Below are 108,291 nucleotides of genomic sequence, written 5' to 3' on the forward strand. Positions count from 1 at the left end.
GGCCTGGCTCGCGGGCGGCTGGGCCGGCGCCATGGCCGTCCTGACGACGCTTTGCGGCCGGCTTTACGAGACGTGGGGAGAGCAGATCTACCTCGTCATGGCCGCGGTTGCCGCGGTTGGGCTGTCCCTGCTCTTGCCGGTCGCCCTCGGCCTGCGTCGTGTAGCGGCGCGGGAACCGTTGGGCTTGACCTAGCGGGAGAGCGACCCGTCCCAACAATGGGATGAGTAGCCCAGAGTTGGGATTCTGAGCTAATCCGCGCCCCCTCGGCTGTTGCTAGCGTCCGAGCACCGTCCCGAAGAGCTTCGCAGGGCGCAAACGCGCGTGCGGACGCGCAATGCGGCAGCCGTCAGAGGAACAGTTCGATGCAGAGGCGAGGCTTACGGCGTCCGGGTGAACCGACACGGAACCGGGAAGCTGCCGCGGAGCGGGCATGAGACGCAGCGAAGCTTCATCACGCCTCGGCTGCGCTTCGGTCGCGGCCGTCATTGCGCTCGTCGTCGCCTCCTGCAATCGGGAGGAGAAGGCGCCGCCGCCGCCAGTGCGCTTCGTCCGGACCGTAACGGTCGAACCGCCGCGTCAGGCGCCCGATCTCACCTTCACCGGACATATCGAGCCGCAGGACCAGGCTGCACTGGCGTTCCGCATCGGCGGACGCCTGGCGGAGCGGCTGGTCGGCGTCGGCGCGAGCGTCAGGGAGGGAGAGACTGTCGCGCGGCTCGACCCTGAGAACGAGCTCAACGATCTGCGCTCGGCCCAGGCCGCGCTGACCGCGGCCCAGGGCGATCTGCGGAAGGCGGACAACCAGTTCCAGCGCCAGAGCCATCTACTCGAACGCCACATCACCACGCAGGCGGATTTCGAGGCCGCCAACCAGGCGCTCACGGCCGCCCGTGCCCAGGTCAATGCCGCTCAGGCACGGGTTCGCTCCGCGGAGGACGTCGTCGGCTTCACAACGCTGACGGCCGATGCGCCCGGTATCGTCACGCGCGTCGGGGCCGAGCCCTCCGAAGTCGTCACAGCCGGTCGGATGATCGTTCAGCTGGCAAGACGCGACGGACGGGACGCCGTCTTCGAGATCCCGGCGGAACGGGTACGGCAGCTCGCGCCCGGCATGCCGGTGCGGGTCGCGCTGACCGGGGAGGGCGGCGCCGAAGCGGCCGGCCGCGTGCGCGAGATCGCGCCGCAGGCGGACCCGGTGACCCGGACCTTCCGGATCAGGGTCGGACTCACCGATCCGTCGCCGGCCTTCCGGCTCGGGGCAGCCGTCTCGGGCTCGGTCCGTGCCGGCGGGGGCGGGGCCATCACCATCCCGGCGACGGCTCTGACGCAACGCGATCAGGGCCTCGGCGTCTGGGTGGTCGATCCCAAGAACCTGACCGTCTCGCTGCGCAAGCTCGACGTGGCGAGCTCCGACCCTGCCGCCGCGAAGATCTCCAAGGGGTTGGATATAGGCGACATCGTCGTCACCGCCGGTGCCGGACTTCTGCGTGAAGGCCAGCGCGTGCGCCTGATCGGAGCGGAGTCGCGATGAGATTCAACCTGTCGGAATGGGCGCTGAAGAGCCGCTCGGTCGTGATCTATCTCATGATCGTGGCGGTCGCTGCCGGCGTCTTCGCCTTCATCCGGCTCGGCCGCAACGAGGACCCCGCCTTCGTCATCAAGACGATGGTCGTCTCCGCGGTCTGGCCGGGCGCCACCATGGAAGACACGCTGAGCCAGGTGACCGAGCGCCTCGAGCGGCAGCTCGAGGAGACGCCGGGCCTCGACAGCGTGCGCAGCTACACCAAGCCCGGTGTGACGACGATCTTCGTCAACCTCAAGGGCGAAGTGCCCGGGCGCCTGGTCCAGGATACCTGGTACAGGGTGCGCAATCTCGTCGCCGACATGCGGCACACGCTGCCGGCCGGCACGCTCGGGCCGTTCTTCAACGACCGCTTCGGCGACACCTTCGGCATCATCTACGGCTTCACCTCGGACGGCTTCACCAGCCGGGACTTGCGCGATCAAGTCGAGACGATCCGGTCGCGGCTGCTGCTGGTGCCCGACGTCTCGAAGATCGAGATCATCGGCGCGCAGGACGAGCGCATCTTCATCGAGTTCTCGGTCAGGGAACTCGCCAATCTCGGCCTCGATCGTTCGGCGCTGCTCGCGGCGCTGCAGGCGCAGAACGTCGTGCGGCCGGCGGGCGAGGTGCAGACGCAGGACGAGAAGTTCTCGGTGCGCGTCTCCGGCGCCTTCCAATCCGAAGCCGATCTGCTGAACATCAACTTCCCGGCGGGCGACCGCATGGTGCGGCTCGCCGACATCGCGACGATCAGGCGCGGGCAGGCCGATCCGCCGACGCCGATGTTCCGCGTCAACGGGCGCGATGCGATCGGGCTCGGCATCGCCATGCGCGATGGCGGCGACATCCTGGCGCTCGGCAACAACGTCAAGAAGGCGATGGCCGAGGTCACCGCCGGCCTGCCGCTCGGCATCGAGCCCTATCTCGTCGCCGACCAGGCCGTGACCGTCTCGCACGCGATCGACGACTTCATGACGTCGCTCTGGCAGGCGGTCGGCATCATCCTCGTCGTCAGCTTCATCAGCCTTGGCGTGCGGCCGGGCCTCGTCGTGGCGCTCGCGATCCCGCTGACGCTCGCCATCGTCTTCGCCTGCATGCTGGTCGCCGGCATCGACATGCAGCGCATCTCGCTCGGCGCCCTGATCATCGCGCTCGCGCTCCTGGTCGACGACGCCATGACCACGACCGACGCCATGGTCACGCGGCTTGCCGCGGGCGAGGAGAAAATGAAGGCGGCGACCTTCGCCTTCGAGAAATACGCCACCGCGATGCTGGCGGGCACGCTGGTGACGATCGCCGGCTTCGTGCCGATCGGCTTCGCCGCGAGCTCGGCCGGCGAATACACCTTCTCGCTCTTCGCGGTGGTGACGATCGCGCTCGTCGTCTCCTGGTTCGTGGCCGTCCTCTTTGCGCCCGTGCTCGGCGTCGCCATGCTGAAGGCACCCGACGCCTCTGCACAGCAGAAGGAGCCGGGGCGTGTCGAGCGCGGCTTCCGAAGCTTTCTCTCAAGCGCGATCAAGCTGCGCTGGGTGACGATCGCGGTGACGCTCGCGCTGTTCGCCGCCGCCATCCTGGCGCTGCCGCTGGTGCCGCGGCAGTTCTTCCCGGCTTCGGACCGGCCGGAGCTGCTCGTCGACCTCACCCTGCCGCAGAACGCCTCGATCTATGCGAGCGAGGACCTCGTGAACCGCTTCGAGGCCTCGCTGAAGGGCGATCCCGACATCGAGCGCTGGAGCACCTATGTCGGCCGCGGCGCGATCCGCTTCTACCTGCCGCTGAATGCGCAATTGCCGAACGACTTCTTCAGCCAGGCGGTGATCGTCGCCAAGGACGTGGCGGCGCGCGAGCGGCTGCAGAAGAAGCTGGAGTCGCTTCTCGCCAAGGACTTCCCCAACGTGGTCGGGCGCGTCTCGCCGCTCGAGCTCGGCCCGCCGGTCGGCTGGCCGGTCCAGTACCGCGTCAGCGGCCCGGACATCGCCGAAGTCCGCAGCATCGCGATGCGGCTCGCCCAGGTCGTCGCGGCGAACCCCAAGGCCCTCCAGATCAATTTCGACTGGGTCGAGCCCGCCCGCGAACTGCGACTGCGCGTCGATCAGGACGAGGCGCGTCGGCTCGGCCTCAGCTCCGCTGCGGTCGCCGCGATCGTCAACACGGTGGTCTCCGGCACGGTCGTCACGCAGGTGCGCGATTCCATTTATCTCGTCGACGTCGTCGTGCGGGCCCAGGACGCCGACCGCGCCTCGTTGGATACGCTGCGCAGCATGCAGGTCGCGCTGCCGAGCGGCCGCTCTGTGCCGGTATCCCAGTTCGTGAGCTTCAGCTACGGGCTCGACTCGCCGCTGATCTGGCGTCGCGACCGGGTGCCGAACCTGACGGTCTCGGCCGATGTGCCGCCCGGCACCTTGCCGGATGCCGTGGTCAGCGCGCTGCAGCCTTCGGTGGACGCACTCCGGAAGGCGCTGCCGGCCGGGTACGACATCACCGTCGGCGGCACGGTCGAGGAGAGCGCCAAGTCGCAGGCCTCCGTCATCGCCGTGATCCCCGTGATGCTGCTGATCATGTTCACGGTACTGATGGCCCAGCTCAGGAGCTTCAGGCTGTTCGCCATCGTGCTCAGCATCGCCCCGCTCGGGCTGATCGGCGTCGTCGCGGCGCTGCTGCTCTCGGGCAAGCCGCTCGGCTTCGTCGCCCTGCTCGGCATCCTCGCCCTGATCGGCATCATCACCAAGAACGCGGTGATCCTGGTCGGGCAGATCGAGGACGAGCGCGCGGCCGGCAAAGGCGTCGTCGAAGCTGCGGTCGATGCCGCCGGCACACGCTTCCGTCCGATCGTGCTGACCGCGATCTCGACGGTGCTCGGCATGATCCCGATCGCGCCGACCGTGTTCTGGGGGCCGATGGCCTTCGCGATCATGGGTGGCCTGCTGGTCGCGACGGTGCTGACCCTCGTCCTTCTCCCCGTCCTCTACGTCACCGTGTTCGGCGCCGCGAGCGCGCGCAACGGCAAGGCGAGACGGACGGCCAGTGCGGGAGCCTCCCGGTCATGAGCGCGATCATCACGAGGCGGATGCCGGCGAGGGATCTGGGACGGGTTGCTGCCGTCACGCTGCTGGGCGCGGTCCTCGCTTCCTGCGGCAGCGAGAAGGCGCCGCAGGCTGAGGGAAGGCCGGTCGGGGTCGTCACCGTCGAGGCCGGGCAGTTCTCCGACGACATCCAGCTCAGCGGCGAGATCCAGGCGAAGAAGGATGTCGGGCTCGCCTTCCGCATCGGCGGGCGCGTTCTCGAGCGCCCAGTCAATGTCGGCGACAAGGTGAAGGCGGGGCAGCTCATCGCCCGGCTGGAGCCCGCACTCGAACAGAATGCGCTGGCCGCAGCCAAGGCGGCACTGGAAGCGGCGCACGGCGAGGTCGACACGGCGCGCAACACCTTCGAGCGCCAGGAGCGCCTGATGGCGCAGGGCTTCACCACGAGGCCGCGCTTCGACCAGGCACAGCGGGCTCAGGAGACCGCGCAGGCACGGCTCGAGAATGCCGAGGCGCAGCTCGAACTGGCCAGGGATCGGCTCGGCTTCACGGAACTGCGCACGGACGTCGACGGCGTCGTGACGGCGCGGCAGATCGAGCCGGGCGAGGTTGTGCAGCCCGGGCAGGTCGTCGTCCAGATCGCCCGCGACGACGACCGCGACGCGGTGTTCAACGTGCCGGCCGCGGTGCTCGACACCCATCTCAGCGATGCCCGGATCCGCGTTGCGCTCGCGGATGCGCCCGCTGTGACGGCCTATGGCTCGGTGCGCGAGGTCGCGCCGCAGGCCGATCCGGTGACGCGGACCTTCGCGATCAGGGTCGGATTGCGGAACCCGCCGGAAGCGATGCGTCTCGGCTCCACGGTCGTCGGCACCATCGAACTCACCACCGCGGCGATCGTTTCGATCCCGGCGAGCGCGCTGACCCAGCAGGGCCGCTCGCCCGCCGTTTGGATCGTCGATCCCGCCAAGTCGACCGTCTCGCTGCGCAGCGTCGATGTGCTGCGTTTCGATCCGGGCACGGTCATCCTGTCCCAGGGACTGGAGCCCGGCGAAACGATCGTCTCGGCCGGTATCCAGGCGCTGCACCCCGGCCAGCGCGTCAGGCCGTTGCCCGGACAGCGGCCTTCGCAGCGGCAGCAAGCCGCTGCGGCGCTGCCGCCGTGACACGGGCGACAAGAGCTCGCGCGGATACCAAGCCCGAGCGTTTCGGGGTCTGGCCGACAGACCTGACGTTTCCCTGGCAGAGGACATCGATGGAGATCATTCCGGCAGTGGGAGAAGCAGAGAAACTCGGGACCGACCTGCTCGTCCTGGGTGTCTTTCGCGATGGCCCGCTGACAGGGTCGGCGCGGGCTGTGAACGATCGCTGCGCGGGCCGGCTCGCCGGCCTCCTCGACCAGGCCGATCTCGGGGAGGCGGTCGGTGCGACGTGCATGATCGGGCGCCTGCCCGGCATCGCCGCAAAGCGTCTGCTCCTGGTCGGTCTCGGGCGGGCGGAAACCTTTTCGGACAAGGCTTATCGCCAGGCACTTTCCGTCGTGGCCAAAGCCCTCAATGACGACCCCGCGGCGGAGGTGGTCGTAACACTGGCGGAGAATGAAGTTCCGCGCCGGACTCTCAGCTGGCGGATGCAGCAGGCCGGGCGGGCTCTCGCCGATGGCCGTTATGATTTTGGCCTTCCCGACGGCTCCGTTCGGGAAGAGCGGCGCAATATCGTGCTGCTCGTGCCGCAGGCCTTGACCTCCGAACTCGTCCGGGCCCTGCAGCAGGGGGTGGCGATCGGGGAGGGGGTCTCCTTCGCCAAGGAACTCGGAAACCTGCCGCCCGATTTATGCACGCCGGCCTTCATCGCGCAGACAGTGGAGGCGATGGCGAGCCAGTTCGGCTTCGGCGTCCAGGTGCTGGGTCGGCACGACTTCGAAGAACATGGATTGGCCGCCTTTCTGGCGGGCGAGGAGGTCGCGGCCGGCGCCTGCAAGCTGATGGTCATCAAAAGCGATCGACGCATGGCAGCGGGCCGCCCCATCGTCCTGATCGGCGACGGCATCGCGGCTTTCGAGGCGCTTCCTGAACATGAGCAGCATCTGCACCGGGCCCCGATCCGCGACATGCGCGGCATCGGCGGTGTTTTGGGTGCGATGCGCGCCGTCGAGCGTCTCGGCCTCGCCTTGAATGTCGTGGGCCTGATCGTGACCAGCCAGGGCGAATTTCCCCAAGGCGCCGGGCGACAGACAGCCATGTCGGCGGCTGGCCTCGGGCATTTCCCACCGGAAGCGTCGCTGTTGGGGGACGTGCTCGGCTATGCCGCGCATTTCTCGCCGAGTTGCGTCATCGACGTCGCCGCTCTGACGCGCGCCTGCGTCCTCGCATTGGGCAGCCACACCAGTGGCCTGTTCGCCAATGATCAGGCGCTGGCGTCGGAATTGGTGAAGTGCGGCGGAAATTCCGGAGACCGCGTCTGGCAGCTCCCCTTGTGGGACGACGATCCGGCGTCCTCTCCGGGCGGCGAGGCAGATCTGGCCGATGGCCCGCCCGATGCGATCGCCGCGGCGTCGAACCTGGCGCGATTCGCCACCGCCTATCCCTGGGCGCATCTGGACATTTCCGGCACGGCCTCGACCGCCGGCCGCACGCGCCGGGCGACCGGGCGCCCGGTCCCGTTGCTGGCCGAATTCCTCATCGGCCGGGCGCGGACGGTCCCGGGCCAGCCGATCTTTACCCCCCGCCCCAAAACGGAGCTGCACTCATGAGCGATCTCGTCTTCATCGCCTTTCCGACCGAACAGAAGGCCGAGGAGGTCCGCCAGAAGGTCCTCTCGCTTCAGCGCGAATACCTGATCGAGCTCGGCGACGCCGTCGTCGTCGTCAAGGACGAAAAAGGCCACGTCAAACTCAACCAGATGATCAACCTGACCGCCACGGGGGCGGCTTCCGGGGCACTCTGGGGCACGCTGATCGGCTTCATCTTCCTGTCGCCGCTGCTCGGCACCGCGATCGGCGCTGCCTCGGGCGCGCTGGGCGGCAAGTTCAGCGACATCGGCATCAACGACCAGTTCATGAAAGATGCCGCCTCGGCTCTGCAGCCGAACACTGCGGGCCTCTTCCTGCTCATCCGCAAGATGACGACGGACAAGGTTCTGGCCGATCTCAAGGGAGCCGGCGGCACGTTGATCAGCACCTCCTTCGACGAGACGAAGGAGGCCCAGCTGCGCGAAGCCCTTTCCGCCGCCGCGGACACGCAAGCGGCGGCGACGTGACCCTGGACTGGAGCCTGGGGGCGGAGGCCGCCGTCTGGGCGGAATCGACCGCGCGGCTCGACAATTTCCGGCCTCTGCTTCGGGCGGAGGAGGAGATCGTCGCCAGGCTCCAGTCCGGCAATTTCGACAGGCTGGGGGACGGCGTTCTGCCCACGGAGCCGGACCCGGCTCGGCTGGTGCGCGCCACCTTCCTGCGTTTCCTGATTCTGGGCGGAGAGGTCGGCTGCCGGCCCCATGAGAAGGGCGTGCTCGTCCGGGGCGCCTGGATCTCGGAGGCGCTCGATCTCGAAGCCTGCCGCGTGTTCCGCGATATCGGCCTGAACGACTGTCATTTCGAGGCGACGCCGATCCTGCGCGCGGCGATCATCAACCGGCTGTTCCTTGACGGCTCGCGGCTGCCAGGGCTTCAGGCGGAGCGGCTCGAAGCGCGCGGCGGGGTCTATCTGCGTGGTGCGGAGGTCGAGGGTGCGGTCAACCTCGACCAGGCCCGCCTCGGCGGGAATCTCCAATGCGATGGCGCAACGATCCGCAACCGTGGAGACTACGCCTTGCTGGGCCGAAGCCTGGAGGCGCGCAACGTGCTCCTGCGCGGCACGACGCTGCGCGGCGGCGTCAACCTGTCCGGCGCCGTCCTGGCCGCCGATCTCGATGCCGCAGGGGCGACCATCCCGGCTTTCGAACAGATGGCGCTCGATGCGAGCGAGATCGCCTGCCATGGCAGCGTCGTCCTGCGGAACACCCGCGTGACCGGTGAGGTGCGGCTGACCGGCTCGGCCATCACCGGCGATCTCGACTGCTCCGGCACCGTCGTCGAAAATGCGGGGCAGACTGCGATCGAGGCGAGCCGTGTCGCGGTCAAGGGCGCCTTCTTCCTGCGGCGCGACGCGCGGCTGGATGGCACGCTCGCGCTCACCGGCGCCTCGATCGGCACGATCCATGACGAGGCGGCCTGCTGGCCGAAGCCTGGCGACCTGCTCCTCAACCGCTGCCGCTACGGCGCCTTCATCGACGGCCCCGTCGATGCGGAGAGCCGCGTGGACTGGCTGGCGCGCCAGACACCCGAGCGCTGGGGCGAGGATTTCTGGCCGCAGCCCTATGAGCAGCTCGCCTCCGTCTTTCGCGAGATGGGGCATGGCGAGGATGCCAGCTCCGTGCTCGTCATCAAGGAGCGGCTGCAGCGCAGGGCGCGGCGGGCACGGACGGAGAACCCGATATGGCGGGCGGTTCTCTTCGTCGCCGACGGCATTCTCGGGATCACGCTCGGCTATGGCCGCAGGCCGCTTTTCGCCCTCGTCTGGCTCGTCTTCTTCTGGCTCGCGGGCGTCGCGATCTTTGCCTATGCCGAGCGCCAGGGCGCCGTGATGCCCAACAGCGCCGTCGTACTGCGTGCGCCGGAATGGACCTTGTGCGGCATCGAGCAGAGCGAGCAGAGGCCGCTTGTCGCCAGCGGGATGTCGCAAGGGCTGGCGGCGGCTGGCCAGAACCAGCTCGCCTGCTTCCGGCAGCGCTGGGAGGCTTCGAGCTACCCCGCCTTCAGCCCCTGGATGTATTCGCTCGACACGCTGCTGCCCGTGCTGGACATGGGCCAGCGCAGCTTCTGGCGGCCGAATCCGACCAAGCCCGGGGGGCGGGTCGCGATCAACTATTTCTATTTCCAGTCGGTCGTCGGCTGGGCCTTGAGCCTGCTTGCGGTCGCGGGTTTCTCAGGGCTGGTGAAGTCGTCGTGACGCGGCCGGTTCTGCCAACAAGGGTGATGTCGTGAGCAAGGCACCTTCCACTTCCAGCCGCACCGGCGATGAGCGCGAGAGCGCCCCATCGCGCGAGCCGCTCAACATCGATCTCGCCCTGCAGGGCGGCGGCGCGCATGGCGCCTATACCTGGGGCGTGCTGAACCGGATCCTCGAGGAGGACTGGCTGACGATCGAGGCGATCTCGGGCACCTCGGCCGGCGCCATGAACGCGGCGGTCCTCGCCTCCGGCTACGTCAAAGGTGGGCGGGACGGGGCACGCGAGGCGCTGAACGAATTCTGGCGGAAGGTCTCGGAAGCCGCGCGCTTCAGCCCGTTCCAGCGCTCGCCGCTCGACGTGCTGCTTGGCCGCTGGACGCTCGACAGATCGCCGCTCTTCGTGGCGATGGACATGATGTCCCGCGTCGTCTCGCCCTACAGCCTCAACCCGATGGGCACGAACCCGCTGAGCGACATCCTCGCCGAGGTGATCGACTTCGACGCCATCGCGAAAAGCCCGATCAAGCTGTTCATCAGCGCGACGAACGTCCGGACCGGCCGCAACCGCGTCTTCCGCAATGCCGAGGTCACGCCCGAGGTGCTGCTCGCCTCAGCCTGCCTGCCGACGCTGTTCCAGGCGGTCGAGATCGACGGCGAGAGTTATTGGGACGGCGGCTATTCCGGCAATCCGACCATGACCCCGCTGATCGAGGAGAGCAACGCGAGCGACACGATCCTCGTCCAGATCAACCCGGTCGAGCGGCCGGGCACGCCGCGCACGGCGCGCGACATCCTGAACCGCCTCAACGAGGTCTCCTTCAACGCGGTGCTGCTGAAGGAGCTGCGCATGATGGCGCTCCTGCAGCGCGAGGCGGTGCCTGGCTCGGGTGAGGGCGCCCGCTGGGCGCGCATGCGCATCCACCGCATCGCCAGCGACGCGATGACCGAGCTCGGCTACTCTTCCAAGCTCAATGCCGAATGGGAATTCCTGACGATGCTGCATGACGAGGGCAGGCGCTCGGCCGAGATGTTCTACCGGGCGAATCGCGACGAGATCGGAAAGCGTTCGACGCTCGATCTCGCCGAGTTCACCAAGGGGGTTTGACGGGTGACTTCAAGATCGAGCGTAGCCGGCAAAGCTTCGGATGCAGAATTGGGCGGGCCTATGACGAGTGGCGGTATCTATCAGGCGGCGCAGGTCGTCGTTGCGACGATCCTGGTCGTCGCGGCGCTGTCGATCGCGAGTTCGGTCTTCGCCCCGGTCGCCTTCGCGCTGTTCATCATCGCATTGGTCTGGCCTCTGCAGAAGACGCTTCAGGGCTTTCTGCCGCGGTTGCTCGCGCTCGCCGTCAGCGTCATCGTGATGACCGTCGCATTCGTTTACATCGGCTCGCTGGTGGTGTCCGCGTTCGGACGCGTCGGGCGCTGGATCGTCAACGACGCCGCCCGCTTCCAGGCCTTCTACGATCAGATCACGCTCTGGCTCGAGGGGCACGGAATCGCGGTGGCGGGAGCATGGTCGGAGGCGTTCAGCGTCGGCTGGATGCTGCGCACCGCGCAGACCGTCACCGGCCGCCTGAACAGCACGATGAGCTTCTGGCTCGTTGTTCTCGTCTACGTCTTTCTCGGGCTGCTGGAGGTCGACGATTTCGGCCGCAAGCTCAAGGGCATGCGCAACCGCGCCGCCGGGGCCTTGCTGCTGCAAGGCAGCATGATGACGGCGGCCAAGATCAGGCGCTACATGCTGGTGCGAACGCTGATGAGCGTGATCACCGGCGTCTTGGTCTGGCTCTTCGCCAGGGCCGTCGGGCTGCAACTGGCCGAGGAATGGGGCTTCATCGCCTTCTCGCTCAACTACATCCCGTTCCTCGGGCCGCTCGTCGCCACCGTTTTCCCGACCCTGTTCGCGATGACGCAGTTCGGCTCCTGGCAGGCGGTGGTCGCGGTCTTCGCCTGCCTCAACCTGATCCAGTTCGTCGTCGGCAGCTATGTCGAGCCGCGCGTCGCCGGCAGCGCGCTCTCGATCTCGCCGGCGACGGTGCTGTTCTCGGTGTTCTTCTGGAGCTACCTCTGGGGCGTGTTCGGCGCCTTCATCGGCGTGCCCATCACCATCGCCTTCCTCACCTTCTGCGCCCTGCATCCGTCGAGCCTGTGGCTGGCCGAAATCTTCGGCTCGCCGCAGAAGGACGAGAAGGTCCCTGAAAGCTCGCCCGTCACGCCGTGACGGCGGGCCGTGCGGGCTCGATCACGATGCGCTGCGGTGCGAGCAGCGCGATCCCCTCGGGCGCCGCCGCCAGCGTGTGGATGTAGAAGCAGGTCGGCTCCGCATTCGTCGCCTCCATGACCGGAGAAGGCGCGGAGACGATCTTCAGCGCTCCGCAGCGCCCGATCCAGTCGATATGGCGGTGGCCGTGCATCGCGACCATGCGGGCGGCGACGGGCCGCAGCAGCCGCAGGAGGCGGCTGCCGTTGATCAGCGCGGTTCCGATGCGCTCCGAGAAGGCTTTTGCCGGTTTCGGATACTCGATCGGATGGTGATGGAGCGCCAGGATCCAGCGCGCCTGCGGGAACTCACGAGCCACTGCGAGGATCGCCTGCATGTCCTCCTCCGCGACGAGGCCAAGCGCATTGGTGAAGGAGAAATGCGCCTCCGCATTCGAGTTCAGCAGGATGACGCCGAGCCCGTCCGGCTCCGCCGGCGCCAGCACCATCGGAAAGGAATCCGCCCAGATTGCTTCGAGGCCCGCCGATCGGCGCAGGCCGCCCGCATCGGCGAAGGCAGCGATCTTCTCGCGATGCGGCTCGAGGGCAGCGGTGAGGCTCTTGGCGAGCCTGGTCCGGCTCTCGGAGAAGACCTGAACGCGCTCGCCCTGCAGGGCTGCCATAGCTGAGAGGGTCCGCATCTGGCGCAGGTGCTTGCCCGGGCTGCCCGGCAGCTCGAGCCGGGCCGGATTGGCGCGATCGACGATGTTGACGTCGTGATTGCCCGGCAGGATCAGGCAGCGCTCGGCGAGGGCGGGATGGCGCGCGATCGCGTCGAGGAATTCGCCCCACTCGGCGGAGCGCCCGGCATCGGTCATGTCCCCGGTGATGAGCAGCAGGTCGAGCGGCTCGCTCTCGTGGATCTCCGCCAGCCTGTCCAGCACCTGCAGGAAGCGTTCGTTGCCGCGCGGACCGGCGCGTCCGCTTTCGATCCGGAAGCCATAGCGCTCGCCGACGACATGGACGTCGGAAAGATGGGCGACGCGCCATCGGCGCGCTGACGCCGGCACCGTGTCGAAGCCGCCGAGGTCGCGTGGCTGGTCCATCAGGCCGTCGGCCATGCCCCAGAGCAGCGACGCCAACGCCAGATAGACCGACATCAGCGCGACGGCATTTGCGAGAGCCGGCACGACGAGCCGCAGCGGGTCGATGAAGTCGGCGAAGCCGCCCGACCAGCGCGTCGCCGGCCAGACCAGGGCGAAGACCGCCCCGGCGACGGCGCAGCCCAGCAAGCCTGCCCCGATCGCGCTGCCTGCCCGCAATCGTGCGCGCTTGTCGGGATCGGTTCCGACGGAACTGAAACTCTCCGCAAGATGCTGCAGTCCTTCGCGGCAGACCGCGTAGCCCGGCTGGACCACCAGAGCGTTCAACGACCAGAAGCTCTTCTCCGCGATGCGGAACAGTGGCCGGAAGCCATACCAGCCGACGATTCCGACAAGTGCGAGCAAAACGAGCGAACCGATCCCGGCCAGCGCCACCACCCGGCCCGATACCGATGCGAACCACGCCGTCACCACCAGCGGAGCCGCGCCCAGCAGGAGGCTCGGCAGCAAGGCGCCGAGAACCCAGGCGAGCGCGAGCTTGGGCAGGCTGATCTCGCCGAGCAGACTGCCGGCGATCGCGATCAGCGAATGCTTCTTGGTGCTGCTGGCATCATCCTCTGCGTCGCCATTGCGCGGCTCGATGATCATGGACACGACAACCCCGCGGAGCAGAGAGCTGTGATTGGCGAAAACCTTGGCCGATTCATGCGATCCCCGGAGCGCGGCACGGAACGCCATCCTGCTCATATCGGGCCGGCCACTGCCAGCAGCGCCGGCGAGAATGGGACGCGGCGCACAGGAGTGAGACGTCGGGCTGATGTTGCCCGTGGAGGCGGAGGCTACCTTGCCTTGACGGCCCGGCAGGGCACCCACAGAGGCGGGCGGATGGAATGAAGGCGGCGGCCACAGCCGACGACACGCCGCTCTCGGCGCTTTTCACCCGCGGGCTCGGGCTGCTGCTGCTTTGGGTCATCCTGATCGGACCGGCGCTCAAGGATTTGCCCGTAGGGCTCGTCGCCAGCGCAGCGGGGGTCTGGGCCAGTACGGCGCTCTGGCCGGGCGGCGGAAAGCTGTCATGGATGGGCCTCCTCCGTTTCCTGGCCCGTTTCCTGCCGCAATCCGTCTTTGCAGGGCTCGACGTGGCAAGGCTCGCCTTTGCCCGCACGCCCGATCTGCAGCCCGGCTTTACGACCTGCCGCTCCACGATCCCCGCCGGCCTGGCGCGTGACTCGGCCTGCGCGGTGATGAGCCTGCAGCCGGGCAAGCTGCCGGTTTTCGCCGAGGCCGACGGAACGCTGCACATCCATTGCCTCGATCTGCGCGAAGCCGTGGCCCAGCAGGTCGCCGACGACGAGGCGGCATTCCGGCGAATCCTCAAGCCGGAGAGACGCGATGGCTGATTTCCTGACCGCGGCGGCGCTCCTCATCCTGGCGGTGACCGCCGTCGCTCTGTTCCGGGTTCTGCGTTCCGGCATCGTCGCCGAACGCATGATGGCGGTGCAGTTGCTCGGGACAGGCGGAGCGGCGGCCCTCCTGCTGCTGGGGGCTGCTTCCGGATCGGCCGCGACGAGCGATGTCGCGCTGCTGCTCGCACTGTTTGCGGCCTTCCCTTGCGTCGCCTTCGTGCTTGGCGCGGAGGGGCCGGGCGCCGATCGGGATTCGTCGAAGGAGCGGCCGTGAACGGCCTCGCCGACATCGTCACCATCATTCTGGTGACTGCGGGAGCGCTGCTTTTTCTGGCCGGCACGCTCGGCCTGCTGCGCTTTCCCGATACGCTCAGCCGCTTGCACGCCATCAGCAAGGCCGACAATCTCGGGCTCGGCTTGATCGTGATCGGCCTGCTGCCGCAAGCGACGAGCGTTTCCGGCGGCGTGAAGCTCATCTGCGTCTGGCTGCTCGCGCAGCTTTCGGCCGCGACGGCGAGCCAGCTGCTCGCCCGTGCCGTCCATCGCGACAGAGCCGAGCCATGACGCTCCTGCTCGATCTCGCGCTCGTCGCCTGGCTCCTGGGGCTCGCGGCCTATGTTGTCGCGCGGCGGGACGAGCGCAGCGCGATCATCGCCTTCCTGGCCTTCGGCCTCCTGCTCGGGCTGGTTTGGGTGCGGCTCGCGGCGCCGGACGTGGCCCTGACCGAGATCGCCATCGGCGGGGGCGGGACGGGCATCCTGCTGCTGCGAGCGGAGGCTGCGCTCCGCGGCCGTGGCAAGCACGAGGAGCCGATGCGGCGCGCCGGAAAGCTCGCCGTGGCTGTGGGCTGCGCCGCCATCTCCACGGGGCTCGCCTTCGCCGTGCTGACCTTGTCCTCTCCCGCTCCGACGCTGGCGCCGGCGGCTTCGGAGGCGCTGGGAACGACGGGGCTGGGCAACCCCGTCACCGCCGTGCTGCTGGCCTATCGCGCGCTCGACACGCTGCTGGAGAAGGTCGTGGTGCTGCTCGCCCTGATCGGGGTCTGGTCGCTGGCGCCGGACGGCGTCTGGGGCGGCGCGCCCGAGGTGAAGCCCGCCGCCGTTCCGGGGCCGCTGGCCTATCTCGCACGCACCCTGCCGCCCTTCGGCGTCGTGATCGGCGTCTACATGTTCTGGGTCGGGGCTGACGCGCCGGGCGGCACCTTCCAGGCCGGGACGGTGCTGGCCGCGATGTGGCTGCTGGTGATGATGGCGGGGCTCTATCCGCCGCCCGATACGGCCCGGCCGCTGCTGCGGCTCGTGCTCACGGGGGGCCCGGCCCTGTTCCTGGCGATCGCGTTTCTCGGTTTCGCCTTTGCAGGCGGCTTCCTCGCTTACCCCGAAGGGCTCGCGAAACCCCTCATCGTGGCGATCGAGGCGGCCCTGACGCTGTCCATCGCAGCCGCGCTCGCCATGCTGGTCGCCGGCCCCGCCCGAAAGGCGCCCGCACGATGACGGCTGCGCTTCAGCCCGGCATTCTGTTCGGCCTATGCGGCGCAGCGCTTGTCGGCATCGGGCTCTTCGCCGTCGTGACTCATCCCGGACTGCTGCGGCGGATCATCGGCTGCAACATTCTGGGGGCGGGCATCTTCCTGGTCTTCGGCGCCGTCGCCCGGCGCGGCGCAGGTGCCGGCCTCGAGGCTGATCCAGTGCCGCAGGCGCTGGTGATCACCGGCATCGTCGTGGCCTTTTCGGCGAGCGCGCTGGCCGTCGCACTGCTGAAGCGGCTCTCCGAACTGAACGTGGGCGAGCGTGCAGGCGCCGAGGCTGCACCCGAGCCACGGAGCGGAACGTGACGCCGCTCGTCCACGCCACCACGCCGGGCGGCTTCCTGCTGGTCCTGGCCGTGATCCTGCCGGTCTGCGCCGTGCTCGCGATCCTCGCCTGCGGGCCCCGCAGCGCGGCGCGGATCGCGATGACGACGTTTGCGGCCGGGCTCGCCGTTGCCATCGCGATCGCCGTCCAGTTGATGTCGAGCGGGGCTGCGCTGTCCTATGTCGTCGGCGCCTGGCAGCCACCGCTTGGCATCGCGCTGCGGGCCGACGGGCTTTCGGGCGCGATGCTCGTGATGACGGCGCTTGTCATCGTCGCCGTAGGGCTTTTCGCGCGAACCCAGCACAAGCTTCATGAGGGCGCGGAAGACGGGCGCGCGCCGACGACCTTCTGGCTGATGCTGCTCGCGCTCTGGAGCGCGTTGAACGCGGTCTTCGTCGGCGAGGACCTGTTCAATCTCTATGTCGCGCTGGAGCTGCTGACTTTCGCGGCGGTGCCGCTCGTCTGCCTCGACGGCCGGGCCGAGACCGTCAAGGCCGCGCTGCGCTACCTGCTGTTCGCGCTGATCGGCTCGTTGCTCTATTTGCTCGGGACCGGGCTGATCTACGGCCAATACGGCACGCTCGACCTGCTCGCGCTGTCGCGCCTCAGCCGACAGGACCCGGCACTTGCGGCGGCGCTGGCGCTGATGATCGTCGGGCTCCTGGCCAAGGCGGCGCTGTTTCCGCTGCATCTGTGGCTGCCCCCCGCTCATGCCGGGGCGCCGGCGCCGGCGAGCGCCGTGCTCTCGGCGCTGGTGATCAAGGCGCCGATCTTCCTGATCCTGCGGCTGGTGCTCGATGTAGCCCCGCCGCAATCGGCCGCTGTTGCGGGCCAATTGCTGGCCGTCCTCGGCGCGGCCTCGATCCTGTTCTGCAGCGTCATGGCGCTCCGGCAGGCGCGGCTCAAGCTGATGATCGCCTACTCGACCGTCGCGCAGATCGGCTATCTCTTCATCGTCTTTCCACTGGCCGCCGGCAGCCCCGAGCTGCCGCCCTGGGGAACGATCGCCTGGACCGGCGGCGCGCTCCAGCTCATCTCGCACGCGCTGGCGAAGGCGGCGATGTTCCTGGCGGCCGGCGCCATTGCCGAGGCCTTCGGCCACGACCGCATCGCCGATCTGCGCGGCTTCGGCCGGGTGCTGCCGTTCAGCGCAGCTGCGTTCGGACTGGCCGGGCTATCGCTGATGGGCATTCCGCCGAGCGGCGGCTTCGTCGCCAAGATCCTGTTGCTGACGGCAGCGGTGACCGAGGGTTATCCATGGCTGGCCGCGACGATTCTGGCCGGCGGCCTTCTCGCCGGCGGCTATGTCTTCCGCGTGATCGACAAGGCACTGGCCGTCCCCGCCGTTCCCATTGCGCCGCTACGCAAGGTGCCGCGACGGCTCGAACTCGCGGCGCTGGCCCTTGCCGTGGCGGCCGTTCTGCTCGGCTTCGTGCCGCTGCGCCCCTTCGGCTTCCTGCAGATCGGCCGTGACGGCCTCGCCGCGGCGTGGGCGCCATGACCGCCACCAGCCTCCTTCTCGCCTCGGCCCTGCTGGTGCCGCTCCTGCTGGCAGCCTGCTGCCTGTCGCCGTGGTTCCGGGCGAGGGCGCTGGCTGCGCTCGCCGTCGCCCCGCTTCCGGCGCTCGCGGCGGCGATCCTCATACCGGAAGGCCGCTTCGCCATTTTCCCCGCGCCGTTCCGGCTGACACTGGTGCTCGACCAGCCGGGCGCGATCCTGCTTGCAGGAGCGGCGCTGCTCTGGAGCGCGGCCGGCGCCTATGCCGCCTCGCAGATGGCCCGCGACCCGGCTGCACCACGCTTCGCCATCTGGTGGCTGCTGACGCTCGGCGGCAGCCTCGGCCTCTTCCTCGTCGGCGATGTCGTGAACTTCTACCTGCTGTTCACGCTGGCGAGCCTCGCGGCCTACGGCCTGATCATCCATGAGCAGAGCGCTCCCGCGCAACGGGCCGGCGTCATCTATGTGGCGCTGGCGCTGCTGGGCGAGGCGTTCCTCCTGATCGCGCTGGTGATGCTGGCGGCTGGCCATCCCGACGCCAACCCGCAGATCCGTGGCGTCGTCGCCGATCTCCAGGCCAATCCGATGCGGGAGGGCATCGTCGCGCTGTTCATCCTCGGTTTCGCGCTGAAGATGGGGCTGGTGCCGCTGCATGTCTGGCTGCCGCTGGCGCATCCGGCGGCGCCGACGCCGGCTTCGGCGGTGCTGAGCGGCGTCGTGGTCAAGGCCGGCGTGATCGGGCTGATCCGCTTCCTGCCCTTCGAGGCGGGAATGCCGCTCCCGGGCACCGTCCTGATCGCGGTCGGCATCGTCACGGCCTATTACGGCGCCATGGTCGGCATCACCCAGCGGCGCGCCAAGACGGTGCTGGCCTATTCCACCGTGAGCCAGATGGGTCTGCTGGCGGTGCTGCTGGGCGTCGGCCTCGACACCGCCGACCCAGCCGCCACCCATCTCACCGCCTATTACGCCGTTCACCACACGCTGGTGAAGGGCGCGCTCTTCCTCGGCATCGGCATCCTGGCGGCAACCGGCGGGCGGCGGCTGAGGCTTGTGCTGCTGCTGACCGCTGTGCTCGCGCTGAGCCTCGGCGGCCTGCCGCTGACCAGCGGCGCGCTGGCCAAGCTCGCGACCAAGCCGATGCTCGGCTATGGCTGGCTCGCCGGCGCGATGACTCTTGCCGCTGCCGGCAGCACCGCACTCATGGTGCATTTCCTGCTGATCGTCCGGCGAGATACGATCGGCAACCCTGCAGGATCACCACCGCTCGGGCAGCTCGTGCCCTGGCTTATCGTTCTCGTCGCCTCGCTCATCGTTCCCTGGTCGCTCTATCCTGCGGTGTCCGGCGAAACCGTCGCCAGCCTGCTCCAGCCGGAAGCACTCTGGAAGGTGACCTGGCCGATGCTGCTCGGCGCGGCGGCGATGCTGTTCGTCGACCGCTTGCCCCGTCGCCTGGGCGCGATTCCCGAGGGAGACATCGTCGTCCTCCTGCAAAAGGGCGGGCCGTTCGTTCGCGGCCTCTCGAACCGCATCGGAGAGATCGATGTCCATCTGAGGCGTTGGCCGGCGGCCGGGCTGGGACTGATCGCTCTTGCCATCCTGCTCGGTGGCGCTTTGATGCTCCGGACCTGACGAAGGCCTGCAGGAGACCGCTGCGTGACACCGATCGAAAGCACTGCCGTCGTCACCGTGGCCGCGATCGTATTGTTCACCTGGAACAGGCTGCCGGTCGTCGTGGTCGCGATCGGGGCGGCGCTGGCACTGTGGGCGACCGGCGTGGTCACGCTCGAGCAGGCCTTCGCCGGCTTCGGGGACCGCGCCGCCCTTTTCGTCGCCAGTCTCTTCATCGTCAGCGCGGCCTTGGAGAAGACCGGCGTCACCGCCTGGGCGGGCCAATATCTGATCGCCAAGGCCGGCAGCGATGGCCAGACGCGCCTACTGATCATCATCATGGTCGCAGCCGGCTGTCTCAGCGCCTTCATCAGTGGCAGCGGAGCGGTCGCAGCCCTCATGCCGGTGGCGGTCATGGCGGCGGTGCGGCTGCGCCAGTCGCCGGCCCAGTTGCTGATGCCGCTCGCCTTCGCCTCCCATGCCGGCTCCAACCTCCTGCTGACCGGGGCGCCCAAGAACATCCTGGTGTCGGAGGCGCTGGAGGATGCCGGCCTGCAGGGCTTCGCCTTTGCCGAATTCGCCTTCGTCGGCCTGCCGCTTCTGGCCGGCACGATCGCGATCATCCTGCTGCTGGGCAAGCGCCTGCTGCCGCAGCAAAGCAGCGCGCGGCTGCCGGCCGATTTCAGCCGGCACGCCCAGACCCTCGTCGAGCATTACGGACTGAGCGACGGCATCTTCCGGCTGCGCGTGCGCTCGACCTCGTCCTACATCGGCGTCGCACCGGGCAATATCGATCTCGGTGCGGATGGGCGGCTCAGCCTGATGGCTGTGCAGGCCGGAGACACGGCAATGCCGCTGCGGGCGCCGGCGGTTTCGGAGGGCGACTACCTCCTCGTGCGCGGCGATGCCGAGGCCGTTGCGACGCTGGCGGCGGACAAGCACCTCGCCCTGCGTGACGATCCTGCTCAAAAAGGACTGTTCAGCCGGCGCTCGGGCCTGGCCGAGGTCGTGATTCCGCCGCGCTCGGCGCTGATCGGCCGCGCTCTCTTTCCGGGCATGGTGACCGACAGCGGCGATCTCGTCGTGCTCGCCGTCCAGCGGGCCGGCGTCGACATTGATCCGGGCGAAACGCTGGCCGCCGGCGACACGCTGCTGCTCGAAGGCAGCTGGGAAGCGCTCGATCTGCATCTCGACGATCCCGACGTGCTCGTCGTCAACTCGCCCGACCTCGTCAGGCGCCAGGCCGTGCCGATGGGGGCTGGCGCCGGCGTCGCGCTGGCGGTGCTGGCCGGCCTCGTCACAATGCTCGCGACGGGCATCCTGCCGCCGGCCGTCGCCGGGCTCCTCGGTGCCGGGGCGCTGATCGGCGCCGGCATCATGAGCGTCGAGCAGGCCTATCGCGCGATCAACTGGACGACGGTGATCCTGATCGCGGCGATGATGCCGCTCTCTACCGCAATGGTGCAGTCGGGTGCGGCCAAGATCGTGGCCGACCATCTCGTGACGCTGACCGGCGGGGCAGGCCCCATCGTCTTTCTCGCCGGCCTCTTCGTGCTGACCGCGAGCCTCGGCCAGGTCATGAGCAACACGGCGACGACGATGCTGGTCATCCCGATCGCCATGGCCGCAGCCGCCGGCATGGGCGTCTCGCCGCGGCCAGTCCTGATGAGCCTGTGCGTCGCCGGCTCCGCCTCGTTCCTGACGCCGATCGCGACCGCGACCAACATGATGGTCATGGGTCCGGGCGGCTACAGCTTCAACAGCTACTGGAAGCTCGGCGCGCCATTGATGCTCTGGTTCTTCGTGATCGCCGTCTTCTACGTCCCGCTGATCTGGCGGTTCTGAAGGGTGGCCTGCGCTCCGGCCTCAGGCCGAGGGCCCTTCAAAGCGCTTCCAACCCCAGAGGCCGACGAGCACGATCAGCGATCCGACGAAGGCAGCGATCACATCCCTGAGCGAAATCGCGATGTTGTCGAGGCCCGGCAGAATCTGGAGCCACCGGAAGAGCAGGCCGCCGACCACGGCGCCCGCCAGACCCACGGCGAGATTCCGCAAGAAGCCGAAGCCGCGCCTGTCCCATCTGATCGCGAGGCCAGCCAAGCCGCCGCCGATCACTCCAATGATGATCCAGACAATCACATGATCGAGCGTCTGCATGTTCCCCCCAAGTCGCGATCGATAGCGGCGGGACGTTCGCTTTGCCCGCCCGCAGAAACAACGCTAGAGCATCTCCGCGTTTATTCGATACGCGGAACTGCTCTTGCTCTTTGTTTTAAAGCATTTTCTTTACGCGAAGCGATACCCGCTGCGCTCGAAAATGCTCTAGAACGAGACCCAGTGGCACCGGCGAATAGGCCGTCCCCATCGATCCCAATGAGTCCGGCAAACCCGCCTGCGGGGGCGATTATGGCGGTGCCAGTGCCGATAGTGATGCCGGCGGTGGACCGGGTGGCCCCTGCGATGCTGGGACCAGTCGATCGGCCTCCCGTCCGGCAGCCTGAGTTCCTGATCCGGCGATGGCGTCGGCTGCCGCGGCGCCGCTTCGGCCTCCCGCGCCGGGAGGGCCAGGGCGGAGCCCGTTGCAAGGGCAAGCAATCCGAACAGAAATGAACGTCGTTCCATGGGATGCGCTCCGGACTGGCTTCGGAAAAAGCAGTCTAGAGGCTGTCATGGGCCATGGGAACGATTTGATGAGGTCGAAGCGGTGGAGATGGGACCGGAAGGTTTGTGTCCTCGCTCCCCTCATTCGCGCAAAATCGCCAGCGTCAAATCACTTCCATGGCCCATAGCAGCCTGTGGAGCGCGCGAAGCCGTGCGGCCAATATCTTCGGTACCTTGCAAGGCGGCTTTCAAACCGTGTCGTTACCGGAACATCTTGGTCAGAATAGCCGCGACATGCTGCAGGGCGACATCCTTCAAGCGTCGCCGGTGCCAGGCGAGATGGAGCGAGAAGCCCGGCACCGGCAGCGGCGGCGGGAACGAAACCAGCCCCTCGAAGGATGACAGCACGCGCGAAGGCAGGAGGACGATCATGTCCGAGCCGTGCAGCAGTGCCTGGACCATCTGGAAATTCGGCACGACGAAGCCGACGCGCCGCGTCAGGCCGCGGCTGGCGAGTTCCGCATCGACGGGAGTGCGCGTATCGCCGCGGCCGGATACGAGAATATGCGGATAGGCCAGCCACGCCGCGAGACCGAACGCGGCTTCGGCCGGGTGACCGCGGCGCATCGCGACGGCATAGTGTTCGACCAGAAGCTCCTCGCGATGGAGGTCATCCTCCGCCGGCGGAAACACGGAAATGGCGATATCGCTGGTGCCCTCGACCAGGGCCGCGCGGGCAGTATCGGCGCCATGCCACGGCTGGATCACGATATCGATCCCCGGTGCCGAACGCTGCAGCTCCTCCTGCAACGGGCCGATCAGGAACACGGCCGGATAGTCGGCCGTGGTGATGCGCAAGGTCAGGCGGATTTCCGCGAGCGGCACCTGCGGCGGCTCGACGAGCTCCGTCACGCCGGCGAGCAGCGATTTCAGCGGGGCGCGCAGTGATTCCGCCTTTGGCGTCAGGAACATCGTTCCCCGGCCACGTTCGAGAAGCTCGTCCCGAAACAGATGGCGGCAACGCTGCAGCGCTGCGGATGTGGCCGGCTGCGACAGCCCGAGCCGATCGGCTGCGCGGCTGACATGCGCCTCGTCCAGAAGCGCGTCGAGAACCACCAGGAGATTGAGATCGAGCGACCTTAAATTCATCGGTTCGATAATGTGATAGATCGATAATCGATTGGAAGAATTTCTTGTTTGACCGCAGGGTCGTCTCGCCACCGCAGGAGACGACCATGACCAAGACGCTCATCCTCCTCTTCCACCGCGACCTCTCCCAGTCCAACGCCAATGCCGCACTGGCTGCGGCAGCCGGCAGGCTGCCCGGCGTCGAGATCGTCGACATGCAGGCGAGCTATCCGGGCGGGATCGAGATCTTCCGCGACGCCGAGCGCGAGGCCGACCGCCTGCTCACGGCCGACCGGATCGTGCTGCAGTTCCCGATCCAGTGGTATTCGACGCCGGCATTGTTGAAGGCCTGGCAGGACGCCGTGCTGACCCGGATGTTCTATCTTGCCTATGAGACGGAAGGGCGGTTGCTCGAAGGAACGCCCCTGATGCTGGCCGCGACCGCAGGCAACGTGCCTGAGGCCTACCGGCCGGGCGGCCGGAACATGTTCCCGATGATCGAGCTGCTCGCCCCGCTGCGCGCCACCGCAAATCGCTGCGGCCTGTTGTGGAGCGAGCCCTTTATCCTCTACCGGGCGGACAAGCTCCCGCAGCACGCGCTTGACGCCGCCGCCATGGACTACGCCATCGCTCTGGAGCGATGGATCGCGGAAACACCCGTGCCCCGCCCGAAAGCCGCCTGAGTCAGGGCCGCGCGACGACGAGGCGCAGCGAGCCTTCGAAATTCGGCTGGCTGCGCAGGAAGCCGTAGCAGGAATCCCAGGCGCCGGATTCGATGTCGCCCCGCAAATGGGCGATCGACGCCGCACTCTCGGCTTCGCTCACGAAGCTCCAGGCGGAGCAGGCCGAGCGTGCACCCGGCTCCAGGAAGAGTTCCGGCCGGCCGTAATACGCCTCGTTGAAGCCATCGCGGCAGGCGAGGGGAATCGGCACCGCGATGATCTCGACATCGCCGCCCAGCACCTTGCCGATATGCCCGAGCGAGGGATAGCGCCGTGCCTCCGTCGCTAGGACGTTGGGGGCGTAGTGGTTGAGCCAGAAGGCTTCCACCAGCTCCGGGTCGCAGGAGAGGATCACGACCGGGCCGCGCGTTACGCGGCGCATCTCGCGCAGGCCCGCATCGAGGTCCTGCCATTGATGCACGGTGAAGGTCGCCATGCTCGCGTCGAAGGATTGGTCGGGGAAGGGCAGTCTCTCGGCCGTCGCATCGATGGCCACGGCAATGCCGGCCGGCCGCTGCGCCCGCATCGAGGCGGAAGGCTCGACCGCCGTGACGTCGCGGTTGCGCGGCTCATAGGAGCCTGCGCCGGCCCCGACATTGAGGATGCGACCGGCCGGGCCGAGCGCGCTCTCGATCAGGGCGGCGATGGCAGGCTCCGGCTGGCGGTAGGCGGCATAGCCCTGGCCGATCCGGCCGTAATCGGCGTCTCCGGCGCTGCCATCGGCGCGGCGCAGGCCGGCCACGGGGTTCAGCTCATTCATCACGCAAGGTCTCCGAAGCGAGGGAACGCCAGAGCGGCAGGATATGGTCTCGAGTCAGCGGGGCGAGCGCGACAGCCGGCGGCTGGCCGGGCTCCAGCCACGCGATCTCCGCAATCTCGGCGGCCGGACGCGGCTTTGCGGGCAAAGCGAGCGTGAAGATCTCCGCCTCGACCGTGAATCCGGGTTCGTTGGCGGCCGGTGCAGGAAATGACCCTGATAGCGCGGCTCATCGCGGGGAATGGAAAAACCGAGCTCCTCCCGAAGCTCGCGGAGCAACGCGTCCAGCGGCTGCTCGCCGGGCTCGATCTTGCCGCCCGGCTGCATGAAGGCCGTGGTTGCGCGCTTCCTGACAAGAAGCAGGCGCTGGCGTTCGTCGGTCAGCAGAGCGGCCGCGATGCGCAGCCGCCGGATCGTCCCGCTCAAAGGTCGATTCCCTTTCAGATGGCGCGGGGGGAGGATTGCCATGACCCGCCTGCATTCGGAAAGGGCTTTGGCGCCGGCCTGTCGATGGTGGTAGGACAGCCCTCGGACTCAAAGACCTTCAGCGAGACGCAGAGCCATGTTCGAGGCACATCGCATCGACACGACCGACAAGGCCGCATTCTATCGCGAGCTCGCGGCCCAGCTCGAAGCCCTGCTCGCCGGGGAGAGCGACCCGATCGCCAACGCAGCCAACACCTCGGCGCTGCTCTACCAGATGATGCCGGAGTTGAATTGGGCCGGCTTCTATCTGATGCGAGACGGCGAGCTCGTGCTCGGCCCCTTCCAGGGCAAGCCGGCCTGCGTGCGCATACCCGTCGGGAAGGGCGTCTGCGGAACCGCAGTGGTGCGCCGCGCCTCGATGCTGGTCGAGGACGTCCATGCTTTTCCCGGCCATATCGCCTGCGACTCGGCCTCCCGTTCGGAGCTTGTCGTCCCGCTGATCGGCCGTGACGGCGTCATCGGCGTGATCGATCTCGACAGCCCCTCGGTCGCGCGTTTCGACGCCGCCGACCAGGCCGGGATCGAACGCATGGCAGTGATCTATCTCACCGCCTGCGGCGAGGGCGCCGATCTCGCCAAAGCCTCCTGAGCGGCTCCGGTGCCGTCGCTCAGCCTGCGCATCGAGCTCGATCCCGAGGGGCGGATCGGCCCCGGCAAGATCGAATTGCTCGAGCAGATCGCGGCGCAGGGCTCGATCTCGGCCGCGGGCAGGGCGATGGCTATGTCCTACCGGCGGGCCTGGGAGCTGGTCGAGGAGCTGAACACATTGTTCGGCAAGCCGGTGGTCGAGCGCCAGACCGGCGGTCGCAACGGCGGCGGAGCCCGCGTGACCGATCTCGGCCAGGCCTTGATCATGCGCTTCCGGGCTGTCGAGCAGGCCGCCACCGCAGCAGCGAGCGAACACCTCGCCGCGCTTCAGGCCGAGATCGATCGGCCGACGGATTCCTGAAGGGCGAGCCGGCGCACAGCCCTGCATCCATCGAATAACGGCTATGTGGGAATTTCCCGATCGCCTTTGGCGTCGGAAAGGAGACCGCGCACAAGCACAGCTCAAGGCTAGTTAGCCTTGACATGCGGACCCTATTCGAACAGGCGTATCGCATATGCAGAATAGGTGCTGCAAGTCTTTTTTGTAATTTTTCCAATGAGGAAGCAGCGGAGTCTCAGATATTCGGAATGATCTCTTGGGCGCGAGGCCTGTGGCCTTGTGCAAAGAGCGCAAACCGACAGACTCCGAGCCGGCGGCGGCTGGGTAAGCTTACCTCCAGCGAAGACTGGACTTGGTGATGATGCGCGCGTTTCGTCTGGCTCTCGTCGCGGCGGGTCTCTCGGCACTGTCCGGGCTGGCCGTCCAGGCTCAGGGCCAGCCGGCCCAGACTCCGGCCGCGGCCCCGCCTCCCGCCGCTCAAGTTCAGCCGGCCACCCCGACCAACCCGCTGCCTTCGGTTCCGTCACAGTTCGGCATGAACCCGCCGAGCACCGCGCATCCGCCGCTGACGGCGGAGGCTCCATCGGCTCCCGCCGCCGCGCCGGCCGCGACGGCGGTGCTGCCGCACGACCTGTCGCCCTGGGGCATGTTCATGGCGGCGGACATCGTCGTGAAGGCCGTGATGCTCGGCCTCGCCTTCGCCTCGCTGGTGACCTGGACGATCTGGTTCGCCAAGGCGATGGAGCTCGCCGCCGCGAAGGCCGCGGCCGGACGCGCGTTGCGCCGCATCGAGGCGGCGGACAGCCTGAACGCCGCAGCCGGCGCCGCCGCTTCCAAGAACGGCAAGCTGCGCGGCGCCGTCGGCGAGCTTCTCAACGCCGCGCTCTCCGAGACGCGCCGCTCGGCCGATCTCGGTGAGGACGGCATCAAGGAGCGCGTCGCCATCGCGCTTTCCCGGATCGAGGCCCGCGCCGGTCGCTCCATGGCGCGCGGAACGGGGCTGCTCGCGACCATAGGCTCAACGGCCCCCTTCGTCGGCCTGTTCGGCACGGTCTGGGGCATCATGAACTCGTTCATCGGCATCAGCCAGGCGAAGACGACCAACCTCGCGGTCGTGGCGCCGGGCATCGCCGAGGCGCTGCTGGCGACCGCGATCGGCCTCGTCGCGGCGATCCCCGCCGTCATCATCTACAATGTCTTCGCCCGCGCGATCACCGGCTATCGCGCCACCCTGTCGGACGCTTCAGGCGAAATTCTGCGCCATCTCTCGCGCGATCTCGAACGGCGCCAGCGCGCGCTCGCGCCAACCTCGCGCTCGGCCTCCTCGGCATCGGCCGCCGCGTCCGCCTCCGCACCGCTTGTGCCGGCGGAGTGAGCCATGGCCGTTTCCCTCAAGGACCCGCAGGACGGCGATCTCGGCGAAGTCAGCGAGATCAACGTCACGCCCTTCATCGACGTCATCCTGGTGCTGCTGATCATCTTCATGGTGGCCGCGCCGCTCTCCACGGTCGACGTCGCGGTCGATCTGCCGGTGTCGAACGCGCAGCCACAGCCGCGGCCGGATACACCTGTCTTCCTGACCGTGAAGAGCGACCTCTCGCTCGCCCTCGGCAACGACACCGTGCCGCGCGAAACCCTGCAGGCGACGCTCGACCAGCGCACGAACCGGGACCGCGAGCAGCGCGTCTTCCTGCGTGCCGACGGCACCGTCGCCTATCGCGAGCTGATGGATGTGATGAACCTGCTGCGTAACGCCGGTTACCTCAAGATCGCGCTCGTCGGCCTCGAGGACACCGGGCAAGGCGCTGCTGCGGGGACCAAGCCATGAGCCTGGAGCGCCGTTCGCTGTCGCGCTTCGCACCGGCGGCGCTGCGCTGGAGCGTGGCGGCGCTCGTAGTGGCGAGCGCCCATGGCGCGGCCGGCTGGGTCGTGGCCAACTGGCAGCGTGCCGAGGCCGCGATGGGCACGCCGCCCGCCGCCGTCATGATCGAGCTCGCCCCGCTCGCCGTCGCGCCCGAGGCGCCGCAGCGGGATGTCGCGCCGGGGCCGGAGATGGTCGAGGCGCAGCCCGAGCCCGAACCGCCAACACCCGAGCCGGTCGAGCAACCCAAGGAGCCCGAGCCCCCACCGCCGGAGCCTGAACCGGTCGCGATCCCAGAACCCGAGATCAAAATCCCCGAGCTGCCCTCGCTGCCTGACGCCGCCGCCGTGCTGACGCCGCCGCCAAAGGAGCAGCCGAAGCCGCCGGAGGTAAAGCCAAAGCCCAAGCCCAAGCCGAAGGTCGTCGAGCGCCGAAAGCCGCTGGACCCGGACAAGCCGAAGGCCGAGCAGACCACGGCGCCGGTCGCACAGGCGCAGGCCGCTGCGCAAGCAGCCGCTCCTGCCTCGGGCTCCCCGAGCGCTTCGCCGGCCGCCAATGCCAGCTGGCGCGGTTCTCTGATCGCCCATCTCAACCGCTTCAAGCGCTTCCCGAACGGCGCCAGCCCCGGAACCGTCCAGGTCGCCTTCAGCATCGACCGTGGCGGCCGGGTTCTCTCGGCCCGGCTGGTCCGCGGCTCGGGAGACGCCGCACTGGACGACGAGGCGGTCGCGATGATTCGACGGGCGAGCCCGGTGCCGGCACCGCCGGACGGGATTGGCGGCAGCTCGATCGCGCTCGCGGTGCCCGTCCGGTTTTCGCGCTGAGGCAGGTCTGGAACCGGAGGGCCGCATGCGCGTATCACGTGTGCAGCCCGTGCGCAGAGGAGACGCGGCATGAGTATCGGAAAGCTCGTCGCCGGCGCTCTCCTTGCGCTCGCGTGCAGCGGCTGCGTGACGGATGCCGAGCTGCGCGCGGCCGACGAGGCGCGTTGCCACTCTTTCGGTTTCCGGACATCGAGCGAAGGGTTCGCGAACTGCCTGCTGCAGCTCGACCTCAATCGCGCGGCGGATCGGCGCGCTAGTTTCGACCGATACGATGCACCGCCGGGCTGGTACTACGGCGGCCGCTGGTGGTGAGCGCAGGAGCTCTCAGGCAAGAAAAAAGGGCCGCGCCGGAAAGCGCAGCCCAAGTCTAGGGAGGAAACGCCCAAGGAGGGCGACGCAACATCTCTGCTGCGCTGAGCAATAAATAAGTGCGCTACCTCGCTGCCGCAAGAGAAAAAGGGCAGCAGCACTGACTTATTTTTCACCTGTCGTCATGTCTTTGAAATCAAAACATTTTACCGCGATTCAGCGATTGCCGCGCCGCGTTTCTGGGCAGCCCTGCTTCTGCTGCATTGCCGAGAAGCTGTTGACAATCAGTCAGCATGGAATTTCATATGCATTCATATGAATTCCGCTCCTGCCGCGTCTGGCGGCGGGTGGTATCGGCGCGGATCGCGGCCGAAGCGGAGCGAAGGACAGCCTGATGCAGATCGATCGTCGCAGTTTCATCGCCGGCGTCGCCGCCGTCGGAACGCCCGGCCTGGTACGCGCCCAGGGCGCAGGGCCGATCCGCATCGGGGAGATCAACAGCTATACCGCCCAACCGGCCTTCCTGAAACCCTATCGCCAGGCCTGGGAACTGGCGCAGGAGCAGATCAATGCGGCCGGCGGCGTGCTCGGCCGCAAGCTCGAGACGGTCTTCCGCGACGACGCCGGCAAGCCGGAAGACGCAGTGCGCCACGCTGCCGATCTCGCCACCGCCGAGAAGGTCGACATCATCGCCGGCGGCTTCCTCTCCAATGTCGGCCTCGCGCTCGCCGACTATGCCAACCAGAATAAGAGGCTCTATGTCGCCTCCGAGCCGCTGGCCGACGCGCTCGTCTGGTCGAAGGGCAATCGCTACACCTTCCGGCTGCGCCCCTCGACCTACATGCAGGCCGCGATGCTGGTCGAGGAAGCGGCCAAGCTCCCGGCCAAGAAATGGGCGATCGTCGCGCCGAACTACGAATACGGCCAGTCGGCAGTGAAATGGTTCAAGGAATTGCTCCTGAAGGCGCGCCCCGACGTGACCTTCGTCGCCGAGCAGTTCCCCGCGCTCGGCCGCATCGATGCCGGCGCCACCGTCCAGGCGCTGGAAGCCGCCAAGCCCGAGGCGATCTTCAACGTCACCTTCGCGGTCGACCTCGCCAATTTCGTCCGAGCCGGCAATACGCGCGGCCTGTTCGAGGGGCGCGAGGTCGTCTCGATGCTGACCGGCGAGCCGGAATATCTCGACACGCTCGGCGCCGAGACGCCGGAGGGCTGGATCATCACCGGCTATCCGCATGCCGACCTGCAGACGCCGGAGCACGTCAAGTTCCGCGACGCCTACAAGGCGAAGTACAACGACTATCCGCGGCTGGGCTCGGTCGTCGGCTACGAGACGGTGCAGGCCATCGCGGCCGCGCTGGCGAAGGCGGGCTCCACCGACAACGAGAAGCTGGTCGACGCCTTCGAGGGGCTGAAGTTCGGCTCGGCCTTCGGCCCGATCGAATTCCGCAAGATCGACCACCAGTCGACGCTCGGCGCCTATGTCGGCAAGAGCGCGCAAAGGAACGGCAAGGGCGTAATGGTCGACTGGAGCTATCGCGACGGCGCCAAATACCTGCCTGGTGATGACGAGGTCCGCAAGCTGCGCCCGGCCGTCTGAGTTCGGCGGGGCGCCGCGCGTCATGCTCGGGCTTGACCCGAGCATCTCTTGACGCCTGAGGCTCCTGAGCCTCTTTCGGCGGGAGATTCTCGGGTCTACGCTTCGCTTCGCCCGAGAATGACGGAGCGAAGCGCCGGCGCGATTCGGAACTCGCCCCCGTCAAGCCCTCCTCCATCTGAGATCGATCGCCCGCCCGAGACGACATGCTGAATCTCGTCCTTACCCAGACCCTGAACGGCCTGGCCTCGGCGTCGTCGCTGTTCCTGGTCGCGTGCGGGCTGTCGATCATCTTCGGCGTCACGCGCATCGTGAACTTCGCCCATGGCTCGCTCTACATGCTGGGCGGCTATCTGGCCTTCACGCTGGTGACGTATTTCGGCCCGGCCGATGCCTTCGGCTTCTGGGGCGGCGTGGTGTTGGCCATGCTGCTCACAGGCCTCGTCGGCGCGCTGATCGAGGTCACGATACTCAGACGCATCTATCAGGCGCCGGAGCTGTTCCAACTGCTCGCCACCTTCGGTGTCGTGCTGATGCTGCAGGACATCGCGCTGGCGATATGGGGGCCGGAGGACAAGCTCGGTCCGCGCGCGCCCGGCTTCAAAGGTTTCGTCTTCCTGTTCGACGGCCGCTTCCCGAGCTACGATCTGTTCCTGATCGCGGTCGGTCCGGTCGTGCTCGGACTGATCTGGCTCCTGTTCCACCGGACGCGCTGGGGCGTGCTGATCCGGGCCGCGACTGAAGACCGTGAGATGGTCAGCGCGCTCGGCGTCAACCAGCGCCTGCTCTTCACCTCGGTCTTCGCGTTCGGTGCAGCCCTTGCGGGGCTGGGCGGTGCGCTCCAGCTCCCGCGCGAGGCGATCAACCTGCACATGGACCTGTCCATGATCGCGGAGGCTTTCGTCGTGGTCGTGGTCGGCGGGCTGGGCAGCGTGACCGGCGCCTATCTCGCCGCCGTCCTGATCGGGGTGCTCCACGCCTTCGGCATCCTGATCCTGCCCAAGATCACGCTTGTCCTCGTCTTCCTGGTGATGGCGGCGGTTCTCATCGCCCGGCCCCACGGCCTGCTCGGCAGGGCCGCTGCCGAGCCGCGCGGCCATGCCGGCCAGCTCTTCCTGCTGCGCCCGGCCGACGGCGCGGCCAGGGCGTTTGGGGCCGTGGCGCTCGTCCTCCTGGTCCTCGCGCCGCTCCTTGTGCCGGATCATCTCGTCCTGACGCTGACCGATCTGGTGATCTTCGCGGTCTTCGCCGCCTCGCTGCATCTGCTGATGGGGCCCGGCGGCATCATCTCCTTCGGCCATGCCGCCTATTTCGGCCTCGGCGCCTATGGTGCGGCGCTGGCGGTGAAATGGTTGGGCGCATCGATGGAGCCGGCCTTGGTGCTGGCACCGCTGATGGCGGGCGTCGCCGGCGCGATCTTCGGCTGGTTCTGCGTGCGGCTCTCGGGCGTCTACCTGGCCATGCTGACCCTGGCCTTCGCCCAGATCGCCTGGGCCACGGCCTTCCAATGGGTGGATCTGACCGGCGGCGACAACGGCATCCTCGGTGTCTGGCCCTCGGCCTGGGCGGTTTCCAAGACAGCCTTCTATTATCTCGCGCTCGCCATCGCCGTGCTCGTGATCCTGGCGCTCCGCCTCATCATCTTCGCGCCCTTCGGCTATTCCCTGCGCGCCGGCCGCGACAGCCCCTTGCGGGCGGAGGCGATCGGCCTCGATGTCGGGCGCCTGCAATGGGCGGCCTTCGTCATCGCCGCGCTCGCGGCCGGTATCGCAGGGGGGCTTTTCGCCTTCTCGAAAGGCTCGGTCTTCCCGACCTATATGGCGATCCCGCGCTCGGTCGATGCCTTGCTCATGGTACTGCTCGGCGGCGTGCAGACGGTGGCCGGGCCGGTCGTCGGTGCCTTCGCCTATATGGGCTTGAACGAGCAGCTCGCGAAGCTGACGACCTATTGGCGCTTCGCGCTGGGTCTCTCGATCGTGCTCCTGGTCGTGCTGTTCCCGCGCGGCCTCGTCGGCACCTGGCTGTTCTGGCGTGCCCGGCGCGAGAGCGCCGCACCGGAGGCGGCTGCAAGATGAGCGCGCCCGTGCCTGCCGTGCTTGAGGCCCGCGACCTTGCCCGATCCTTCGGCGGCGTGAAGGCGGTCGATGGCGTGTCGTTCTCGGTCGAAGCGGGAAAGCTCGTGGCCCTGATCGGCCCCAACGGCGCCGGCAAGACGACCTGCTTCAACATGTTGAACGGGCAACTCAAGCCCGATCGCGGCGAGATCCTGCTGGAGGGCCGCCCGATTACCGGGCTCGCGCCGCGCAAGGTCTGGCGACTCGGAGTTGGCCGCACCTTCCAGATCACCGCGACCTTCGCCTCGATGACCGTGCGCGAGAACGTCCAGATGGCGCTGATCTCGCATGCCGGCGAGAGCTGGCGCCTTTTCGGCCGCGCCAACCGGCGCCACAGTGAGGCGGCGGACGGGCTGCTCGATCAGGTCGGCATGCGCGAGCAGGCCGAACGCGCCTGCGGCGTGCTGGCCTATGGCGACCTGAAGCGGGTCGAACTCGCCATCGCGCTCGCCAATGCGCCGAAGCTCTTGCTGATGGACGAGCCCACCGCCGGCATGGCGCCGCAGGAGCGGATTGCGCTGATGGCACTGACCGCCGGCATCGCCAGGGAGCGCGGCATCGCTGTGCTGTTCACCGAGCACGACATGGATGTCGTCTTCGCCCATGCCGACCGCGTGCTGGTGCTCGACCGCGGCCGGCTGATCGCGTCCGGGACCAGCGCCGAGGTCCGCAACGACCCGCAGGTCCGTGCCGTCTATCTCGGCTCCGGCGCGACGTCGGGAGGGCACTGATGGCGCCGCTGCTTGAGCTCTCCCGCGTCGAGGCCTGGTATGGCCGCGCCCAGATCCTGCACGGTGTCGGCTTTTCGGTCGGAAGTGGCGAGGTCGTGGCGCTGATGGGCCGCAACGGCGCCGGCAAGTCGACGACGATGAAGACGGTGATGGGGCTGGTGCCGCAGCCGCGCGGCACGATCCGCTTCGAAGGCAAGGAGATCGCCGGCCGCGAGCCCTTCGCCATCGCCCGCCTCGGCGTCGGTTATGTCCCGGAGGATCGTCGCGTCTTCTCGGAGCTGACGGTGATGGAGAACCTCGAAGTCGGGCGCCAGCCGGCGCGAGCGGGCGCTCCGCACTGGACACCCGAGCGGCTGTTCGCGCTCTTCCCCAATCTCGGGCGCATGCGCGACCGGCCGGGCGGCGCGATGTCGGGCGGCGAGCAGCAGATGCTCACCATTGCCCGCACGCTGATGGGCAATCCGCGCCTGCTGCTGCTCGACGAGCCCTCGGAAGGGCTCGCGCCGATCATTGTCGAGGCGATGGCCGAGACGATCCGCGTGTTGAAGGACAAAGGGTTGTCCGTGCTGCTCTCCGAGCAGAACCTGCATTTCGCCGGCAGCGTCGCCGACCGCGCCGTCATCATCGAGAAGGGGCTGATCCGCTTCGACGATACGATGGCGGCGCTCAAGTCCGACGAGGCGGCGCGGAGCCAGTATCTGGCGGTTTGAAGCCGGCGAGCAGGCGCCGCATCAGATCGAGCAAGGGCGCGACTTCCCGATCCTTGATCGGATCGAGGGCGGCGATTGTGATCGCCTTGGCGCGCTCGACATAACCCGGCAATTGCTCGCGCCCGCGTGGACCGAGCTGCACCAGCACGCGCCGCTTGTCGTCGGGATCGTGCAGGCGCTCGACCAGTCCGCGTTCTTCCAGGCGCGTCACCACGCCCCGGATGGTGGCCGGGTCCATCGCGGTCATGCGGCCGAGCTGGTTCTGGGAAATCCGCCCATCGGCGGCAAGCCGGCACAGGACCGCGAATTGCGGCGGCGTCGGCCCGTCCTCGCCCATCATCTGCTGGAACATCGCGACATAGCGCTGCTGCATCTGCCGCAGCAGGAAGCCGAACTGCTCGTCCAGCACATAGCCAGCCAGATCGACGGGTTCGGGAACAGTGGAATCAGCCTGACCGCTGGCCGAGCGGTGATGCCGGCCCAGTCCGCCGTCCGACTCTTCTGCGCGATCCATGGTTGCTCCGGGCGGACGATTCTGCCGGCTGGCAGCAGAGCCCCATTGTCCCGGATCATGTGTGTTCGTTCAATCGGCAAGGCAACGCAGCCACAGCCGTCATGCTCGGGCCTGACCCGAGCATCTCGTGAAGGAAGGGCGCCTCTACCGGCACGAGATTCCCGGGTCGCCGCTGCGCGGCGCCCGAGAATGACGGCGAGGTTCCGTCGCGCTCAGCCCAGCGACATGGTCAGCGGCGGCTTGACCTCGGGCGGCAGCGGCGAGGTGTAGCCCTCCTTGCCGAGGCGGGCCTTGTGGTCGGCCTTGGCGGCTTCCATCAGGGCCGGGTCGCTGAGCACGGCTGCGCCGGTCGCGGCCATCGCCTTGGCGACATGGACCATCGCCTTGTGCGCGGCGGGCGACTTGCCCTGCGCCACCACCTGCCAGGTGTGGAAGGGCGTGCCCATCGCGACGGTCGGCGCATGGGCCTGCACGGTCGGCACCGCCCAGCTGACGTCGCCGATATCGGTCGATCCGATCGCCGGATTGCGCTTGGCATCGCGCGGCACGAGGAAGTCGGCGAGCGGCGTGCCGGTATCCGGCATGCCGATCGTGCGCCAGATCGATGCGATCTCCTGCGGCGAGAGTGTCGCGCGGATCTTCTCGGCATAGGCCTTGTCGGCGTCGTCGAAATGCGGCGCGCCGAGATCTTCCATGACCTTGTGCATGGCTTCCTCAAGCGGCGTATTGGCGACGAGGTCGGAAACGGCGCTGACGATGCGCATCTCCATCTTGGTTTCCGTCATCAGTGCGGCGCCTTCGGCGATCTTCTTCACGCGCTGGACGAGCTCGAGCATGCCGCGCAGGTCTCGGGCGCGGATCGAATAGCGCACGCGGGCATGGGCCTGCACGACGTTCGGCGCGATGCCACCGGTGTCGAGCAGCGCGTAATGCACGCGCGCATCGGACGGCATGTGCTCGCGCATGTAGTTGACGCCGACATTCATCAGCTCGACGGCATCAAGCGCCGAGCGGCCGAGATGCGGCGCGGCGGCGGCATGCGAGGCACGGCCGGTGAAGACGAAATCGGCGCGGGTATTGGCGAGCGCCAGCGCTGGAGCGACCTCCCAGAAGCTCGACGGGTGCCAGCTGATGGCGACATCGGCATCGTCGAAGGCGCCCGCGCGGACCATGAAGGCCTTGGCGGCGCCGCCTTCCTCGGCCGGGCAACCATAGTAGCGCACGCGGCCGGGGATCTTGTTCTCGGCGAGCCACTCCTTCATCGCGACGGCGGCGAGCATCGCGGCCGAGCCGAGCAGGTTATGGCCGCAGCCATGGCCGTGGCCCCCGGTCTCGATTTCCTTGTGCTCGGAAGCCCCGGCTTCCTGCGAGAGGCCGGGCAGGGCGTCGTATTCGCCGAGGAACGCGATGACCGGGCCGCCTTCACCGGCCTCGCCGATCACGGCGGTCGGGATGTCGGCGACGTTCTCGGTGATGCGGAAGCCCTGGTGCTTCAGCTCGGCGACGTGCTCAGCCACCGAGCGCTTCTCGGTGTAGCAAACCTCCGGCATGCCCCAGACCCTGTCGCTCAGCGCGATCAGGCGCTCCTTGTTCGCATCGACATGCCGCCAGAGATCGTTTCGATTGTCCATTGTCGTTCCGCCTAGAGCCCGTTCCGAACGGGGCGCGGGCTCTCTGTCATTTGTTGAGAGACGGATTCACCGGGCAGGTCGCGTTGGCCTGACCGGATCCGGCTCATGTGGGCAGCGGCATATGAGCAATCTCGGCCTGCGGCGTCCAGACCGGAGGCGCATGGCGGAACAGCGTCTCAGGCCTTGGCTTGCACCGGCGAGGCGGCCGCGAAATCGGCCAGGATGGGACAGTCCGGCCGATGGTCGCCATGGCAATGCGTCGCCAGGTGCCGCAGCGTGTCGGCCATCGCCTTGAGCTCGGCCGCCTTTTCCTCGAGCTCGCGCACATGGGCCATGGCGAGGCGCTTCACATCGGCGCTGGCGCGGCTCTTGTCGCGCCAGAGCGTCAGCAGCTCGCGCGTCTCGTCCAGCGAGAAGCCGAGATCGCGGGAGCGGCGCACGAAGCGCAGCGTATGCACGTCCTCATCGGCATAGACCCGGTACTGCGCCGCCGTGCGGGCCGGCGGGGTGATCAGCCCGATGCTCTCGTAGTAGCGGATCATCTTGGCGCTGACGCCGGAGCGGGTTGCGGCTTCGCCGATATTCATCTCAGGCCTCCACCTGAAAGCGCTTCAACCTGAGCGCATTGCTGACGACGCTGACGCTCGACAGGGCCATGGCGAGCCCGGCGAAAACCGGCGAGAGCAGGATGCCGAAGGCCGGGTAGAGTACGCCGGCCGCGACCGGGATCAGCAGGGCATTGTAGCCGAAGGCCCAGGCCAGATTCTGGCGGATATTGGCGATCACGGCCTGCGACAGCGCGATGGCGCGCGGCACGCCCATGACGTCGCCCGACATCAACACGACATCGGCGCTCTCGATGGCGATGTCCGTACCGGTACCGATGGCGATGCCGACATCGGCCTGGGCGAGGGCAGGCGCGTCGTTGATGCCGTCGCCGACGAAGGCGACTTTGGCGCCGCCCTTCTGCAGTGCCTTCACCACCTCGGCCTTGTCGGTCGGCAGCACCTCGGCGCGGACCTCATCGATGCCGAGCTGGCGCGCCACGGCCTCGGCCGTGCGCCGGTCGTCGCCGGTCACCATCGCGACCTTGAGCCCAAGCTTGTGCAGCGCTGCGATGGCGGCGGGCGTGGTCTCCTTCACCGCGTCGGCAACGGCGATGACGGCGGCGATCCGGCCGTCGATCGCGGCATAGAGCGGGGTCTTGCCGCCTTCGGCCAGCGCCTTGGCGCGGGCCGCGAAGGGCGCGGTATCGAGCTTTGCCTCTTCCATCAGCCTGTGGCCGCCGATCGCGACCTTGCGACCTTCGACCGTCGCGGTAACCCCGCGGCCGGGATCGCTGGCGAAATCAGCCGGCTCGGCGAGCGCAAGACCGCGTGCCTTGGCCGCCGCGACGAGCGCCAGCGCCAGTGGATGCTCCGAGCGGTTCTCGGCCGAGCCGACGAGACGCAGCACTTCGTCGGCCGCGAACCCCGAAGCCGGCTCGATATCGGTGAGTTCCGGCTTGCCCTTGGTCAGCGTTCCCGTCTTGTCGAGGGCGACGATCTGGACGTCCTTCAGCGCCTGCAAGGCGTCGCCCTGCCGGAACAGGATGCCGAGCTCGGCGCCCCGGCCGGTGCCGACCATGATCGAGGTCGGGGTGGCCAGACCCATGGCGCAGGGGCAGGCGATGATCAGCAGCGCGACGGCATTGACCAGCGCATGCGACAGGGCCGGGCTCGGCCCGAAGCTCAGCCAGACCAGGAAGGTCGCCAGCGCCAGAGCGATCACGACCGGGACGAACCAGAGGGTGACGCGGTCGACCAGCGCCTGGATCGGCAGCTTGGCGCCCTGAGCGGCCTGCACGGTGCGTACTATCTGGGCCAGCAGCGTGTCGGAACCGACCTTCTGCGCCGTGAAGCGCAGCGCGCCCGAGCCGTTGACGGTGCCGCCGGTGACGGTGCTGCCGGCTTCCTTGCGCACGGGCGCAGGTTCGCCGGTAATCATCGATTCATCGACGAAGGAGGTGCCGTCCGTGACCTCGCCATCGACCGGGACGCGCTCGCCCGGCCTGAGGATGACGACGTCGCCGGGGCGGACGCTCTCGACCGGGATATCGCTCTCGGCGCCGTCGCGCAGCACGCGGGCCGTCTTGGGCTGGAGCGCGATCAGGCTGCGGATGGCTGCGCCGGTGCGGCCCTTGGCGCGGGCCTCGAACCAGCGGCCGAGCAGGATCAGCGTCACGATCACCGCACCGGATTCGAAATAGGTGCCCTCCGTGCCCGCTGGCAGCAGGTTCGGCAGGAAGGTCGCGACCGTCGAATAGAGATAGGCCGCGCCGGTACCGAGCATGACGAGCGAGTTCATGTCGGGCGCAGCCCGCAGCAGCGCCGGAAAGCCCTTGCGCAGGAAGACTAGTCCTGGCCCGAACTGCACGATGGTCGCCAGCACGAAGGAGAAGACGCGGACGTTCCACTCACCGAATGTGCCCGCGAGCCAATGGTGCAGGGCAGGGACCATATGGCCGCCCATCTCGACGACGAGCAACGGGAGGGTCAGCAGGCCGGCCAGGATGACCGAGCGCAGCAGCTTGCCCTGCTCCTCGTCCTTGGCGGCCTGCCGGCGCGTGGCGGCATCGGCATCGGCCGCCGCGACCGGGCTCGCCTCGTAGCCCGCGCCGGCCACGGCCTTCACCAGGGCAGGGACGACGTCGTCGCCGGCGAGCGTCTTCACGCTGGCACGCTCGGTCGCGAGGTTCACGGTCGCCTCGACGACGCCGGGCACGGCGCGCAGGGCCTTCTCGACATGCCCGACGCAGGAGGCGCAGGTCATGCCGGAAACAGACAATTCGATCGTGTTCTCGACCGGCGTGTAGCCGGTCTGCCGGACAGCCGCCTCGATCTGCTTGAGGTCAGTGGCACCCTTGGCGAAGGTGATATGGGCCCGGTCGGTCGCGAGATTGACCGCGACCGCATCGACGCCCGGCACAGCCGCGATGGCGCGCTCGACATGCGCGACGCAACTGGCGCAGGTCATGCCCTCGACGCCCAGATCGAGCGTCTCGAGGTCGTTCCTGTTCCTGTCGATGACCGTCATCGGCGTCTCCTTCATGGTGATGACAAGCCATATGGGGCTTCCCATTATGGGAAGGTCAAGGGGTGATATGATGCCGTTTGAAAGTTCTGAGCGCTGGCTTGGCCGTCATGCTCGGGCTTGACCCGAGCATCTCCTGCAAGAAGAGGCACCAGCGCCTTCTCATCATGAGATTCTCGGGTCTGCGCTTCGCTCCGCCCGAGAATGACGGCGCGGCTCCAGCTGAATTGCGCGTCCGGCTCAGGGCATCTCGACAGAGACGCTCTTGATCACCGCATGGACCGGTTTTCCCTGGACGAGACCGAGCAAGGCGACGGATTTCGCCGTCAGCCGGGCCGCCAGCTTGGCCTCGTCGCAGGCGACGAGCAGATGCACGGTGCTGCCGCCGAAACCGCTCCGCTCGCCGATCTCGGAGACGGCGCCGGGCAGAACATTGAGCGCGCTGACCTCCCCGGGGCGGCCGAGGCTGAGCATGACGTCGCTCGCCAGGATGCGGATCTTGATCCGCTCACCCTGTCGAAGCGTGCCGCGCGCAATCGTCAGCGGCCCGGCCGGTGTCGTGAGCCGCGCCAGCCCGAAGGCTTCCTCGAAGCCGGCGACCTCGGCCGAGAGCAAGGTGCTCGCTTCGGGTGCACCCGGCCGCGCCGCCAGATCGGGCCGGGCGAGGATCTCGGCCGTGGGACCGCAAGCGGCGATGCGCCCGTTCTCGACCATGGCGACTGTCGTGGCAAGGCGCGCGACTTCCGCCAGTGCATGCGAGACATAGACGATGGGGATGCCGCCCTCGTCGCGCAGCCGCTCGATATGCGGCAGGATCTCCGCCTTGCGCGCTTCGTCGAGCGCCGCGAGCGGCTCGTCCATCAGCAGCAGGCGCGGTTGCGCCAGCAAAGCGCGGCCAATGGCGACGCGCTGCTTCTCGCCGCCGGAGAGCGCGCCCGGGCGTCGATGCAGCAGATGGCCGATGCCGAGCAGGTCGAGGACCTTGTCGAGCTCTGCCGGCTTGCGCTGTGCGCGCGGCACGAACCAATGGCCGAACAGCAGGTTCTGCCGGACGGTGAGATGCGGGAAAAGCCGGGCCTCCTGAAAGACGTAGCCGATGCGCCGGCGGTGCTTTGGCAGGAAGATGCCGCGCTCGGTATCGACCAGCGTCTCGCCATCGACACGGACGTGGCCGGCATCCGGGCGGATCAGTCCGCCGATGACATTGACCAGCGAGGTCTTGCCCGAACCCGAACTGCCGAACAGGGCGGTCAGGCGCCCGTCCGAGGTAAAGGCAGCATCGAGTTTGAAGTCGCCGAGCCTATGGCGGACAGCGATGTCGAGAGCGGGCTTCATTCGATGTCGATCCGGCGGCCCACCATGCGCGCCATCAATTCGGACAGGAAGAGCGCCGTGACCGAGATCGCGATCGAGATCAGCGTCAGCCGCATCGCGCCGGCGTCGCCGCCCGGGACCTGGGTGAAGGTGTAGATCGCCGAAGGCAGCGTCTGCGTCTCGCCGGGGATGTTGGAGACGAAGGTGATCGTCGCGCCGAATTCGCCCATCGCCTTGGCGAAGCACAGAATCATGCCGGCGATGATGCCGGGCAGGCAGAGCGGCAGGGTGACGACGAAGAAGACCCAGATCGGGCTGGCGCCAAGCGTGCCGGCGGCGGCTTCCAGCTTGCGGTCGACCGCCTCGATCGAGAGCCGGATGGCCCGGACCATGAGCGGAAAGCCCATCACGCCGCAAGCCAGCGCCGCGCCGGTCCAGCGGAACGAGAGCACGATCCCGAACCAGTCATAGAGGAACTGCCCGATCGGCCCGCGCCGGCCGAAGCCGATGAGCAGCAGATAGCCCGTCACCACCGGCGGCAGGATCAGCGGCATGTGAACGATGGCGTCGAGCAGGGACTTGCCCCAGAAGCGCCCGCGCGCCAGCAGAAGCGCGACGCCAAGCCCGAGCGGCAGGCTCGCGACCATGGCGGTGCTGGCGACGATGAGGCTGAGCCTCACCGCCGTCCATTCTTCCGGGAAGAGCGAAAAAAAGTCGCTCACGAAGAGCTGGCAGCCTTGTTGAGAACCGTGAACCCTTGCTTCTCGAAGACCGGCTTGGCGGCAGGGCTGCGCAGATAGGTCAGGAAGGCCTGCGCGTCGGGATTGGCCGAATCCCTGGTGATGGCGACGGGATAGACGATCGGCGGGTGCGAATCTTCGGGGAAGGTCGCGACGACCTTGACCTGTGGGTCGGCAGCGGCGTCCGTCGCATAGACGATGCCGAGCGGCGCCTCGCCCCGCGAGACCAGCAGCAGCGCGGCACGGACATTGTCGGCCTGCGCGATCTTGTCCTTCACCTTGTCCCAGGCGCCGAGCTTCTCCAGCGCCGCCTTGCCGTATTTGCCGGCCGGGACGGAATCGACATTGCCCATGGCGAGGCGGCCGGCGCCCACGGCACCGGCGACATCGACGCCGGGCTTGAGATCGAGCTTGGCGGTCGAATCCTTGCCGCCGACCAGCACGATGCGGTTGGCGAGCAGGCTGACGCGAGTATCGGGCTTGATCAGGTTCTTGGCTGCCGCATAGTCCATCCAGTCGAGGTCGGCCGAGACGAAAAGATCGGCCGGGGCGCCGTTCTCCAGCTGCTTCGCCAGGGTGTTGCTGGCGGCATAGGAGATCTTCGGAGCGGGCTTTCCGCTCTCCTTGACCCAGTTGGCCGCGGCCTCGTCGAGCGCATTCTTCATGCTGGCGGCGGCGAAGATGACGAGGTCCTTCGTCTGCGCCTGCGCGGCATCGAAGGCGGGGGCAAAGCTCACGGCAAGGGCCAGGCCCATGCCCAGCAGGGTGCGACGCTTCAACATGCTGTTCCTCGCTGTCTTTATCGTTGTATATCGATGGATATAACGATGGTTGCAGCGCGCCCGGAGCCAAGTCAAGGAGCCGCAGCGACCGACTTGCCGCAAGGAGAGGCCCAGCCATGAAGATCAGCGCGCGCAACCAGCTCAAGGGCAAGATCGTCGAGATCACCAAAGGTGCGACGACGGCCCATGTCCGCATCGATATCGGCGGCGCGATCGTGACGTCCTCGATCACCAACGCGGCGGTGGACGATCTCAAGCTGACCGTCGGCAAGGAAGCCTATGCCGTGGTGAAAGCTTCCGACGTGATGATCGCGATCGACTGAGGTTTTTGAACCGCTCGGATCGCGGGAACCGTCATTGCGAGGAGCGGAGCGACGAAGCAATCCAGGGTCCGCAGGGCTGGACGGCTCAACCCAGTCCCCTGGATTGCCTCGCTGCGCCCGCAATGACGGCGAAGCTGATCGAGGGCGGTTCCGGGAGGTCATTTCGGCATGGTCCGCGAGAACGAGATCCGCGAAAAGGAAGTCGCCGTCGCGCCGCCCCAGGCGTCCGATGCCGGCCTCGTCTTCATCGGCACCATCCGCACGCCCTGGACCTCACGGCTGACCTGTCCGCGCCAGGGCAGGGCGGACGGACCGATCTGCCGCATCGAGCTCTTCCCGCCCTGGGACGAAGCTCTTGAGGGCATCGAGCGCTTCGAGCGGCTCGAGGTGCTCTACTGGTTGCATCAGTCGCGCCGCGACCTCATCCGTCAGAGCCCTGCCAACAATGGCGAGACCCACGGCACCTTCGCCCTGCGCACGCCGGTGCGGCCCAACCCGATCGGCACCTCGATCGCGACGCTGGTCGCGCGGGAACGGCGGGTGCTGCTGGTGCGCGGGCTCGACTGCCTCGACGAGACGCCGCTCCTCGACATCAAGCCTGACCGCGCGCTCTTCACCCCGATAGCCCCGCCGCAGCCCGGCGATTTCGAGACCGGTTGAGATGGGACCTGTTCGAGGTGCGGCTGTAACTCCGGGGTTAGGCCAGGCCTGAGCACGGAGCCCATCAATAAGACATTTGCCGTCATGGTCGGGCTTGTCCCGACCATCCACGTCTTTGCTGGCCGAATGTTGCGTTCAAGACGTGGATGCTCGCCACAAGGGCGAGCATGACGATCTGGAACGACGGCCTTTCTACATACCCAGCCAGCGGGTCTACCCGTGCGGGTGCTTGTGGATCGGGTCGACCCAATAGACCTCTTCCGGCCGCTCGACCGGGTCGACGTCGGTGATGTTGACCACCACCGCCTCATTGTCCGAGCGCACCAGCACGCATTGCAGCGGCTCGTCCGGGCTCGCATTGATCTCCTGATGCGGCACGAAGGGCGGGACGTAGATGAAATCGCCCGGCCCCGCCTCGGCGACGAACTCCAGCCGCTCGCCCCAGCGCATCCGCGCCTTGCCGCTCACCACGTAGATCACGCTTTCGAGTTCGCCGTGATGGTGCACGCCCGTCTTGGCATTGGGCTGGATGGCGACGGTGCCGGCCCAGATCTTCTGCGCGCCGACGCGGGCGTGGTTGATCGCGGCCTGCCGGAACATGCCCGGCGTCTGCGCTGTGTTGGGATCGAGCTTGTCGCCGGAGATCACGCGCACGCCGTCATGCTTCCAGCGCGGCTCGTCATGGGAATGGTCGTGTGGATGGTCGTGATCGTGCGGATGGTCATGGCTCATGACGATCTCCCGATAAGAGGATCGCAGCCCTCATCCCGAGGGCTGCGAATGGGATACGCAATCAACCCTTCTTCGCCGGTCCGGTCGCGATCGGCCGGTCGCTGGCGCCCCATTCGGCCCAGGAGCCGTCATAGAGCGCGCGCGCCGGCTTGCCGATGGTCTCAAGCGCAGTCGCGAGGATCGCGGCGGTGACGCCCGAGCCGCAGCTCGTGATCAGTGGCTTGTCGAGATCGGCTCCGGCCTCGGCAAAGGCAGCGGCGATCGCGCCGGAATCCTTCAGGCTGCCATCGGCGATCAGCGCGGTTGCGGGCACGTTGAGCGCGCCCGGCATATGGCCGGAGCGGACGCCGGGACGCGGCTCGGGTGCTTCCCCGCGAAAGCGGTCGGCCGGGCGGGCATCGACAACCTGCGTTCCACCGGCAAGCGCCCTGGCGACATCGTCGGCGCTGGCGACGGCGGAATGGTCGAGCCGGGCGGTGAAGCTGCGTGCGGCCCGGGCGCGCGGCGGGCCATGCTCGATCGGCCGGCCTTCGCGCTCCCATTTCGGGAAACCGCCCTCGAGAATGACCACGTCCTTGGCGCCGAAGGTGCGGAAGGTCCAGCGCACGCGCGGGGCCGAGAACAGGCCGAGCCCGTCATAGACGACGATACGCATGCCGTCGCCGATCCCCAAGGCTCCGACGGCCGCCGAGAAGGCCTCCGGCCGCGGCAGCATGTGCGGCAGGTCGGAGTTGATGTCCTTCACCGCGTCGATGTCGAAATGCACGGCGCCTGAAATACGCCGCTCCGCGAATTCGGCATGCGGATCGCGGCCATGCGCCGGCAGATACCAGGAGCCGTCGACCACGATGACGTCGGGCGCGTTCAGGCGCTCGGCGAGCCAGTCGGTCGAAACGAAAACGTCTTCACGGGCCATAGGCGTGTCCTTGGGGATATTCGAGGTTTGCAATCTACTTGAAAAACGCCCGAAGCCCTCATCCTGAGGAGCCGCGAAGCGGTGTCTCGAGGGATGCTCCAGATGGTTCCGGAGCCTCCTGGATCATCCTTCGGGACGCAGCCTCCGGCCGCTCCTCAGGATGAGGGCTGGAATCCACGGACGGCTTCTCAGGCCAGCGCGATGCGCACGCGCCGGTTCTGCTTGCCCTTCTTCTCGATATCGGTGACGGCGACGAGGCCGATCTCCGCCGTGTTGCGGACATGGGTGCCGCCGCAGGGCTGCAAGTCGATATCGCCGATGGCGACAAGCCGGACGCGGCCCGAGCCGCGCGGCGGCTTCACCGACATCGTCTTGACGAGACCCGGGTTGGCGTCGAGCTCCTCGTCGGTGATCCAGCGCTCGGTCACGTCGGCGTTGCGCGCGATGAGCGCGTTGAGCTTCTCGGTCACCTCCGCCTTGTCGAGCCCGCCTTCCGGGATGTCGAAATCGAGTCTCCCGTCGCCATCGCCGATCGAGCCGCCCGTTACGGGGAAGGGCAGCACGACGCTGAGCAGGTGGAGCGCGGTATGTACGCGCATGCGCTTGAAGCGGCGTTCCCAGTCGAGCGCGGCGGTAACGGCCTCGCCCGGCGCCGGCAGAGCCTGGCCTTCGGCGGGAACATGGATGACCCGGCTCTTGTCCTCCGGATCGTAGATCGTGGTGCCGATGGCGATGAGGCCGCCGTCCGCCCGGCGCAGATGTCCGGCGTCGCCCGGCTGGCCTCCGCCGGTCGCATAGAAGATCGTGCGGTCGAGGATGATGCCGCCACGCTCGTTGACGGCTTCCACCGTCGCGGGCGTCTCCTGCAGATAGGCATCCTGGCGGAACAGCAGTTCGGTCGGCATGATCTTGTCGTCTCGCTGGTCGCGCTCGAGGCGCCTTCGCGCCGCAGACTGCACCGATTGCTTCGCCGGTGCCACCTCATTGAAGGGATAGCGGGGATGAATTGGGCCGCGAGGCTTCCGGCGTCGCGATTCGATGCCTAGATGGCGACTCCGATCAACCCGGAGCAGTCATGGTCTTGCCCCGCATGAAACCGCAGGACGGCATCGCCTGGGTCACCGGTGCCAGCTCCGGCATCGGAGCGGCGGTTGCGCTCGAACTGGCGCGGCGCGGCTGGACGGTCGCGGTCACCGCGCGAAGGACGGACGCGCTCGAAGCCGTCGCACGCGAGGCTGAGAGCTTCCCGGGCCGGATCGTCGCCCACGCCGGCGACGTGACCGATGCGCAGGCGATGCAGGGAATCACGGAGGCCATCGAGAGCATTCACGGACCGATCGCACTGGCGTTCCTGAATGCCGGCATCGCATCCGGGCAAGGCGGTCGGATCGATACCGAGACCGTGGAGAAGGTCGTCGCTGTCAATCTGCTGGGCGTCGTGAAAAGCCTCTTTGCCGTGAAGCCGCGCATGGCCGCGCGCGGACGCGGTCAGATTGCGGTCAACGCCTCGCTCGTCGGCTATCGCGGCCTGCCCGGTGCAGCCGCCTACGGGGCCGCCAAGGCGGCCGTGATCTATTTCTGCGAGTCGCTGCACTTCGACTGCAAGGCGGCCGGCATCCGCCTGCAACTGGTCAATCCCGGTTTCGTCGACACGCCGATGACGCGGGGCCGGCGCTTCCCGATGCCGTTCCTGCTGACGGTGGAGGAAGGCGCCCGTCGAATCGTCGACGGCTTCGAGCGCGGCGGCTTCGAAATTACCTTTCCACGCCGCCTCGCCTGGATCCTGAAGGCGGCGCGGCTCTTGCCCTATCCGGCTTATTTCGCGCTGATGGCCCGCTTCGCCGAGCGGAACGACTGAGCCCGGCTTCAGCGGTTGCGGATCCTGGAGAAGGCATCGAGCGCGCGCTGGCGCCCGAAGGCGAGGTCGACGAGCGGGGCAGGGTAGGTCTCGCCGATTCGCACTCCGGCCTCGCGCAGCGCCTTTTCCGAGGCCTTCCACGGCTGGTGGATATCTTTGTCGGAAAGTCCTGCCAGTTCCGGCACCCATTGGCGGACATAGGCACCGCCGCAATCATGGGTTTCGCCCTGCGTGACGGGGTTGAAGATACGGAAGTAGGGCGAGGCGTCGGCGCCCGATCCCGCCACCCATTGCCAGCTCGCAGCATTGCTGGCCGGATCGGCATCGACCAGCGTGTCCCAGAACCAGGCTTCGCCGGCGCGCCAGTCCTGCAGCAGATGCTTGATCAGGAAGGACGCCGTGACCATCCGGATGCGGTTGTGCATCCAGCCGGTTGTCCAGAGTTCGCGCATGCCGGCATCGACCAGCGGGATGCCGGTCTGTCCGCGCTGCCAGCGGCGGAGCGCCTCCTTGTCGGGTTGCCAGGGAAAAGCGTCGAAGCGCTCATCGTAGTTGCGCGTCGCCAGCTGGGGATTGTGGAAGAGCAGGTGGTGGGAAAACTCGCGCCAGCCGATCTCGGAGAGGAACTTCTCCGCATCGCGCTCCGATCCGGCTGCCTCGCCGGTTGCGCGGGCATGATGGAGCGCATGCCAGATCTGGCGCGGCCCGATCTCGCCGAAGCGCAGATGCGGTGAAAGCCGCGAGGTCGATTCGTGGTCTGGCCGGTCGCGACCTTCGGCATAGCCCGCGAGCGCGCCGGCCAGAAAATCGTCGAGTCGCACCGCGGCGCCTTGTTCTCCAGGCGTCCATTCCGCCCGCATGCCCCCGGCCCAGTCGGGCTTGCCGGGCTCAAGCCCGAGATTCGGCAGCGAAACGCTGAGAGCCTCGATCGACTCGGGCAGGGGAAGCGCCTCGATTCGCACCGGCGCCGGAATCGGAGCCGGCGGCCCGCCCTTCTGCCGGGCGGCGCGCCAGTAGGGCGTGAACACCTTCATCGGCTGCCCGGTCGTCGTGGTGACCTGCCATGGCTCGTTCAGGAGATGGCTGTTGAAGCTGCGGACGCTGATTCCGCTCCGCGACAGGTCTTCCTTGAGCTGGCGATCGAGCGTGATCGCCTCCGCTTCGTAGCGGCGATTCCAGGTGACCAGCTCGATTCCGGCCGCTGCCGCGACGCATGGAATCAGCTCGGCCGGATCGCCCTGCATCAGCACGAGCCGGCCGCCCTTCTGCGCCAGAGCTTTGCCGAGCGCGTCGAGCGAACGCGACAGCCACCAGCGCGAAGCGCCGCCGAGCGGCCGGCGAGCGGCGCCGGTGTCGAGAATATAGAGGCATAGGACCGGTCCGGCCTGCGCTGCCGCGGCGAGGGCGTGGTTGTCCGCCAGCCGCAGATCGTTCCTGAACCAGTGCAGGGAGCGCTCAGCCATGATTCCTCATCCGGTCGGGCAGTATCGTGCACGCGCCAACCACGCCCGCACAAACGCGGCGGGAGGCGGATCGGTATCAGGAAGAAGAAGAATTTTTTGGAGGCCTCGCCCGGAATCGAACCGGGGTGCAAGGATTTGCAGTCCTCTGCGTAACCACTCCGCCACGAGGCCTTCCGGCGAAAGCGGCATCGGCCGCCTCAGCGAGAGCGCAATAACCACAAGCCGCAGTCCGCCGCAAGCCGGCATCGCTCCGTCCACAGCGCAGATGACAAATCTGCTTGGTTGGCTCGCAAGGGGCTTGCGCTGCCGGGGGCACCCCGCTATGACCCCGCCACGTTGTTCCCGGATAGCTCAGCGGTAGAGCAATCGACTGTTAATCGATTGGTCGCAGGTTCGAATCCTGCTCCGGGAGCCAGCACCTTCCCCAAAAATCGTTAGCCCGCCCGACAGGCCGCCGCGTTGCTGCGATGCAAGGCGAGCTTGCCTTTTGCGCGCGGGTCGAACACAAAGCAGCCGTGACGGCGCTGAGCCGGCCGGATGGAATCCGCTCTTCGCAGCCGATCCGTTCCGGGCGCCAGCGCAGACGGAGAGTTCAGGGTTATGGAAGGCTTCAGCGGGCTGCGCCGCAACATGGTCGATTGCCAGTTGCGCACCTATGACGTGACCGATCGGGCCGTGCTGGCCGCGGCCGATACGGTTCCGCGCGAGGTGTTCGTCCCGGAGAATTTCGCGCATCTCGCCTATCTCGACCAGTCGATCGCATTGCCGGGCACCGGGCGCGCGCTGATGACGCCGATGGTCATCGCCCGCATGATTCAGCTGCTCGACCTGCAGGCGGGCGAGGATGCGCTCGAATATGGCGGCGGCTCCGGCTACGGGGCGGCGCTGATGGCCCATGTCGGTGCCAAGGTCACGTTGTGGGAGCCCGACTCGGCCGCCCGCACCCTCGCCGAAGGCGCGCTGCGTGCCGCCGGCGCCCAACAGGTCACGATCACCGCCACGCAGCCCGCCAGAGAATCGTTCGACGCGATTCTGGTCAGCGGTGCCTGCGAGACTCAGCCGGAATCGCTTTTCCCCTTGCTGCGAGCCGAGGGACGGCTCGTCGTGGTTGAGGGGGCAGGGCGTTCCGCCCGCGTCAAACTTTATCGAAAATCCTCGGATATCGTCGCCGGCCGCCCGGTCTTCGATGCTGCGGCTCCGGTTCTGTCCGAATTTCGCCGTCCGGAGGCCTTCGTCTTCTAAGCGTTTGCATTTTCGAAAGGAGGGTGTCGCATTTTTGTGGCAGGTTCCGAGGGAAATGCTCCTGGCGGCGCCCATGCGTTGGCTCACGGCGTCGGGCAGGGTATGAAATAGAGAATTATGCCGAGGCTGGGGCGTAGCCTGGGCGCGACTTCAGTGCGCACACGAGGCGTCCAGTGAAAATAAGATACGACAAGATTTCCGGGTTCGGGCTCTCCGCCATCATCGCCTTGGCGATGTCAGGCGGCTGGGCTTTGCCTGCCGCGGCACAGTCCATGGAAGCCGCGCTGGCCCGGGCCTATTCGGGCAATCCGACCCTGAATGCGCAGCGTGCCTCCGTCCGCGCTGTCGACGAGAACGTTCCGCAGGCTCTTTCCGGATATCGTCCCCGCATCCAGGCTTCGGCCGATATCGGCGCGAGCATCCTGGAGACCGACACCCCGGCCGGCAGTACGTCTTCGGGCTTTCATAACCGCACGACGAGCCGGCTCGCGCCGCGCGGCGCCGGCGTTTCGATCACCCAGAACATTTTCGACGCCGGCAAGACCCGCAACTCGGTCGGCCAGTCCGAATCGCAGGTGCTTGGAGCGCGAGCCACCCTCCGCAATACCGAACAGAACGTCCTGCTGGATGGCGCGACGTCCTATATGAACGTGCTGCGCGACACGGCGATTCTCAGCCTGAACCGGAACAACGTCGAGGTTCTCGAGGAGCAGCTGCGCCAGACGCGCGATCGATTTCAGGTCGGCGAGGTGACGCGGACCGACGTTGCCCAGGCCGAGGCGCGGCTGTCGTCCGCCCAGTCGCAGGCGATTCTCGCCGAATCGAACCTCAAGACCTCGGTGGCACGCTTTCGCCAGAATATCGGCATTGAGCCCCGTTCGCTCACGCCCGCCCGCCCGGTCGAGAGCCTCTTGCCGAAGTCACTGCCGCTGGCGCTGACGCACGCTCTCGGCAGCCACCCGGCGATCATCGCGGCGCTGCACGGCGTCGACGCCGCCGAGCTGCAGGTCAAGGTCACGGAAGCGGATCTCTATCCGACCATCGGCGTCACCGGCACGGTCCAGCAGCGCTACGACAGCACGTTCTTCGGCGACAACCGCCTGTCGGCGAGCATCGTCGGCGCGCTGACGATCCCGATCTATGAAGGCGGGCAGGTCTATTCCCGCACCCGGCAGGCCAAGGAAACGGCCGGCCAGCGCCGCATCGAGGTCGACACTCAGCGCGATACGGTTCGCGCGGCGGTCGTCTCCGCCTGGGGCGGGCTGGAAGCGGCCAAGGCCCAGATCATCGCTGCGCAGGCTCAGGTCGAGGCGTCCTCGACTGCGCTTGCCGGCGTTCGCGAAGAGGCCAAGGTCGGCCAGCGAACCACTCTCGACGTCCTGAACGCGCAGCAGGAACTGGTCAGCGCGCGCTCGAGCCTCGTGACGGCGCAGCGTGACCGTGTCGTCGCCTCCTATGCGGTGCTCTCGGCAATCGGCAAGCTGTCCTCCGAGACGCTCAAGCTCAAGGCCCAGTCCTACGAGCCCCGCCAGCACTACGATCAGGTCAAGGGCCTGCTGTGGGGCACACAGACCCCTGACGGCCGCTGAAGCTCTCCGTTGATTGCGGCTGGCCCTGATGCCAGCCGCCAGCTTCGGCGCATTCGCGCAACAGCGCCGATTTCTCCTGTGGGAGAGCCTGTCCTCGCCTTGTCTGCCCTGTAAGTCGTGGAATACTCCGCTCTTGGAGCAGCGTTGATTCCATCGGCGCGCCCGATGTCGAACGGTCAGGCCTTCATGAGCGCGCAAGCCAAGCCCAACGAACCGTCGATGGAGGAAATTCTCGCCTCCATTCGCCGGATCATTTCGGACGATGAGGTGAAACCGGCTGAGTCTGCCGCCGCTCAGGCTCCGGAACCTGAAGCCGCGCCTGCCCCGGCCCCGATAGCGGCTATCGACGATGACGTGCTGGATCTGGGAGCCGAAGCCGCTCTGATCGCGGCTCCGACGCCTGGACCTGCACCCGAACCTGAGCCAGCGCCCCAGAACAGCATCGTCGACGATTCCGACATCGCCTTTGTCGAGGAGCAGCCGGCTGTTGTCGCAGTGGCGCCGCCGCCGCCTCAACCAGAACCCGCTCCGTTCGTCGCCGCGCAGCCCGCTCCCGCCGTCGACATGGCGAGCCTGCTGTCGGATCAGGCCAGCTCGGCCGTGACCAACGCCTTTGGCCAGCTCGCCAGCACGGTGCTCAGCAACAACGCCCGGACGCTGGAAGACCTCGTCAAGGACATGCTGAAGCCGATGCTCAAGAGCTGGCTCGACGACAACCTTCCGACGATGGTCGAGCGTCTGGTCCGGTCCGAGATCGAACGCGTCGCGCGCGGCGGACGGAGCTGACTGCTCCGAGGCCGCCGCGCTATTGAGGCCCGCCGGTGTCGGCGGTTTACGATCAAGCCTTGGTTTGTTGCGAGCTGTCCCGGGCGCCGCGCGCCGGGCGCGCTCCGCGACGCGCGGAGACCGCCGGCCTCGCATGGCGTTGGCGCGGTCGCGCTGGCCGCCCCTCGAATGCGCCGGCTTCCCTGAGGCGTTCGAGCCCGTATCCGGCTACAGCGAGCAGGGTAGCGGGAGCGCCGAGCCGCGACACCAGCATCGTCAGGCCCACTGCGATCGGACGCGGATAGCGCCCGGAAGCGGCCTCGACGGCGAACCATGCCCCGAGGCCATGAACAAAGAGCTTCAGCATCGTTTTTCCTGTTTGGTAGCAGAGCTTTAGAAGGTGACCTTGCGGTGCTCTCCGAGTTCGGGTTTCGAGCCGGTCACAGCCGCCGCGGCCATCTTGACGCTGGTGACGATCTTGCCGGGGCTGTCCCAGAACTCGGCCATGGCGGGCCGCACGCGCAGGATGCGTATGTCGGGATCGTTCTCGTCGTCCCAGAACGCCTTGTTGCTCGGCTCCCACAGGGCACGCACGCGGGCGCGATCGTCGACCACGGTCGCCGTGCCGCTGATCGACAGATAGCGGTGTCCGCTCGTGTCGGAGAAGGCGAGACAGACATTGTCGTTGATCTGGATCTCGTCATCCTTGTGGTGGCGACGATCCGTCAGGAAGTAGATGGTGTCCTCCTCGCGCTTGCCATGGGCGTGCATGGGGCGCGCGCGCAGTTCGTCGCCATTGCCGTCATGGGTCACGAGCATGGCGAATTTGATTGAGTCGATGAGCTCCCAGACGCGATCCTGATCATTGCGGGGCATGCCGGTTTCTCCGTGTTGCAGCTGTCGTGGATGCAACGGATCGCCGCGCGGCAGGTTCCCTCGGTCGTTTAGGTCTTGGCGAGGGAACAATGGCGCCGTCCGCGCGTAGGGAGTGGCGCGACGCGCCGCTAGCGGCGCGTCGCGCTTTCCTTTGTCGTTTTCCGCTTAGGGGGATTTGCTATGGCCAAGCCTGCGACGAAGACCGCGCCGAAAACCTCTGCATCCGCGAAGATCGTCAAATCGAGCAAGATCGATCTGGCCTCGAACACCAAGACGAAGGTCGTCGGCCTGCTCAACGAACGACTCGCCGATGGCATCGACCTGGCGCTGGTCACGAAGCAGGCGCACTGGAATCTGAAGGGGCCGGGCTTCATCGGCGTGCATCTCATGCTGGACGGTTTTCGCGACCAGCTCGACGAGCATGTCGACACGGTCGCGGAGCGGATCGCGCAGCTCGGCGGCATCGCGCTCGGCACCGCGCAGACGACGGCGGCGGCGACGTCGCTCAAGCCCTATCCGACAGAAATCGTGTCGGTTCAGGATCATCTCCACGCACTGATCGAGCGCTATGCCGACACCGGCAACAAGGTTCGCGAAGCGATCGACGCCTGCGCCGAAGCGGGTGACGCCGACTCCGCCGACATCCTGACGGCCTATTCGCGCATGCTCGACAAGTCGCTCTGGTTCCTGCAGTCGAACCTGGGTTGAGCCACTTCGGCGCAAGGCCGGCGGGCGCCTGTCATCGAAAACGTTGACGGGCGCCCCGCGCATGCGCTCTTAAGACGCGAGACCTTTTGGCCTGTGATTTTCCGGCCGGGGCAGGTTCCCCGGCCTTTCTGCGTTCGAGCGAAGCGATGATGGACAAGACTTTCGAGCCGGCAGCCGTCGAGGCCCGGATTAGCAAGGCCTGGGACGAGGCGCAGGCCTTCAAGGCGGGCAGGGGAGCGGCGCCCGGGGCCGAGCCCTACTGCATCGTGATCCCGCCGCCGAACGTCACCGGCTCGCTGCATATGGGCCACGCGCTCAACAACACGCTGCAGGATGTGCTCTGCCGCTTCGAGCGCATGCGCGGCAAGGACGTGCTCTGGCAGCCCGGCACCGACCATGCCGGCATCGCGACGCAGATGGTCGTCGAGCGCAAGCTCGCCGCCGAGAATCGCACCGACCGCCGCACGATGGGCCGCGAGGCCTTCCTCGCCGAGGTCTGGAAGTGGAAGGAGGAGTCCGGCGGGACGATCGTCAATCAGCTCCGCCGTCTCGGCGCGTCCTGTGACTGGTCGCGTGAGCGCTTCACCATGGACGAGGGGCTGTCGGCCGCCGTCCTCAAGGTCTTCGTCGGCCTGCACAAGCAGGGGCTGATCTATCGTGCCAAGCGCCTGGTGAACTGGGACCCCAAGTTCCAGACCGCGATCTCGGATCTCGAGGTCCTGCAGATCGAGAAGACCGGCTCGTTCAAATGGCAGCGCGGCGGCGAAGAGGCCTTCGACGCGGCCAAGCTCGACAAGGTCCTGAGCCGCGATCCGAACGGCCATCTCTACTATTTCAACTACCCGCTCGAAAGCGCGACCTATGACCCGGATGACGCCTCGACCTTCATCACGGTCGCGACGACGCGCCCGGAGACGATGCTGGGCGACACCGGCATTGCCGTTCATCCCGACAACGAGACGATTGGCCATCTAATCGGCCGCAATGCCGTGCTGCCGCTGGTCGGCCGCATCATCCCGATCGTGCCCGACGACTATGCCGACCCGGAGAAGGGCACCGGCGCCGTCAAGATCACCCCGGCGCATGACTTCAACGACTTCGAGGTCGGCAAGCGCCACAAGCTCGACGTCGTCAACATCCTCGATGGCGAGGCGCGCATCCTGCTCGCCGGCAACGAGGATTTCCTGGCTGGCTCCAAGCCGGAAGCCGAGACCCTCGCGCTCGACGGGCTCGACCGTTTCGTCGCGCGCCGCCGCGTCGTCGAAATGATGGCTGAGCGCGGCCTTCTGGCGAAGGTCGAGCCGCATGCCCACACCGTGCCGCATGGCGACCGCTCGGATGTCGTCATCGAGCCCTGGCTGACCGACCAGTGGTATGTCGACGTCAAGCCGCTCGCGCAGCGTTCGATCAAGGCGGTGCAGGACGGACGCACCAAGTTCACACCCGAGAACTGGACCAAGGTCTATTACGACTGGCTGGAGAACATCGAGCCCTGGTGCGTCTCGCGCCAGCTCTGGTGGGGCCATCAGATCCCGGCCTGGTACGGGCCGGACGGGGAGGTCTTCGTCGCCGAGTCGGAAGCCGAGGCGCAGACCCTGGCGATGGCGCATTACGGCGACACCGTCGCACTCACGCGCGACGAGGACGTACTCGACACTTGGTTCTCGTCGGCCCTTTGGCCGTTCTCGACGCTGGGCTGGCCGCAGGAAACGCCGGAGCTCAGGCACTATTACCCGACGGCGACGCTGGTCACCGCCTTCGACATCATCTTCTTCTGGGTCGCCCGGATGATGATGATGGGCCTCAACTTCATGGATGAGGTGCCGTTCAAGGACGTCTACATCCACGCCATCGTTCGCGACGAGAAGGGCGCGAAGATGTCGAAGTCGAAGGGCAACGTCATCGATCCGCTGACGCTCGTCGACAAGTACGGCGCCGACGCGCTGCGCTTCACGCTGTCCGCCATGGCCGCCCAGGGCCGCGACATCAAGCTCGCCACCTCGCGCGTCGAGGGCTATCGCAACTTCGCGACCAAGATCTGGAACGCCGCGCGCTTCGCTGAACTGAACGGCTGCCTGCGCGCTGCCGATTTCGACCCTGCCTCGGTCAAGCAGCCGCTCAACCGGTGGATCCTCAGCGAAGCCGCACAGGCGGCCGAGGAGGTCGCGGCGGGCATACCCAGCTTCAAGTTCAACGAGGCGGCCGGCGCAGCCTACCGCTTCGTCTGGAACCAGTTCTGCGACTGGTATCTGGAGCTTGCCAAGCCGGTGCTGCAGGGCGAGAGCGTCGATGCCGCGGCGAAGGCAGAGACGCAGGCGACGGTCGCTTACGTCATCGACCTGATCTGCCAGCTGCTCCACCCCTTCATGCCGTTCCTGACCGAGGAGCTCTGGGCGCAGAAGGCCGAGGCCGGTGCGCCACGCAAGCTGGCGGCGGGCGACGCCTCGCTGGTCTGCCTCACCCGCTGGCCCGATCTTTCGGCGCTCAAGGATGCGGCGGCGGAGGCCGAGATCGGCTTCGTCGTCGACCTGATCTCGGACATCCGCTCGGTCCGCTCCGAAGTGAACGTCCCGGCCGGCACGCAGGCGCCGCTCGTGCTCGTCAATGCCTCAGTGACGACGCGGGCCACGATCGAAAGCTGGCGGCCGATGATCGAGCGGCTGGCGCGCGTCTCCGACATCGCTTTCGAGGCGGCGGCGCCGGCGCAATCGGCCCAGATCATCGTGCGCGGCGAGGTAGCGGCGCTGCCGCTGGCCGGCCTGATCGATCTCGACGCGGAGCGCACGCGACTGACGAAGGAACTCGCCAAGCTCGATCAGGACATCACGATCGTCGAGAAGAAGCTCGGCAACCCCGATTTCATGGCCCGCGCGCCGGAGGAGATCGTCGAGGAGAACCGCGAACGCAAGGCTGCGGCGGAAGCGCGCAAGCTCAAGATCGCGGAGGCTCTGGCGCGGCTTGCGTGAAGATACGTCATTGCGAGCGCAGCGAAGCAATCCAGGAGACGTAGAGCTCTGCGGCCCCTGGATTGCGTCGTCGCTTCGCTCCTCGCAATGACGCTATGGCCCGCAGCGCGTTCCGGGCATCGCAATCCGGTCACGCCTTTGTCGTCAAATTGACGCTGATCCAAGAGAGGACTGGCATTCTCTCTCGGACCCCGCTTAGATGCGCCCGACGCAAATCCGCCATGCAGAATGCGTGGCGGCAAAAGGACCGGCTGTTCAGAACCCATGCTCAAGCGAGCTTACGACTGGTGCGTTTCATACGCCTCCCATCCTGCTGCCCCCTGGCTACTCTTCGCCATCACCTTCGTTGAGAGCTCGATCAGCCCGCTGCCGCCGCTCCCGCTGCTGATTCCGATGTGCATCGCGCGGCCGGACCGCGCCTGGTTCTACGCCGGCATCTGCTCGCTCGGCGCCGTGCTCGGCGGCTATCTCGGCTACGCCATCGGCGCTCTGCTCTACGAATCGGTCGGCGCCTGGCTGATCGGCATCTACGGCCTGCAGGACAAGGCCGCGCACCTGATCTCTTCTTCGCAGGACTACTGGTTCTGGGTTCTCGTCACCAAGGGCCTGACGCCGATTCCGTTCAAGATCGTCACGATCATGTCGGGCTTCCTGCATTTCGACCTGTGGAAGTTCACCATCGGCATGGTGGTGTCGCGGACCACCTTCTTCCTGATGATCGCCGTGGCCCTGCGCTTCTATGGCGACGACATCCGCATCTTCATCGAGAAGCACCTGCCGATGACGGCGCTCGCGCTCGTCGCCGTCGTCGTGGGCGGCTTCTTCGTCCTTCCCATGGTGCTGTGAGCGGCCGCTGCGTCAGCTGCCGCCCTCGACTTTGTGACATCGACGCAACACACCGATGAGATTGGCGCTCAGCGCCGCCTCGACTGACGCAATCGCCGCGATGCCGCCACAAACGACGCCCAGCAAAACGGGGCGTTAAGTCCCTGAGATATATTCAAATTGGAACTAACGCGCCGGCTCGGGAGCGTTTTCGGGCCAAGAGTGGGTTTCGGGGGTGCCGATTGCTCCCGGCGGGTATGGCGTGGCACATTTTCGCGCCGTGCTGGTCGGGGGACGGGACGAGTGGCGATGGATACGCGTGTGTTCGACAAGTCGAGACTGCCGAGCCGCCATGTGAGCGTTGGCCCGGCCAAGGCCCCGCACCGCTCCTATTATTATGCGATGGGCATGACCGCGAAGCAGATCGCGCAGCCCTTCGTCGGCGTCGCCTCCTGCTGGAACGAGGCGGCCCCCTGCAACATCTCGCTGATGCGTCAGGCCCAGGCCGTGAAGAAGGGCGTGGCTTCCGCCAGCGGCACGCCGCGCGAGTTCTGCACCATCACCGTCACCGACGGCATCGCCATGGGCCACCAGGGCATGAAGTCGTCGCTCGCCTCGCGCGAGGTCATCGCGGACTCGGTCGAGCTGACCATGCGCGGCCATTGCTACGACGCGCTTGTCGGCCTTGCCGGCTGCGACAAGTCTCTGCCCGGCATGATGATGGCGATGGTCCGCCTGAACGTGCCGTCGATCTTCATCTATGGCGGCTCGATCTTGCCCGGCACCTTCAAGGGCCGCCCGGTCACGGTGCAGGACGTCTTCGAGGCCGTCGGCAAGCATTCGGTCGGCGCGATGTCCGACGAGGACCTGCAGGAGCTCGAGGAGGCAGCCTGCCCCTCGGCCGGCTCCTGCGGCGCCCAGTTCACCGCCAACACCATGGCGACCGTCGCCGAGGCGATCGGCCTGGCGCTGCCCTATAGTTGCGGCGCTCCGGCGCCCTACGATGTCCGCGACGCCTTCTGCTACACCGCGGGCGAGATGGTGGTGGAGCTGATCGCGCGGAACATCCGCCCGCGCGACATCGTCACCCGCAAGGCGTTGGAGAACGCCGCGATGGTTGTTGCCGCCACCGGCGGCTCGACCAACGGCGCGCTGCACCTGCCGGCGATCGCGCATGAATGCGGCATCGACTTCGATCTCTTCGAGGTCGCCGAGATCTTCAAGAAGACGCCCTACATCGCCGACCTGAAGCCCGGCGGGAAATACGTCGCCAAGGACATGTTCGAGGTCGGCGGCATCCCGCTGGTGATGAAGAGCCTGCTCGATGCCGGCTATCTCCACGGCGACTGCATGACCGTCACAGGCCGTACCATTGCCGAGAACATGGCCTCGGTGAAGTGGAACGACCAGCAGGACGTCGTTTACCGCGCCGACAAGCCGATCACTGTGACCGGCGGCGTCGTCGGCTTGCAGGGCAACCTCGCTCCCGAAGGCGCCATCGTGAAGATCGCCGGCATGCCTGAGGACAAGCTGGTCTTCACCGGCCCGGCCCGCTGCTTCGACTGCGAGGAGGACGCTTTCAAGGCCGTCACCGAGCGCAGCTACAAGGAAGGCGACGTCCTCGTCATCCGCTACGAGGGGCCGAAGGGCGGCCCTGGCATGCGCGAGATGCTGGCAACAACCGCCGCCCTCTACGGCCAGGGCATGGGCGACAAGGTCGCGCTCATCACCGATGGCCGTTTCTCCGGAGCGACCCGTGGGTTCTGCGTCGGCCATGTCGGCCCGGAGGCCGCCGTCGGTGGCCCGATCGGCCTGATCCGCGATGGCGATATCGTCGAATTGGACGCCATCACAGGAAAGCTCGCAGTCCGCCTTTCTGATGCCGAACTTGAAGAGCGTCGTAAGGGCTGGAAACCGAGGAAAACCGACTACAACTCCGGGGCGCTGTGGAAGTACGCGCAGACGGTTGGCTCCGCCAAAGGCGGCGCAGTCACCCACCCAGGAGGGGCGGCCGAAACCCATTGCTATGCGGATATCTAGCTCGACCATAGCATGCCTGTTCCTGTTCCTGGGTGGCCAGCAGGCCGCCTGGGCTCAGGACTTTGCAGGCGGAAAGCCGGTGCCGCCGCGCTCGATTCCGGGCGCCGCACTGCCGGAGCCGGGCGATTCCGTGTCTGGCGTTCCCGGAGCCGCGGTCGTCGCTCCCGCCCCCGATACGCCGACGGCGCATACGGCGCTGCCGCTCGTGCCCTTCAGCAGCGCGCGCGATGCGTTGCGGGCCTGGATGCGCGATTCCTCGGCCGGCGACAAAGTCGGTGCCGTTCGCGCGCTCGAATACGCCGCCTCGCAAGGGCACCTCACTGCGCAGTACAAGCTGGGCCGCATGTATGCCGGAGGCGAGGGCGTTCCGACCAATGACCTCAAGGCCTTCGAGTATTTCTCGAAGATCGCGGACGAGAATGCCGACGCCATTCCGGGCACGGCCGAGGGCCGCATCGTCGGCAGCGCCTTCGTCGCGCTGGGCGGTTATTTCACCGACGGGATCAAGGGCAGCTACGTAAAGCCCAACCCCGACCGGGCCTTCGACATGTTCCACTACGCCGCCTCCTATTTCGGCGACCCGGACGGCCAGTACAACCTCGCCCGTCTCTACATGACCGGCCAGGGCACCGGCCGTGATCCGCGCCAGGCGGCACGCTGGATGAAGCTCGCCGCAGAGAAGGGACATGCGCCGGCGCGTGCCGCTTTCGGCGAGATGCTGCTGCGCGGCGGCGAGGGCGTGCCGCGTCAGCCGGTGCTCGGCCTGATGTGGCTTGCCATGGCCCGCGAGGGTGCCGATCCGGCGCGCGAATCCTGGATCATCGAGCGTCACGCTGCCGCCTTCGCCGCAGCTTCCGCTGCCGATCGCTCGGCAGCGCTGGCCCTCGTGGAACGCCAGCAAATGGCGAGCTCGCGCAACAGCGGCAACAGCAACAACGGCCAGAACTGAGCGCATCGCCGTCATTCTCGGGCGTAGCGAAGCGCAGACCCGAGAATCTCACGACGAGAAGCCACTGGTTTCCGAGATGCTCAGGTGAGGCCCGAGCATGACGGCCTTCTGCTGCCCTCAGTGCAGCTCCACCAACACCGGCACATGGTCTGACGGCTTCTCCCAGCCGCGGACATGCTTGGCGATCCTCACTCCCGCGAGCCTGTCCGCCGCTTGTGGCGAGAGCAGCAGATGGTCGATGCGGATGCCGTTGTTCCGCTGCCAGGCGCCGGCCTGATAATCCCAGAAGGTGTAGAGCCCGCCGGCATCGGTCGCGCTGCGCACGGCCTCGGTCAGCCCAAGGTTGACGAGGCCCCGGAAGGCCGCGCGCGTCTGCGGCAGGAACAGCGCGTCGCTGACCCAGGCAGCCGGGTCACGGGCATCGCGCGGCTCGGGAATCACATTGTAGTCGCCGGCGAGCACCAGCGGCTCCTCCTGCTCGAGCAGCATCCGGGCATGGGCCGTCAGCCGCTGCATCCAGCCGAGCTTGTAGGGATATTTCTCGGTGTTGGGCGGGTTGCCGTTCGGCAGGTAGATCGAGGCGACGCGCACCACGCCGTCGCCGAAGGGCAGCACGCCTTCGAGATAGCGCGCCTGCTCGTCGCCATCATCGCCGGGCAGGCCGCGCCGGACATCCTCCAGGCGGGAGCGGCTGAGAATCGCGACGCCGTTGAAGGTCTTCTGGCCGTGGGTCTCGACCTGCCAGCCGGCCGCCTCGATCTCGGCGCGCGGGAAATCGGCATCCACGCATTTGATCTCCTGCAGGCAGAGCGCGTCGGGCTCGGCCTCCTTCAGGAAATCCAGCAGATGGCCGAGACGCTGGCGGACCGAATTGACGTTCCAGGTGGCGATACGCACGAGACGCTCCGAGTTAGGCAGGGCGCAGGATAAGCGGGATCGCCGCCGTCATGGCAAGCCGCTTTCGGCCGCAAACGAAAACTCCCCGCATTGCTGCGGGGAGTGATCATCCGCGACCGGATTGTCGGCCCCTGTCAGGGGCAGGCACGGACCACGCCGCCCTTGGCGATATAGGTGCCGGTTTCCGGGTTGTAGGACCTGAAGCGACGCGAGCAGTAAGCCACGGCATCGACATCCTCGATGCTGTAGCCATAGGCAGGCGCGGGCGCGCCATAGACCGGCGCCGGAGCGGGATAGGCATAAACCGGGGGCGGGGGAGGAGCGGCAAGCGCGCCGGCCGCCAGAGCCCCGCCGATGACGCCAGCCGCGATGCCGGCACCGACCGCCGGGCCTCGGTTGTAGCGGTAATACCCGGGGCCGTAATAGCCGTAGGGGCGCCACTGCACGCTTTGCAGCAGGCCCGCCTCGGCCTTGGCGGATACGACGGCCGCGGTGGCGGGAGCCAGCGGCGCTGCCGAAGCGGGGGCGGCAAGGGCGGCGCAACCGGCGATGGCGGTGGCGACGACAAGCGTCCTGATCATGACGAAACTCCTCTGCTGTCCTGTGCGAGTGGAACTCGGCATGTTCCCCCGGTCGGACTCAACTCTAGCGATCTGTCGATCCGGCGCAAAGACTAGCGTGCAATCTCGGCGCAAATTGGTCGTCACAACATTGTGGCTGTTGGGTGCCAGAGCATCATTTTGCGGGTTGCATCGATGCGTTTTCATCGCCATCTAGCGCCTCACCGCACAAAAAGCTCATCATTCGAAGGATCAGGACCCGACCATGGCCTCTCCCGGCAGCCCGCCTTTCCGACCGGACGCGCCTCGCGCGATGAAGCCGCTGCCGGCGCTCATCTTCAGCTCCCGCTGGCTGCAGCTGCCGCTCTATATCGGCCTCATCGTGGCGCAGTGCGTCTATGTCTTCCTCTTCCTCAAGGAGCTCTGGCATCTCGTCGCCCATGCCTTCGATTTCAGCGAGCAGCAGATCATGCTGGTCGTTCTCGGGCTGATCGACGTGGTCATGATCTCGAATCTGCTGATCATGGTCATCGTTGGCGGCTACGAGACCTTCGTCTCCCGGCTGCGCCTCGAAGGCCATCCCGATCAGCCGGAATGGCTGAGCCACGTGAATACGAGCATTCTGAAGATCAAGCTGGCGATGGCAATCATCGGCATCTCGTCGATCCATCTGCTCAGGACCTTCATCGAGGCCGGCAACATCGGCATCGCGGGCAGGACCGCAAACTACACCGAGACGGGCGTCCTGCTGCAGACGCTGATCCACGTCGTCTTCATCCTGTCCGCCATCGGCATCGCCTGGGTCGACCGGATGACTGTGGCGAACGGCAAGGGGCATTAGCGACCTGCCGAGAGCAGCGTCGTCATTCTCGGGCGCCGCATGGCGGCGACCCGAGAATCTCAGGACGAGAAGGCGCTGGTTTCCGTCATGCTCGGGTCAAGCCCGAGCATGACGCGGCTGCCGAGACCCGCTACTGCCCGCGTCCGGTCCGGGCGGCGAAGCGGATCGCTTCCTCGGCAGCGCGGAACAAGGCCTTCGCCTTGTTGATGCACTCCTCCTGCTCGGAGGCAGGGTTCGAATCGTAGACGATGCCGGCGCCGGCCTGGACATGCATGCGCCCATCCTTGACGACGGCCGTGCGCAGCACGATGCAGGTGTCCATCTCGCCATTGGCGCCGAAATAGCCGATGCAGCCGCCATAGGCCCCGCGCGCGTCGTGCTCCAGCTCGTCGATGATCTCCATCGCCCGCACCTTCGGCGCGCCGGAGACGGTCCCGGCCGGGAAGCCGGCGATCAGCGCCGAGAGCGCATCGTGACTGGGGTCGATCGTACCCTCGACATTCGAGACGATGTGCATCACCTGGCTGTAGCGCTCGATGAAGAAGGAATCGGTCACCTTGACCGTGCCGATCTGCGCCACGCGGCCGACATCGTTGCGACCGAGATCGAGCAGCATGAGATGTTCGGCACGCTCCTTCGGATCGGCCAGCAATTCCTCTGCCAGTGCCTCGTCCTCGGCCTCCGTGGCGCCGCGGCGGCGCGTGCCGGCGATCGGGCGGATGGTGACGGTGTCGTCGCGCAGCCTGACCAGGATCTCCGGGCTCGAGCAAACGATCTGAAAATCGCTGAAGTCGAGATAGCACAGGAAGGGGGCCGGGTTGATCCGCCGCAACGCGCGATAGAGCGCGAAGGGCGGCAGCGCGAACGGCGCCTCGAAGCGCTGCGACAGCACGACCTGGAAGATGTCGCCGGCGCGGATATACTCCTTCGCCTTGGCGACCATCTCAAAATACTCGGCCTCACTCGTGTTCGAGGTCGTCGCCGGCTCCGGCAGGTTGGCGATGTCGATGTCGGCCTCGACGGGCAGGGCGCCTTCGAGGGCCAGGACAACCGCCTCCAGCCGCTCCTGCGCCCGCTCATAGGCGTGGCGCGCGCCGACGCCCGGCATGTGCCGGACCGGCGTCACGACATGGATCTCGTCGCGCACCGAATCGAACACCACCATCAGCGTCGGCCGGGTAAGGATGGCGTCGGGAACGCCCGTGCCCGTATCCTTGGCTTCGGGCAGGCGCTCCATCAGCCGGACCATGTCGTAACCGAGATAGCCGAAGACTCCGGCCGCCATCGGCGGCAGGTCTTCAGCGTCCGGAATGGCGCTCTCATCGAGGAGAGCACGCAGGCTCTCGAAGGCCGGGCGCGGATCGGTGAGGAAGCTGTCGCCCAGCGCGGTCCGGCAGAGCGAGGCTTCGCCCTTATGGCAGCGCCAGATCAGGTCCGGCTCCAACCCGATCATCGAATAGCGGCCGCGCACGGCGCCGCCTTCCACCGATTCGAGCAGGAAGGCCGGGCCGGATGTGGAATGGCGCAGCTTCAGAAAGGCGGCGACCGGTGTTTCGCAGTCGCCCACCAGAACCTGCCGCAGGAGTTGCGGCGCGCCCGTCTCGTAGATCTGCGCGAAGCGCTCGAACTCCAGAAGGGGCTGCATCGTCAATTCTGCGCTCCGCCCGTGGCATTGCGGAAGGCAGCCTCGTTGATGCTGACACCCAGCTCAGCCTGACGCTTGGCGACGTATTGCAGCAGGATGTCCTCGCTGACGCTGGACGAGAGCGCCCGCTCGAAATTGGTAGCTTCCTGCGTGGTGCGGACGTAGGGCGGAACGGTCGCCGAATCGACCTTGAACAGGATGCGCCCGCCATCCGCGCCGGCCGCCGAGCCGCTTTTGCCGGCGGCAGTGCCGAAGATCTGGCTGACGACAGCGGCCGGCAGCTCCGGGCGCTGGTCCTGACGGCCGATATCGGCGGCGGTCTCGATGGTGAGCCCGGCCGAAGCGGCAACCGTGTCGAAGCTCTCGCCCTTGTCGAGCCGCTCGGTCAGCTCACGCGCCTTTGCCGCGAGCTTGGCCGCCGTCTCGTCGGCGCGCCATTGCTTCTCGACCTCGCCCTTGACCTCGTCGAAGCCGCGCTCGCGCGCCGGGTCGATCTTGGTGACGTCGAACCAGACATAGCCCGTTTCGCGCGGCAGGCGGATCGCCTCGTTGTCGACGCCGATATCGGAGCGGAAGATCGCCTGCAGCGTCGCGTCGCCGCCCGGCAATGCCTCCTCCTTCGAGCCGTCGGGCCGGCCGAGCGTGGCGTTCAGCGGGCCGGCGCTGCGCAGCTTCAGGTTGAACTCCTTGGCGATCTCGGCGAGCGGCTTGGCGGCGGCGCGCTGGTCCTCGATCTTGTCGTGCAGCTCGGTGATGTGCCCGGCCGCGCGGCTGGTCGCGATCTCCTGCTTCAGCTCGGCAGCGACCTCCTCGAAGGGGCGCACATGCGCAGTGTCGACCTTCGTCACACGCAGCAGCACAGTGCCGAAGGCGCTGTTGACCGGCGCGCTGACGCCTTCCTGCTCGAGGGCGAAGGCGGCCTCGCGCACGGCGGCGTCGAAGACCTGATCGCGCGTGAAGGTGCCGAGCGTCAGGTCGTTGAAGGCGACGTTCCGCTCGGTCGCGATCTCGTCGAAGGTCTCGCCGCCGTCGATCTTGGCCTTGGCAGCCTGGGCTTCCTCGACATTCGGGAAGGCGATCTGCTGGATGGTGCGGGTCTCGGCCGTGGTGAAGCGCTGGGCCTTGACCGCCTCGTAGCGCGCCTTGGCCTCCTCATCCGTGACCTTGGCCGGATCGGCGATCGTATCGGCCGAAATCGCGAGGATGTCGGCCGTGCGGTATTCCGGCGCGCGGAAGGCGATCTTGCGGTCGTTGAAGAAGGTCTTGAGCTGGTCCTCTGTCGGCGCCGCGATCTCGCCGGCAGCGCTCGCCGGCATCCGAGCGAAGGTGACGGCGCGCTTCTCGTTGCGCAGGCGGCTGCCAAGCTCCTGCAGGGCAAGCGGGGCGGTGAGGCCACCGGCCAGCATCTCGGAGAGCTGCTGGCGCAGGATGGTCGAGCGCTGAAGCGCAACATAGGTCTGTTCGGTATAGCCGTTCGAGCGCAGCAGCTCGTTGAAGCGCGCCGAAGAGAACTGGCCGGCAGCGTCGCGGAAGACCGGATCGTCGAAGATCAGGTTGCGGATCGTGTCATCGGAGACGGCGAGCCGCATGCTCTGCGCCGTCTGATCCAGCGTCGCCTCGGTCAGCAGACGGGAGAGCACCTGCCGGTCGAGGCCGAGCGCGCGCGCCATCTCGGGCGAGATCTGCCGGCGCTGCTGGCGGATCAGGTTCTGCAGATCGTTCTGATAGGCCTGGCGCATCTGCTCGAGGCCGATCTCGGTCTTGCCGACCTTCGCCACCTCGTTCCGGCCATAGCCGCGGAAGATGTCGCCGACGCCCCAGATCGCGAAGGCGAGGATCAGGACGCCGAACATGACGCTGACGACGAGCTTGCCGAGAAAACCCTGACTCGCCTTGCGGATGCCCTGCATCATCATGGAAGCTGTCTTTCCCTGTTCCTGTTCGCCGCGCGGGATCGTGGCCGTGCGCGTGTCTGTTTCGGCGCTGCTTATAGGAACCGGCGGCGAAAGCCGCAATCGTCCCGGCTGTTTCCTGTCGCGAGGTCGCATGCGATTGCGGCGGCGGGCGGGCGTTGCTAGAGCGCAGGGACTGAATTTTCGGAGGAAAGACGTGACGCGCAGCATCAGGCCGCTGGTAGCCGGCAACTGGAAGATGAACGGCGTGAAGGCCGATATCGCCATCGCAGCCGAGGTGGCGAAGGGCTACGACACAGCGCTGAAGCAGGCCGTCGATATCGCCATCTGCCCGCCCGCCACCCTGCTGTTCACGACTTCGGCAACCCTGATCGGCGCGCGCATCGCCACCGGCGGGCAGGATTGCAGCACGCAAGGCTCCGGCGCCTTCACGGGTGAGCTTTCGGCCGCAATGCTGGCCGATGCCGGCGCGAGCTTCTGCATCGTCGGCCATTCCGAGCGCCGCACGCTCCATGGCGAGAGCAATGCGACGGTCAAGGCCAAGGCCGAGGCGGCGCAGAAGGCGCTGCTGGTGCCGATCGTCTGCGTCGGCGAGACCAAGGACGAACGCGAGGCCGGCAAGGCGCTCGCCATCGTCAAGAAGCAGCTGCGCGGCTCGATTCCGGAGGGATCGACGGCGGCCACGCTCGTGGTCGCCTATGAGCCGGTCTGGGCCATCGGCACCGGCCTGACGCCGACTGCGGCCGACGTCGCCGAGATGCATGCTGCCATCCGCACCGAGCTTGGCCGCCTCATCGGCAAGGCCGCGGCGGCCGGCGTACGGCTGCTCTATGGCGGCTCGGTCAAGCCTTCCAACGCGGCGGAGCTGATGAACGTCGCCCATGTCGATGGCGCGCTCGTCGGCGGGGCGAGTCTGAAGGCCGAAGAATTCCTGGCGATCGCCCGCGCCTGCAACGGCTGAGCCGGAGCAGGGCGCAGGGCTGATCGGCGGTCACAGAGGGGTGGCGCTGTCGGCGCACGCATGTTATGTGCGCCGCCGAATTCGCCTCGACCTTTCGAGGAGGAGCGGGTGGCCCTTGCCGGCAGCCCGCGCCATATCCATTTCGTGAGACCATGCAGAACGTTCTCATCGTCATCCACCTGATCATCGTCGTCGCGCTCGTCGGCGTCGTGCTGCTGCAGCGCTCGGAGGGTGGCGGCCTCGGCATGGGCAGCGGCGGTGGCGGCGTCGGCGGCTTCATGACCGGCCGCGGCCAGGCCAATGCGCTGACCCGCGCAACGGCGATCCTCGCAGCTCTCTTCTTCCTGACCTCGATCGTGCTGGCCGTGATGGCCAATCGCGGCCGCGTCCAGCGCTCGATCATCGACGGCGCTCCGGCGACGACCGCGCCTGCGACCCCTGGCGCGCCTGCGGCTCCGAGCGCCCCGAATGCCGGCGTGCTCGACCAGCTCCGCCAGATGCAGAACCAAAGCCAGGGCGGCGCACAGCCGCCGACGCCGCCAGCGGCGCCACAACAGTAAGCAGGGCAGGGCCGGGAAACCGGCCCTTCTCTTTTGAGTTGAGAGGGGCCGGGCGACCGGCCTTCTCTTTTGTGGACAAGCGCTCAGGGCAGGTCGGGACTGCACTGAAGGCGCTTAGCGAATCGAACCCGTGGCGATAGAGGTGAACTCCCATGACGCGGTATGTTTTCATCACCGGCGGCGTGGTGTCCTCGCTTGGCAAAGGCCTGGCGGCGGCGGCTCTCGCAGCCCTTCTGCAGGCTCGTGGCTATAAGGTCCGCCTGCGCAAGCTCGACCCCTACCTCAATGTCGATCCGGGCACGATGAGCCCGTATCAGCACGGCGAAGTCTTCGTCACCGACGACGGCGCCGAGACTGATCTCGATCTCGGTCACTACGAGCGTTTCACCGGCCGGCCCTGTAACCGGGGCGACAACATCACCACCGGCCGCATCTACATGGACATCCTGACCAAGGAGCGGCGCGGCGACTATCTCGGTGCGACGATCCAGGTCGTCCCGCATGTCACCAACGCCATCAAGGAATTCGTGCTCACCGGCAACGAGGGCTACGACTTCACGCTGGTCGAGATCGGCGGCACGGTCGGCGACATCGAGAGCCTGCCCTTCCTCGAATCGATCCGTCAGATCAGCCAGCAGCTGCCGCGCGGCCAGTGCATCTTCACGCATCTGACGCTGCTGCCCTACATCCCGACGGCCGGCGAGCTGAAGACCAAGCCGACCCAGCATTCGGTCGCCGAGCTGCGTTCAATCGGCATCCAGCCCGACATCCTGCTCTGCCGCACGGACCGCGAGATTCCGCGCGAGGAGCGCCGCAAGCTCGCCCTGTTCTGCAACGTCCGCGAGACGGCCGTGATCGAGGCTCGCGACGTCGCCTCGATCTACGACGTGCCGCTCTCCTATCACGCGGAGGGGCTCGACAATGAGGTACTCGCCGCCTTCGGCCTCGACGCCTCGACCGAGCCGGACGTCTCGAATTGGAAGCGCATCTCCGAGCGCGTGAAGAACCCCGAGGGCGAGGTCACCATCGCCGTCGTCGGCAAGTACACCGGCATGAAGGACGCCTATAAGTCCCTCATCGAGGCGCTGACGCATGGCGGCATCGCCAACAACGTCAAGGTGAACCTCGACTGGATCGAATCCGAGGTCTTCGAGAAGGAGGCCCCCGCGCCCTTCCTCGAGCATGTCCATGGCATCCTCGTGCCGGGCGGCTTCGGCCATCGCGGCGCCGAGGGCAAGATCAAGGCGGCGACCTTCGCCCGGCAGCGCAAGGTGCCGTATTTCGGCATCTGCTTCGGCATGCAGATGGCGGTGATCGAGGCGGCGCGCTCGCTCGCCGGCATCGAAGGCGCCAACTCGACCGAGTTCGGACCGACCACGGAGCCGGTCGTCGGCCTGATGACCGAGTGGATGCGCGGCAACGACCTGGAGCAGCGCGCATCCGGCGGCGATCTCGGCGGCACGATGCGGCTCGGCGCCTACGATTCGAAGCTGGCGGCTGGCTCCAAGATCGCGGATATCTACGGCTCGACCGAGATCTCCGAGCGGCATCGCCACCGCTACGAGGTCAATATGGGCTATCGCGAGCGGCTGGAGGCGAAGGGCATGCGCTTCGCCGGGCTGTCGCCGGACGGTCTGCTGCCCGAGACGGTCGAGTATCCCGACCATCCCTGGTTCATCGGCGTGCAGTACCATCCCGAGCTGAAGTCCCGCCCCTTCGAGCCGCACCCGCTTTTCGCGAGCTTCATAGAGGCGGCGAAGGCCCAGAGCCGGCTGGTCTGATCTGGATCACGCCGCACCTTGATGGAAACCCGGTCATCCCGGCTGGAGCGACGCGCAGAGCCGGGATGGCCGCATTTTCCTGATGGAAATCGCAGGCGCTAGCGATCGAGCTGTACCGCCACCCAAGGGTGACGGTGCTGCTCGAAGACGGCCTTTTGCGGGGCCGGGAATTCGGGATCGGCAAAGGCTCCGACCGCGACCGCGATCATCTCCGGCCTGCGAGACGGTTCCCAGAAGACCGTGCTGCCGCAGACCGGGCAGAAATGATGCAGGACGCGAAAGCCGCTGTCGGCGGGCCGGTCGTAATCGCTATATGTTCCCGAAATGACGACGGCACCCCGTGCAAAAAAGGCCGCGACGCCATAAGGACTGCCTGTTCGCATCTGGCACGCCCGGCAGTGGCAGAGCACGACGATGGCCGGTTCTCCCCGGCACGCGACGCGCAGCTGGCCGCAACTGCAGCGGGCTTTCCTGATCGTCATACGCTTCATCCTCGCCTCGAATGACGTCGACACACTTTTTTGGATATATTTGTGGCGCGCCGCAACCATACATGTATAATAATGCATCAGCACCCGGGGGCGCGGTCAGCATGACGGTCTCGATGGCAGGGCTGCCCGCCTTTCTTCTTTATTTCGTCGTCGGCGCGGCGCTGATTGCCGCCTTCGCCGCGCTCTATCTGCACATGACCCCGCATGATGAGATAGTCTTGATCCGGGATGGCAACCTCTCGGCGGCGGTCGCGCTCGGCGGCAATGTCGTCGGTTTTTCGCTACCGCTGGAGCAGGCGATCGCTCAGGCAAGCAGCATTCCAGACTGCATCCTTTGGGCGGTCGCGGCGATGCTCATCCAGTTCGCAGCCTATGGTGTCGGGCGCCTCTTGATCCCGGAATTGTCTCGGAAGATCGAGCAGGACAGCCTGCCTTCGGCCGTGATGCTTGCAGTGATCGCCGTCGTGTCGGGAACGCTGGCCGCGGCCAGCATGACGGAATGAGGCAGCCATGAAGCGCTCGTCCCAAATCGGACTCGCTGCCGCCGGCGTCCTCCTCGTCGCCACAGTCTGGTCGATGACGGGGGACGAGAGCGAGGAAGACCTCGTCTACAACAGCTTGAGCGACTGCCGGGCCGCCGGACAGCTCAGCGCCGGACAATGCGAGACCGCATTCTCGGAAGCGACTGCCGCACGCCTGAACGACGCGCCGAAGTTCCGCAACCAGAACGAATGCGAGGCGCAATACGGCGCCAATGGCTGCAGCTCGGCCAGCGCAGGCGGAGCGCAGTATTTCATCCCCGCGCTGGCCGGCTTCATGCTCGCGCGTGGCTTCGCCGGTACGCAGGCACAGCCGCTGCTGCCACCCACCACGGCAGCCTGCCCACCCGGCTCGCCCCAGCCGGAATGCCAGCAGGCGCGCAATGGGGGCTCATCATCAGGCTCGTCAGGCGGGACCGGCGGCTCGTCCAGCAGCAGTCGGTCGCGGGCCTATTCGACGACGAACGGGCGCGGCGTCACCGCAGCCTTTGCCGCAGGCGCGCGGGGCGGCAGCGTCGCGACGACGAGCGTCTCGTCGCGGGGCGGCTTCGGCTCGACCGCGCGCTCCTATTCCTCGCATTCCTCGTCCTGAGATGCGCCGCGTCCCCCTCGCACCGCGCCCGGGCTGGACCGAACAGGTCGAGCGGCTGGGCTTCGCCTTCCACACCATCGACGGCGAGACCTATTGGGACGAAACCGCGACCTACGCCTTCACCATCGAGGAGATCGAGCGCGACATCGAGGCCCCGACCGAGGCGATCGAGCAGCTCTGCTTCGCCTTCATCGAGAAGGCGCTGGGGAGCGAAGAAATTCTGACCCGCCTCGCCATTCCGGCCGAGCACTGGGACTATATCCGCAAGAGCTGGCAGCACGGCCAGCGCAACCTCTATGGCCGGCTCGATCTCGCCTATGACGGGCGGGGCCCCGCCAAGCTGCTCGAATACAACGCCGATACGCCGACGGCCCTGTTCGAATCGAGTGTCGTGCAGTGGGACTGGCTAGAGCATGCGATGGCCCGCGGCGCGATCCCGGCTGGCGCCGATCAGTTCAATTCGCTGCATGAACGCCTGATCGCCGCCTTCGCGGCGCTGCGCGAACCTTGGCCCTATCGTCTGCATCTGACCTGTGTTCATGGCAGCGTCGAGGACAAGGGTACGGTCGATTATCTCACCGATTGCGCCGTTCAGGCCGGCCTTGATGTGCGCTTCACCTATATCGAGGAGATCGGCCTGCTCACAGATGGACGCTTCTGCGACGGCGCCAACCAGCCGATCGAGACGCTCTTCAAGCTGTACCCCTGGGAATGGCTGTTCCGGGAGAGCTACGGCGAGGCGCTCGCCGGCTCGCGGTGCCAGTTCATCGAGCCGCCCTGGAAGGCGCTTCTCTCCAACAAGGGGCTGCTCGCCTGCCTCTGGGAGATGGAGCCCGGTCATCCCAACCTGCTGCCGGCCTTCTTCGAGGGCGATCCACGCTGCGCGACCCTGTCGGCCCGCCGCGTGCGCAAGCCGCTCTATTCGCGCGAGGGCGCCAACGTCACGCTGATGGAGCGCGACCAGGTGCTCGACAGCGACGACGGTCCCTATGGTGCGGAGGGGCATATTCTGCAGGATGCGGCGACCAATCTGTTCTCGGCCGACGGCAACTATGCCGTGCTGGGCTCCTGGCTCGTCGCCTCGCAGGCCTGCGGGCTGTGCCTGCGCGAAGACGCCTCGCCGATCACCAAGAACACATCGCGCTTCCTGCCGCACTACATCGAGCCGTAGCCCTCGCCATCATCGCGAGCGCAGCGAAGCAATCCGGGAGGACAGGGTGATAGGCTTCGACCCGGTTCCCATGGATTGCTTCGCTGCGCTCCTCGCAATGACGTTTCAAAACGGGCCGAAAATGCTCTAGCCTTGGGTTCCTGACGCCTGTCGAAAGAGCCTGCCATGCCTGCCACAGCCTCAACGCCCCGCGGCCTCGACCATCTCGTCATCGGCGTGCGCGATCTCGATGCCGCATGGCGCTTCTATGAGAAGCTCGGCTTCCGCGTCGGTACCCGCAACCGCCACCCCTGGGGCACCGAGAACCGAATCGTGCAGTTCCCGGGCTCGTTCCTCGAACTCGTCACCATCGCCGACCAGAACGCGATCCCGCCGCATGGCGAACGCCGCTTCTCCTTCGGCGCCTTCGTTCGCGATGCGCTGGCCGGGCAGGGGGATGGGCTCTCGATGCTGGTGCTGGAAAGCACCAATGCCAAGGCCGACGCGGCCGCGTTCCAGGCTGCCGGAATCGGAGATTTCGAGCCTTTCTTCTTCGAGCGTCAGGGCAAGCGGCCGGACGGCTCCACGGTGCGGGTCGCCTTCGAACTGGCCTTTGCGGCCGATACCCGCGCGCCTGAATGCGGCTTCTTCGTCTGCCAGCAACTCGAGCCGCAGAACTTCTGGAATCCCGAATTCCAGCAGCATCCGAACGGCGCGACAGCGCTGACCTCGGCCGTGATGCTCGCCGTGGAGCCGTCCGTCCACCGCGGCTTCCTGACCACGTTCAGCGGCGGTGCCGAGGTGCTGGAAGGCAACGAGGACTATGTTCTCGCCTTGCCGCGAGGGCGCATCGACGTGCTCGATCCCGAGGCTGCACTGGGCGCCTATCAGGTCGAGCCGGACACGACGCCGGCCCGCTTCCTCGGCTTCTGCGTCGCAGTACCGAGCCTCGATGCCGTGGCCGAGCGCCTGACGGCGGCGGAGATCCCCTTCGTGCAGAACGAGGAACGGCTCTTCGTTCAGGCCGAGGATGCCATGGGCTGCATGATCGCCTTCGAGCAGATCTGAGCATCTGCCGCCAAGCAGCAGCAATCGCTCCGTCATTCCGGGCTTGTCCCGGAATGACGTGACCTCAGCTCTTGGCTTCGACGGGCGGCAGCGACGCCAACAGCCCGATCAGCGCGCGGTCGTGCAGCACGACCATGCGCTCCTTCGGCTTCAGCCAGATCGCCGCATCCTCGACGCTCTCTGCATCGACGAGCTTGGCCTGGGCCACGGCCCGGTCCGGCTCGATCTCGCCGCGCCGGCGCGACTGGCCGTAGGGCAGCATCAGCTCATGGGCGTGGCGCAGCTCGGCATCGGCATGAAGCGCCCTGATGCCATCGGCATCGTCGAAGCCTGCCCTCTCGAACTCGGCCTGCAATTCGTTGGCGCGCAGCGCGATCGTCGGCGGAGCGCCTTCCTCCGGCGTCATCAAAAGCTTGTGCCGCTTGAGCCAGAGGCCGATCGCGAGCTGGCCGGACGCCCAGGACAGCGGAATCGCCAGCACGAGGCCGACGATCGTCGGCGACATCCAGGCGAAGAGCGAGGTCGCGATCATGAAGGCCGACAGGCCGGTCACGATACCCAGCACCGTATGGGTGCGGTGGCGGCGGATGATGTCCTTGAGCGGGATCGAGCCGTCGTCGCGGCGCTGCGGATTCCAGCCGGTGTCGCGTCCGAGCAGAATCTGGAAGACCGAGCCCGACTGGATCAGCATCATGATCGGCGCGAAGAAGGCCGAGAACAGCACTTCGATCAGGGCGGAGACGACCAGGCGGATCGCGCCGCCGCCGGCGCGCCGCAGCTTGTTGTTGAACAGCGTCAGCAGGAGGCCGAACAGCTTCGGCGCCAGCAGGATCGCCATGGTCAGCGCGAACAGGCGCAAGGCGCGTTCGGGGTCGAACCGCGGCCATACCGGGAAGAGCGTGAATTCCTGCGTGAAGTACTCGGGCCTGGCGTAGTTGACCTGCAGCACGATCAGGATACCGACCACCAGTTGCATCAGCCAAAGCGGCGAGGCGAGATAGCCCATGATGCCGGTGGCGAAATGCTGGCGCGTCGGCGTCACGAAGCCCTTCGCGCCCATGATGCGCGAATGCTGGAGATTGCCCTGGCACCAGCGCCGATCGCGCACCGAGATGTCGATCAGCGAGGGCGGGCTCTCTTCGTAGGAGCCCGTCAGGTCCGGCAGCATGTAGACCGACCAGCCGGCGCGGCGGATCAGAGCCGCCTCGACGAAGTCATGGCTCAGCACATGGCCGCCGAAGGGCGGCTTGCCCTTGAGATCGGGCAGGCCGCAATGATCGGCGAAGGCCTTCGTCCGGATGATGGCGTTGTGGCCCCAGTAGTTGCCGTCACGGCCGGACCACATGGCGAGGCCGGTTGCGATGACGGGGCCGTAGACCCGGGCCGCGAACTGCTGCAGCCGCGCGAAGAAGGTGTTGCGGTTGATGATCAGCGGCAGCGACTGGATGATGCCGGCGTCGGGATCGGCCTCCATCGCGGCGGCAAGGCGCACGATGCAGGTGCCGGTCATCAGGCTGTCGGCGTCGAGCACGACCATGTGCTCGTAGAGGCCGCCCCAGCGCGTGACGAAATCAGCGATGTTACCGGCCTTGCGGTGATGGTTCTTCGGGCGGTGGCGATAATAGACGCGCGAATTGGGGCCGAGCCGCTCGCGCAGCGCCAGGAACGCCCGCTCCTCCGCCACCCAGACATCCGGATTGGTCGTGTCCGAGACGATGAAGTAGTCGAAATGGTCGCCGAGCCCGGTCGCATCGACCGACTCGCGGATCGCGGCGACCGCCGCGAAGATGCGTGCCGAAGATTCGTTGTAGATCGGCATCACCACGACGGTGCGATGCTTCAGGCTTTCCGCCCGATCCGCGCGACCGGCGCCAAAGAGCACGCCGAAGAAGCCGAGCAGGGCGCTGGTGAAGGCGAGGGCAATCCACGAGAAGTTGATCGTGAACAGCACCAGCAAGGCGTACTGCAACGAGGTCGTGCGGCTGACCGACACGACATTGTACATTTCCCAGGCGCCATAGGCCGTGAGGGCGAAACCGCCGCCGAAGACGAAGAGGCGCTTGAGCCAGGGCGTCTTCCAGTTGGCCGGTACCGCGGGCTTGCGCCGCTCGGAGGCGTTCCAGCTCCGGAAGGACTGCACCGGCATGATCAGCCTGTCCTCGGGCGGAGTCGCAGGCTCGCGGGCGGGATTGAAGCTGCGCGCCTCGGTCTCCGCGATCTCCTGGCGGGGCGCGGTCACCACGTCCATCGATTCAACCATGTTTCCGAGACGGGCTGGCCGCCGGATTGCAGGACGAGCCTAAGCTCGGAGAGCGCTTCGGTGCCCGGATCGACCTCGAACCCGACACGCATCATCTTGCGCTCCGGATAGGGCCAGAGCCGCACGCCATGCACCGCGCCGGGCTGCGCGGTAACCGTCGCCCGCGTCGAGGCGATCAGCGCCGCATCCCCAAGCTTGTCGCCGGTGAATTCGACGATGAAGCGGCGGCGGCGGCCCTGCGAGCCCTTGCCCTGCCGGGTGCGGGTCGCAATCGCCAGTGGCGGCCGTTCGGGCGGCTGCCAGCACCAGGCCTGTCGATAGCTGATCGAGGTCTCGCTGCCGGCTGCCAGCGGCTGCCGGGGCCGCCAGTACATGATGATGTTCTTGTTCGGCTCGGAGTCGCTGGGGATCTCGATCAGTTGGACCGAGCCGGCGCCCCAGTCGCCCAGAGGCTCGTTCCAGACGCTCGGCCTGAGCTCGAAGCGCTGGTCGTCGTCCTGGAACGCGGCTGGATCGCGCTCGCGCTGCACCAGGCCGAAGCCCTTCGGGTTCTCGTCGACGAAGGAGGAGACCTGCAATGTCGCGGGGTTGTTCACCGGCCGGTAGATCCATTCGCCGCCGCCCGACCACATCTGCACGCCCGAAACCTCACCGATCGACGGCCTGAGGTCATCGAAGGTACGCCGGCTTTGCGGACCGGACAGGAAAGTCGCGCTGATGCAGCCGAAGCCGACATGCTCCAGCGCCTGACGGGCGAACAAAGTCATCTCGACGTCGATGAAGGTCACGTCGCCAGGGCGCAGCGTCATCCGCGCCGCACCGGTCACGCTCTCCGAATCGAGCAGTCCGTGGATCACCAGCGAACCGGTGGCGGGGCTCGGGCGCTCGATCCAGAAGGCGCGGAAGAAGGGCAGTTCCTCGCCGCGCTGCTCGCCCGGACGCAGGATGAGCGCGCGCGACATCGCACCGAAATTCTGCCCGCGAGCCAGCGCACGGAAGAAGGTTGCACCCTGGAAGATCGCGACCTCGAAGGGCCGCTCGAGCCCGGCCGCGATCCGCATGCCGGAGAACTGCAGGTCGGCATTCGCCGGGGGGGGCGTGACGCGGCCATAGTCGAACTTGCCGCGATCGAAGGAAACGCGGCGCACCGTCCCATCCTCGACCGTGAACAGGCTGACCGGATTGGAGAACACAAAACCGCGATGCAGCGGCTCGACCGTGAAGCCACGGTTCTCTCCGGCCCAGATCGTCGCCTCGGGACGCGTGCGAATCCCGGCGAACTGATCCGCCGGCAGCGTCGCATACCCCTCAGGCAGGTCGGACGCCCCAAGGGGGATCAGCGGACGCTGCGCCAATGTGCGAGCAGCGTCGACCACCAGGGCCGGGTCGAAACGCTGCCCATCGGCGAGAGCGGGAATGTTGAAGGCGGCCGCGCCTGTCGGCGTCTGGGCCGCAGCCGGAGCGGCCAGAGACAGCAGGGCCGCGCCGCCGGCCGCACCCTCCAGAAACTGTCTGCGATTCAAGGGATTCGACATCTTTTCCAAACTGCGCGGACGACGCCCTCGCCCTCCGCGCTTCTAGAGCATTTCCAGTTCGGCTGAAAAGCGGTTCCGATCAGGAAATTAGTGGTGATCGAACCCGCTGGAGGGGCATCCCGGAACGACCTATGATGATTGATGAACGGTGGTCATTCTCGGGAGCCCCTTTTTTTCCATTTCGACTTTGGCAAAAGCCGAAAGGATCGGCTATCCACGCCGCCTGCAACGCCAGCATGCGCGAAAGCGACCGTGAGGAGCGGGCAGAAATCTAATCATGCCCGCAGGGGAAACGACAAAGATGACCGAAATGCAGCCGGCTCGCTCCTGCCTTGCGATCGTTCTGGCGGCCGGCGAGGGCACCCGCATGCAGTCGCGGACCCCGAAGGTGCTTCATCCCGTTGCCGGTCTTTCCATGCTGGGCCATGTCCTGTCGTCGGTCTCACAGGCCGGCGCGGACGCCGTTGCGGTCGTGATCTCGTCCGAGCGCCCCGAGGTCGGCGCGGAGACCTTGAAACTCCTTCCGTCGGCACGGATCGCGACGCAGCACGAGCGGCGCGGAACCGCCCATGCGGTGCTGGCGGCAAGGGAAGCCCTGAAAGCCGGCCACGGAGAGATCCTGGTCGCCTTTGCCGACACGCCGCTCGTCCGGCCGGAAACCTTCATGGCCCTGCGCGGGGCACTGGCAGGAGGGGCGGCGGTCGCCGTCCTCGGCTTCGAAGCGCGCGACCCGAACGGCTATGGCCGGCTTGTCGAGCATGACGGGAAGCTCGAGGCCATCATCGAGCACAAGGACGCGACGTCGGCGCAGCGCAAGATCAAGCTTTGCAATGCCGGCCTGATGGCGCTCGCCGGGGAGCATGCGCTGGCGATTCTCGAAGCGATCGACGACGAAAACGGCCAGCGCGAATTCTACCTGACCGACGCGGTGGCTATCGCGCGGTCGCGCGGGCTGGATGCCGTCGTGCTGAAGGCGCCGGAGAGCGAAGTCCAGGGCGTCAACGACCGGGTGCAGTTGGCCGCGGTAGAAGCGGAATTCCAGCGGCACAAGCGCAACGCCGTCATGCTCGGCGGCGCGACTCTGATCGCCCCGGAGACGGTCTTCTTCAGCGTCGATACCGAGATCGGCCGCGACGTCGTGATCGAGCCCAATGTGATTTTCGGACCGGGCGTGCGCGTCGCCGACGGTGCCTTGATCCACGCCTTCTCGCATCTGGAGGGGGCCACCATCGGCGAGGGGGCAAATGTCGGCCCCTTCGCCCGTCTGCGGCCGGGCGCGAAGCTCGCGGACAAGTCCAAGGTCGGCAACTTCGTCGAGGTGAAGGCGGCGGATATCGGCCCCGGGGCCAAGGTCAACCATCTGACCTATATCGGGGACGCGACGATAGGCGCGGCAGCCAACATCGGCGCCGGCACCATCACCTGCAACTATGACGGCTTCACCAAGTCGAAGACGACGATCGGCGCGAACGCCTTCGTCGGCTCGAACTCCTCGCTTGTTGCGCCCGTCACGATCGGCGAAGGTGCCTATATCGGCTCCGGCTCGGTCATCACCAGCGATGTTGCCCCCGATGCGCTCGCCATCGGCCGCGGCCGGCAGTTCGGGAAGGAAGGCTGGGCGAAAACGTTCCGAGCAGAGGCAATGGCTCGGAAAGCCGCCAAGAAGGCGGCCGAATAGCCGGGTTTCTCGGGAAAACCTGCAGGCCGCCGTTCACAGTTCGTCATTTAGATTGATTGGGCATCCGCGCCTTCTCCAGCTAAGCGGTATCGCTAGCAGCAACGGTTCGAGGGGTTCGCCCATGTGCGGCATCGTCGGGATTTTGGGCAAGGAAGCGGTGGCGACGCAGATCGTCGAGGCGCTGCGGCGGCTCGAATATCGCGGCTATGATTCCGCCGGCGTCGCGACGCTGGAAGCCGGCCAGCTCGTCCGCCGGCGCGCCGAAGGCAAGCTCAGGAATCTCGAGGTTCGCCTGTCGAGCGAACCGCTCGACGGGCTGATCGGCATCGGCCACACCCGCTGGGCGACCCACGGCAAGCCCAACGAGACCAACGCGCATCCGCACGCGACCCCAAGGCTCGCCGTCGTGCACAACGGCATCATCGAGAACTTCCGCGAACTGCGCGCCGAGTTGCAGGCCGACGGCTACGTCTTCGAGACCGAGACCGATACCGAGGTCATTGCCCACCTCGTCACGCGCGAGCTCGACGGCGGCAAGACGCCGGTCCAGGCCATCGCGGCAAGCCTGCCGCGGCTACACGGCGCCTTCGCGCTCGCCTTCCTGTTCCGCGGCGAGGAAGATCTCCTGATCGGTGCCCGCAAGGGCTCGCCGCTCGCGGTCGGTGTCGGTGACGGCGAGATGTATCTCGGCTCCGACGCGCTGGCGCTGGCGCCCTTCACCAACCTCATCGCCTATCTGGAGGAGGGCGACTGGGTCGTCCTCAACCGCCGTGGCGCCACCTTCTACGACAAGGCTGGCGCAGAGGTGGTACGCCGCGCCCAGCGCGTCGCCGCGGGTGCCTTCCTGGTCGAGAAGGGCAATCACCGCCACTTCATGGCGAAGGAAATCTACGAGCAGCCGGAGGTCGTCGGCCACACGCTGACACAATATCTCGACATGGCCGCCGGCGCGGTGCGCCTGCCGTTTCAGGATAAGGTCGACTGGAAGAAGCTGTCGCGCCTCTCGATTTCCGCTTGCGGCACCGCCTATTATGCCGGCCTGACGGCGAAATACTGGTTCGAGAAGCTCGCCCGCCTGCCGGTCGAGATCGATGTCGCCTCCGAATTCCGCTACCGCGAGCCGCCGCTGCCGGCCGATGGCCTGGCATTGTTCGTCTCCCAGTCGGGCGAGACGGCCGACACGCTGGCGTGTCTGCGCTACGCGAAGCAGGAGAAGCAGACCGTTCTCTCCGTCGTGAACGTGCCGACCTCGACCATCGCCCGCGAAAGCGATGCGATCGCGCCGACGCTGGCCGGCCCCGAGATCGGCGTCGCCTCGACCAAGGCCTTCACCTGCCAGCTCACTGCGCTTGCCTGCCTTGCTCTCGCAGCGGCGCGCGGCCGCGGGACGCTCTCGGCCGAGGATGAGGCACGCCATGTCCAGAATCTGATCGCGCTGCCCGGCCTGATCGCCAAGGCGCTCGCGCTGGAACCGGAGATCGAGCAGCTCTCGCACAAGCTCTCCAGGGCCAAGGACGTTCTCTACCTGGGCCGCGGCACCAGCTTCCCGCTTGCGCTGGAAGGGGCCCTGAAGCTGAAGGAAATCAGCTATATCCACGCGGAAGGCTATCCGGCGGGTGAGCTGAAACATGGACCGATCGCCCTGATCGACGAGGACATGCCGGTCGTCGTCGTAGCCCCGCACGATGCGCTGTTCGAGAAGACCGCCTCGAACATGCAGGAGGTCGCTGCCCGCGGCGGTCGCATCATCCTGATCACCGACGCAAAGGGCGCCGCCGAATGCGGCATCGAGCCCGAGGCGACGATCATCATGCCGGACATGGATCCGACCTTCGCGCCGATCGTCTACGCCCTGCCGATCCAGATGATCGCCTATCAGACGGCGGTTTTCATGGGCAAGGACGTCGACCAGCCGCGCAATCTGGCGAAGTCCGTCACCGTGGAGTGAGGCCGGCGGCGTTGCCGTCATGCTCGGCGGAGCGAAGCGCAGACCCGAGAATCTCTTTTTCGGAGATGCTCGGGTGAAGCCCGAGCATGACGCGGTTTGTCAGGCTTCCGGCCTGCTCGCCACATAGGTGCCTGCACCGATCAGACAGAGCGCCGTCGTCGCCAGCGCGATCGGTGGCGCGCTCGTCTGCGTCAGCAACGCGAAGCTGAGCACCATCGATCCGCAGGCGAGATATTTCGCCCGCCGGGCGATGGCGCCCGTCTCGCGCCAGCGCAGGACATGCGGGCCGAGCTTCGGATGGCCGAGCAGCCAGGCCTCGAACCGCGGCGAGGACCGCGAGAAGCACCAGGCCGCGAGAATCAGGAAGACCGTGCCCGGCATCACCGGCAGCATCAGCCCGACGATGCCGAGCGCCGTGAAGATCCAGCCAGCCGCGAACAGAAGCGGCCGCGGCCAACGGCTTCGCGGCTGGTCATCGTCGCTCACGGCCTCATCCTTGCTTGCATGAAATGCGGGGCTGGCGGATATCTCCGCCTCGCTTATCTTGTCATATCGCGGCGCGAGACTGCGCCTGCAAGCAGGCGGGACGTCGCGCCGGTGCCTTGGGGAGAGAGATGACCGCCGGCCCGCCCGATCCGCGCTTCGTTCTGCCGACGGAGCTCCTTCGCCCGACATGGGGCGCACGGCTGCGCCGCTATTTCCTGACCGGGCTCGTCATCGCTGCGCCGCTCGCCATCACCGCTTCGGTGACCTGGTGGTTCATCAATTTCATCGACGGGCTGGTGAAGCCGCTCATCCCGAATTCCTATCTGCCCGATGCCTATCTGCCTTATCCGGTGCCAGGCTTCGGCCTCGTCATCGCACTGGTCGGGCTGACGCTGCTCGGCTTCCTCACTGCCAATCTGGTCGGCCGTTCGCTGATCCGCGCGGGCGAGGCGATCCTGGGCCGCATGCCGGTGGTCCGCAGCCTCTACAAAGGGGTGAAGCAGGTTTTCGAGACGATCTTCTCGCAGTCGGGCACCTCCTTCCGCAAGGTGGGGATGGTGCAGTTCCCGCAGCCGGGCATGTGGTCGATCGTCTTCATCGCGCAGGAGGCCGCGCCCGAAATCGCCGGGCGCCTGCCCGATAGCGAAGAGCAAATCGGCGTTTTCCTGCCTTGTACGCCAAACCCCACCACGGGCTTCTTCTTCTACCTGCCGCGTCGCGAGATCGTCGAGCTCTCGATCACGGTCGAGGACGGCGCCAAGCTGATCATGTCGGCCGGGCTGATCCAGCCCGGCGAGCAGAACGGCAAACCGAAGCCGGAGGCGAAGCTCCCGGTCAACGCTTGAGCGGCACCCAGATCTCGACGGTGCCGTTGCCGGTCGCGCCGTCGAAGCGCTCATCCATCCGCTCCAACGTGACGCCCATCTCGGGTTCGCGTCCCGATTTCGGGAACCAGTCCTGCCAGATCGCCTTGTAGGTCTGCTTGATGCCGGTGATATGGCCACTGTGCTCGAAGACGGCGCAGAGCTGTTCCGGCACGCTCAACCGCGCGAACTCGTCGGTCAGGTCGCCGAAGGACGAGACCTCGGCCCCGGCGATGTAGTCGAAGGCGCCATGTTCGTCGCAATTATAGCTCGCACCATAGGCGACATAGCCGCGCTGGCCGGGGATATTGCCGAAATGCGGGGCGATCTTCTGCCAGAGCAGCGGAATCCCTTGCGTCTTGTCCATCGAGAAATGGCCGCTGAACCCGGCAATCAATAATGGCTTGTTGGTGACGATGCGTGGTTCGGCGATGGGGGCGGGGGCGATGTCGTGCATGGATAGGGGCTCCACGAGGGTGAGCGAGGACAAGTCGCGCCGGGCGCGCAGCTCTTCGGGCGTGATGCCGAACTGCTCGCGAAAGGCGCGGGTGAAGGCTTCGTGGGAGCCATAGCCCCAGTCGAGCGCGACCGAGAGGATGTCGGGCGCCCCATCGGCGAGCTGGCGTGCCGCCTCCGACAGCCGGCGCTCGCGCACATAGCGCATCACCGAGCGGCCGGTCGCCACGCCGAAGGCGCGACTGAGATGGAAGCGCGAGACGCCGCTGACCTCCGCGATCTCATCGAGCGAAAGCTCGGAGGCGAAGCGGCTCTCGATGCACCAGATGGCTGTCTTGACCGGGTCCATGCTCTCTCCACGAAGCGCCGGCACCATGGCGCCGGCAAGACGGCCGCGCTTGATCAGGATTGCTGTGGGGCCGGTCGTCATGCTCGGGCTTGACCCGAGCATCTCGGAAACCAGTGTCTTCTCGTCACGAGATTCTCGGGTCTGCGCTTCGCTTCGCCCGAGAATGAGGGCAAGGTTCTCGCTCTCAACCCGCCCGCAGCAGCCGGATCGCGACGTCGCGCTCGAACAGATAGAGCAGCGCCCGCACGGCCTGCCCGCGCGGCGTCTCGAGTTGCGGATCGCGCTCGATCAATAGCCGCGCATCATCGCGGGCAGCGGCCAGCAGATCGCCGTCGATCTCCGGCCGGGCGATGCGCCAGTCCGGCGAGCCGGACTGCTTGGTGCCAAGCACTTCGCCTTCGCCGCGCAGACGCAAATCCTCCTCTGCAATGCGGAAACCGTCCTCGGTCTCGCGCATGATCGTCAATCGCGCCTCGGCGATCGGGCCAAGAGGCCCCTTGTAGAGCAGGAGGCAGGTCGAGGCAGCCGAGCCGCGCCCGATGCGCCCGCGCAACTGGTGCAACTGGGCGAGGCCGAAGCGCTCGGCGTGCTCGATCACCATGACGCTGGCGTTGGGCACGTCCACGCCGACCTCGATCACCGTCGTCGATACGAGGATGCGCGTTTCGCCGGCGACGAAAGCGGCCATCGCAGCGTCCTTCTCGCGTCCGGGCATCTGGCCATGCAGCAGCCCGACCTTGGCACCGAAGATCTCGCGCAGAGCCTCATAGCGCTCCTGCGCCGCGGCAACGTCGAGCGTGTCGGATTCCTGCACGAGCGGGCAGACCCAATAGACCTGCTGGCTGGCTTCGACGGCCCGGCCGATGGCGCCGACGACCTCGTCATAACGCTCGGACGAGATGGCGCGGGTGACGATCGGCTTCCGGCCCGCCGGCTTCTCGGAGAGGATCGAGACATCCATATCGCCGAACCAGGTCAGAGCCAGCGTGCGCGGGATCGGCGTCGCGGTCATCACCAGCACGTCGACCGCTTCGCCTTTGGAGCCGAGCAGCAGGCGCTGATGCACGCCGAAGCGGTGCTGCTCGTCGACCACGGCCAGCGCCAGATCATGGAAGGCGACGTCTTCCTGAAACAGGGCGTGGGTGCCGACGGCGATGTCGATCGAGCCGTTCGCCAAGCCTTCCAGCACCTGCCGGCGACCGGCACCTTTCTCGCGCCCCGTCAGCAAAGCAAGCTTCAGCCCGGCCTTCTCGGCCAGCGGCGCCAGCCTCTCGGCATGCTGGCGGGCGAGGATTTCCGTCGGCGCCATCAACACCGACTGCCGGCCGGCCTCGGCGGCGGCGGCCATCGCCATCAGCGCGACCACCGTCTTGCCCGAGCCGACATCGCCCTGCAGCAGCCGCAGCATCCGTTCGGGCTTGGCCATGTCGGAATGGATGTCGGCGATGGCCTTGCGCTGGCCCTCGGTCAGTTCGAAGGGCAGGGCGGACTGGATGCGCCAGCGCAAGCCCCCATCCCCGCTGGTGGCGCGTCCTGCGATCTTCTTCTGCTGGCGGCGCACCAGGGCGAGGGCGATCTGGCTCGCCAGCAGCTCGTCATAGCCGATCCGGCGGCGCGCGACCGTGTCGCCTTCGGCCGCCTTGCGATCGGCCGGGTGGTGCAGCGCTTCGACCGCCTCCCGAAAGGAGGGGAAGCTGTTCTTGGCCTGGAACCCGCCATCCTGCCATTCGGGCATCTCCGGGCAGCGTTCGGCGGCAGCCTGTGCGATCCGCATCATCACTCGCCCGCCGATGCCTTCGGTCAGCGGATAGACCGGCTCGAAGGCGGGCAGGGTGGCCGCGAGCTTGGGATCGAGGATGCGCTCGGGATGCACCATCTGGCGCATGCCTTCCCAAAGTTCGAGCTTGCCCGAGATGATCCGGTAGGCGCCGATCGGCAGATTCTGTGCCAGATGGCGGGAATCGGCGTGGAAGAAGACGAGTGTGACGTCCCCCGTCTCGTCCTCGACGATCACGCGGTAGGGTGCCTTCTTGCCCGCCGGGGCCGCGCGATGCTCGCTGACGCGGGCGGTGAAAGTCGCGATGTCGCCGATGGGCGCATCGGCGATCGAAGCGCTCGGCCGGCGATCGACTGCGCCGGTCGGCAGGTGGAACATCAGGTCGACCACGCGGGCGGTCTGCGTCTCGTCGCCGAGGAAACGATCCAGAACCTTGCCGAGTTTCGGCCCAACGCCGGAGAGCGTCGTGGCGGGAGCGAACAGCGGATCGAGGATCGAAGGGCGCAAATCGTCTCGCGAATCTGTCAGGAGCGCGAAGATCGCGGCGCCTTGGCCGCTGACTTCGCCGGGTTGCGTCGCTATATAACCTGCTCAGGCAGGCTCCGCGACGGGGCCGGCCCATTTGTCATTGCGCAATTCCCCAGGTTTTCAGGCCTGAAGTTTCGAGCCTGAAGTCTTCTTGCCCGAGGTTCTCATGTCCGGCTCGACCCGCTCCAGCGCCGATCTCGACCCGCGCCGCCGCAAGATCCTGTTCCGCGCCTGGCATCGCGGCATGCGCGAGATGGACCTGATCATGGGCCGCTTCGCCGACGACGCGATCGCCGGTTTCAGCGAGGCCGAGCTCGACGAATTCGAGCGGCTGATCGAGGTTCTGGACCGGGACCTGCTGAGCTGGGTGACCGGAGAGGCTCCCGTTCCGGAAAATTACGACACGGAACTGTACCGGCGGCTGAGGGCGTTTCACCACCACGACAAGCCGATCCATGTGTAGCCGACTATGACTTACGCGGCGTCATCCCGGGCGCAGCGAAGCGAAGACCCGGGATCCATGCCTGAGCATCGCCGTTTAGCGCTCTGGCATGGATCCCGGATCGGCGCGGCTTCGCCGCTTGTCCGGGATGACGGCGCAAGTCTCCCAACGGCGTACTGAAACGATCAAGATACCGATGAGCATTCCTCCTCCCAGCCAGATCGCCAAGCCGCAGCTCGACCGCATCCTCGATGCGCTGAACCGCGGCGACAAGCCGACACTCGCCGGCGTGCCCGATGGTTTCGACGCCGTCGTCCTCGCCGATCTCACCCGCGCCCGCGCCAAGAAGGCCGAGGGGGCGGCGATGCTCGTCTTCGTCGCCCGCGACGGTCAGCGCCTGCAGGTGCTGGAGAACGCGCTGCAGTTCGTGGCGCCCGATCTGGAGGTGATGAGCTTCCCGGCCTGGGACTGCCAGCCCTATGATCGCGTCTCGCCGGCCCCTGCCATCGTCGCGCATCGGATGACGACGCTGTCGCGTCTTGCCAAGACGAAGTCGGGCGACCGGCCGCGCCTGCTGCTGACGACCGTCAACGCCGCGCTCCAGCGCGTGCCCGCTTTCGGCAAGGTCGCCTCCGAAAGCTTCTCGGCCGCGCCCGGCAACATGGTCGACATCGAGGAACTGGCGCGCTGGCTCGACATCAACGGCTATCTGCGCACCTCGACCGTGCGCGAGACCGGCGAGTTCGCTGTGCGCGGCGGCATCGTCGACCTCTTCCCGCCGGGCATGCCGGCACCGATCCGGCTCGACTTCTTCGGCGATACGCTGGAATCGATCCGCACCTTCGATCCTGAGACGCAGCGCACGACCGGGCAGTTGCGCGGGCTCGACCTCGTACCGATGTCCGAAGCGCAGATGACGAGCGAGAGCATCCGCCGCTTCCGCCAATCCTACATCTCGACCTTCGGCACGCCCGGCCGCGACGACACGCTCTACGAGGCAGTGAGCGAAGGCCGCCGCCCTGCCGGGCTGGAGCACTGGCTGCCCCTGCTCGCCGAGAATCTGGATACGCTCTTCACCTATCTGCCGGACGTGCCTGTGGTGCTCGACCATCAGGCCGAGGACGCCGTCGGCGAACGCATCAGCCTGATCAAGGATTATTACGACGCCCGAAAGGCAGCGCTCGAGCAGGGCGGGGCCGGGGGCATTCCCTACAAGCCGCTGCCTCCGAGCGCGCTCTATCTTTCGCCGGCCGACTGGCGCGGCGCGATCGATGTCTCCGGCGTCGCCAGCCTAACCCCGTTCCAGCTGCCCGACAGCGAAGGCAAGCTCGTCCTCGATCTCGGCGGCAAGCAGGGCCGCAGCTTCGCGGCCGAGCGCGCCGGCGATTCCGGCAGCGTCTTCGAAGCCGCCGTCGCCCATGTCCGTGCGCTCGAAGCCGACGGCAAGCGCGTCATCCTTGCCGGATGGTCGGAAGGCTCGCGCGAGCGCCTTGCCCATGTGCTCGAAGACCATGGGCTGAAGAGCGTCCAGATGACCGGCTCGCTGCGGGCCGCCTTCGACCTCAAGCCGGGCACGGTCGCGCTCGCGGTCTGGGGCTTCGAGACTGGCTTCGAGGCCGGGCGCCTTGCCGTCGTCGGCGAACAGGACATTCTCGGCGATCGCCTTGTCCGCCCGCGCCGCAAGACGCGCCGGCCGCAGGACTTCATTGCGGAGCTCTCCTCGCTCGCTCCGGGCGATCTCGTCGTCCATGTCGATCACGGCATCGGCCGCTTTATCGGGCTGAAGTCGATCACGGCCGTCGGCGCGCCGCATGACTGCCTCGAGATCCACTATGCCGGCGATTCCAAGCTCTTCCTGCCGGTCGAGAACATCGAATTGCTGTCGCGCTATGGCTCGGAAGACACCGAGGTCCAGCTCGACCGGCTCGGCGGCGGCGGCTGGCAGGCGCGCAAGGCCAAGCTCAAGCAGCGCATCCGCGAGATGGCCGGCAAGCTCATCCAGATCGCGGCGGCGCGCGCGCTCAAGGAGGCGCCGCGCCTCGTGCCGCCGGCTGGCGTCTACGACGAGTTCATTGCCCGCTTCCCCTATGAGGAGACGGAAGACCAGCAGAACACCATCGACGCCGTGCTCGACGATCTCGCGGCAGGGCGCCCGATGGATCGGCTGGTCTGCGGCGATGTCGGTTTCGGCAAGACGGAGGTGGCGCTGCGTGCCGCCTTTGCCACCGCGCTGAACGGCAAGCAGGTCGCGGTCGTGGTGCCGACGACACTGCTCGCCCGCCAGCACTACCGCAATTTCGCGGATCGTTTTGCCGGCTTACCCGTCAATGTCGGGCAGGCCTCGCGCTTCGTCGGCAGCGCCGATCTCAAGACAGTCAAGCAGGGCGCGAAGGACGGCACGATGGACATCGTCGTCGGCACGCATGCGCTGCTCGGCAAGGGTGTCGACTTCAAGGATCTCGGCCTCGTCATCGTCGACGAGGAGCAGCATTTCGGCGTCGCCCATAAGGAGAAGCTGAAGGAACTGCGCGCCGAGGTGCATATGCTGACCCTCTCGGCGACGCCGATCCCGCGCACGCTCCAGCTCGCCATGACCGGCGTGCGCGAGCTCTCGATCATCGCGACGCCGCCGGTCGATCGCCTCGCTGTGCGCACCTTCGTCACGCCCTTCGATCCGCTGATCGTGCGCGAAGCCCTGCTGCGCGAGCGTTACCGGGGAGGGCGGTCGTTCTATGTCGTGCCGCGCATCGAGGACATCGCCGAGGTCAAGGACTTCCTCGACAAGCAGGTGCCCGAGTGCAAGGTCGGCATCGCCCATGGCCAGATGGCGGCCGGCACGCTCGAGGACGTGATGACGGCCTTCTATGAGGGCCAGTACGACATCCTGCTTTCGACCACGATCGTCGAGTCGGGCCTCGACATCCCCACGGCGAATACGCTGATCGTCCACCGCGCCGACATGTTCGGCCTCGCCCAGCTCTACCAGCTCCGGGGCCGTGTCGGCCGCTCGAAGACGCGCGCATACGCGCTTTTCACCGTGCCGGCCAACCGCAAGCTGACGGAGCAGGCCGACAAGCGGCTGAAGGTGCTGCAATCGCTCGATACGCTCGGCGCCGGCTTCCAGCTCGCCAGTCACGACCTCGACATTAGAGGCGCCGGCAATCTGCTCGGCGACGAGCAGTCAGGCCATATCAAGGAGGTCGGCTACGAGCTCTATCAGCAGATGCTGGAGGAGGCAGTGGCTGCTCTCAAGGCTGGCATCGAGTTCGAGACCGAGACGCAATGGTCGCCGGCGATCCAGGTCGGTGCTCCCGTCATGATCCCCGAGCATTATGTCGCGGACCTGACGCTGAGGCTGACGCTCTACAAGCGCCTCTCGACCATGGATGACGATGCCGAGCTGCAATCCTTCGGCGCCGAACTGGTCGACCGCTTCGGCCCGCTGCCCGAGGAGGTCAACCAGCTCCTGGAGATCGTCGCGATCAAGGCGCTCTGCAAGCGCGCCAATGTCGAGAAGGTCGAGGCCGGCCCGAAGGGCATCATCGTCGCCTTCCGCAACAACGAATTCGCCAATCCGGAAGGGCTGGTGAGCTACGTCGCCAAGCAGGGCACGCTGGCGAAGGTCCGCCCGGACATGCGCGTCGTCTTCATCGACGATTTCGAGACAGTCGAGCAGCGCCTGAAGGCAACGCGCCGGCTGCTGACCGATCTTGCGCGGATCGCCGAGCGGAAGAAGGCGGCCTGAGAGGGCGCCTCATGAAGTCCGTCATTCTCGGGCGGAGCGAAGCGAAGACCCGAGAATCTCTGGCAGGAATGGGCGCGTTCTCGTCCTGAGATGCTCGTGTCAAGCCCGAGCATGACGGCTGCGTGAACGCCAGCCACTCTGTGCCCGCTCGCCTCTACATATCGAAGAAGACCGTCTCGTTGTCGCCGGCGAGGTTGATGTCGAGCCACCAGGTCCCGTCCGGCTTGCGCTGGGCGATCAGGGTATGGCGGCGCACCTCCGGCACGAGGGCGAGGATCGGGTCGGTCTCGTTGCCCTCGCCATCGGCGAAATAGAGCCGGGTCAGGAGCCGCTTCAGCAATCCGCGGCCGAAGACCGAGAGCGCGACATGAGGCGCCTGAAGGCTGTTGCCGGGGCCGGGCACGCGGCCAGGGCGGATGGTGCGGAAGCGGAAGACTCCGGCCTTGTCGGTCGAAGCGCGGCCGAAGCCGACGAAATGCTGGTCGAGCGCGACGTCCTCGCGGACATCGTCCGGGCTGGCATAGCGGCCCGCCGCATTCGCCTGCCAGATCTCGATCATCGCGTCCTCGATCGGCTTGCCGTCGGCGTCGTAGACGCAGCCGGCAAGCGCGATGACCTCGCCATCAGGCGTGCCCGAGACGTTCGAGCCTGAGAGCAGGAAATGCTCCGGCGGCATCAGGTCAGGCCGCGCACCCATCTCGGAGCGACCGACGAGATCGGCGCCACCTTTCCAGGGCAAGGCGTAATGGAAGTATGGCCCGACCGTCTGCCAGGGCGTCTGGCCGAACATCGCCGGGTCCTGATTGTCCTGACGCGGGGCGGCGTTGCGGGTTTCCAGATCCCCGCTCGCCGGATCAGTGGTCGTCGTCATGGTCGTCCTCGAACGGCGTCTGGTCGCGGCCCTTGAGCACGATGTCGAAGACATAGCCCAGCGCCCAGTTCGGCACGGTGGTGCCGATGTCGAAGCGCGAGACCATGCGCTGGCGATAGGGCATCGGCACGGCGTTGGCGATCGGATCGATCTCGATCAGCGGGTCGTCCGGGAAATACATCTGCGTGACCAATCGCGTCGCGAAGGCCGGCCCCAGCAGCGAAAGATGGATATGGGCCGGGCGCCAGGCGTTCTTGTGGTTGCCCCAGGGATAGGCGCCGGGCCGGATCGTGACATAGCGGTAGCGGCCCTCGGCGTCGGTGATGACGCGGCCGACGCCGGTGAAATTCGGATCGAGCGGAGCCGGCCAGTCGTCCTTGGCGTGGATGTAGCGGCCGGCGGCATTGGCCTGCCAGATCTCGACGACGGTGTTCGGCACGGGCCGGCCGTCCTCGTCGAGCACGCGGCCGGTGACGACGATGCGCTGGCCCTGCGGTTCGCCCTTGTGCTGGGCGGTGAGGTCGGACATCGCCGGCCCCATCAGCCGGGACCAGTCGCTCGGGCCGGTCACTTCGGTCAGCGTCTGCGGAATCACGATCGGCTGATGACGCGGGCTTCGCGCCACCGTCGAACGATAGTCCGGATGAAGCGAGCTCGGCTGGCCCTGGTCCGGTGCCGCATAGGGAAGAAACAGACGGCTCATGGCAAAGGAGCTTTCACGGGCATGGCGACGCGTCTCCCTTCAGCCATGGCTCGGCGCGGGAATGGTGATCGGGCGCGCGAGCCTGGATTGTGCGGTCAGGCGGATGCCGGCATTGGCAGCACCATAGCCGGCATAGCCATCGCGCTGGACGATTTCGAAGAACAGACCACCATCCAGCGTCTGCGTATAGGCCTGCCGGAAGCTGCCCGAGGCGTCGCTGTCATGGAGGATGTTCAGCGCCTTCATCGCGTCGATCTCCTCCGCCGTCAGATCGGAGCGAGCCTCGAGGTCGTCATAGTAGTTCTCGGGGATGGGCAGCATGGCGACGCCATTCGCCATCAGCCGCTCGACCGTCGCAGCGATGTCGTCCGTCGCGAAGGCGATGTGCTGCACGCCCGAGCCGAAGAAATCGGTGATGAAGCGGGCCGACAGCGTGCGGTGGCTCTGCGAGCCGTTCAGGATGAGCCGCAGCCCATGCCCGTTCCGGCCGTCGAGGCCGCTCTCGATGACCTGGCTCTGGACCACGCCGCCGGGATCGAGCACGGCCTGGCTCGGCGCCTTCTTCGTCTCGAACAGCGACGAATAGAACAGCAGCCAGGTCAGCATCTCCTCGTACTGCATGCTCTGGGAGACATGGTCGACGCCGGTCAGCCCGGCATCGCTTCCTGCTTCCCCGGTCGCCTCGAAATCGACTTCCGCCCAGCGCCCGAGCGCCGAGGCGTGGTCGAGGAAATAGACAAGGCTGCCGCCGAGCCCACGCACGGCCGGGATGTCGAGCTCGCCGGGGCCGACCGCGCCGGCATGGGGCACGTCGAGCATCGCCTTGGCGCGGGCGATCGCGGCCTGCGCATCCGGCACGCGCAGGGCCAGCGCGCAGACCGAAGTGCCGTGGGTGATCTGATAGCTATGGGCGAAACCGTCGGCCTCGCTGTTCAGCACGATGCGGATATCGCCCTGTCTCCAGAGATCGACGTCCTTGGAGCGATGCGCGCCGGAACGAGCAAAGCCAAGCGCACGCAGCAGCCTCTCGAAGCCCGGCCGCTCCGCTTCCGACACAGCGAACTCGATGAACTCCACCGCCTCGACCGGGGCCGGCGGCGGCATCGGCACCGCGCCTGGCACGGGTTTGCCGATCTGCCGGGCGGTTTCGTCGAGCAGCCAGATCAGCGAGCGGTGCCCGTCGAGCGCGACGGAACGGGCTGAGCCGGCGCGGAAGCGGTCGTTGAAGATTTCCAGCGAGAGCACGCCGTCATAGCCGGTCGAGACCAGCGCGCGCATGAACCCGGAAAGGTTCAGGTCGCCCTGTCCCGGCAGGCAGCGCCAATGCCGGCTCCAGGAAAGCGGATCCATCTGCAGCAGCGGCGCATCGGCCATCTGCACCATCGCGATCTTGTCGCGCGGGATGGTGCCGATGGCCGAAAGGTCGAGCCCGCGCGCCAGGATATGGAAGGAATCCAGCACGATCCCGACTTCCGGCCGGTTGGCGCGGCGCACGATCTCCCAGGCGTCGCGATAGTCGAAGACATGCCGGCCCCAGGCCAATGCTTCATAGCCGACGCGCAAGCCTCGCCGGCCGGCCCGCTCGCCGAGTTCAATGAAATCGGCAGCCAGACGATCAATGCCCGACAAGGCTTCCGGCGAGACGCTGGAGCAGACGAAGAGCAGGTCTGTCCCCAGTTCCTGCAGCAGATCGAATTTGCGTTCCGCCCGGTCGAAAACGCGCTGGCGGCGGCCCTCCGGCATGCCCTCGAAATCGCGGAAGGGCTGGCAAGTCACGATCGTCAGGCCAAGGTCGCCGCAGATGCGCCGGACTTCAGCCGGGGAGCCTGGGAAGGCGATCAGATCGTTCTCGAAGATCTCGACTGCGGTGAAGCCGGCGGCGGCTATGGCCTCGAGCTTTTCCTGGAGCGTGCCGGAAACGCAGACGGTGGCGATCGATGGAATCATGGATGCCTCCTCTCAAGCCAACCGCGCCACGGCGCGCAGATCCTCGGCCGTGGTCGTGGGCAGGCCGAAGAATTCCAGATAGGCGGGGATCTGCTCGAACAGCATATCGGTGCCGACCTGCACCGCACAGCCGCGCGCGCGGGCGGCGGCGAGAAACGGCGTGATCTCCTGCGCCATCACGACCTCGCCGACCAGGGCGGAAGCGGGCAGGCGGGCAACGTCGAGCGGCAGCGGATCACCCGGCTTCATGCCGAGCGGGGTCGCATTGACGACGATGTCGAAGCCGGCCGGATCGTTCGAACCGGTCGTGACGCGCAGGGCAGGGTAATGTGCGACGAGCCGCTGCCCCAGTTCCACCGCCGCCGGCCCCTGCGTATCGAACAGGGCGAGCTCGCCAACACCGGCCTTCGCCAGAGAGGCGGCGATCGCCGAGCCGACACCACCGGCGCCGACCACGAGCGCCCGGGCGCCCGCGAGCTTGCGCCCCTTACGCAGGATGCCGCGTACGAAGCCTTCACCGTCGAACATGTCGCCGGCGAGCCGGCCATCCGGCTCGAGACGCACCGCGTTGCAGGCGCCGGCAATGGCGGCGGTCGGGGAGAGCGTGTCGACGAGGCCGGTCGTGGTGACCTTGTGCGGCATCGTCACCAGCGCACCGTGAGCATTGGAGAGCCGGAAGAACAGCTTCAGGAAATCGGGATAATCCTCGCTGCGGCAGCCCATAGGCACGACGACGGCGTCGATCCCATCCCGCTCGAAATAGGGGTTGTAGATCATCGGCGCCTTGAAGCTCTCGGTCGGAAAGCCGAGATGGCCGATCAGCCGTGTCGTGCCCCTGATCATGCTGATGCCCTCGCCGGAACAGGCTCGGTGGTGACCTCGACAGATCCGCCCGTGCGTGCCGCCTGCTTGACCGCCTCGATGACGACCAGCGTCGCCAGCCCCTCGCGCCCGGAGACGAGCGGCTCCTCCTCGCCGCGGATCACCGCACAGAAATGCCGGATCTGGGCCTGGAGCGGGTCTTCGGGCACGAAGGGGATGCGCTCGCGCTTCAGCGGCTCCCACCAGCCGCGCTTGTCCGTGTGGCTCCAGAGCTCGAGCGCGGGGATCGTCAGCGACCCCTGCGTCCCGCCGATCTGGTAGCAGGACTGATCCTGGCGCGGATAGGCCGGGTTCTCGCCGGTCGTCAGCTCCCAGCTCCAGGGCGAGACCACGGTGTCGGAAGCGCTGACCGTGCCGAGTGCGCCGTTTGCGAAGCGCAGGAGGGCGACGGCGGTTTCCTCGGCCGGGTTGCCGCGCACGGCGTTCGAGCTCTGCGCCTGCACCCCGACGATTTCGCCGCAGAGATAGCGGAAGAGGTCGATATCGTGGATCAGGTTGATCAGTATCGGCCCGGCACTCGCCTGCCGACGCCATTCGACGTCGAAATACGCGTCCGGCTTCACCAGCCAGAACTGGCCGGTCAGGGTCAGGATGCGGCCAAGCCGGCCGGCGTCGATCGCCTCGCGCGCCCCACGGATCATCGGATTATGGCGGCGGTGATGGCCGACAAGCAGCGGTACACCCGCCGCCTCGGCGGCCAGGACCAGCTTGCGTGCGCCATCCACGCTGTCCGCGATCGGCTTCTCGACCAGCATCGGGATGCCGGCCGCAGCCAGTTCCAGCCCGTTTGCGACATGGAGCTGGTTCGGCGTCGCGACGATGACGCCATCCGGCCTCTCGCGGACGGGGAGGGCATCGAAGGCGGGGTACCAGGCGACGCCGATCTCCTCGGCGAAGGCGCGCCCGGTCGGCGCCGGATCGATGATCGCTGAGAGGACCGCCCCGGACTGCGCCCTGACATGTTCGGCGTGGCGCTTGCCTATCAGGCCCGCACCCATCACAGCGATTTTGACCGGAGCCATCGGATCGATCCTCACGCGGCCTGGTCTTCGATCAGCTTGGCGATGCGCCGCAGCCCGAGCTGGTAGCCTTGCGTGCCGAAGCCGGCGATGACGCCGTCGGAACGCAGCGAGACATAGGAATGGTGCCGGAAGCTCTCGCGCTTATGCACCTGCGAGATATGGCACTCGATCACCGGCCCCTCGAAGGTGTTGAGCGCGTCGAGCAGCGCGACCGAGGTATGGGTGAAGGCAGCGGGGTTGATGACGATGCCGGCGCCGTCCTCGCGCGCCTCGTGGATCCAGTCGATGAGCTCGTATTCGCGGTTCGACTGGTGGAAGCGCAACGTCAGCCCGAGTTCCTCGGCGAGCCCGCGGCAGTCGCGCTCGACATCCGCCAGGGTCTCGTGCCCGTAGATGTGCGGCTGGCGCTTGCCGAGCAGGTTCAGGTTCGGGCCGTTCAGGACATAGACGAGGCGGGACATCGATCGCGTTCCGTTTCAGATGCCCAGGGGCTAGGCCCCGGGCTGTCGTTTTCAGTGTTTGTGCAGGATTTCGCCGAGGAACTTCCGGGTCCGCTCATGGCGCGGGTTGTGGAAGAACTCTTCCGGCGGCGCTTCCTCGACGATGGCGCCATTGGCCATGAAGATGACGCGGTTCGCCACCTGCCGCGCGAAGCCCATTTCGTGGGTGACGCAGATCATGGTCATGCCCTCTTCCGCGAGGGCGATCATGGTGTCGAGCACTTCCTTGACCATCTCGGGATCGAGGGCCGATGTCGGCTCGTCGAACAGCATCACCTTCGGCTTCATGCAAAGCGCGCGCGCGATCGCGACGCGCTGCTGCTGGCCGCCCGAGAGCTGGGCGGGATACTTGTCCGCCTGTTCCAGAATCTTGACCCGGCCGAGCAGCTTGCGGGCGGTGGCCTCGGCCTCCGCCTTGCTGGCACCGAGCGAGCGCATCGGCGCGAGCATGCAGTTCTGCAGCACGGTCATATGCGGGAACAGGTTGAAGTGCTGGAAGACCATGCCGACCTCGCGACGCACCGCGTCGATCGTCCTGGCATCGCCTCCCAGCCTTGTGCCGCCGACCCGAATCTCGCCCTTCTGGTACGCCTCCAGATGGTTGATGCAGCGGATCAGCGTCGATTTGCCGGAGCCCGACGGCCCGCAGAGCACGATACGCTCGCCTTTGCGGACCTCAAGGTTGACGTCGGTCAGGGCCTGGAAGTCGCCATACCATTTCTCGACATGGGTCATGGCGATCATGGCATCCGCCGAAACGGCGTTTTGGACGGCTGGCTGGTTCATGGCCCTGGTTCCGGTTGCTAGCATCGGGCCGAAAAGTGGAATGCACTTCTCGGGGAAATCCGATGCTGAAACAATGAGCTGGATCGCCACTTCGCGCCCGGCAGGACGCAGGGCGATCCAGCGCGCTCAGCTCGCGGTGAAGGTGATGCCTTCGAGGCTGTCCGGGAACTTGTGCACCGGCACCTTCATCCACTTGTCGTAGACCTTCTGCAGCTCGCCATTGGCCTTGATCTTGTCGATGAAGGTGTTGAGCGCGGCGTTGATCTCCTTCTCGCCGAGACGGGTGCAGGCGCCGTTGTAGAGGTTCTGGAACTCGAGCTTGTTCTCGAACTCGCCGGGGCGGCCCTGCTCGACGCGCTGCATGTAGAAGATGTTGCCGCCGAGCGCCTGAACCTGGCCGGAGACCAGCGCCTGGATCGAGGGCGCGTCGCCGTCATAGCGGCGGATCACGGTGTTGGCCGGCGCGTTCTTGGTCACCTGCGTGTCCTGCGCCGCACCCTTGGCGACGCCGATCGTGTAGCGCGCCATGTCCTCGTTGGTGGTGATCTTGTCCTTCTTCGGCCCGATCAGCACGATGGTGTTGGCGACATAGGGCTTCGAGAACTGCACGGCCTTGGCGCGCTCCGGCAGCATCGCCATCGTGGCGAAGAGCACGTCGACACGGCCCGTGGTCAGCGCCGGGATCCGGTTGTTGACCTCGAGCGGCACGAACTCGACCTGTACGCCGAGCTCCTTGGCGAAGAGCGTGGCGATGTCGGCGTCGAGGCCGTCCTGCTTGCCCGCGCTGGTCACGAAACCCCACGGCGGATTGTCGCCCTGGATGCCGACCACGATCTTGCCCTTGGCCTTGATCTCGGCGGGGGTGATCGCCTGGGCGGGACTGCCGACCAGGGCAGGCAGCGCAAGCGCGGCCGCGCCGGCGATCAGCAGGCTGCGGCGGGTGGATTTCATCTTCGTCATGTTTCTCTCCCTTTTTCTTTGGTGGTTGGACTAGGCGGTGAAGCTTGGTCTGCTCAGCGCGCAGCGATGGCCATGCGCCGCTCCAGATGCGAGCCGTAGAGCGACAGCGGCCAGCACAGCAGGAAGTAGAGGATGCCGACGATCCCGAAGACGAGCAGCGGCTGGAAAATCTGGTTGGAGACGATGTTGCCGGCCCGCGTCAGCTCGGTGAAGCCGACGATGGCGGCAAGCGAAGTGCCCTTGATCAGCTGGACCAGGAAACCGACCGTCGCCGGCAGCGAGATGCGGATCGCCTGCGGCAGGACCACGTCCCGCATCCGCGAGGCATAGTGCAGGCTCAGCGCCTTGGCGGCCTCGGTCTGGCCCTTCGGAACGGCTTCGATCGAGCCGCGCCAGATTTCGCCGAGATAGGCGCTGGCATGCAGGGTGAAGCCGATCGCGACCGCGACCCAGGCATCGAGCCTGAGCCCGATCAGCGCGAGGCCGTAATAGACGACGAAAAGCTGCATCAGGAGCGGCGTCCCCTGGAACAGGGCGATGTAGCTGGCCGTGATCCGTTCAAGCAGCGAATGGCCGGAGGTGCGCATCAGCGCGATGCCGAGCCCGGAGACGGAGCCGAAGACGAAGCCGATCGCCGACAGCGCCACGGTCCATTTCAGGCCGGTGAGGAGGAAGAGGAATTCGTTCCAGCCCATGGCGCCCTCACTTCACCGGATAGCTGAAGTAACGGGCCGAGATCGCCGCGAAGAAGCGCATCATCACCCAGGAGATCACGAGGTAGAACAGCGTGATCGTGCCGTAGACCTCGAAGGAGCGGAAACTGTCGGACTCGATCCGCTGCGCCACAGACGTCAGCTCATAGGCCGAGATCGCCGAGGCGACCGAGGTGGTCAGCGTCAGCAGCACGAACTGGCTGGTGAGCGACGGGAAGATCGCGCGCAGCGCAGGCTTCAACACGATCAGCCGGAAGACCTGCGCCTTGTGCAAGCCGAGCGCCAGCCCGGCCTCGATCTGGCCCTTGCTGATCGACTGCACGCCGCCGCGGATGATCTCGATGGCGTAGGCGCCGCCATTGATGCCGAGCGCGATGATCGCCGTCGGCGTCGGGTCGAGCCTCAGGCCCGTCAGCGGCAGCGCGAAGTAGATGAAGAAGATCTGCACCAGGAAGGGCGTGTTGCGGATCACCTCGACGAACGCCTTCACCAGAAAGCGGATCGGAGAGAAGCGGGAATCCCGCAGGATGACCCCGCCAATACCGATGACGATCGCCAAAGCCATGCCGGCGAGCGCCAGCAGGAAGGTGCCGAGGCAGCCCATCAGCAGGTCGGGCATGCCCTCGATCACAGGTGCGAAATCGAGCTTGTAGTTCATGGCGCTTCCCAAAACGGCCGACCTTCTGAAGGGGTCGATCCGGGTCCCGTCTGTCGTCGCGGCCCTTCTGGCGAGGGCCTTGTCGTCCGCACGCGCAGCTTGCGCGGAGCCGATGGTGTGTTAATTGTACCAGTTAGTTCATTTGGTCAAGCAAAATTAACCGAGCTGTCCATTTGAGTGCCGCCGAACGCCGGCGGAACGGCAAGGCACCGGGTAGAACATGAGCAAAGCAGCGACCAAACCGCAGGGAGCCAGCCGGAAATCGGCCTCCTGGACGCAGGACCCGGAGGGCGTGCGCCGCAGCATTCTCGAGGCCGCGCGTCTCGAATTCGTCGAGAACGGCCTGAGCGGCGCGCGCGTCGACGAGATCGCGGCCCGAACCGCGACCAGCAAGCGGATGATCTACTACTACTTCGGAGACAAGGAGGGGCTCTACCGCGCCGTCCTCGAAGAGATGTACGAGCGGATCCGCAGCTTCGAGCGCGGACTCGATCTCGCCAGCCTGGAGCCGGAGGAGGCGATCGCGCTGCTGACCGGCTTCACCTTCGACTACCATGCCGAGAACCCGGATTTCGTGCGGATGGTGATGATCGAGAACATCCATCACGGCCGGCACCTTGCGACCTCCGACCGGATCTCCACGCTCAACCTCTCGGTGATCGACATGATCCGCGAGGCCTACGAGCGTGGCATCTCGGCCGGCATTTTCCGGGCCGGAATCGAGCCGATCGACATCCACCTGACGATCAGCGCGCTCGCCTTCTACAACGTCTCGAACCGCGCCAGCATCCGCCAGGTCTTCGGCCACGACATGGGGGCACCCGAGGCGCTGGCGCGCCGCAGGGCCGCTGCCATCGACACCGTGCTGCGCATGATGCGCCGCTGAAGGCTGCCGCTCCTTACCGACGATCCGGCTTGCGGCGGCGGAGGCCATCGTCAGGCTTCCACCAGCCCAGCCATGGCCTGGATGGCGAGTTCATAGCCGGCGGCGCCGAGCCCGATGATGATCCCTGTCGCCGTCCGCGACACCAGGGAGTTGTGGTAGATGCTCTCACGCGCATGCACATTCGAGATGTGCAGCTCGATCTTGGGACGCTCGAACATCTTCAACGCGTCGAGCAGCGCGACTGAGGTGAAGCTGTAGCCGGCCGGGTTGATGATGATGCCGCAGGCTTCCTGGCGCGCCTGCTGAACGCTTTCGACCAACTCGCCCTCGAAATTGGTCTGGCGAAAATCGACGGCGAAGCCGAGCGACCTGGCCTTCGCCTCGCAGCGCTCGCCGATCTCGGCCAGCGTCGTGGATCCGTAGATCGCCGGCTCGCGCTGCCCCAGCAGATTCAGGTTGGGGCCGTTCAGGATGTAGATGCAGCCGCGCCCGGCCGCCGGCTTCTCGCCTGCCGACATGATGTCCTCCCGAGATCGTTCGCTGCGGAGACCATCGCTCCGTCGACTTCTTATGCTGGCGATCTTATCCGGGGTCGGCCTCAAATCAACTGATAATTGTCAGATCATCTGCTAATTATCCGACAAGCTGCTTTTTGGTTGGCGTCGCCGACCCCGCGGCTTAGTCTGAATCGAGCAGGTGAGGGGATGCCATGATGGATGCGGCACCGGATATCGGCGGCGACGGGATCGCCGCGCTGTCGACGGGCGAGCATGCCTATGAGCGGATCCGGCAGGATATCGTGTTCGGGCGCCTGCAGCCGGGCCAGAAGCTGACGCTGGACAGGCTGCGCGCGGTCTACGGCGTCGGCATCAGCACCTTGCGCGAGATCTTCAACCGCCTCGCGCCGGAGGGCTTTGTCGTCGCCGAGGGGCAGCGCGGCTTCCAGGTCGCGCCCTGCACGGCCAGCGAGCTCCAGGAACTCGCCGATCTCAGGCTGCTGATCGAATGTCACGCGCTCGCGCAATCCTTCGCGGCCGGCGATATGGAATGGGAAGGGCGCGTCGTCGCCGCCCATCACAAGCTCGCCCGCATGGAGGAGCGCCTGCTCGCCGACGACGATTCCGGCACGCAGCAGTGGAAGCGCTACGATTTCGAGTTTCATCAGGCGCTGGTGTCGGCTTGCGGCTCCAGGGCGCTGCTCGACCTTCATGCCGGCATCTACGAGCGCTATCTGCGCTACCAGATGGTGTTCTTCATCTTTTGGGGGCCGACCTCGATCGGCGAGCATCGCGCCTTGCTCGATTGTGCGCTGCGCCGCGACGCAGGCGAGGGGCAGCGGCTCCTGCGCGGCCATATCCTCGGCTGCGTCGACGTAGCGCTCGAGCGGGGCTTGTTGGACTAGCGGACCGGCCCCCGAAGGGGCCGGTCCTGTTGGATTGGCGGTGCGCTCAGGTCCGATACCAGGCCGCCAGATTCCAGGTCGTGACCTCCCAGCCCGAGATGTCGGCCTCCAGGTTGTTGGCGGAAGCGCCGACGACCGTGCGTGAGAGGATCGGCAGCAGGATATTGGCCTCGCAGAAGATCTCGTTGACCCTGATCAGCAGCGCGGCGCGCTTGGCCGGATCGAACTCCTTCTGGGCGGCCTTGTAGGCCTTGTCGGCCTCGGGGTCCGAGTAGCGCGAGACGTTGCGGCCCAGCCACTTGTTCTCCTTGTTGGCGATCTCCCAGGAGACGAGCTGGTTGAGGAAGCGCTCCGGATCGGGCTGCGGCTGCGTCGTGGTGTACATCTCCATGTCGCAGTACAGCTTGGTGTAGGTATCCGGGTTGGCAACGTCCGAAGAGAAATAGACCGAGGCCGTGACCGACTTGAGCTCGAGGTCGATGCCGACGCGCTGGCAGGCCTGCTTGATGATGGCCTGGGTCTTCTGGCGCGGGGCGTTGATCGAGGTCTGGAAGACGTATTTGAGCTTCTTGCCGTCCTTCTCGCGGATGCCGTCGGCGCCCTTCTTCCAGCCGGCGTCGTCGAGGATCTTGTTGGCCTTGTCGATATTGAACTCGTATTTGAGCTTGGGCGACTTGAACTGCTTGGGCTCGTTGACGAAGCTCGCCGTCGCGGTGCCGCCGCGGCCATAGATGAACTTCTGGATCGAGTCGCGGTCGATCAGCAGGTTGAGCGCCTCGCGTACTTTCGGGTCGGACAGCGTCGGATGTTTGGTCTTGACGCTCGAGCGCTCGCCATCGACCTCGGTCCACGGATCGGTCGTGTTCAGGATGATGAACTCGATGTCGCCGCCGGGAACCGCCACCACCTTGCCGCGACCGCCGGTCTCCATGCGCTTGAGGATCTCATCCTCGACCTGCATGTTCCAGGCATAGTCGTATTCGCCGGTCTGGAGCACGGCACGCGCCGCCGAAACCGCGTCACCACCGCCCTTGGCTTCAAGCGTGTCGAAATGCGGTTGGTTCTTGACGTGGTAGTCCTCGTTGCGGGTGCCCGTCAGGATGTCGCCTGGCTTGAAGTCGACGAACTTGTAGGGGCCGGTGCCGACCGGCTTCAGGTTGCCCGGAGCCTCGCGCGACTTGGCGCCCTTGTAGTCGCCGAAATGGTGCTTCGGGATGATCATGCCGGCGACGCCGACGAAGGGATCGGCCCAGAACGGCGTCGGGTCCTTGAAGATCACCTTGACGGTGAGGTCGTCGATCTTCTCGACCTTGATGTTGGTGTAGGAACCGGTCGTATACGCAGCGGTCGCGGGATCGGCGGCATACTCCCAGGTGAAGACGACGTCGTCGGCGGTGAACGGCTTGCCGTCATGCCACTTCACGCCCGGCTTCAGCTTCCAGATGACGGTCGTGCCATCGGCCGAGAGGCCACCATTGGCCTTGCTCGGAATCTCGGCGGCGAGCTGGGGGAAGAGGTTGCCCTCCTTGTCCCAGCCGGCGAGCGGCTCGAAGAAGATGCGCGAGGCGATCTGGTCCTTGGTGCCGGAGGCGAAATGCGGGTTGAGCAGGGTCGGAGCCTGCCAGAGCAGGATCTTCAGTGCCCCGCCGCCGCCGGCCTTGGTCGGCTTGTATTGTAGCGCGGCGTTTGCCATCGCGACATCGTTCCAAGCCAGGATCTGGCTCGCGATCGGGGCGGTGATACCCACCGCCGCCATCTTCTGGATGAAGGATCGTCGCGACAGCGTGCCGCCCTTCACATCCGCGACGAGGCCGCGGATTTCCCGTTCGTCCATTCTATCTCTCCCAATATCAGTTGGAATCCCCCGGCGTTGAATCGCCGTTCGTTGTTATGGGCGCCCCCAGAATGCATGGGAGGGGGAGGGCGTCCAGCAGTTCCGATGCTGCGATGCCGCAAGAAAACGCCCGGTTTCGTCTGTCGGAGGGCTGGCGGCGCTTGAGATGGTGACGATTTCATCGAACGAGTTGACCCGGGCGGCATGGCTCCGTATGTCAGCGCCTCGGTGAGGGCGGGTAGCTCAGTGGTAGAGCACGTGACTTTTAATCATGTGGTCGTGGGTTCGATCCCCACCCCGCTCACCAGAACAGCAAAATTCCCAGGCCGCGCCCTCCGTTAACTCGCCGGAAACCAAGTTTTCCTAGCGTGGCGCCATGGTTATCCGCCGCGGTCTCCGCTCGATCTTCGTGACATTGGCGCTCTATCTCGTTTCGGGAGCAGCGGTGGCCTATTTCATGTTCCATGCGCAGCATGGCGCGCGCGGCCTCGAGGCGCGCGGCGCCGTCCGTGAATCGCTGCGGGATATGGAGGCGGAACTCGCCGGGCTTGTCGCCGAGCGCAAATCCTGGGAACATCGCCTCTCGCTGGTCAGAGACGAGGCGGTCGATCGCGACCTCCTGGAAGAGAACGCGCGCGCCATCCTCGGCCGCACGCACAAGAACGACGTCGTGATCATGGGACGCTGAGTTCTGACGATACGGCACATAGTCCCAGACGTATCGATTAACTGAAAATCGGTTAAGGTGATAGATCGCTGATTTTCCAGCGACTTAAGCCATGCTGCATTGCGAGATAGCGTGCTCGCCAAGGTTTTTGTGATCCTCTAAAACAAAGATCAGATGACCTTGGAGGGCCGCCTGATGGCTGTTGCTGCGCGTAAGTCGAAAGCTCCCGCTCAACCGAAAGCCGCCGCGAAGGCGCGGAGTGCCAAGGAGGGGGCGGGCAAGGCCTCCGCCGCGCTCAGCAACACGCCGAGCTTCACCAAGGACGAAGACCTCCACGCCTATCACGAGATGCTGCTGATCCGCCGCTTCGAGGAGAAGGCCGGCCAGATGTACGGCATGGGCCTGATCGGCGGCTTCTGCCACCTCTATATCGGCCAGGAAGCCGTCGTCATCGGCATGCAGATGGCTTCCAAGGATGGCGATCAGGTCATCACGGGCTATCGCGACCACGGTCACATGCTGGCCTGCGGCATGGAATCGCGCGGTGTGATGGCTGAGCTGACCGGCCGGCGCGGCGGCTATTCGCGCGGCAAGGGCGGCTCCATGCACATGTTCAGCCGCGAGAAGAATTTCTACGGCGGCCACGGCATCGTCGGCGCGCAGGTCTCGCTCGGCACCGGCTTGGCCTTCGCCGACTGGTATCGCGGCGACAATACCGTATCGCTGACCTATTTCGGCGACGGCGCGGCCAATCAGGGCCAGGTCTACGAGAGCTTCAACATGGCCGAGCTCTGGAAGCTGCCGGTCGTGTTCATCATCGAGAACAACCGCTACGCCATGGGCACCGCGGTCACCCGTGCCTCGGCCCAGACCGATTTCTCGCGCCGGGGCATCTCCTTCAACATTCCCGGCGAGCAGGTCGACGGCATGGATGTCCGCGCCGTGCGCGAGGCCGGCCTGCGTGCGATCGAGCACGCCCGCTCGGGCAAGGGGCCGTACATCCTGGAGATGCAGACCTACCGCTATCGCGGCCACTCGATGTCCGACCCGGCGAAGTACCGCTCCAAGGACGAAGTCCAGCGCATGCGCGAGGAGCACGACCCGATCGAGCAGGTCCGCGCCCGCCTGATCCGCGACTTCAAGATCGGCGAGGACGAGCTCAAGGCGATCGACGCGAAGGTGCGCGAGGTCGTCAACGACGCGGCCGAGTTCGCCACGCATGACCCCGAGCCCGATCCGTCCGAGCTCTACACCGACATTCTGCTGGAGCCGGCGCAGGGCTGAAAGCCCCGCGCCTCTGGCCCGCTCACCGTCTTTCCCGCGTTTTAGAATCCGGGTGCGTTCATGCCGATCGACATTCTCATGCCTGCCCTTTCTCCCACCATGGAGGAAGGAAAACTGGCCAAGTGGCTGAAAAAAGAGGGCGATCAGGTTAAGCCCGGCGACATTATCGCCGAGATCGAGACCGACAAGGCGACCATGGAAGTCGAGGCGGTCGATGAGGGCATCCTCGCCAAGATCCTCGTCGCGGATGGCACCGACAATGTCGCGGTCAACACGCGGATCGGCGTGATCGCCGCCGACGGCGAGGACGTCAGCGCCGCGGCAAGCGGCGGGGCCAAGGCGGCGGCGCCCGAGCCCAAGGCCGAGGCCGCTCCGGCGGCGAAGGCCGAGGAGGCGCCTGCCGCCAGTGCGCCGCAGAGCGTCCCGGCCCAGGCCAAGGCCTACGACGCCTCGTCCGAATTCCCGGCGGGCGCCGAGATCGTCAGCCAGACGGTCCGCGAGGCGCTGCGCGACGCCATGGCCGAGGAGATGCGCCGCGACGGCGATGTCTTCGTGATGGGCGAGGAGGTCGCGGAATACCAGGGCGCCTACAAGGTCACGCAGGGTCTGCTGCAGGAGTTCGGGCCGAAGCGCGTCATCGACACGCCGATCACCGAGCACGGCTTCGCCGGCATCGGCGTCGGCGCGGCGCTCTCGGGCCTCAGGCCGATCGTCGAGTTCATGACCTTCAACTTCGCCATGCAGGCGATCGACCACATCATCAACTCCGCCGCCAAGACGCTCTACATGTCCGGCGGCCAGATGGGCGCACCGATCGTGTTCCGTGGCCCGAACGGTGCAGCGGCCCGCGTCGGCGCCCAGCACAGCCACGACTATGCCGCCTGGTACTCGAACGTGCCCGGCCTCAAGGTTGTCGTGCCCTACAGCGCCTCCGACGCGAAGGGCCTGCTGAAGAGCGCGATCCGCGACCCGAACCCGGTGATCTTCCTCGAAAACGAGATCATGTACGGCAAGTCCTTCGACGTGCCGAAGGGCGACGACTTCCTGATTCCGATCGGCAAGGCCAAGGTCGTGCGCCCGGGCACGGACGTGACGATCGTCTCCTTCGGCATCGGCATGACCTATGCGCTCGGCGCCGCCGAGGCCCTGGCCAAGGAAAGCATCGAGGCCGAGGTCATCGACCTCAGGACGATCCGCCCGATGGATATCGAGACCGTCATCGCCTCGGTGCAGAAGACCAATCGCTGCGTCGCGGTCGAGGAGGGCTTCCCGCAGTCCGGCGTCACCGCCGAGATCGGCATGAAGATCATGGAAGCGGCCTTCGATTATCTCGACGCCCCGGTCGCCCGCGTCACCGGCAAGGACGTGCCGATGCCTTATGCGGCGAATCTCGAGAAGCTCGCTTTGCCGAACATCGGCGAGGTCATCGCGGCGGCCAAGGCCGTCTGCTATCGCTGAGAAGGGGGCTGACCGATGCCAACCAACATCCTGATGCCCGCGCTCTCTCCGACGATGGAGAAGGGCAATCTCGCCAAATGGCTGAAGAAGGAAGGCGACACGATCAAGTCCGGCGACATCATCGCCGAGATCGAGACCGACAAGGCGACCATGGAGGTCGAGGCGGTCGACGAGGGTATCCTCGCCAGGATCGTGGTGCCGGAAGGCACGGCGGATGTCGCCGTCAACGAGGTGATCGGCGTGATCGCCGGCGAGGGCGAGGATGCCAAGAGCGTCTCCGCCCCCGCGGCTGCCGGCACTGCGCCCGCGAAGGCTGAGGCTCCGAAGGCTGAAGCGCCGAAGGCGGAGGCTCCGGCTCCCGCGGCGGCGCCTTCTGCCCCGGCTGCGTCCGCTCCCGCCGCCGCCAAGGCCAACGGCAGCCGGCCCTTCGCCTCGCCCTTGGCGCGCCGCATCGCCAAGGACGCCGGGCTCGATCTTGCCGCCATCAACGGCACTGGTCCGCATGGTCGCATCGTCGAGAAGGATGTCGAGGCAGCCAGGAAGGGCGGCGGAGCCAAGGCCGCCCCGGCGGCTGCGCCTTCTGCCGCTCCGGCTGCGCCCAAGCCCGCCGCCGCGCCGCTTGCTGCCGGCCCCTCCGACGAACAGATCAAGAAGCTGTTCGAGCCGGGCTCCTATGAGGAGGTCCCGCATGACGGCATGCGCAAGACGATCGCGCGCCGCCTGACCGAGGCCAAGCAGACCGTCCCGCATTTCTACGTGACGGTCGACTGCGAGCTCGACGCGCTGCTCAAGCTACGCGCGGAGCTCAATGCTGCAGCGCCGGAAACGGACGGCAAGCCGGCCTACAAGCTCTCGGTCAACGACATGGTGATCAAGGCGTTGGCGCTGGCGCTCAAGGCCGTTCCGGATGCGAACGTGTCCTGGACCGAGAACACGATGCTCAAGCACAAGCATGCCGATGTCGGCGTCGCCGTCTCGATTCCGGGCGGTCTGATCACGCCGATCATCCGCGATGCCTGCCACAAGASSCTGTCGCAGATCTCCAACGAGATGAAGGACATGGCGGCCCGCGCCAAGGCCCGCAAGCTGAAGCCCGAGGAGTATCAGGGCGGCACGACGGCAGTCTCGAACCTCGGCATGTTCGGGGTCAAGGACTTCGCGGCCATCGTCAATCCGCCGCATGCGACGATCCTGGCCGTCGGCGCCGGCGAGCAGCGCGTCATCGTGAAGGGCGGCCAGCCGGCCGTCGCGACGGTGATGTCGGTGACGCTCTCGACCGACCACCGCGCCGTCGACGGCGCGCTCGGCGCCGAGCTGCTGCAGGCGTTCAAGGGCTATATCGAGAAGCCCATGGCGATGCTGGTGTGAGGTCGGAGAACGATCATGGCTGACTACGACATCATCGTCATCGGCTCCGGCCCCGGCGGCTACATCGCCGCCATCCGGGCCGCGCAGCTCGGCTTCAGGACCGCGATCGTCGAGCGCGAGCATCTCGCCGGYATCTGCTCGAACTGGGGYTGCATCCCGACCAAGGCGCTGCTGCGCTCKGCCGAGATCCTGCAYTAYGGCGAGCAYGCCAAGGATTACGGGCTGGTCCTGGAAGGCTCGTTCAAGGCSGATCTGGAGGCGATCGTGAAGCGCTCSCGCGGCATCGCCGTGCGGATGAACAACGGCGTCCAGTTCCTGATGAAGAAGAACAAGGTCGACGTGATCTGGGGCGAGGCCAAGCTGRCCAAGCCCGGCACGATCGCGGTCGCGCCGACCAAGAAGCCGGCGATGCAGCCGCARGGGCCGGTGCCGAAGAACGCCAAGGGCGAGGGCACCTATACCGCCGACCACATCATCGTCGCGACCGGCGCCCGGCCGCGCGCGCTGCCTGGCCTCGAGCCGGACGGCAAGCTGATCTGGACCTATTTCGAGTCGATGGTCCCGGCCAAGATGCCGAAATCGCTGCTGGTGATGGGCTCCGGCGCCATCGGCATCGAATTCGCCTCCTTCTACCGGACGATGGGCGTCGAGGTGACGGTSGTCGAGGTGCTGCCGCAGGTCGTTCCCGTCGAGGATGCCGAGATCGGCGCCTTCGCGCGAAAAGCCTTCGAGAAGCAGGGCATGAAGATCCTGACATCGGCCAAGGTGACCAAGGTCGAGAAATCGGCCGACTCCGTCACCGCCCATATCGAGGACGAGAAGGGCGGCAAGCAGACGATCACCGCCGACCGCATGATCTCGGCCGTCGGCGTCGTCGGCAATATCGAGAACATCGGGCTCGAGGCGCTCGGCGTGAAGACCGATCGCGGCTGCATCGTCATCGACGATTTCTGCCGGACCAACGTCAAGGGCATCTACGCCATCGGCGACGTCGCCGGCCCGCCGATGCTGGCCCACAAGGCCGAGCATGAGGCGGTGATCTGCGTCGAGGCGATCAAGGGGCTGCATCCGCATCCGATGGACAAGCTGATGATCCCGGGCTGCACCTATTGCCACCCGCAGATCGCCAGTGTCGGCCTGACCGAGGCGAAGGCCAAGGCCGCCGGCCATGAGATCAAGGTCGGCCGCTTCAACTTCGTCGCCAACGGCAAGGCGGTCGCGCTCGGCGAGGACAGCGGCCTCGCCAAGACGATCTTCGACGCCAAGACCGGCAAGCTGCTCGGCGCCCATCTGGTCGGCCCGGAAGT

General features: G+C 66.8%; 99 protein-coding genes and 3 tRNA genes (1 of these 102 running past the window's edge). 61 read left to right on the forward strand and 41 right to left on the reverse strand.

The features are described from left to right. The 9 genes from AB4Z10_RS13985 to AB4Z10_RS14025 form a co-directional block, all read left to right on the forward strand. On the forward strand, positions 1–193 hold the 3' end of the coding sequence (locus tag AB4Z10_RS13985) for an MFS transporter (protein WP_441470987.1). 977 nt of this gene lie to the left of the window's left edge; the window shows 193 of its 1,170 coding nt (coding positions 978–1,170); the start codon falls outside the window, past its left edge; the stop codon is at positions 191–193. Between the two features lie 238 nt (positions 194–431). After that, positions 432–1,532: an efflux RND transporter periplasmic adaptor subunit gene (locus AB4Z10_RS13990; protein ID WP_441470988.1), complete on the forward strand. Its 1,101-nt coding sequence runs from the start codon at positions 432–434 to the stop codon at positions 1,530–1,532. Further along, positions 1,529–4,612, forward strand: a complete 3,084-nt coding sequence (locus AB4Z10_RS13995; RefSeq protein WP_441470989.1) for an efflux RND transporter permease subunit — start codon at positions 1,529–1,531, stop codon at positions 4,610–4,612. The genes AB4Z10_RS13990 and AB4Z10_RS13995 overlap by 4 nt, the downstream gene beginning before the upstream one ends. Then, entirely contained in the window at positions 4,609–5,754 is a 1,146-nt protein-coding gene (locus AB4Z10_RS14000) for an efflux RND transporter periplasmic adaptor subunit (RefSeq protein ID WP_441470990.1), read from the forward strand. Before AB4Z10_RS13995 ends, AB4Z10_RS14000 begins: the two co-directional genes overlap by 4 nt. Positions 5,755–5,843: 89 nt before the next feature. Continuing rightward, positions 5,844–7,340 (forward strand): M17 family peptidase N-terminal domain-containing protein, encoded by a 1,497-nt coding sequence (locus AB4Z10_RS14005; RefSeq protein ID WP_441470991.1) that lies wholly within the window; start codon positions 5,844–5,846, stop codon positions 7,338–7,340. After that, complete coding sequence (locus AB4Z10_RS14010; protein ID WP_441470992.1) at positions 7,337–7,846, forward strand: DUF1269 domain-containing protein; 510 nt, start codon at positions 7,337–7,339, stop codon at positions 7,844–7,846. The genes AB4Z10_RS14005 and AB4Z10_RS14010 overlap by 4 nt, the downstream gene beginning before the upstream one ends. Next, on the forward strand, positions 7,843–9,573 hold the full coding sequence (locus AB4Z10_RS14015; protein WP_441470993.1) for a hypothetical protein: 1,731 nt from the start codon (positions 7,843–7,845) through the stop codon (positions 9,571–9,573). The genes AB4Z10_RS14010 and AB4Z10_RS14015 overlap by 4 nt, the downstream gene beginning before the upstream one ends. Positions 9,574–9,604: 31 nt before the next feature. After that, positions 9,605–10,678, forward strand: coding sequence for a patatin-like phospholipase family protein (locus AB4Z10_RS14020; RefSeq protein ID WP_441470994.1), 1,074 nt, complete (start codon positions 9,605–9,607; stop codon positions 10,676–10,678). Between the two features lie 60 nt (positions 10,679–10,738). After that, complete coding sequence (locus AB4Z10_RS14025) at positions 10,739–11,797, forward strand: AI-2E family transporter (RefSeq protein WP_441470995.1); 1,059 nt, start codon at positions 10,739–10,741, stop codon at positions 11,795–11,797. Here AB4Z10_RS14025 and AB4Z10_RS14030 read toward each other — a convergent pair. Next, a complete protein-coding gene (locus AB4Z10_RS14030; protein WP_441471089.1) occupies positions 11,787–13,526 on the reverse strand; it encodes a metallophosphoesterase family protein in 1,740 nt (579 codons plus the stop codon). The genes AB4Z10_RS14025 and AB4Z10_RS14030 overlap by 11 nt on opposite strands. A 242-nt stretch (positions 13,527–13,768) precedes the next feature. Between AB4Z10_RS14030 and AB4Z10_RS14035 the strand changes: the two genes are divergently transcribed. From AB4Z10_RS14035 to AB4Z10_RS14070, 8 genes are read left to right on the forward strand one after another with little or no spacing between them, the layout of a single operon-like run. Further along, a complete protein-coding gene (locus AB4Z10_RS14035; protein ID WP_441470996.1) occupies positions 13,769–14,278 on the forward strand; it encodes a Na+/H+ antiporter subunit E in 510 nt (169 codons plus the stop codon). Then, positions 14,271–14,558 carry a monovalent cation/H+ antiporter complex subunit F gene (locus AB4Z10_RS14040; protein WP_441470997.1) on the forward strand — a complete coding sequence of 96 codons (288 nt, stop codon included), beginning with the start codon at positions 14,271–14,273 and terminating at the stop codon, positions 14,556–14,558. The genes AB4Z10_RS14035 and AB4Z10_RS14040 overlap by 8 nt, the downstream gene beginning before the upstream one ends. Then, positions 14,555–14,848 (forward strand): cation:proton antiporter, encoded by a 294-nt coding sequence (locus tag AB4Z10_RS14045; RefSeq protein ID WP_441470998.1) that lies wholly within the window; start codon positions 14,555–14,557, stop codon positions 14,846–14,848. Before AB4Z10_RS14040 ends, AB4Z10_RS14045 begins: the two co-directional genes overlap by 4 nt. Continuing rightward, positions 14,845–15,777: a hydrogenase subunit MbhD domain-containing protein gene (locus AB4Z10_RS14050; protein ID WP_441470999.1), complete on the forward strand. Its 933-nt coding sequence runs from the start codon at positions 14,845–14,847 to the stop codon at positions 15,775–15,777. Before AB4Z10_RS14045 ends, AB4Z10_RS14050 begins: the two co-directional genes overlap by 4 nt. Continuing rightward, positions 15,774–16,118 (forward strand): NADH-quinone oxidoreductase subunit K, encoded by a 345-nt coding sequence (locus tag AB4Z10_RS14055; protein WP_441471000.1) that lies wholly within the window; start codon positions 15,774–15,776, stop codon positions 16,116–16,118. Before AB4Z10_RS14050 ends, AB4Z10_RS14055 begins: the two co-directional genes overlap by 4 nt. Then, positions 16,115–17,638 carry a complex I subunit 5 family protein gene (locus AB4Z10_RS14060; protein ID WP_441471001.1) on the forward strand — a complete coding sequence of 508 codons (1,524 nt, stop codon included), beginning with the start codon at positions 16,115–16,117 and terminating at the stop codon, positions 17,636–17,638. Before AB4Z10_RS14055 ends, AB4Z10_RS14060 begins: the two co-directional genes overlap by 4 nt. Next, positions 17,635–19,266, forward strand: a complete 1,632-nt coding sequence (locus AB4Z10_RS14065) for a complex I subunit 5 family protein (protein ID WP_441471002.1) — start codon at positions 17,635–17,637, stop codon at positions 19,264–19,266. Before AB4Z10_RS14060 ends, AB4Z10_RS14065 begins: the two co-directional genes overlap by 4 nt. A 24-nt stretch (positions 19,267–19,290) precedes the next feature. Further along, on the forward strand, positions 19,291–21,090 hold the full coding sequence (locus AB4Z10_RS14070) for an SLC13 family permease (protein ID WP_441471003.1): 1,800 nt from the start codon (positions 19,291–19,293) through the stop codon (positions 21,088–21,090). 21 nt (positions 21,091–21,111) lie between these two features. Here the strand turns inward: AB4Z10_RS14070 and AB4Z10_RS14075 are convergent, their stop codons facing one another. Both AB4Z10_RS14075 and AB4Z10_RS14080 read right to left on the reverse strand, forming a co-directional pair. Further along, entirely contained in the window at positions 21,112–21,402 is a 291-nt protein-coding gene (locus tag AB4Z10_RS14075) for a GlsB/YeaQ/YmgE family stress response membrane protein (RefSeq protein ID WP_441471004.1), read from the reverse strand. A gap of 705 nt (positions 21,403–22,107) precedes the next feature. Continuing rightward, on the reverse strand, positions 22,108–22,995 hold the full coding sequence (locus AB4Z10_RS14080; RefSeq protein ID WP_441471005.1) for a LysR family transcriptional regulator: 888 nt from the start codon (positions 22,993–22,995) through the stop codon (positions 22,108–22,110). A gap of 86 nt (positions 22,996–23,081) precedes the next feature. Between AB4Z10_RS14080 and AB4Z10_RS14085 the strand changes: the two genes are divergently transcribed. Then, entirely contained in the window at positions 23,082–23,657 is a 576-nt protein-coding gene (locus AB4Z10_RS14085) for an NAD(P)H-dependent oxidoreductase (protein ID WP_441471006.1), read from the forward strand. A 1-nt stretch (position 23,658) separates the two neighbouring features. Here the strand turns inward: AB4Z10_RS14085 and AB4Z10_RS14090 are convergent, their stop codons facing one another. Together AB4Z10_RS14090 and AB4Z10_RS14095 are read right to left on the reverse strand one after the other, a co-directional pair. After that, positions 23,659–24,456: a class I SAM-dependent methyltransferase gene (locus AB4Z10_RS14090; protein ID WP_441471007.1), complete on the reverse strand. Its 798-nt coding sequence runs from the start codon at positions 24,454–24,456 to the stop codon at positions 23,659–23,661. Between the two features lie 54 nt (positions 24,457–24,510). Continuing rightward, on the reverse strand, positions 24,511–24,921 hold the full coding sequence (locus AB4Z10_RS14095) for an NUDIX hydrolase (RefSeq protein WP_441471008.1): 411 nt from the start codon (positions 24,919–24,921) through the stop codon (positions 24,511–24,513). Positions 24,922–25,015: 94 nt separating this feature from the next. Between AB4Z10_RS14095 and AB4Z10_RS14100 the strand changes: the two genes are divergently transcribed. The 10 genes from AB4Z10_RS14100 (at position 25,016) to AB4Z10_RS14145 (ending at position 34,013) form a co-directional block, all read left to right on the forward strand. Further along, positions 25,016–25,528 carry a GAF domain-containing protein gene (locus tag AB4Z10_RS14100; protein ID WP_441471009.1) on the forward strand — a complete coding sequence of 171 codons (513 nt, stop codon included), beginning with the start codon at positions 25,016–25,018 and terminating at the stop codon, positions 25,526–25,528. Between the two features lie 9 nt (positions 25,529–25,537). Continuing rightward, the gene (locus tag AB4Z10_RS14105; protein ID WP_441471010.1) at positions 25,538–25,888 is read left to right on the forward strand and encodes a winged helix-turn-helix domain-containing protein; all 351 of its coding nucleotides are present in this window, start codon (positions 25,538–25,540) and stop codon (positions 25,886–25,888) included. A 337-nt stretch (positions 25,889–26,225) separates the two neighbouring features. Beyond that, the gene (exbB, locus tag AB4Z10_RS14110; protein WP_441471011.1) at positions 26,226–27,242 is read left to right on the forward strand and encodes a tonB-system energizer ExbB; all 1,017 of its coding nucleotides are present in this window, start codon (positions 26,226–26,228) and stop codon (positions 27,240–27,242) included. Between the two features lie 3 nt (positions 27,243–27,245). Further along, complete coding sequence (exbD, locus tag AB4Z10_RS14115; RefSeq protein WP_441471012.1) at positions 27,246–27,695, forward strand: TonB system transport protein ExbD; 450 nt, start codon at positions 27,246–27,248, stop codon at positions 27,693–27,695. Next, positions 27,692–28,552, forward strand: coding sequence for an energy transducer TonB family protein (locus AB4Z10_RS14120; RefSeq protein ID WP_441471013.1), 861 nt, complete (start codon positions 27,692–27,694; stop codon positions 28,550–28,552). The genes exbD and AB4Z10_RS14120 overlap by 4 nt, the downstream gene beginning before the upstream one ends. A gap of 69 nt (positions 28,553–28,621) precedes the next feature. Beyond that, positions 28,622–28,864, forward strand: a complete 243-nt coding sequence (locus AB4Z10_RS14125; RefSeq protein WP_441471014.1) for a hypothetical protein — start codon at positions 28,622–28,624, stop codon at positions 28,862–28,864. Between the two features lie 391 nt (positions 28,865–29,255). Next, positions 29,256–30,461 carry an ABC transporter substrate-binding protein gene (locus AB4Z10_RS14130; RefSeq protein ID WP_441471015.1) on the forward strand — a complete coding sequence of 402 codons (1,206 nt, stop codon included), beginning with the start codon at positions 29,256–29,258 and terminating at the stop codon, positions 30,459–30,461. A 206-nt stretch (positions 30,462–30,667) separates the two neighbouring features. Then, positions 30,668–32,533 (forward strand): ABC transporter permease, encoded by a 1,866-nt coding sequence (locus AB4Z10_RS14135; RefSeq protein WP_441471090.1) that lies wholly within the window; start codon positions 30,668–30,670, stop codon positions 32,531–32,533. Next, positions 32,530–33,303 carry an ABC transporter ATP-binding protein gene (locus AB4Z10_RS14140; RefSeq protein WP_441471016.1) on the forward strand — a complete coding sequence of 258 codons (774 nt, stop codon included), beginning with the start codon at positions 32,530–32,532 and terminating at the stop codon, positions 33,301–33,303. Before AB4Z10_RS14135 ends, AB4Z10_RS14140 begins: the two co-directional genes overlap by 4 nt. Next, positions 33,303–34,013 (forward strand): ABC transporter ATP-binding protein, encoded by a 711-nt coding sequence (locus AB4Z10_RS14145; protein ID WP_441471017.1) that lies wholly within the window; start codon positions 33,303–33,305, stop codon positions 34,011–34,013. Before AB4Z10_RS14140 ends, AB4Z10_RS14145 begins: the two co-directional genes overlap by 1 nt. On the opposite strand, the gene AB4Z10_RS14150 is transcribed toward AB4Z10_RS14145, so the two are convergent. From AB4Z10_RS14150 to modA, 7 genes are all read right to left on the reverse strand, one after another. Further along, a complete protein-coding gene (locus AB4Z10_RS14150) occupies positions 33,970–34,527 on the reverse strand; it encodes a MarR family winged helix-turn-helix transcriptional regulator (protein ID WP_441471018.1) in 558 nt (185 codons plus the stop codon). The two genes, AB4Z10_RS14145 and AB4Z10_RS14150, sit on opposite strands and share 44 nt — an antisense overlap. Positions 34,528–34,739: 212 nt before the next feature. Continuing rightward, positions 34,740–36,158, reverse strand: coding sequence for a M20 family metallopeptidase (locus tag AB4Z10_RS14155; protein ID WP_441471019.1), 1,419 nt, complete (start codon positions 36,156–36,158; stop codon positions 34,740–34,742). A 176-nt stretch (positions 36,159–36,334) separates the two neighbouring features. Then, the gene (cueR, locus tag AB4Z10_RS14160; protein ID WP_441471020.1) at positions 36,335–36,745 is read right to left on the reverse strand and encodes a Cu(I)-responsive transcriptional regulator; all 411 of its coding nucleotides are present in this window, start codon (positions 36,743–36,745) and stop codon (positions 36,335–36,337) included. 1 nt (position 36,746) lies between these two features. Beyond that, positions 36,747–39,233, reverse strand: a complete 2,487-nt coding sequence (locus AB4Z10_RS14165) for a heavy metal translocating P-type ATPase (protein WP_441471021.1) — start codon at positions 39,231–39,233, stop codon at positions 36,747–36,749. 237 nt (positions 39,234–39,470) lie between these two features. Further along, positions 39,471–40,565: a molybdenum ABC transporter ATP-binding protein gene (gene modC / locus AB4Z10_RS14170; protein ID WP_441471022.1), complete on the reverse strand. Its 1,095-nt coding sequence runs from the start codon at positions 40,563–40,565 to the stop codon at positions 39,471–39,473. After that, positions 40,562–41,266, reverse strand: a complete 705-nt coding sequence (gene modB / locus AB4Z10_RS14175) for a molybdate ABC transporter permease subunit (protein ID WP_441471023.1) — start codon at positions 41,264–41,266, stop codon at positions 40,562–40,564. Before modB ends, modC begins: the two co-directional genes overlap by 4 nt. Further along, complete coding sequence (modA, locus tag AB4Z10_RS14180) at positions 41,263–42,066, reverse strand: molybdate ABC transporter substrate-binding protein (RefSeq protein WP_441471024.1); 804 nt, start codon at positions 42,064–42,066, stop codon at positions 41,263–41,265. The genes modB and modA overlap by 4 nt, the downstream gene beginning before the upstream one ends. Positions 42,067–42,182: 116 nt before the next feature. Between modA and AB4Z10_RS14185 the strand changes: the two genes are divergently transcribed. Both AB4Z10_RS14185 and tsaA read left to right on the forward strand, forming a co-directional pair. Beyond that, on the forward strand, positions 42,183–42,389 hold the full coding sequence (locus AB4Z10_RS14185) for a TOBE domain-containing protein (RefSeq protein WP_441471025.1): 207 nt from the start codon (positions 42,183–42,185) through the stop codon (positions 42,387–42,389). A gap of 168 nt (positions 42,390–42,557) precedes the next feature. Continuing rightward, the gene (gene tsaA, locus AB4Z10_RS14190; protein WP_441471026.1) at positions 42,558–43,049 is read left to right on the forward strand and encodes a tRNA (N6-threonylcarbamoyladenosine(37)-N6)-methyltransferase TrmO; all 492 of its coding nucleotides are present in this window, start codon (positions 42,558–42,560) and stop codon (positions 43,047–43,049) included. A 213-nt stretch (positions 43,050–43,262) separates the two neighbouring features. Here the strand turns inward: tsaA and AB4Z10_RS14195 are convergent, their stop codons facing one another. The 3 genes from AB4Z10_RS14195 to AB4Z10_RS14205 form a co-directional block, all read right to left on the reverse strand. After that, positions 43,263–43,781: a cupin domain-containing protein gene (locus tag AB4Z10_RS14195; protein WP_441471027.1), complete on the reverse strand. Its 519-nt coding sequence runs from the start codon at positions 43,779–43,781 to the stop codon at positions 43,263–43,265. A gap of 61 nt (positions 43,782–43,842) precedes the next feature. After that, the gene (sseA, locus tag AB4Z10_RS14200; RefSeq protein WP_441471028.1) at positions 43,843–44,697 is read right to left on the reverse strand and encodes a 3-mercaptopyruvate sulfurtransferase; all 855 of its coding nucleotides are present in this window, start codon (positions 44,695–44,697) and stop codon (positions 43,843–43,845) included. 188 nt (positions 44,698–44,885) lie between these two features. Then, positions 44,886–45,602, reverse strand: a complete 717-nt coding sequence (locus AB4Z10_RS14205) for an alanyl-tRNA editing protein (protein ID WP_441471029.1) — start codon at positions 45,600–45,602, stop codon at positions 44,886–44,888. A 170-nt stretch (positions 45,603–45,772) separates the two neighbouring features. On the opposite strand from AB4Z10_RS14205, the gene AB4Z10_RS14210 reads away from it, so the two are divergent. Then, complete coding sequence (locus tag AB4Z10_RS14210; RefSeq protein ID WP_441471030.1) at positions 45,773–46,555, forward strand: SDR family NAD(P)-dependent oxidoreductase; 783 nt, start codon at positions 45,773–45,775, stop codon at positions 46,553–46,555. Positions 46,556–46,563: 8 nt separating this feature from the next. Here AB4Z10_RS14210 and AB4Z10_RS14215 read toward each other — a convergent pair whose 3' ends face one another. Together AB4Z10_RS14215 and AB4Z10_RS14220 are read right to left on the reverse strand one after the other, a co-directional pair. Next, positions 46,564–48,018 (reverse strand): cryptochrome/photolyase family protein, encoded by a 1,455-nt coding sequence (locus AB4Z10_RS14215; protein ID WP_441471031.1) that lies wholly within the window; start codon positions 48,016–48,018, stop codon positions 46,564–46,566. Between the two features lie 97 nt (positions 48,019–48,115). Beyond that, positions 48,116–48,189, reverse strand: a tRNA-Cys gene (locus AB4Z10_RS14220). A 169-nt stretch (positions 48,190–48,358) separates the two neighbouring features. Between AB4Z10_RS14220 and AB4Z10_RS14225 the strand changes: the two genes are divergently transcribed. From AB4Z10_RS14225 to AB4Z10_RS14240, 4 genes are all read left to right on the forward strand, one after another. Continuing rightward, positions 48,359–48,433, forward strand: a tRNA-Asn gene (locus AB4Z10_RS14225). Between the two features lie 185 nt (positions 48,434–48,618). Beyond that, a complete protein-coding gene (locus AB4Z10_RS14230) occupies positions 48,619–49,260 on the forward strand; it encodes a protein-L-isoaspartate O-methyltransferase family protein (protein WP_441471032.1) in 642 nt (213 codons plus the stop codon). Between the two features lie 233 nt (positions 49,261–49,493). Further along, the gene (locus AB4Z10_RS14235) at positions 49,494–50,849 is read left to right on the forward strand and encodes a TolC family outer membrane protein (protein WP_441471091.1); all 1,356 of its coding nucleotides are present in this window, start codon (positions 49,494–49,496) and stop codon (positions 50,847–50,849) included. A gap of 186 nt (positions 50,850–51,035) precedes the next feature. Beyond that, positions 51,036–51,635 carry a PopZ family protein gene (locus tag AB4Z10_RS14240; protein WP_441471092.1) on the forward strand — a complete coding sequence of 200 codons (600 nt, stop codon included), beginning with the start codon at positions 51,036–51,038 and terminating at the stop codon, positions 51,633–51,635. Between the two features lie 52 nt (positions 51,636–51,687). On the opposite strand, the gene AB4Z10_RS14245 is transcribed toward AB4Z10_RS14240, so the two are convergent. Next, the gene (locus AB4Z10_RS14245) at positions 51,688–51,981 is read right to left on the reverse strand and encodes a hypothetical protein (protein WP_441471033.1); all 294 of its coding nucleotides are present in this window, start codon (positions 51,979–51,981) and stop codon (positions 51,688–51,690) included. Between the two features lie 26 nt (positions 51,982–52,007). Further along, entirely contained in the window at positions 52,008–52,490 is a 483-nt protein-coding gene (locus AB4Z10_RS14250; RefSeq protein WP_441471034.1) for a pyridoxamine 5'-phosphate oxidase family protein, read from the reverse strand. 180 nt (positions 52,491–52,670) lie between these two features. Between AB4Z10_RS14250 and dps the strand changes: the two genes are divergently transcribed. The 5 genes from dps to AB4Z10_RS14275 all read left to right on the forward strand — a co-directional run bounded on the left by dps (position 52,671) and on the right by AB4Z10_RS14275 (position 59,978). Further along, on the forward strand, positions 52,671–53,198 hold the full coding sequence (dps, locus tag AB4Z10_RS14255) for a DNA starvation/stationary phase protection protein Dps (protein ID WP_441471035.1): 528 nt from the start codon (positions 52,671–52,673) through the stop codon (positions 53,196–53,198). Between the two features lie 146 nt (positions 53,199–53,344). Next, positions 53,345–56,164: a valine--tRNA ligase gene (locus tag AB4Z10_RS14260; protein WP_441471036.1), complete on the forward strand. Its 2,820-nt coding sequence runs from the start codon at positions 53,345–53,347 to the stop codon at positions 56,162–56,164. 264 nt (positions 56,165–56,428) lie between these two features. Then, positions 56,429–57,010 carry a YqaA family protein gene (locus tag AB4Z10_RS14265; protein ID WP_441471037.1) on the forward strand — a complete coding sequence of 194 codons (582 nt, stop codon included), beginning with the start codon at positions 56,429–56,431 and terminating at the stop codon, positions 57,008–57,010. Positions 57,011–57,298: 288 nt separating this feature from the next. Further along, positions 57,299–59,029, forward strand: a complete 1,731-nt coding sequence (gene ilvD, locus AB4Z10_RS14270; protein WP_441471038.1) for a dihydroxy-acid dehydratase — start codon at positions 57,299–57,301, stop codon at positions 59,027–59,029. Next, entirely contained in the window at positions 59,016–59,978 is a 963-nt protein-coding gene (locus tag AB4Z10_RS14275) for a tetratricopeptide repeat protein (protein ID WP_441471039.1), read from the forward strand. Before ilvD ends, AB4Z10_RS14275 begins: the two co-directional genes overlap by 14 nt. 117 nt (positions 59,979–60,095) lie before the next feature. Here the strand turns inward: AB4Z10_RS14275 and xth are convergent, their stop codons facing one another. Together xth and AB4Z10_RS14285 are read right to left on the reverse strand one after the other, a co-directional pair. Beyond that, positions 60,096–60,875 carry an exodeoxyribonuclease III gene (gene xth, locus AB4Z10_RS14280; protein WP_441471040.1) on the reverse strand — a complete coding sequence of 260 codons (780 nt, stop codon included), beginning with the start codon at positions 60,873–60,875 and terminating at the stop codon, positions 60,096–60,098. A gap of 134 nt (positions 60,876–61,009) precedes the next feature. Continuing rightward, positions 61,010–61,456, reverse strand: coding sequence for a BA14K family protein (locus tag AB4Z10_RS14285; protein WP_441471041.1), 447 nt, complete (start codon positions 61,454–61,456; stop codon positions 61,010–61,012). Positions 61,457–61,748: 292 nt separating this feature from the next. On the opposite strand from AB4Z10_RS14285, the gene AB4Z10_RS14290 reads away from it, so the two are divergent. Then, positions 61,749–62,276, forward strand: a complete 528-nt coding sequence (locus AB4Z10_RS14290; protein ID WP_441471042.1) for a TIGR00645 family protein — start codon at positions 61,749–61,751, stop codon at positions 62,274–62,276. A gap of 130 nt (positions 62,277–62,406) precedes the next feature. On the opposite strand, the gene trpE is transcribed toward AB4Z10_RS14290, so the two are convergent. Both trpE and AB4Z10_RS14300 read right to left on the reverse strand, forming a co-directional pair. Next, positions 62,407–63,921: an anthranilate synthase component I gene (gene trpE, locus AB4Z10_RS14295; RefSeq protein WP_441471093.1), complete on the reverse strand. Its 1,515-nt coding sequence runs from the start codon at positions 63,919–63,921 to the stop codon at positions 62,407–62,409. Positions 63,922–63,923: 2 nt separating this feature from the next. Further along, the gene (locus AB4Z10_RS14300) at positions 63,924–65,837 is read right to left on the reverse strand and encodes a peptidylprolyl isomerase (protein WP_441471043.1); all 1,914 of its coding nucleotides are present in this window, start codon (positions 65,835–65,837) and stop codon (positions 63,924–63,926) included. Between the two features lie 193 nt (positions 65,838–66,030). On the opposite strand from AB4Z10_RS14300, the gene tpiA reads away from it, so the two are divergent. The 3 genes from tpiA to AB4Z10_RS14315 all read left to right on the forward strand — a co-directional run bounded on the left by tpiA (position 66,031) and on the right by AB4Z10_RS14315 (position 69,136). After that, the gene (gene tpiA / locus AB4Z10_RS14305) at positions 66,031–66,795 is read left to right on the forward strand and encodes a triose-phosphate isomerase (RefSeq protein ID WP_441471044.1); all 765 of its coding nucleotides are present in this window, start codon (positions 66,031–66,033) and stop codon (positions 66,793–66,795) included. A 152-nt stretch (positions 66,796–66,947) separates the two neighbouring features. Next, positions 66,948–67,355: a preprotein translocase subunit SecG gene (gene secG / locus AB4Z10_RS14310; protein WP_441471045.1), complete on the forward strand. Its 408-nt coding sequence runs from the start codon at positions 66,948–66,950 to the stop codon at positions 67,353–67,355. Between the two features lie 152 nt (positions 67,356–67,507). Then, positions 67,508–69,136, forward strand: coding sequence for a CTP synthase (locus AB4Z10_RS14315; RefSeq protein ID WP_441471046.1), 1,629 nt, complete (start codon positions 67,508–67,510; stop codon positions 69,134–69,136). A gap of 98 nt (positions 69,137–69,234) precedes the next feature. Here AB4Z10_RS14315 and AB4Z10_RS14320 read toward each other — a convergent pair whose 3' ends face one another. Further along, positions 69,235–69,627, reverse strand: coding sequence for a GFA family protein (locus AB4Z10_RS14320; protein WP_441471047.1), 393 nt, complete (start codon positions 69,625–69,627; stop codon positions 69,235–69,237). Between the two features lie 113 nt (positions 69,628–69,740). Between AB4Z10_RS14320 and AB4Z10_RS14325 the strand changes: the two genes are divergently transcribed. From AB4Z10_RS14325 to AB4Z10_RS14340, 4 genes are all read left to right on the forward strand, one after another. Next, positions 69,741–70,130, forward strand: coding sequence for a DUF350 domain-containing protein (locus AB4Z10_RS14325; protein ID WP_441471048.1), 390 nt, complete (start codon positions 69,741–69,743; stop codon positions 70,128–70,130). Between the two features lie 7 nt (positions 70,131–70,137). After that, positions 70,138–70,758: a DUF1190 domain-containing protein gene (locus AB4Z10_RS14330; protein ID WP_441471049.1), complete on the forward strand. Its 621-nt coding sequence runs from the start codon at positions 70,138–70,140 to the stop codon at positions 70,756–70,758. A gap of 1 nt (position 70,759) precedes the next feature. Then, positions 70,760–71,929 (forward strand): glutathionylspermidine synthase family protein, encoded by a 1,170-nt coding sequence (locus tag AB4Z10_RS14335; protein ID WP_441471050.1) that lies wholly within the window; start codon positions 70,760–70,762, stop codon positions 71,927–71,929. 165 nt (positions 71,930–72,094) lie between these two features. Continuing rightward, on the forward strand, positions 72,095–72,976 hold the full coding sequence (locus tag AB4Z10_RS14340; protein ID WP_441471051.1) for a VOC family protein: 882 nt from the start codon (positions 72,095–72,097) through the stop codon (positions 72,974–72,976). 64 nt (positions 72,977–73,040) lie between these two features. Here the strand turns inward: AB4Z10_RS14340 and mdoH are convergent, their stop codons facing one another. Together mdoH and AB4Z10_RS14350 are read right to left on the reverse strand one after the other, a co-directional pair. Further along, entirely contained in the window at positions 73,041–75,236 is a 2,196-nt protein-coding gene (gene mdoH, locus AB4Z10_RS14345; protein WP_441471052.1) for a glucans biosynthesis glucosyltransferase MdoH, read from the reverse strand. Beyond that, positions 75,212–76,759 (reverse strand): OpgD/OpgG family glucan biosynthesis protein, encoded by a 1,548-nt coding sequence (locus AB4Z10_RS14350; RefSeq protein WP_441471053.1) that lies wholly within the window; start codon positions 76,757–76,759, stop codon positions 75,212–75,214. The genes mdoH and AB4Z10_RS14350 overlap by 25 nt, the downstream gene beginning before the upstream one ends. 322 nt (positions 76,760–77,081) lie before the next feature. On the opposite strand from AB4Z10_RS14350, the gene glmU reads away from it, so the two are divergent. Beyond that, on the forward strand, positions 77,082–78,449 hold the full coding sequence (gene glmU, locus AB4Z10_RS14355) for a bifunctional UDP-N-acetylglucosamine diphosphorylase/glucosamine-1-phosphate N-acetyltransferase GlmU (RefSeq protein WP_441471094.1): 1,368 nt from the start codon (positions 77,082–77,084) through the stop codon (positions 78,447–78,449). Between the two features lie 121 nt (positions 78,450–78,570). Then, the gene (glmS, locus tag AB4Z10_RS14360) at positions 78,571–80,397 is read left to right on the forward strand and encodes a glutamine--fructose-6-phosphate transaminase (isomerizing) (RefSeq protein ID WP_441471054.1); all 1,827 of its coding nucleotides are present in this window, start codon (positions 78,571–78,573) and stop codon (positions 80,395–80,397) included. A gap of 99 nt (positions 80,398–80,496) precedes the next feature. Here glmS and AB4Z10_RS14365 read toward each other — a convergent pair whose 3' ends face one another. Next, on the reverse strand, positions 80,497–80,883 hold the full coding sequence (locus AB4Z10_RS14365; RefSeq protein ID WP_441471055.1) for a YbaN family protein: 387 nt from the start codon (positions 80,881–80,883) through the stop codon (positions 80,497–80,499). A 128-nt stretch (positions 80,884–81,011) separates the two neighbouring features. On the opposite strand from AB4Z10_RS14365, the gene AB4Z10_RS14370 reads away from it, so the two are divergent. After that, positions 81,012–81,728, forward strand: coding sequence for a DUF502 domain-containing protein (locus AB4Z10_RS14370; protein WP_441471056.1), 717 nt, complete (start codon positions 81,012–81,014; stop codon positions 81,726–81,728). Here AB4Z10_RS14370 and AB4Z10_RS14375 read toward each other — a convergent pair. Further along, entirely contained in the window at positions 81,718–82,632 is a 915-nt protein-coding gene (locus tag AB4Z10_RS14375) for an AraC family transcriptional regulator (RefSeq protein ID WP_441471057.1), read from the reverse strand. The genes AB4Z10_RS14370 and AB4Z10_RS14375 overlap by 11 nt on opposite strands. Positions 82,633–82,735: 103 nt before the next feature. Continuing rightward, positions 82,736–84,835 (reverse strand): ATP-dependent DNA helicase RecG, encoded by a 2,100-nt coding sequence (gene recG, locus AB4Z10_RS14380; protein WP_441471058.1) that lies wholly within the window; start codon positions 84,833–84,835, stop codon positions 82,736–82,738. A gap of 187 nt (positions 84,836–85,022) precedes the next feature. On the opposite strand from recG, the gene AB4Z10_RS14385 reads away from it, so the two are divergent. Together AB4Z10_RS14385 and mfd are read left to right on the forward strand one after the other, a co-directional pair. Next, positions 85,023–85,319, forward strand: coding sequence for an FAD assembly factor SdhE (locus tag AB4Z10_RS14385; protein ID WP_441471059.1), 297 nt, complete (start codon positions 85,023–85,025; stop codon positions 85,317–85,319). Between the two features lie 175 nt (positions 85,320–85,494). Continuing rightward, on the forward strand, positions 85,495–89,043 hold the full coding sequence (mfd, locus tag AB4Z10_RS14390; RefSeq protein WP_441471060.1) for a transcription-repair coupling factor: 3,549 nt from the start codon (positions 85,495–85,497) through the stop codon (positions 89,041–89,043). A gap of 154 nt (positions 89,044–89,197) precedes the next feature. Here mfd and pcaG read toward each other — a convergent pair whose 3' ends face one another. The 10 genes from pcaG to AB4Z10_RS14440 all read right to left on the reverse strand — a co-directional run bounded on the left by pcaG (position 89,198) and on the right by AB4Z10_RS14440 (position 98,085). Beyond that, on the reverse strand, positions 89,198–89,914 hold the full coding sequence (pcaG, locus tag AB4Z10_RS14395; protein WP_441471061.1) for a protocatechuate 3,4-dioxygenase subunit alpha: 717 nt from the start codon (positions 89,912–89,914) through the stop codon (positions 89,198–89,200). Continuing rightward, the gene (gene pcaH, locus AB4Z10_RS14400) at positions 89,898–90,617 is read right to left on the reverse strand and encodes a protocatechuate 3,4-dioxygenase subunit beta (RefSeq protein WP_441471062.1); all 720 of its coding nucleotides are present in this window, start codon (positions 90,615–90,617) and stop codon (positions 89,898–89,900) included. Before pcaH ends, pcaG begins: the two co-directional genes overlap by 17 nt. Before the next feature lie 39 nt (positions 90,618–90,656). Continuing rightward, positions 90,657–92,564 carry a bifunctional sugar phosphate isomerase/epimerase/4-hydroxyphenylpyruvate dioxygenase family protein gene (locus tag AB4Z10_RS14405; protein WP_441471063.1) on the reverse strand — a complete coding sequence of 636 codons (1,908 nt, stop codon included), beginning with the start codon at positions 92,562–92,564 and terminating at the stop codon, positions 90,657–90,659. A 12-nt stretch (positions 92,565–92,576) separates the two neighbouring features. Then, the gene (locus AB4Z10_RS14410) at positions 92,577–93,407 is read right to left on the reverse strand and encodes a shikimate dehydrogenase family protein (protein ID WP_441471064.1); all 831 of its coding nucleotides are present in this window, start codon (positions 93,405–93,407) and stop codon (positions 92,577–92,579) included. After that, a complete protein-coding gene (locus tag AB4Z10_RS14415) occupies positions 93,404–94,468 on the reverse strand; it encodes a Gfo/Idh/MocA family protein (RefSeq protein ID WP_441471065.1) in 1,065 nt (354 codons plus the stop codon). Before AB4Z10_RS14415 ends, AB4Z10_RS14410 begins: the two co-directional genes overlap by 4 nt. A gap of 11 nt (positions 94,469–94,479) precedes the next feature. Then, the gene (gene aroQ, locus AB4Z10_RS14420) at positions 94,480–94,929 is read right to left on the reverse strand and encodes a type II 3-dehydroquinate dehydratase (RefSeq protein ID WP_441471066.1); all 450 of its coding nucleotides are present in this window, start codon (positions 94,927–94,929) and stop codon (positions 94,480–94,482) included. Between the two features lie 51 nt (positions 94,930–94,980). Next, positions 94,981–95,712: an amino acid ABC transporter ATP-binding protein gene (locus tag AB4Z10_RS14425; protein WP_441471095.1), complete on the reverse strand. Its 732-nt coding sequence runs from the start codon at positions 95,710–95,712 to the stop codon at positions 94,981–94,983. Between the two features lie 168 nt (positions 95,713–95,880). Continuing rightward, on the reverse strand, positions 95,881–96,714 hold the full coding sequence (locus AB4Z10_RS14430; protein ID WP_441471067.1) for a transporter substrate-binding domain-containing protein: 834 nt from the start codon (positions 96,712–96,714) through the stop codon (positions 95,881–95,883). A 53-nt stretch (positions 96,715–96,767) separates the two neighbouring features. Beyond that, on the reverse strand, positions 96,768–97,409 hold the full coding sequence (locus tag AB4Z10_RS14435) for an amino acid ABC transporter permease (RefSeq protein ID WP_441471068.1): 642 nt from the start codon (positions 97,407–97,409) through the stop codon (positions 96,768–96,770). Between the two features lie 7 nt (positions 97,410–97,416). After that, positions 97,417–98,085: an amino acid ABC transporter permease gene (locus AB4Z10_RS14440; RefSeq protein WP_441471069.1), complete on the reverse strand. Its 669-nt coding sequence runs from the start codon at positions 98,083–98,085 to the stop codon at positions 97,417–97,419. A gap of 220 nt (positions 98,086–98,305) precedes the next feature. Between AB4Z10_RS14440 and AB4Z10_RS14445 the strand changes: the two genes are divergently transcribed. Continuing rightward, positions 98,306–98,971, forward strand: coding sequence for a TetR/AcrR family transcriptional regulator (locus tag AB4Z10_RS14445; RefSeq protein ID WP_441471070.1), 666 nt, complete (start codon positions 98,306–98,308; stop codon positions 98,969–98,971). Between the two features lie 50 nt (positions 98,972–99,021). On the opposite strand, the gene aroQ (AB4Z10_RS14450) is transcribed toward AB4Z10_RS14445, so the two are convergent. Beyond that, the gene (gene aroQ, locus AB4Z10_RS14450; RefSeq protein WP_441471071.1) at positions 99,022–99,489 is read right to left on the reverse strand and encodes a type II 3-dehydroquinate dehydratase; all 468 of its coding nucleotides are present in this window, start codon (positions 99,487–99,489) and stop codon (positions 99,022–99,024) included. Between the two features lie 191 nt (positions 99,490–99,680). Between aroQ (AB4Z10_RS14450) and AB4Z10_RS14455 the strand changes: the two genes are divergently transcribed. Next, the gene (locus AB4Z10_RS14455) at positions 99,681–100,373 is read left to right on the forward strand and encodes a GntR family transcriptional regulator (protein ID WP_441471072.1); all 693 of its coding nucleotides are present in this window, start codon (positions 99,681–99,683) and stop codon (positions 100,371–100,373) included. Between the two features lie 46 nt (positions 100,374–100,419). Here AB4Z10_RS14455 and AB4Z10_RS14460 read toward each other — a convergent pair whose 3' ends face one another. Continuing rightward, positions 100,420–102,207, reverse strand: a complete 1,788-nt coding sequence (locus AB4Z10_RS14460; RefSeq protein WP_441471073.1) for a peptide ABC transporter substrate-binding protein — start codon at positions 102,205–102,207, stop codon at positions 100,420–100,422. 232 nt (positions 102,208–102,439) lie between these two features. On the opposite strand from AB4Z10_RS14460, the gene AB4Z10_RS14465 reads away from it, so the two are divergent. The 6 genes from AB4Z10_RS14465 to lpdA all read left to right on the forward strand — a co-directional run. Continuing rightward, positions 102,440–102,514: transfer RNA gene (locus AB4Z10_RS14465), tRNA-Lys, on the forward strand. A gap of 69 nt (positions 102,515–102,583) precedes the next feature. Next, complete coding sequence (locus AB4Z10_RS14470; protein ID WP_441471074.1) at positions 102,584–102,895, forward strand: FtsB family cell division protein; 312 nt, start codon at positions 102,584–102,586, stop codon at positions 102,893–102,895. 174 nt (positions 102,896–103,069) lie between these two features. Beyond that, on the forward strand, positions 103,070–104,158 hold the full coding sequence (gene pdhA / locus AB4Z10_RS14475) for a pyruvate dehydrogenase (acetyl-transferring) E1 component subunit alpha (RefSeq protein ID WP_441471075.1): 1,089 nt from the start codon (positions 103,070–103,072) through the stop codon (positions 104,156–104,158). 60 nt (positions 104,159–104,218) lie between these two features. Then, positions 104,219–105,616, forward strand: coding sequence for a pyruvate dehydrogenase complex E1 component subunit beta (locus AB4Z10_RS14480; RefSeq protein ID WP_441471076.1), 1,398 nt, complete (start codon positions 104,219–104,221; stop codon positions 105,614–105,616). Between the two features lie 15 nt (positions 105,617–105,631). Continuing rightward, positions 105,632–106,984, forward strand: coding sequence for a pyruvate dehydrogenase complex dihydrolipoamide acetyltransferase (locus AB4Z10_RS14485; RefSeq protein ID WP_441471077.1), 1,353 nt, complete (start codon positions 105,632–105,634; stop codon positions 106,982–106,984). 15 nt (positions 106,985–106,999) lie between these two features. Continuing rightward, positions 107,000–108,291 (forward strand): dihydrolipoyl dehydrogenase (lpdA, locus tag AB4Z10_RS14490; RefSeq protein ID WP_441471078.1); only part of this gene is annotated, 1,292 nt, incomplete at its 3' end.

The sequence above is a fragment of the Allobosea sp. RAF48 genome (genome assembly GCF_052114025.1).
Taxonomy (GTDB): Bacteria; Pseudomonadota; Alphaproteobacteria; order Rhizobiales; family Beijerinckiaceae; genus Allobosea.

Excerpts from the sequence above, each read along its gene's own strand:
- AB4Z10_RS14440 (WP_441471069.1), bottom strand. The coding sequence starts at position 98,085 with ATGAACTACAAGCTCGATTTCGCACCTGTGATCGAGGGCATGCCCGAC.
- secG (WP_441471045.1), top strand. The coding sequence starts at position 66,948 with ATGCAGAACGTTCTCATCGTCATCCACCTGATCATCGTCGTCGCGCTC.
- AB4Z10_RS14315 (WP_441471046.1), top strand. The coding sequence starts at position 67,508 with ATGACGCGGTATGTTTTCATCACCGGCGGCGTGGTGTCCTCGCTTGGC.
- pdhA (WP_441471075.1), top strand. The coding sequence starts at position 103,070 with ATGGCTGTTGCTGCGCGTAAGTCGAAAGCTCCCGCTCAACCGAAAGCC.
- AB4Z10_RS14040 (WP_441470997.1), top strand. The coding sequence starts at position 14,271 with ATGGCTGATTTCCTGACCGCGGCGGCGCTCCTCATCCTGGCGGTGACC.
- glmS (WP_441471054.1), top strand. The coding sequence starts at position 78,571 with ATGTGCGGCATCGTCGGGATTTTGGGCAAGGAAGCGGTGGCGACGCAG.
- AB4Z10_RS14150 (WP_441471018.1), bottom strand. The coding sequence starts at position 34,527 with ATGGATCGCGCAGAAGAGTCGGACGGCGGACTGGGCCGGCATCACCGC.
- AB4Z10_RS14260 (WP_441471036.1), top strand. The coding sequence starts at position 53,345 with ATGATGGACAAGACTTTCGAGCCGGCAGCCGTCGAGGCCCGGATTAGC.
- mfd (WP_441471060.1), top strand. The coding sequence starts at position 85,495 with ATGAGCATTCCTCCTCCCAGCCAGATCGCCAAGCCGCAGCTCGACCGC.
- AB4Z10_RS14075 (WP_441471004.1), bottom strand. The coding sequence starts at position 21,402 with ATGCAGACGCTCGATCATGTGATTGTCTGGATCATCATTGGAGTGATC.
- AB4Z10_RS14245 (WP_441471033.1), bottom strand. The coding sequence starts at position 51,981 with ATGCTGAAGCTCTTTGTTCATGGCCTCGGGGCATGGTTCGCCGTCGAG.
- AB4Z10_RS14055 (WP_441471000.1), top strand. The coding sequence starts at position 15,774 with ATGACGGCTGCGCTTCAGCCCGGCATTCTGTTCGGCCTATGCGGCGCA.
- aroQ (WP_441471066.1), bottom strand. The coding sequence starts at position 94,929 with ATGTCCCGCCTCGTCTATGTCCTGAACGGCCCGAACCTGAACCTGCTC.
- AB4Z10_RS14430 (WP_441471067.1), bottom strand. The coding sequence starts at position 96,714 with ATGACGAAGATGAAATCCACCCGCCGCAGCCTGCTGATCGCCGGCGCG.
- exbB (WP_441471011.1), top strand. The coding sequence starts at position 26,226 with ATGATGCGCGCGTTTCGTCTGGCTCTCGTCGCGGCGGGTCTCTCGGCA.
- AB4Z10_RS14290 (WP_441471042.1), top strand. The coding sequence starts at position 61,749 with ATGAAGCCGCTGCCGGCGCTCATCTTCAGCTCCCGCTGGCTGCAGCTG.
- AB4Z10_RS14470 (WP_441471074.1), top strand. The coding sequence starts at position 102,584 with ATGGTTATCCGCCGCGGTCTCCGCTCGATCTTCGTGACATTGGCGCTC.
- AB4Z10_RS14145 (WP_441471017.1), top strand. The coding sequence starts at position 33,303 with ATGGCGCCGCTGCTTGAGCTCTCCCGCGTCGAGGCCTGGTATGGCCGC.
- AB4Z10_RS14210 (WP_441471030.1), top strand. The coding sequence starts at position 45,773 with ATGGTCTTGCCCCGCATGAAACCGCAGGACGGCATCGCCTGGGTCACC.
- tsaA (WP_441471026.1), top strand. The coding sequence starts at position 42,558 with ATGGTCCGCGAGAACGAGATCCGCGAAAAGGAAGTCGCCGTCGCGCCG.
- AB4Z10_RS14000 (WP_441470990.1), top strand. The coding sequence starts at position 4,609 with ATGAGCGCGATCATCACGAGGCGGATGCCGGCGAGGGATCTGGGACGG.
- AB4Z10_RS14030 (WP_441471089.1), bottom strand. The coding sequence starts at position 13,526 with ATGATCATCGAGCCGCGCAATGGCGACGCAGAGGATGATGCCAGCAGC.
- AB4Z10_RS14130 (WP_441471015.1), top strand. The coding sequence starts at position 29,256 with ATGCAGATCGATCGTCGCAGTTTCATCGCCGGCGTCGCCGCCGTCGGA.
- AB4Z10_RS14330 (WP_441471049.1), top strand. The coding sequence starts at position 70,138 with ATGAAGCGCTCGTCCCAAATCGGACTCGCTGCCGCCGGCGTCCTCCTC.
- AB4Z10_RS14095 (WP_441471008.1), bottom strand. The coding sequence starts at position 24,921 with ATGGCAATCCTCCCCCCGCGCCATCTGAAAGGGAATCGACCTTTGAGC.
- AB4Z10_RS14300 (WP_441471043.1), bottom strand. The coding sequence starts at position 65,837 with ATGATGATGCAGGGCATCCGCAAGGCGAGTCAGGGTTTTCTCGGCAAG.
- AB4Z10_RS14205 (WP_441471029.1), bottom strand. The coding sequence starts at position 45,602 with ATGCCGACCGAACTGCTGTTCCGCCAGGATGCCTATCTGCAGGAGACG.
- AB4Z10_RS14410 (WP_441471064.1), bottom strand. The coding sequence starts at position 93,407 with ATGATCAGGGGCACGACACGGCTGATCGGCCATCTCGGCTTTCCGACC.
- modA (WP_441471024.1), bottom strand. The coding sequence starts at position 42,066 with ATGTTGAAGCGTCGCACCCTGCTGGGCATGGGCCTGGCCCTTGCCGTG.
- sseA (WP_441471028.1), bottom strand. The coding sequence starts at position 44,697 with ATGGCCCGTGAAGACGTTTTCGTTTCGACCGACTGGCTCGCCGAGCGC.
- AB4Z10_RS14035 (WP_441470996.1), top strand. The coding sequence starts at position 13,769 with ATGAAGGCGGCGGCCACAGCCGACGACACGCCGCTCTCGGCGCTTTTC.
- AB4Z10_RS14080 (WP_441471005.1), bottom strand. The coding sequence starts at position 22,995 with ATGAATTTAAGGTCGCTCGATCTCAATCTCCTGGTGGTTCTCGACGCG.
- AB4Z10_RS14235 (WP_441471091.1), top strand. The coding sequence starts at position 49,494 with ATGTCAGGCGGCTGGGCTTTGCCTGCCGCGGCACAGTCCATGGAAGCC.
- AB4Z10_RS14275 (WP_441471039.1), top strand. The coding sequence starts at position 59,016 with ATGCGGATATCTAGCTCGACCATAGCATGCCTGTTCCTGTTCCTGGGT.
- AB4Z10_RS14460 (WP_441471073.1), bottom strand. The coding sequence starts at position 102,207 with ATGGACGAACGGGAAATCCGCGGCCTCGTCGCGGATGTGAAGGGCGGC.
- AB4Z10_RS14370 (WP_441471056.1), top strand. The coding sequence starts at position 81,012 with ATGACCGCCGGCCCGCCCGATCCGCGCTTCGTTCTGCCGACGGAGCTC.
- trpE (WP_441471093.1), bottom strand. The coding sequence starts at position 63,921 with ATGCAGCCCCTTCTGGAGTTCGAGCGCTTCGCGCAGATCTACGAGACG.
- AB4Z10_RS14230 (WP_441471032.1), top strand. The coding sequence starts at position 48,619 with ATGGAAGGCTTCAGCGGGCTGCGCCGCAACATGGTCGATTGCCAGTTG.
- AB4Z10_RS14265 (WP_441471037.1), top strand. The coding sequence starts at position 56,429 with ATGCTCAAGCGAGCTTACGACTGGTGCGTTTCATACGCCTCCCATCCT.
- AB4Z10_RS14005 (WP_441470991.1), top strand. The coding sequence starts at position 5,844 with ATGGAGATCATTCCGGCAGTGGGAGAAGCAGAGAAACTCGGGACCGAC.
- AB4Z10_RS14435 (WP_441471068.1), bottom strand. The coding sequence starts at position 97,409 with ATGGGCTGGAACGAATTCCTCTTCCTCCTCACCGGCCTGAAATGGACC.
- AB4Z10_RS14250 (WP_441471034.1), bottom strand. The coding sequence starts at position 52,490 with ATGCCCCGCAATGATCAGGATCGCGTCTGGGAGCTCATCGACTCAATC.
- modC (WP_441471022.1), bottom strand. The coding sequence starts at position 40,565 with ATGAAGCCCGCTCTCGACATCGCTGTCCGCCATAGGCTCGGCGACTTC.
- AB4Z10_RS14025 (WP_441470995.1), top strand. The coding sequence starts at position 10,739 with ATGACGAGTGGCGGTATCTATCAGGCGGCGCAGGTCGTCGTTGCGACG.
- AB4Z10_RS14185 (WP_441471025.1), top strand. The coding sequence starts at position 42,183 with ATGAAGATCAGCGCGCGCAACCAGCTCAAGGGCAAGATCGTCGAGATC.
- AB4Z10_RS14385 (WP_441471059.1), top strand. The coding sequence starts at position 85,023 with ATGTCCGGCTCGACCCGCTCCAGCGCCGATCTCGACCCGCGCCGCCGC.
- glmU (WP_441471094.1), top strand. The coding sequence starts at position 77,082 with ATGCAGCCGGCTCGCTCCTGCCTTGCGATCGTTCTGGCGGCCGGCGAG.
- AB4Z10_RS14445 (WP_441471070.1), top strand. The coding sequence starts at position 98,306 with ATGAGCAAAGCAGCGACCAAACCGCAGGGAGCCAGCCGGAAATCGGCC.
- AB4Z10_RS14065 (WP_441471002.1), top strand. The coding sequence starts at position 17,635 with ATGACCGCCACCAGCCTCCTTCTCGCCTCGGCCCTGCTGGTGCCGCTC.
- AB4Z10_RS14425 (WP_441471095.1), bottom strand. The coding sequence starts at position 95,712 with ATGATCGCCATGACCCATGTCGAGAAATGGTATGGCGACTTCCAGGCC.
- AB4Z10_RS14100 (WP_441471009.1), top strand. The coding sequence starts at position 25,016 with ATGTTCGAGGCACATCGCATCGACACGACCGACAAGGCCGCATTCTAT.
- AB4Z10_RS14165 (WP_441471021.1), bottom strand. The coding sequence starts at position 39,233 with ATGACGGTCATCGACAGGAACAGGAACGACCTCGAGACGCTCGATCTG.
- AB4Z10_RS14140 (WP_441471016.1), top strand. The coding sequence starts at position 32,530 with ATGAGCGCGCCCGTGCCTGCCGTGCTTGAGGCCCGCGACCTTGCCCGA.
- AB4Z10_RS14405 (WP_441471063.1), bottom strand. The coding sequence starts at position 92,564 with ATGATTCCATCGATCGCCACCGTCTGCGTTTCCGGCACGCTCCAGGAA.
- AB4Z10_RS14455 (WP_441471072.1), top strand. The coding sequence starts at position 99,681 with ATGATGGATGCGGCACCGGATATCGGCGGCGACGGGATCGCCGCGCTG.
- AB4Z10_RS14415 (WP_441471065.1), bottom strand. The coding sequence starts at position 94,468 with ATGGCTCCGGTCAAAATCGCTGTGATGGGTGCGGGCCTGATAGGCAAG.
- pcaG (WP_441471061.1), bottom strand. The coding sequence starts at position 89,914 with ATGACGACGACCACTGATCCGGCGAGCGGGGATCTGGAAACCCGCAAC.
- dps (WP_441471035.1), top strand. The coding sequence starts at position 52,671 with ATGGCCAAGCCTGCGACGAAGACCGCGCCGAAAACCTCTGCATCCGCG.
- pcaH (WP_441471062.1), bottom strand. The coding sequence starts at position 90,617 with ATGAGCCGTCTGTTTCTTCCCTATGCGGCACCGGACCAGGGCCAGCCG.
- AB4Z10_RS14090 (WP_441471007.1), bottom strand. The coding sequence starts at position 24,456 with ATGAATGAGCTGAACCCCGTGGCCGGCCTGCGCCGCGCCGATGGCAGC.
- AB4Z10_RS13995 (WP_441470989.1), top strand. The coding sequence starts at position 1,529 with ATGAGATTCAACCTGTCGGAATGGGCGCTGAAGAGCCGCTCGGTCGTG.
- AB4Z10_RS13990 (WP_441470988.1), top strand. The coding sequence starts at position 432 with ATGAGACGCAGCGAAGCTTCATCACGCCTCGGCTGCGCTTCGGTCGCG.
- AB4Z10_RS14010 (WP_441470992.1), top strand. The coding sequence starts at position 7,337 with ATGAGCGATCTCGTCTTCATCGCCTTTCCGACCGAACAGAAGGCCGAG.
- mdoH (WP_441471052.1), bottom strand. The coding sequence starts at position 75,236 with ATGGTTGAATCGATGGACGTGGTGACCGCGCCCCGCCAGGAGATCGCG.
- AB4Z10_RS14320 (WP_441471047.1), bottom strand. The coding sequence starts at position 69,627 with ATGAAGCGTATGACGATCAGGAAAGCCCGCTGCAGTTGCGGCCAGCTG.
- AB4Z10_RS14195 (WP_441471027.1), bottom strand. The coding sequence starts at position 43,781 with ATGAGCCATGACCATCCGCACGATCACGACCATCCACACGACCATTCC.
- exbD (WP_441471012.1), top strand. The coding sequence starts at position 27,246 with ATGGCCGTTTCCCTCAAGGACCCGCAGGACGGCGATCTCGGCGAAGTC.
- AB4Z10_RS14340 (WP_441471051.1), top strand. The coding sequence starts at position 72,095 with ATGCCTGCCACAGCCTCAACGCCCCGCGGCCTCGACCATCTCGTCATC.
- AB4Z10_RS14155 (WP_441471019.1), bottom strand. The coding sequence starts at position 36,158 with ATGGACAATCGAAACGATCTCTGGCGGCATGTCGATGCGAACAAGGAG.
- AB4Z10_RS14050 (WP_441470999.1), top strand. The coding sequence starts at position 14,845 with ATGACGCTCCTGCTCGATCTCGCGCTCGTCGCCTGGCTCCTGGGGCTC.
- cueR (WP_441471020.1), bottom strand. The coding sequence starts at position 36,745 with ATGAATATCGGCGAAGCCGCAACCCGCTCCGGCGTCAGCGCCAAGATG.
- AB4Z10_RS14085 (WP_441471006.1), top strand. The coding sequence starts at position 23,082 with ATGACCAAGACGCTCATCCTCCTCTTCCACCGCGACCTCTCCCAGTCC.
- AB4Z10_RS14480 (WP_441471076.1), top strand. The coding sequence starts at position 104,219 with ATGCCGATCGACATTCTCATGCCTGCCCTTTCTCCCACCATGGAGGAA.
- ilvD (WP_441471038.1), top strand. The coding sequence starts at position 57,299 with ATGGATACGCGTGTGTTCGACAAGTCGAGACTGCCGAGCCGCCATGTG.
- AB4Z10_RS14215 (WP_441471031.1), bottom strand. The coding sequence starts at position 48,018 with ATGGCTGAGCGCTCCCTGCACTGGTTCAGGAACGATCTGCGGCTGGCG.
- AB4Z10_RS14335 (WP_441471050.1), top strand. The coding sequence starts at position 70,760 with ATGCGCCGCGTCCCCCTCGCACCGCGCCCGGGCTGGACCGAACAGGTC.
- AB4Z10_RS14120 (WP_441471013.1), top strand. The coding sequence starts at position 27,692 with ATGAGCCTGGAGCGCCGTTCGCTGTCGCGCTTCGCACCGGCGGCGCTG.
- aroQ (WP_441471071.1), bottom strand. The coding sequence starts at position 99,489 with ATGTCGGCAGGCGAGAAGCCGGCGGCCGGGCGCGGCTGCATCTACATC.
- AB4Z10_RS14285 (WP_441471041.1), bottom strand. The coding sequence starts at position 61,456 with ATGATCAGGACGCTTGTCGTCGCCACCGCCATCGCCGGTTGCGCCGCC.
- AB4Z10_RS14325 (WP_441471048.1), top strand. The coding sequence starts at position 69,741 with ATGGCAGGGCTGCCCGCCTTTCTTCTTTATTTCGTCGTCGGCGCGGCG.
- AB4Z10_RS14240 (WP_441471092.1), top strand. The coding sequence starts at position 51,036 with ATGAGCGCGCAAGCCAAGCCCAACGAACCGTCGATGGAGGAAATTCTC.
- AB4Z10_RS14125 (WP_441471014.1), top strand. The coding sequence starts at position 28,622 with ATGAGTATCGGAAAGCTCGTCGCCGGCGCTCTCCTTGCGCTCGCGTGC.
- AB4Z10_RS14375 (WP_441471057.1), bottom strand. The coding sequence starts at position 82,632 with ATGACGACCGGCCCCACAGCAATCCTGATCAAGCGCGGCCGTCTTGCC.